Below are 115,343 nucleotides of genomic sequence, written 5' to 3'. Positions count from 1 at the left end.
CGCCACGACGGGAGTGATCCCCGCCGTCGCCGGCGCGCTGGTGCAGGAGCTCGTCGATCTTGCGACGATCCTCTACGCGCTGCGCGCCCTCACCGGCCCGCCGGTGCGTCTCGACGTCGAGCAGGGTGTGCCGTCGCCGCGCGCGCATGCTCCGGCATCCTGACCATTCTGCTCAACTCCCCGCGCGCAGGTTGAACGATCCGCCCGGCGGTGGTGCAATGGACGATGGATGCCGCAACGCCGCGGCATGCGGAGCGCACAGCCCACAAGGCCAGCCGAAGGAAGAACGCGATGTCGCACACCCTGCCCCTGCCCGATTACACGCACGAGCGCGTGGAGGTGATCACCGGGCGACGCAGCGGCCTGTTCATCGCCGTCGCACTGCACTCCTCGGTGCTCGGATCCGCTCTCGGCGGTGCACGGCTGTGGTCGTACCCGCACTGGAGCGACGGACTCGGCGACGCGCTGCGGCTCTCGGCCGCGATGACGCGCAAGAATGCGGCCGCGGGTCTCGACGCCGGCGGGGGCAAGGCCGTGATCGCGCTCGAGCCCGGCACGGTGCTCGACCCCGAGCGGCGTCGCGACGCGTTCCTCGATCTGGGCGACGCCGTCGAGTCGATGCACGGTCTGTACCGCACCGCCGAGGATGTGGGGTCGACGACCGACGACATGCTCGTCGTCAGCGAGCGCACCGACCACGTGGTCGGTCTGCCCGAAGCGGGCGGCGGCTCGGGCGAGCCGGCGGGCCCCACGAGCCTCGGCGTGTACGAATCGCTGCGTGCGACCCTCGAGCGGGTCGCCGGGGCGTCGGATGTCGCGGGGCGCCGCATCACGATCTCGGGGCTCGGTCAGGTCGGCAGTCGCCTCGCGGTGCGCTTGGCAGCCGAGGGCGCTGTGCTCACCGTCACCGATGTGAACCCCTCGAAGCGGGATCTCGCTCTCGAACTCGGCGCCGACTGGGCGCTGCCGGGCGAGGAGCACCTCATCCCGGCGGACGTCTTCGTGCCGGCGGGCATCGGCGGTCTGCTGACCGACGACGTCATCGACGCGCTCGATGCGAAGGCCGTCTGCGGCCCGGCGAACAACCCGCTGGCCGCGCGCGAAGGCGCGGATCGCCTCGCGGGACGCGGCATCCTCTACGCCCCCGATTTCGTCGTGAACGCCGGCGGCGTCATCTACCTCGACCTCGAGGCGAAGAAGCTCGGCACCCGCGCCGAGATCATGGATCGGGTCGCCGCGATCGGCGGCACGGTGCGGCGCATCTTCGACGAGGCGGCGTCGCGCGGTGTGACTCCGCTCGCAGCCGCCGAGGGACTCGCCGCGGAGCGTCTCGCGGCGGGCGGCCGCCAGCACGTGCTGGCGCACTGACGCGCGGGCGCACAGGCGCGGCATCCATCGTCGGGACCCGGTTCCGCACTCTTCGGAACCGGGTCGCTCGGTGGCATGATGGACCGCATCGTCCGGCGACGGAGTCGGGTGACGGCCGTCGAAGGAGACCCCCGTGTTCCGAAGCCCTCTGCCCGATGTCGAGATCCCCGACGTCAGCGTCTACGACTACCTCTTCGGCTCGCTCACCGACGACGACCACGGCCGCGTCGCTCTGATCGATCCGGCGACGGGCGTCGAGACGACGTACGGCGGACTCCGTGCGCAGATCCTCGCTTTCGCGGGCGCCCTCGCTGCTCGCGGGGTCGGCACCGATACCGTCATCGGGCTGCTGTGCCCCAACGTCCCCGCGTTCGCCACGGTGTTCCACGGCGCGCTCCGCGCGGGCGCCGCGGTCACGACGATCAACTCGCTCTACACGGCGGGCGAGATCGAGAAGCAGCTGCGGGATGCCGGCGCGACGTGGTTCGTCACGGTGTCGCCCTTGCTGAGCCAGGCGTCGACGGCGGCGGACGCCGTCGGGATCCCGCCGGAGCGCGTCATCGTGCTCGATGGCGCGGAGGGTCACCCCGACCTGCGGCAGATGCTGACCGAGGGCTCCCCCGCGCCCGACGTGTCGTTCGATCCCGCGACGCACGTCGCGGCACTCCCCTACTCGTCGGGGACGACCGGCATCCCCAAGGGCGTCATGCTCACGCACCGCAACCTGGTGGCCAACGTGCAGCAGTCGCGCGCGAACATCGACCTGCACGCGAGCGACCGGGTGCTCGCGGTGCTGCCGTTCTTCCACATCTACGGGCTGACGGTGCTGCTGAACCTCGCGCTGCGCCAGCGCGCGAGCCTCGTCACGATGCCGAAGTTCGACCTCGTCGACTTCCTCACGAACATCCAGCGGTTCGGCTGCACGTACCTGTTCATCGCGCCCCCGATCGCGGTCGCGCTCGCGAAGCATCCGGTCGTCGACGAGTTCGACATCTCGACGGTGCACTCGGTCTTCTCGGGTGCCGCGCCGCTCGACGGCGAGACGGCCGACGCCGCCGGCCGTCGGATCAACGCGCGGGTCATGCAGGGCTACGGAATGAGCGAGCTGTCGCCCGTGTCGCACGCGACGCCGCACGATCGGGACGACGTGCCGGTCTCGTCGGTCGGCACGCTGCTGCCCAACCAGGAGTGCAAGCTCGTCGACACCGAGACGGGCGAGGAGATCACGTCCTTCGGCGAAGGCGGAGTGACGGCGCCGGGCGAGCTGTGGATCAAGGGCCCGAACGTGATGCTCGGCTATCTCGACAAGCCCGAAGCGACGGCCGAGACGCTCGATGCCGACGGCTTCCTGCACACGGGAGACATCGGCGTCTACCACGAGGGCGGCTACTACTCGATCGTGGCTCGCGTGAAGGAGCTCATCAAGTACAAGGGCTACCAGATCGCGCCGGCCGAGCTCGAGGCGCTGCTGCTGTCGCACCCGAAGGTGATGGATGCGGCCGTCATCGGCGTCCTGGACGACGACAAGCAGGAGATCCCCAAGGCGTTCGTGGTCGCCGCGCCCGAGTCGGGGTTGACCGCCGACGATGTCATGTCCTTCGTCGCCGACAGCGTGGCGCCGCACAAGAAGGTGCGTCGCGTCGAGTTCATCGACGTCATCCCCAAGTCGACGGCGGGCAAGATCCTGCGGAAGGACCTGCGGGCGCGCGAGACGACGCCGGCCTAGCCCGCGTCCTCGATCAGGTGCAGCTGCGTGCCGTCGGGATCGATCAGGAACCCCGCCCGCAGCCCCCATTCCTGCAGGGCGACAGGGACGAGGCGCGGGATGCCGGAGTCCCGCTCGGGCACGCCGCTCGCGCGCACCGCGGCGTAGAGCGCGTCGAGATCGGCGACCCGCACGCTCGTCATGAACCAGCTCGCGTACGGATCGTGCTCGGGCGCGAGGAAGAACTCGAGCTCGACGCCGCCACGCGCGAGGATGAGCCATCCGCCGTCGCGGAACCGCTGCTCGAACCCGAACCCGCGGTAGAACGCGATCGTGTCATCGAACGATCTGGACGGCAGATTGGGCACGGCGCGGTCGGTCCGAGTGCGAGGAGCCATATCCCGAACCTATGACGCATCGTGCGTCGAGGGAACCTCGACGCACGCTCGACCGCCGCCGACGTCACGCCTGCGCATGCGCCGCGTGGCGCGAAGGCGCCAGGGCCAGCACCCCCGCGGCGATGACGCCGGCGACGGTCGCGTAGATGAGGATCCGGTAGTCCACCGCTGCGATGACCGACGCCCCCACGATGCTGAAGAGCGTCTGCGGCACGTTCACCGCGACGTTGCCCGCCGCCGATGTGCGCCCCTGCAGGTGCGGCGGGGTCTGCTTCTGCCGCGACGTGGAGAACCCCACGACGATGATCGGGATGCTGAACCCCAGCACCGCCATACCCACGACGACGAGCGGCAGCGAGGTCCACGCCGTCGGAAGGCACCCGATGGCCATGAGCAGCATCCCGCATCCGACGGCGCGCCCCTCGCCGAGCCACGTCACGATGCGTGCCGAGAGGATGCCGCCGAGCACCGCACCCGCTCCCTGGATCGGGACGAGGATGCCGAGCGCCGCCGTGTCGATGCCGAGACCCTGCTCGAGGGCGGGGAAGACCGTCACGTTGACGAGCCCGATCGCTCCGAAGGCGATCGCCATCGAGAGCGTCAGACGATTGAGCAGCGGCGTGCGGGCGAGGTGCGCGAATCCCGCGCCCAGATCGCGCCGGTAGCGACCATCGGCCACCTTCGGCGTCGGCGGCGTCTCGACCACGTGGATGCGCGCCATGAGAACGGTGGTGACGGCGAAGGATGCCGCGGTGAGCACGATCACGGCAGCCGGGCCGGCGAGGACGTAGAGGGCGGTGCCGATGAGCGGCGAGATGAGCCGGAAACCCTGATCGATCGTCGTGAGCGTGCCGTTCGCCGATGCGAGCCGGTCGTCGTCGACGAGATCGCGGATCAGCCCCGACTGCGCCGCCGCCGTGAGGTACCCGACGGAGCCGTAGAGGAAGATGACCGCGTGCACGAGCCACACCTGCCCGGTCGGCTGCACCGCGAGCAGGGCGAGGACGATCGGCACCATCAGGGCGTAGGCGATGACGAGCAGCCGCTTGCGCGACACCCGGTCGGCGAGCATGCCCAGGAACGGCGCGAGGACGGCGGGAAGACCGAGGGCGATGAAGACGCTGGCCGCCGCGGCATCCGATCCGGTGAGATCCTTCACCCAGACGGCCGCCATGAGATACAGGGCGCTGTCGCCGAGGTTGGAGAACACCCACGCGGCCGACAGCTGCCGGAACCCGCGGATCGACCAGGCAGCCACGCGAGGAGCACGCCGGGTGGCGGTGGTCATGCGGACTCCCCGTCGGGCATCTGCTCGGCGAGCGGGCTGGACCACGGCTCGGGGTTTGCGATCGCCATCATGCGCGAGAAGCGTGCGCCGGGCGGACGAAGCCCCGGGTCCGCGCTGCGTCCCGCGAAGCGCTCGGTGATGCGCTGGAGGTCCTGGCTCAACTGCGAGAGCTCCTCGGCGGTCGCCCAGAAGGTGCTGCGGGTGAAGGTGGATGCCTGGACCCAGTCATCCGTCTCGTTCTCGATCTCGACGAAGTACGTGCGCGCCCGCTGCCACTCGGCGTCGAGCCCGAGCACCGCGAGTTCGCGCAGCGCCGCGAGCGAGCCGGGGAGCTCGGGGTCGGGTCGCATGTCCCACGACCGCGACAGCGCGCGCCACGGCTTCTCGCGCCCGCGACCCGGCGCCCGCTCGATGAAGCCGTACTTCTCGAGCGTGCGCAGGTGGAAGGAGCAGCTTGCGACCGACTCCCCCACGGCCTCCGCGCATTCGGTGGCGGTCAGCTCGTCGCGCTCGGTGAGCAGGTCGAAAAGGCGCAGACGGAGGGGATGCGCGAGCGCGCGCAGCCGCGCGGGATCGGTGATGCGGGAGTAGTCGGCGTCGGTCACGACCTCGACGATAGATCCTAAAGACATCTTGCGCAACACTTCTTTAGCATTGAAGGATCTGCGGTGCGAACGTTGCACCGCGGCGCGAGCCCGCGCAAGGATGGATCCAGGGGGTGTCGTGCGCAGATCAGGGGCTGTCACGCTGATGGTGGCCGTCGCGCTCCTTGTCGCCGGATGCACCGGATCCACCGGGGGCGCCCCGACGGCGACGTCAGCGTCATCGAGCACGGTGCATACCCCGGCGGCGGCCGTGGACGAGGAACTGCAGGCGGAGCTCCTGGCGATGTTCGAACGCGATCAGGCCGGTCGACTCGGCGGTGTCGACGACGAGGGCGACCAGCGGCGCACCGACCGGCTCGCGGAGATCATCGGCGAGTACGGCTGGCCCGGCGTCTCCCTCGTCGGAGAGGACGGTGAGGATGCCGCGTGGGCGATCGCCCAGCACTCCGACCTCGACCCCGCCTTCCAGGAGCGCGCCCTCGATCTGCTGGAGGCAGCCGTCGCCGCGGGCGACGCGTCGCCGGGCAATCTCGCGTATCTCTCCGACCGCGTCGCGGTGGCGAAGGGCGAGCCTCAGCGCTACGGCACGCAGGTCGGGTGCGGCGAAGACGGCCCGACGCCCGCGACGCCGCTCGAGGACGCGGCATCCATCGACGACATCCGCACCGACGCCGGCCTCCCGCCCTTCGAGGACTATCTGGCCGAGATGGCGCAGATCTGCGCCGAGATCGAGTAGACGTGGAAACGCCCCTCCGAAGAGGGGCGTTTCGTGATTCCGGTGGACCTAAGGGGATTCGAACCCCTGACCTCCTCGATGCGAACGAGGCGCGCTACCAACTGCGCCATAGGCCCGTGAACCTCCGTTAGATTATCACGGCTCGAACGCCCTCCCGAATCGACGACGACGCCGCGAGAGGCAGGATGGAACCATGCTCTCCTCGCTCCGCCCTGTCACGTCCGTCCGCAACGTCCGCCCCTGGGGAGGTGCGCTCAGCGACCTGCGCATCGCCGCGGACGGGACGTGGGAGACGATCGCGAACGCGACCGACACGCCGCTCCAGGACGGTGAGATCGACGGTCGCGGGCTCCTCGCCCTCCCCGGGCTGCTCAACGTGCACGCGCACGTCGACAAGTCGTGGTGGGGTCATCCGTGGCAGTCGTACGGCGGCGAAGGCGGCACCGAGGGGCGCATCCGACACGAGCGCGCACGACGCGAGGAGCTCGGCATCCCAGGGCTCGACGTCACGCGGAACGTCCTCGAGCAGTCCGTGCGCACCGGCACGACGGCGCTGCGCACGCACGTCGACGTCGACCCGGGCATCGGCCTGCGCGGCATCGAGGTCGTGCGCGAGGCCGTCGCCGAGTACGACGGCGCCCTGCACGCCGAGATCGTCGCCTTCCCGCAGGACGGCGTGCTCCGCCGCGACGGGGTGCTCGACCTGCTCCGCGCCGCCGCGGACGCGGGTGCGGAGCACATCGGCGGACTCGACCCGGGATCCATCGATCGCGACCCCGTCGGTCAGCTCGATGCGCTCTTCGCGATCGCGGCCGACACCGGCGTCGGCATCGACATCCACCTCCACGATTCCGCCGACCTCGGAGCGTTCCAGATCGAGCTCATCATCGACCGCACCGCACGCCACGGCCTCGCGGGCCGCGTCAACGTCGCGCACGGGTTCGCGATCGCCGAGGTCTCCCCCGCCCGCCGTCACGATCTGCTCGAGGCCATGGGCGCCCTCGACATCAGCATGACCACCGTCGCACCGCTGCGTCTGCCCCAGCTGCCGCTGACGGAGATGGATGCCGCGGCCGTCCGCTTCGGATTCGGCACGGACGGCATCCGCGACCTCTGGAGTCCCTACGGCACGGGCGATCTGCTCGGCATCGCGTGGCAGTACGCACGGTCGTCCGGCATCGTGCGCGACGAGGATCTCCACCGTGTCGCCGAGCTCGCCACGCGCGCCGCCGCCGCGTTCGTCGGACGATCGACGCACGATCTCGTCGTCGGCGCTCCCGCCGATCTCGTGCTCGTGGACGCGGAGAATCCCATGGATGCGATCGTCCGCACGCCCCCGCGCGAACTGGTGCTCGGCAGCGGCCGCGTGCTCTGGGAGATCTGACCGCTACTGGCCGGATGCCCGTCGGGAGAGCAGGTCGCGCACGTGGGCCTCGATCTCGGCGTCGTCGACGAAACCCATGCGGGCGAACTCGCGCGCCGGGCGCGCCGTGTCGATCGACGGGGGCCGCTGCGCCTCCGCACGCTCGCGCATCGCTTCTTCGACGGCAGCCTGGCGCACCGCCTCACGCGCCTCTTCGGCATCCAGCAGGGCTGCGGCACGGGACCCGGCCGACGCCGTGAGCGGCTTGGGCAGCTCGCGCGGCGACCACACGCGCGGCGCCTCGCCGACGGCGAGATCCTGGACGGCGGCCATGGGGCGCGGCTCGGCAGAGGTCTCGCGCACGATCGCCCGCGCTCCGACGCGCGACATCCGGTGCAGCAGCAGCCCGCAGACGGCGGCGAACGCCACGCCCGACCACAGGAGCACCTGTGATCCCGTCGCGACGACCTGCCACCCGCCCCAGACGGCGACACCGATGCCGACGAGTGCGAAGAGCGTCGTGGTGATCCTCATCCGCCGGCGGGCGCGAGCGCGCCGCGCGAGCGGCGTCGACCGCGCGGCGGCGCGTTCATCGCGCGCGCGCTCGAGGTCGAGACGGGCATCCTCGAGCGCCGCGTGCTCGCGCTCGGCGAGGGCGCGGCGTGCGAGCTTCTGCTGCGCGAGCGCCGTGCGTGCGGTCAGTTCGAGGCGCACCTCGTCGGGAGTCTCGCTCGTCTCGGCGAGCACGCGCAGCGCCTGGTTCAGGCGCACGGCGTTGCGCTCCGACGCGTCGTACTGACGGCGGCTGTGCCACGACGGCAGCAGATAGACGAGCCACAGGAGCACGGCGACGAGCACGATCACTCCGCCGCCCAGTACCTGCCCACCCATGGCGTCCACGGTAGGCGACAGGATGCGGCGGACCCGGCATCCCGTCGCGTGTCCTTCAACCTCGGGTCAAGGGTTAACCTTCACGCGTGCAGGCGGTCCGCCGGCGGCACGGTCGCCGCGTCCTGCGGCGCGCGCCCGGCGACCCATCGCTGGAGCACTCCCTCGGGCACCTCTTCGCGGACGAGCGCGAATGCGTAGTGGTCGCGCCAGTCGCCGTCGATGTGGATGTAGCGCCGACGCAGCCCCTCGTAGCGGAAGCCGAGCTTCTCGACGACGCGGATGCTCGCGGCGTTCTCGGGGCGGATGCAGATCTCCATGCGGTGCAGGCGCAGCTCCGAGAAGCAGACGTCGGTCGCGAGGGCCACCGACGTCGGCGTGATGTTGCGCCCCGCGTAGCGCTCGCTCACCCAGTAGCCGATCGTCGCCGATGCGAGCGACCCGCGCGCGATCCCCCACACGTTGAGCTGACCCGCGATGTCGCCGTCGTGCTCCATGACGAAGGGCACTCCGGCACCGTCGCGGTACTGCTGGAGGAGGCGTCGCACACCGAGGCGCATGTCGAACGAGACCGGGCCGTCGGGGCTCGTGGCCTCCCACGGGCGCAGCCATCCGCGATTGGACAGGAGCTCCTGCTGGAGCACGCGCGCGTCGCGCTGCTTCACGAGACGGATCGAGACCGGACCATGGCGCCGTGGAGTGCTGAGCTCCATGCGACCCCCTCGTGACGAGCGGCGATCAGAGGTTCGCCGCGAACTCCTTGAACCAGGGTCGCAGGTCTGGACCGAGATCGTCGCGATCCGCCGCCAGCTGCACGATGGCCTTGATGTAGTCCACCCTATCGCCGGTGTCGTAGCGACGACCGCGGAACACGACGCCGTACACGCCGGGGCCGTCGGGATCCGCCGCGAGCTCCTGCAGGGCATCGGTGAGCTGGATCTCGCCGCCCTTGCCCGGCTCGGTGCGCTCGAGGATGTCGAACACCGACGGCGCGAGGACGTAGCGGCCGATGACGGCGAGGTTGGAGGGGGCGTCCTCCTTGTTGGGCTTCTCGACGAGACCCGTGATCCTGACGATGTCGTCGTCGTCGGTCGGCTCGGCCGCCGCGACGCCGTAGAGCTGGATGTGGTCGGGGTCGACCTCCATGAGTGCGACGATCGCCGCGCCCGTGCGCTCGTGCTCCGCGATCATCGTCGTCAGCAGCTCGTCGCGCTCGTCGATGAGGTCGTCGCCGAGCATGACGGCGAACGAGGATTCGCCGACGTGGGCCTTGGCCCGCAGCACGGCGTGGCCGAGCCCCTTGGGCTCGCCCTGGCGCACGAAGTGGATGTCGGCGAGGTCGCTCGACTCGAGGACCCGCTGCAGGCGCTCGCTGTCGCCCTTGTCCTTCAGCTTGACCTCGAGCTCGGGCACCGAGTCGAAGTGGTTCGAGATCGCGTTCTTGTTGCGCCCGATGATGACCAGGATGTCGTCGATCCCGGCGGCGGCGGCCTCTTCGACCACGTACTGGATCGCGGGCTTGTCGACGACGGGCAGCATCTCTTTGGGCATCGCCTTGGTCGCGGGCAGGAATCGGGTTCCCAGGCCTGCGGCGGGAATGACGGCCTTGAACGGCTTATGCGGCATGCCGAGAACTCTACCGACAACGCATACCCGCTTGCTGTCCCCCGTTCGGGGGTCTATGGTTCGCGCTCGCCTAGACTCGAGTCATGCCGAACGCCGTCCACGACGAGAAGCGCGCCCTGCGCGCGGATCTGCGCGAGCGGCGCCAGCTCCTGTCGGAGAGCGCGCGGGATGCCGCGGCCTCCGGCATCCGCGAGCAGCTGGACGCGCTCGTCGAACGCCTCGGGGTCACGTCGATGTCGTGCTATCTCTCGACCACGACCGAGCCCGGCACGCACGAGTTCGTCGAGCGTGCGGTCGCCCGCGGCATCCGGGTCCTCCTCCCCATCACCCGAGCGGACGGCCTTCTGGACTGGGCGGTGGCGACCCCCGACGGCGACATCGCCGAGGGGCTCTTCGGCCTGCCCGAGCCCGTCGGCGAGGTGCTGGGCCCCATCGCCGTCAACGACGTCGACGTCCTCGTGATCCCGGCCGCCGCGGTCGGCCGCGACGGCATGCGGCTGGGCTGGGGACGCGGCTACTTCGACAAGACCCTGGGTTCGATGGAGAAGTGCCCACCCGTCTACGCCGTCGTCTTCGACTCCGAAGTGCTCGACGACGTCCCGTCCGACGAGCGGGACGAGCCCGTCACGGGCGTCGTGACACCGACCCGCACCCTGACCCTGTCGCCCACGCGGCGCTGAACCGACACCGAGAGCCCATGCCTACCTACGCCTACGCCTGCAAGCAGTGCGGTCACCGCTTCGACGCCGTCCAGTCCTTCGCCGATGCGACGCTCACCGAGTGCCCCGAATGCGGCGGGCCGCTGCGCAAGGAGTACGGCTCGATCGGTGTCACCTTCAACGGCTCGGGCTTCTATCGCACCGACTCCCGCGCCAAGACCTCGTCGAGCGACTCCTCCGCAGCGTCCTCCTCGGGTGGCAGCGACTCGGGATCTTCGACATCATCGAAGTCTGAAGCGAAGGCTTCGCCCGCACCGTCGGGTTCGTAACCGGCGCACGTGCGCCGTGAGGGGGCAGCACATGATCCAGGGGTTCAAGGAGTTCATCACCCGCGGCAACGTCATCGACCTCGCCGTCGCGGTGGTCATCGGCGCGGCGTTCACGGCCGTCGTGAACGCGATCGTCGCGGGACTCATCAATCCGCTGATCGCACTCGTCTTCAAGGCCGACAGCCTCGACGAAGTCGGACCGACCATCACCGGCCTGCAGGGCCAGGAGGTCTTCTTCCCGCTCGGGGCGATCGTCGGCGCCATCATCGCCTTCCTCGCCGTCGCCGTCGTGGTCTACTTCGTGTTCGTCTTCCCTATGAACAAGTTCAAGGAGCGCGCGGCGGCCCGCGCGGGCGTCGCCGACGAGACACCGGCCGGACCGACCGAGACCGAGCTGCTGACCCAGATCCGCGACCTGCTCGAGCGCCAGACCGGCGTCTCGGTCTCCACGACGCCGCCGGCCGGAGAGGCGCCGAAGGCCTAGTAGTGCGGCGGGACGTCCCGGCGCAGCTGCTCGTCGTTGGGTCCGCCTGACGAGGGACCGGATGCCGCGGTATCCGGAGCCATCACCGGTTCCTCCGTGGTGCCCGGCGCGGGGGTGAGCTTCACACGGCGGGAGCCCGGGACCCGGACGATCCGCTGACGACGCGGTTCCGTCGACTCGTGATCAGTCGACATCGATCGGCTGCGTGACGGTGCCGGCGCGGGGCTGGCCCGGGTCCACGCCGAGGAGAGCCGCGATGCGCGCCGCGACCGAGGCGGGGTCGTTGTACAGATCGAACGAGTGCACGCGCACGTAGTGCCAGCCGAGGCGGCGCAGGATCTGCGGACGCAGGCGCAGCGACTCGCGCAGCGACTCCCCGATCGTCTCGGGATCGCTCTCGGCGACGACCGCCTTGCCGTCGTACTGCGCGACCAGCGGCAGCAGTCCGCGGTAGTGCACGTCGACGGCGACGCCGAGAGCGCGCAGCTCCCGCGCGAGCGCGAGGGTCAGCGGATCCGCGAGGTCCTCGAGCCGTGCGTCGCGTCCACGAGCGGCGAGGCTGCCCAGGATGTTCATGATGATGGCGGCGCCGTACTCGAGACGGCCGTCCTCGAACGCGGTCGGGCGGATCGACGACACGATCACCATCGAACGGCGCGCGCGCGTCATCCCGACGGTCAGCAGTCGCTCGCCGTCGGGCGTGGACAGATCGCCGAAGTCGCTCAGGACGCGCCCGTGCTTGGTGAGCCCGAAGCCGAGCGAGAACACGACGCGGTCGCGGCTCTCGGCGACGGATTCCTCGAGCGTGAGCACCGCGAAGGGCTCGGCCGTGTCGCGCGAGACGAAGTCGGCGACGTCGGTGCGACCCGCGAACGCGTGCTCGACCGCGGCGCGGATGCGCTCGGCGTGCTTGGCGCTGGCCGTCACGACCATGAGCGACTCGCTGCCGCGGTTGACCGCGTGCTCGACGACGAGCGTCACGACGCGCGCGACCTCGGCATCCGGACTCTCCACTGCTCCCGTGACCGGGTCGGGCATGCCGGTGCCGCCCTCGACGTAGTCGACGCTGAGGCTCCCCCGCCCCAGGTACGACCCCGCCCACGGATACGAGACGATCTCGCCGCCGTAGAACGCGGCGTTGACCAGTTCGGCGAGGTCCTCGCCGCCTGCGCGATAGCTGCGGGTCAGGGTCTCGACCGGGACGATCTCGGCGAGGCGCTCGAACACGCTCGTCTCGTCGAACGGCTCGGGGGCCTCGACCGGTGGCGCCGACGTCATGCGGAAGGCGTCCTCGGGCGCGGACGCCGGTCCGGTCGCGATCCGGAACGGCGTCGGCTTCTGGGTCACGGGATCGCCGAAGACGACGATCTGGCGCGCGCGGCGCAGTGCCGGCGCGGCCTCGGCGACGCACAGAGCCGCGGCATCCGCGATGATCACGACATCGAACCCGAAATCGTCGGGGATCGACGGCACGTCGTACGGCGAGGCCAGCCAGACGGGAGCGAGTGTGCGCAGCAGCGACGGCGCCGCGTCGAATGCGGCGCGCGGCGTCGCGTCGCCGTCCTTGAGCGCGCGCTTGAGCGCGTCGGCCTCGGCCGCGTGGTCGACGATGCCGATGCGCCACTGCGTCGCGAGCTGAGCGGCGAGGAGGGGTCCGGATGCCTGGGCGTGCGCCTCGTCGACGAGCCGGAAGTCCCGCTCGAGGCGATCGACGACGGCCGTGTTGGCGCCCAGGAGCGCGCGTTCGGAACGCAAGAGGTACTCGAGGGCCGACTGCCACCATGCGAACTCGAGCTCGGCGCCGACGAGCTTCTCGGGGACATGCCGCACCGACAGCTCGGTGAGCAGCGGCTCCAGCCCGAGGCTCGCGAGCTCGGTGCGGATCGTCGCGCGCTCGACGAGGTTGTCGAAGACGGCGGATTCCGCGGCGAGACCCGCGAGCGTGCGCACGAGCTCCGCGACCGGCAGGGTCGACAGGCGATCGGCGTCGCCGCGGCCGAGCGCGGCATCCAGTTCTGCGAGCTCGGCGTCCACCCGCTGCCACGCCACCTGCACGTCGGCGATGCCGATGGGGATCTCGGGCGTGACACCGGCGTCGACGAAGCGCTGCCACTGCGTGCGCTGCTGCTGGATGCGCACGAGAGCCTCGTGCATGTCGACGATGTGCACGCCGGGGCGGACGTACTCCTTCGACAGGCGCTTGAGGCGGCGGCGGTTGGCGCTCGACATCTGCGCGGCGTCGCGGCGCGGGCCGTGGGCCTGGATGAGCTCCCCCAGCGGTCGCTCGAACACCGTGAGGCTGAACCGGTCGAGGGAATCGCGGATGCCCTGCAGGAGCCGCAGGTACGCGCCGAGCTCGGCGAGCGTCTGGAACGGGTGCATGTGGGTCTGCGCGATGAGCTCGTAGCCGCGCTCGAGGAGGGCGGGCACCTCCTGACGGTGGAGGCGACCCGCGAGGGCGTGAGCGCCGCGGGCGTCCTCGGTCGTCGCGAAGGTGACGCCGTACCAGGGCGAGTCGTCGGGCCCGAAGCGGAACTCCCCCATGCGCGCCGCGGCGGCGAGCTTGGCCGCGGCCGCGGGTCGGTTCTCGGCGAGCCGCTCGAGGGTGTGCACGTCGAAGCGCGCGGTGGTCGCGGCATCCGGAGACTCCGTCGACAGCGTCGACAGCGCGCGGAGCACGTCGAGGACCGAGACGCCGAGAGCGGGATGCCGCGCCGTCACGGCGCCGCGATAGTCGCGCAGCACGCCGCGCAGGCGCACGAGCGCGTCGTCGATGTCGGCGACCTTGGGCTTCTCGGCCTTCTCGTTGCGACCGATCGCGCGCACGAGATCGCGCTGCAGGTGGCGCGGCGAGACGGCGAGGCCGGGGAGGCCGATGCCGGCGAGTCGATGGCGGGCGCCCTCGAGGGTGGAACGGCGGGCGCTCACGACGAGCACGCGCTTGCCGTCGCGCACGAGCGCACCCACGGCGTTGATGACGGTCTGCGTGCCGCCGGTGCCCGGCAGCGTGTGCACGGCGAGCGACTGCCCGGAGACGATGCGCGCGAGCACGTCCTCCTGCTCCGCATCGGCGTCGAGCAGATAGTTGTCGGATGCCGGGGCGCGCTCGTCCGGATTCGTGCGGGCCTGCACGTCGCGTAGCGCCGCGAGCCGGTCTCGGTCGTCGGGGTGGCCGGCGAGCGCGTTGAGGATCGGATGATCGAGGTGCGCGGCATCCGCCCGCATCGCCGACCCGACGTCCCCGAAGCTCGAGACGAGCAGCCGCGGCTGCACCGTGAACGACGGGATCGTCGCGGTCACGGCCCGCAGGCGGTCGATGACGGGCTGCGGCTTGAAGACGCCCTCGTCATAGGCGAGGGCGGCGAGCGCCTGCGCGTCGACGATGATGCCGAACAGCGCTGCGAGCGTGGACACGAGGTGCGGATTCACGACGTACGCGCCGTGCAGCTTCACCTCGAAGTCGGTCTGGTGGCGCCGGATCGCGAGCGGCCGCAGCAGCACGGGCGCGCAGAAGTCGTCCTCGCCGACGCGCCACGAGGCGAGCCCGACGGACAGGTGCACGGTGTCGAGCCCGCGGGTCGTGCGCAGCTCGACGCTCTTGTTCGTGATGCGCTCGGCCGCCATCCGGGCCGTCCGCAGCGCGACCTCGTCGCGGAAGAGTCCCGACAGCAGGGTGGAGCGGCCGGTCAGGAACTGCGGCAGACTGCCGGGGTGCGCCTTCGTGATCTCGATGGCGGCGTCGTCGCTCGCCACGTGCAGGAGCGTCGAGCGTCCGCCCAGCTGCGCCGCCTCCGTCTGGAGGCGCTCGCGCTCGGGGTCGGCCACGTGCGCGACCGTCACGCCGGGCTCCGCCACGGCGAGGTCGCCGGGCGCCGCCGTCGGATCGGATTCCTCGGCCCCGGCCGGATTCTCATCGGCCAAGGTGCTCCCGTCTGCTCGCCACACACGGCCACCCTAGGCGGCGACACGCTGCGGCTCTTGCATCTTCGCCGGGTTTCGCGGTATTGGAGCAGGTCGGCTCCTCCACAGGACGCGACCGGCACGCACTCCTCCCCACGTCGGTCGTCGCCGCGGACCGCGCCCGTCGCCCGGGGAAGGATCGAGTCATGACCGGATCGCCCCGCTACCTCGTCCACCCCTCGCCGATCGGCGAGATCATCATCGTCACCGACGACGACCGCATCCTGACCCTGCATCCCTTCGACGGTCCCCTCGGCGCCGAGCTCGAGCGCCTCTCGCTGGCTCTGCACGCGGTGCCCGAGGCAGAGGCGACGGATGCCGCGGTCCTCGCGGCCGCGCAGCTCGACGAGTACTTCGAGGGCGCCCGGCGGTCGTTCGATCTCCCCCTCGACTGGAGCGGCGTGCGCGGGTTCACGGCCGAGGCGCTCGCCGCGGTCTGCGACATCCCGTACGGCGAGACGGCGGGCTACGGCGAAGTGGCGATCATGGCGGGTCGGCCCCGCGCGGCGCGCGCCGTCGGCACGGCGTGCGCGTCGACGCCGTTCTCGATCGTCGTTCCCGTGCACAGAGTCGTGCGCGCCGACGGCTCCCTCGGCGAGTACGGCGGGCATCCCGAGATCAAGCGCTATCTGATCGACCACGAACACGAGAACCTCGCCGCCCGGGGCGTGTAGGCCGCCCGAGCACGAGTGCGGCCCCGGGGAGGGATCCCTCCGCCCCGGGGCCGCGATACCGCCGTCGTGCGCGAGCGCGCCTAGTGGTTCGTCGCCTTCTCGGCGCCGAACCCCGTCAGGGAGCGGACGTCCATCTCCGCCGCCTTCTCGGGATCCTCGTCCTTCTTCGACGTCACCGAGCCGAGCCAGCCGAGGAAGAACCCGAGCGGGATCGACACGATGCCCGGGTTGTTGAGCGGCCAGATCGCGGTGCCCACCTTGAAGACGCTCGTACCGTCCGCCGGACCCCAGAACACGGGCGAGAGGAGGATCAGCACGACGCACGAGATGAGTCCGCCGTACATGCTCCACACCGCGCCGCGCGTGGTGAAGTTGCGCCAGAACAGCGAGTACAGGATCGTCGGCAGGTTCGCCGAGGCCGCCACCGCGAACGCGAGCGCCACGAGGAACGCGACGTTCTGACCCTGCACGCCGATGCCACCGAGGATCGCGAGGATGCCGATCACGATGACGGTGCGACGCGCGACCTTGACCTCGCCGCCCTCGGGCACGTTGCCCTTCTTGACGACGTTGGCGTAGATGTCGTGTGCGAACGACGCCGCCGCGGTGATCGTGAGACCTGCGACGACCGCGAGGATCGTCGCGAAGGCGACCGCCGAGATGAACCCGAGCAGGATCGGTCCGCCCAGGTGCAGTGCGAGCAGCGGTGCCGCGGAGTTGACGCCACCGGGTGCGGCGGCGATCTCCTCCGGCCCGACGAGCGCACCGGCGCCGTAGCCGAGCACGAGCGTCAGCAGGTAGAACAGGCCGATGAGCCAGATGGCCCACACGACCGAGCGCCGGGCCTCCTTGGCCGTCGGCACCGTGTAGAAGCGCATCAGCACGTGCGGCAGACCCGCCGTGCCGAGCACGAGGGCGATCGCCAGCGAGATGAAGTCCCACGGATTGGCGCCGTACTGCAGGCCCGGTCCGAGGATGGCCTCGCCCTTCGGAGACATCTCGACGGCCTTGCCGAGGAGCGTGTCGAGGCTGAACCCGTTGATCGCGAGCACCCAGATCGTCATGACGAGCGCGCCGCCGATGAGCAGGAACGCCTTGACGATCTGCACCCAGGTCGTGCCCTTCATGCCGCCCACGAGCACGTAGATGATCATGAGCACGCCGACGACGGCGACGACGAGCGACTGGCCGAGCTGGTCGCCGATGCCGAGCAGCAGCGAGACGAGACCGCCGGCTCCCGCCATCTGCGCGAGCAGATAGAAGAAGCACACCGCGAGTGTCGTGATCGCCGCCGCCGTGCGCACGGGGCCCTGCTTGAGGCGGAACGACAGCACGTCGGCCATCGTGAACTTGCCGGTGTTGCGCATGAGCTCGGCGACGAGCAGCAGCGCGACGAGCCACGCGACGAGGAAACCGATCGAGTAGAGGAAGCCGTCGAACCCGTTGATCGCGATCGCACCGCAGATGCCGAGGAACGAGGCGGCCGAGAGGTAGTCGCCCGAGATCGCGAAGCCGTTCTGCGGCCCCGTGAACGACCGGCCCGCCGCGTAGTAGTCCGCTGCCGTCTTGTTGTTGCGGCTGGCCCGGATGACGATGAACAGCGTCACGGCGACGAACGCGCCGAAGATCGAGATGTTCAGGATCGGGTTGTTCTCCACGGTCTGCACGGCCGCGTGGACGGCTCCGAAGATCTCGTTCACGACGACGCCCCCTTCTTGCCCGACTCCTTCGATTCCAGATCCTCACGGATCTCGGCGGCGATCGGGTCGAGCTTGCGGTTGGCGTACGAGACGTAGGTCATCGTGATGGCGAAGGTCGTCACGAACTGGCCGAGACCGAGCAGCAGTCCGACGTTGATGTTGCCCCACACCGGCGTCGCCATGAACGCCGGCGCGAACGACGAGAGCAGCACGAACGTGAAGTACCAGACCAGGAATGCGATCGCCATGGGGAAGATGAAGCTGCGCTGCCGCTTCTTCAGCTCCTGGAAGCGCGGCGACTGCTCCTGCGCGATGTAGTCGATGCCACCGGGGGGTGCGGCATCCGTCCGGGATTCGGACATGTGGGCCTCCTTGCCAACATGGGTGCGACGCGGGCGCGTCGCCAGGGGATCCGGCTCCGGGCAGGGGGCGCCGAGGCCGGTGGTAGGGTCGACGCTACGAAAGACGGCGAAGACGCCGTACCCCCGGAAGTAGGTAATGCGTGGGCGCAGCACCGGTGAGCAGCGAGTCGAGCGAACAGCTCGTCGCGCGAGCCGTCGATCAGCTCACCCGGCGCACGCGCTTCCCCGTCGCCTTCGGCGGCCTCGAGAAGGACGGCTCGGTCCACGTCACCGCGATCGCCGGGGCGCGCACTCAGCATCTGCACGGGCTCGTCGTCGGAAAGGGACGAGGTCTCGGCGGCAAGGCGCTCGTCGAGAAGCGGCCGCGTCTCGCCCTCGACTACCGGTCGGCGCGCAGCATCACGCACGACTACGACCGCGCGGTGCTCGGCGAAGGCATCGCCACCCTGTTCGCCGTTCCGGTCGTCGTGGCCGGCCGTGCGCGGGGAGTCATCTACTGCGGGTCGTGGTCGGAGGCTCCCGTCGGCGATGTCGTCGCGGGGCCCGCGTTCGAGGTCGCCACCGAGCTCGCGACCGAGCTGCGGGTGCGCGAGGAGGTCGAGCGGCGCGTGTCGCTCGCACCGGTGACCGCGCCCATCCCCGTCTTCGGCGCTTCGGCCCGCGAAGAGCTGCGCGAGAGCTACGCCGAGCTGCGGAGCATCGCGGCCACCGTCGAGGACGCCGCCCTGCGACGGCGCCTCGAGGGCATCGAGCGTCGCCTCGCATCCATCTCGAGCGATGAATCCCCCGAGCCGCTCACCCTCGACGTGCGGCTCTCGCCGCGCGAGACGGACGTGCTCGCGTGCGTCGCGCTCGGCGCGACGAACGCCGAGATCGCCGCGACGCTCGCGCTCAAAGAGGTCACCGTCAAGTCGTACCTGCAGGCGGCGATGGGCAAGCTGGATGCCTCGACCCGCCATGCGGCGGTGGCCAAGGCGCGCCGCGCGGGCCTTCTCCCCTGAATCCTTCGACACGATTCCCGCCGTGATTCGCGTATTGTGCGGTTCATGGCCCGCAGAATCGTGCATCAGCTCGTCGACGACATCGACGGAACCGTCCTCGAGGTCGGAGAGGGCGAGACGGTGCTGTTCTCGCTCGACGGCGTCGCGTACGAGATCGACCTGACCGACGAGAACGCCGCGGCGCTGCGGTCGTCGCTCGAGCCGTACCTCGCGGCGGGCCGCTCGATCTCGTCGTCGCGTGCCGTGTCCTCGGCGTCGGGATCGGCGGGCAAGCGCCGCCGTCCCGGCCAGCAGGACTACAGCGCGATCCGCGCGTGGGCGAAGTCCAACGGCTACGAGGTCTCGGAGCGGGGCCGGGTTCCGGCATCCGTCCTCGAGGCCTACGAGGCCGCGCACTGACACCCGCGACGCGTCAAGCCATAGCCGCCGCATAGCGTCCCGCGACGAGCGGGATAGGTGTCATCCGTATCCATGAGGGATGGACAGGAGAAGACACCCCCTTCGTACGACGCTCATCGCGGCGGGTCTCACCGTCGTGCTCGCCGCGGGCGGCGGCGCCGTCTGGGCGGCCGACCGCTTCCTCATCCCGCATGTCGAGATCGCCGACGTATCGACCTACGAGGCCGAGAACACCACGACCACGGTCGAGGAGGACTCGACCGTCGGCACGGTCGACGGCACGACCTACAGCGACGGTGAGACGACCGTCACGGTCACCGAGGTCGTGACCGGGTCGGGCGACGACACCGTCACCGCGTACGTCGCCGACGTCGTGCTCGGCGATGCCACCGCGCTGCGGTCGGCCTTCGCGAACGACCAGTTCGGCGAGAACATCATCGACCTGACGTCGTCGATCGCCGCCGACAACGACGCCGTCTTCGCGATCAACGGCGACTACTACGGCTTCCGGGACGACGGCATCGTCATCCGCAACGGAGTCGTCTACCGCGACGACGGCGCGCGCGAGGGACTCGTCTTCTACACCGACGGGAGCGTCGCGGTCTACGACGAGACGTCGACGACCGCCGACGAACTGCTCGCCGAGGGCGCGTGGAACACCGTCAGCTTCGGGCCGGCGATCGTCGAGGACGGGCAGGTCGTCGACGGCATCGAGGACGTCGAGGTCGACACGAACTTCGGCAATCACTCGATCCAGGGCGAGCAGCCGCGCACGATCGTCGGCGTGACCTCCGAGAACCACCTCGTGTTCGTCGTCGTCGACGGTCGCGACGAGGGCTACAGCCGCGGCATGACGCTCACCGAGGCGGCCGACATGCTCATCGGCCTCGGCGCGACGACCGCGTACAACCTCGACGGCGGCGGCTCCTCGACGATGTACTTCGACGGCGAGGTCGTGAACCAGCCGTCCAACGGCGGCGAGCGCGGCACGAGCGACATCCTCTACATCGCGTGGTGACCCGTGATCGTCCTCATCCCCGCCTACGAACCGGGCCCCGCCCTCCCCGCGCTCGTCGCGGCCCTGCGTGACGCCGACGACGACACGCAGATCGTGGTCGTCGACGACGGGAGCGGCCCGTCGTACGGCGCGATGTTCGCCGACGTCGAGCGCCACGGCGCGACGGTGATCGCGCACGCCGCCAACGAGGGGAAGGGCGCGGCGCTCAAATCCGGCGTCGACCACGTGCTCGCGACGTATCCGGGCGAGGACGTCGTGACGGCGGACGCCGACGGACAGCACACCGTGCCCGACATCCTGCGGATCGCCGAGGAGCTGAGACGGGATGCTGCCGACGGCCGCACCGCGATGATCCTCGGCTGCCGCGGGTTCACCGGCGCGGTCCCCCTTCGCAGCCGCGTCGGCAACGGCATCGCGCGCGGGCTGTTCCGCGCCGCCGCCGGGTGGCGGCTGAGCGACACGCAGACGGGGCTGCGCGGCATCCCGTCGGATCTCCTCGCGTGGGTGGGCGCGCAGCGGGGCGAGCGATTCGAGTACGAGCAGAACGTGCTGCTGCGCAGCCACCGCGACGGCGTCGAGACGCGCGAGGTCCCGATCGAGACGGTGTATCTCGAACACAACGCGTCGAGCCACTTCCGGCCGGTCGCGGACTCGGTGCGGGTCATGTTCCCGCTTCTGCTCTTCGCCGCATCATCCCTCGTCGCGTTCACGGTCGACACGATCGCCCTCCTGCTCTTCACGGCACTGAGCGGATGGCTCGTGCCGTCGATCATCGCGGCGCGCGTGCTGAGCGCGAGCGTGAACTTCGCGATCAACAGGCGGTTCGTCTTCCGCGGCAGCGCGCGGATAGGCAGACGAGGCAGGCTCGGGCAGATCGCGCGCTACGCGCTGCTGGCGGCGGCGCTCCTGGCATCCAACATCGTGTGGATCGATGCCCTCACGCGCTTCGGCGTGCCCCTCGTCCTCGCCAAGATCGCGACCGAGATCGTGCTGTTCGTCACGAGCTACGGCGTGCAGAAGACGTTCGTGTTCGGCGCGGGAGCGTCCGCAGGCGTCGCGGCGGGATCCGTAAGCCGCGCTGAAGCGCGGCATAGAAGGCGCATAGCGAGGACGGGTGGCATGGATGCAGAAGCCTTCACGACCGGGAGAAACCCATGACCCTCACTTCGCTCCTCCTCATCGGAGTCGATCTCGCCGCGGCCCTCGTCCTGAGCCTCGGGCTGTACTACCGCCGGCATCATCGTCGCGATCTCGTCGTCGCGTTCCTCGGCGTCAACGTGGGTGTGATGGCCGTCGCCGCCGTCCTCGGCACCGCCGAAGTCGCCCTCGGACTCGGGCTCGGACTCTTCGGCGTCCTGTCGATCATCCGCCTGCGTTCATCCGAGATCTCGCAGCGCGAGGTCGCGTACTACTTCGCGGCCCTCGCGATCGGGCTCATGTCCGGGCTCCCGCAGACCGATCCGTGGCCCGTCATCGGCCTCGTCGCCCTCGTGCTCGTCGTGCTCTGGGCGGCTGACCACCCCGCGCTCCTGTCCCGGGGTCGCCACCAGGTCGTCCGGCTGGATCGCGCGATCGCCGACGAGCTCGAACTGCGCGACGTGCTGGCCGATCGCCTCGGCGGGCCGGTGTCGTCCCTCACGGTCCAGGAGCTCGACCTCGTCAACGACACGACGCTCGTCGACGTCCGCTACCGGATGCCCGCGCGTGTGCGCTCCGCGGTGGGAGCCTCGCGATGACCGGGCTGGCGAGGTTCGCACCCGTCGGCCTCGACGAGCTCGTGGCCGAGGCATCCCTCCTCACCCGCGTCGACCGCAAGTACGTCGTGCCGCGGCCCGTGATCGACCGACTGCTGGGCGAGCTGGATGCCGGGAGCCGCGTGCTCGAGATCGACGGCGCCCGCGACTTCGCGTACGAGTCGGTCTACTTCGACACCCCCGACCTGCTGAGCTTCCGGATGGCGGCGCAGCCGCGCCGGCGCCGCTTCAAGCTGCGCACGCGCACGTACCTCGACATCGGCACGGCGTACCTCGAGATCAAGACGCGCGGCGCCCGGGGCGCGACCGTCAAGGAGCGGTCCGCGTACGCCGCCGAGCACCGTGCGATGCTCACGATCACGGCGCGGGATGACGCGGCCGCCGCGTTCGACGCGATCGGCGTCGACGCGGGCCGGGCGGACGACCTCGATGCGACGCTCGTGACCAGGTATCGCCGGGCGACGCTGCTCTCGGCGCACGGCCGCGCGACCGTCGACACGGATCTCGCCTGGGTCGAGCCGGGGGGCGCGGGCTTCACCCTCCCCCACCTGGCGATCATCGAGACCAAATCGGAGGGCGCGGCATCCGCCGTCGACCGCCTGCTGTGGCGCGCCGGATGCCGCCCCGCGACCGTCAGCAAGTACGCGACAGGACTCGCGGCACTGCATCCCGAGCTTCCCCGCAACCGCTGGGCGCGCCTGCTGCGCGGGACGTTCTCCCCCGCCGCCGTTCACGACCACGACACCCCCACCCACCCCACGCGAACCTCGCGTTCCCTCACGAAGGAGCCGTCATGCGACGTCGCCGCCTGATCCTGCCCGCATCCGCTTTCGTCCTCACCGCCGTCGTCCTCGCCGGCTGCGCGACCGCGACGCCCGCGGCGACCTCGTCGTCCGACACGAGCGTCGTCGAGACGGCCGCCGTCGTCGACTCCGATCTCGCGGCGGATGCCGTGATCGCCGCGAACGAGGACGCGACGGTCACGCGCGACGACGAGTGGTCGGAGGCGGATGCCGTCGACGTCGACCTCTCGGCGTCCTCTGCCGCCGACGCCGTCGACGGCGTCGAGCGCGACGGGTCGACCGTCACGATCACCGCGGCAGGCGTGTACCGCCTGTCGGGATCGCTCGACGGCGCGGTCGTCGTGGCCGCCCCCGAGGACGCGGTCGTCGTGCTGATCCTCGACGGCGCCGAGATCACGGACGTCGACGGACCGGCGATCACCGTCGCATCCGCCGACGACGTCGCGATCTCGCTCGCCGCGGGCTCGTCGAACTCGGTGTCGGATGCCTCCGCGTACTCCGACGACGCCGAGGCGAATGCCGCGATCTACAGCGCCGCCGACCTCACGATCACCGGCACGGGCTCGCTCGCGGTGTCGGGCAACGGCAACGACGGCATCGCGTCGACCGACGACCTCGTCATCCTCTCGGGCGACATCGCGATCGACGCCGTCGACGACGGCCTGCGCGGCAAGGACGCGCTGGTCGTCGAGGGCGGCACGCTCGACATCACGGCCGGAGGCGACGCCCTCAAGAGCGACCAGGACGACGACGCGACCCGTGGCTACATCTGGATCTCGGGCGGGACGCTCTCGGCGACGAGCGGCGACGACGGCCTCGCCGCGACGACCGACGTCGTCGTGTCGGGCGGCGCGCTCGACCTCACCGCTGCGGGTTCCGACTCGGCGAAGGGCATCACGGCGGGCGCGGTCGTCGCCCTCGACGGTGGCGACCTCACGATCGACGCGGACGACGACGGCGTGCACTCCGACGGCTCGGTCGGCATCGGCGGCGCCGTGCTGGACGTCACGGCCGGCGATGACGGCGTGCACGCCGAGCAGACGCTCGAGATCCGCTCGGGCACGGTCGCCGTCGATGCCGTCGAAGGACTCGAGGCGATCGATGTCGCGATCTCGGGCGGCACCGTGGACGTCACGGCCAGCGACGATGGCATCAACGGCGCGGGCGGCACGACGGCGGCGACGGGTCAGGCCGCCGGCCCCGGTGGCGGAGGCGAGCAGGACTCCGGTCAGACCGTCGTCATATCCGGCGGCACGGTCCGCGTCTCGGGTCGCGGCGACGGCATCGACTCGAACGGGTCGATCACGATCTCCGGAGGCGATGTGACCGTCGCAGGTCCGACCGGTGGCGGCGAAGGCGCGCTCGACGCGAACGGGTCGATCACGATCGACGGCGGCACGGTGTCGGTGGGCGGCAGCGCGCTGGTCGCGCCCGGTGGCGAGCAGGCGTGGGTCGCGGCATCCATCTCCGGATCCGCGGGACAGACCGTGGAGGTGACGGACGCCTCGGGCGCCGTCGTCGCGAGCTTCGAAGCGCTGTCGGACTTCGCGTCGGTGTTCGTCAGCGCCGACGCCATCGCCGCGGGCACGTCCTACACGATCACGGTCGACGGCTCGGGCGCGACCACCGCGACCGCCGGCGAAGCTCTCGCCAACCAGGGCGGTCCCGGTCAGGGCGGAGGCACAGGTGGCGGTCAGCCCGGCGACGGCCGGCGGCCGTGAGTCACAGGTCGCGGAGGATGTCCTCGACCCGGTCCTTGGCGTCGCCGAAGAGCATCTCGGTGTTCTCGCGGAAGAACAGGGGATTCTGCACTCCGGCGTACCCCGACGCCATCGACCGCTTGAACACGATGACGCTCTCGGCGTCCCACGCGCGGATGACGGGCATCCCGGCGATCGGAGACGAGGGGTCCTCCGCGGCCGCGGGATTCACGGTGTCGTTCGCGCCGATCACGAGCACGACCGACGTCGACGCGAGGTCGTCGTTGATCTCGTCCATCTCGAGCACGATGTCGTACGGCACCTTCGCCTCGGCCAGGAGCACGTTCATGTGGCCGGGCAGTCGTCCGGCCACGGGGTGGATGCCGAACCTCACGTCGACGCCCCGATCGCGCAGCCTCGACGCGAGCTCGGCGACGGGGTACTGCGCCTGCGCGACGGCCATCCCGTAGCCCGGCACGATGACGACGCTCGAGGCGCCCGCCAGCAGTTCGGCGGCGGACGCGGCATCCGTCTCCCGGTACTCGCCCTCCTCCTCGCCCGACGCCGACGGCGCAGCGATGCCGAACCCGCCCGCGATGACCGAGAGGAACGAGCGGTTCATCGCCTTGCACATGATGTAGCTGAGGTACGCACCCGACGAGCCGACCAGGGCGCCCGTGATGATCAGCAGATCGTTGTCGAGCAGGAAGCCCGCCGCGGCGGCCGCCCAGCCCGAGTAGCTGTTGAGCATCGACACGACGACGGGCATGTCTCCGCCGCCGATCGAGGCGACCAGGTGCCAGCCGAGCGCGAGGGCGAGCACCGTCACGAGCACCAGCAGCCAGATCGACGGGGTGATGACGTACCAGACCGTGAGACCGGCGAACACGACGAGCGCGCCGAGGTTGAGGGCGTTCTTGCCCGGCAGCATGAGCGGCTTCGACGAGATGCGACCCGAGAGCTTCAGGAACGCCACGATCGAGCCGGTGAACGTCACACCGCCGATGAAGACGCCGATGAAGACCTCGGCGTGATGGATGTCGCGCAGCGCACCGGTCAGTCCGCCGTCGTACAGCGCACCGTTCCACCCGACGAGCACGGCGGCGGCACCGACGAACGAGTGCAGCAGAGCGATGAGCTCGGGCATCCCCGTCATCTCGACCACCCGCGCCCGCCACAGGCCGATCGATCCGCCGACGAGCACGGCGACCACCAGGATGACGATCGGCACGGCGTCGACCGTGTCGGCCACGAGCACGAGCCAGACCGTGGCGGCGATCGCGATGACCATGCCCGCGATGCCGAACGAGACTCCGCGGCGCGAGGTCTCGTGCTTGGACAGCCCCGCGAGACTCAGGATGAACAGCAGCGCCGCGACGAGATAGGCCGCCTGCGCGATGGCGTACGCGGTCACCGGGCGTCACCCTTCGAGAACATGCGCAGCATGCGGCGCGTGACGGCGAAGCCGCCGAAGATGTTGATGGATGCCAGCAGCACCGCGACACCCGCGAGGACCTGCACGACGATCGTGTCGGAGGTCAGCTGCAGCATCGCGCCGACGACGATGATGCCCGAGATCGCGTTGGTGACGCTCATGAGCGGCGTGTGGAGGGCATGCGCGACCTTGCCGATGACGTAGAAGCCGACCACGACGGCGAGCGCGAACACCGTCAGGTGCTGGGGCAGTGGCGGCGGCGCGAACGCCGCGGCGAGGAAGAGCAGCGCCGCCGCGAGCGTGAAGAGTCCGAGGCGCGCGCTGCGCGGCAGGGTCCGCTTCGGGGCGGGTGCGAGGGCCACCTCGGGGGCTTTCACGGGTGCGGCCGAGACCTGCACGGGCGGGGGCGGCCACGTCTCGACGCCGTCGCGCACGATCGTCACGGATCGCTGCACGATGTCGTCGAAGTCGAGAGTGAGCACCCCGTCCTTGGCGGGTGTCAGCAGCGTGAGCAGGTTGAGGAGGTTCGTGCCGTAGAGCTGCGACGCCTGCGCAGGGAGGCGCCCCGCGAGATCGGTGTACCCCAGGATCGTGACGCCGTTGTCCGTGACGACCCTCTCGCCCGCGACCGAACCCTCGACGTTGCCGCCCTGGGCTGCGGCCATGTCGACGATGACGCTGCCCGGCTTCATCGACGCGACATCCGCCGCCGTCAGCAGCCGCGGCGCCGCGCGCCCCGGAATCAGCGCCGTCGTGATGACGATGTCGACATCGGCGGCCTGCTCGGAGTAGATCTCGGCCGCGCGCCGGTCGTAGGCCTCGCTCGTCGCCTTGGCGTAGCCGTCAGTGGATGCTGCGACCGCGACATCCACCGGCAGGTACTCGCCGCCGATCGACTTCACCTGGTCGGCGACCTCGGGACGCGGATCCGTCGCGCGCACGATCGCGCCGAGGCTCGAGGCGGCGCCGATGGCGGCGAGTCCTGCGACGCCCGCCCCCGCGACGAGCACCTTCGCGGGCGGCACCTTGCCCGCCGCGGTGACCTGGCCCGTGAAGAAGCGGCCGAACTCGTGAGCTGCCTCGACGACCGCGCGGTAGCCCGCGATGTTCGCCATCGACGAGAGCACGTCCATCGACTGCGCGCGCGAGATGCGCGGCACGGCGTCGAGCGCGATCGCCGTGATCCCCCGGTGCGCGAGCGCGCCGCGCAGCTCGGGGCGCAGCGCCGGCGCCAGGATCGCGAGCAGCGTCGCGCCGTCCGCCAGCAGCGCGATCTCGTCGTCCGTCGGGGCATCGACCTTCAGCACGATCGGCGACGCCCACGCCGTGGCGCGATCGACGATGCTCGCCCCCGACGCGAGGTACGCGGCATCCGGAAACGACGACGCCGCCCCCGCGCCCGCTTCGACCTGCACGTCGTACCCCAGCTGTCGCAGCTTGGCGACGGTCGTCGGCGTCGCGGCGACGCGATTCTCGCCGGGTCTCTCGGCGACGATGCCGATGAGTGTCATGCGGAGCTCCTCTGCTGCCCGTCGCCCCAGGTGAAGAGTGCGACAAGATCTGACTCTAGGGGCTGGTAGCACCCGGTCGCCCTGCGGGCAAGCCCATCGCATCCTGCCGCGTACTCCGTAGCGTCGAGAGCGACCGGACCGCCGCGTCGGTCGCGAAAGGAACCCCATGTCTCCCACTGCCACCACCAAGAACAAGCGTCGCCCCGCGCGCTCGGGCGCCGAGCTCACCGCCGAGCAGAACGCCGAGAGCGGCTTCCAGGCCTCGGAGAAGCTGAGCGAGAACATGCAGCGCGTGCTCGTCGACCTCATCGAGCTCGGATCGCAGGGCAAGCAGGCGCACTGGAACGTCGTCGGCACGAACTTCCGCGACACGCACAAGCAGCTCGACGAGATCATCGACGCGGCACGCGAGTTCTCCGACACCGTGGCCGAGCGCATGCGCGCTCTGCACGCCCTGCCCGACGGGCGCAGCGACACGGTGTCCGAGACGACGACGCTTCCCGAGTTCCCGCAGGGCGAGATCGCGACGACCGAGGTCATCGACCTCATCACCGAACGACTCGAGGCGGCCGTCGGCACGTGCCGCGAGGTGCACGACGAGGTCGACGAAGAGGATCCGACCACCGCCGACATCCTGCACGGCATCATCGAGAGCCTGGAGCAGTACGCGTGGATGGTCAGCGCCGAGAACCGCACGCCCGCGAAGCGCGGGTGACGACCTCGGGCATCTCCCTGCGGCCGGGCGATCCGGCCTCGCATGCCGTGCAGGACGCCGCAGCCTCGGCGCGTGACGTGCCCGACTTCGGGGTCGACGTCGACGCGACCCTCGAGTGGGCGCGGGTCGCCGTGTCGACGATCGAGCGCGGCGGGTCGCCCAAGGAGCAATGGGAGCTGCTGGCGACGACAGCCTTCATGGACGTCGCGGCGGCGCGCATCCTGGAGCCGCACCTCGATGCGTTGAACATCCTCGCCGAGTCGGGCGTGCAGCCCGCCGATCTCGCGGCGATCGGCGCCGACGCCGGCTCGACGTGGGGCGTCTACGCCGCCGAGGGGCCGGGCGTGCGCGTCCACGCGGAGCGCACCTTCCGCGGCTGGCGCATCGACGGCACGAAGCCGTGGTGCTCGCTCGCCGGGCAGCTGTCCCACGCCCTTGTGACTGCCCACGTCGAGGGCGGTCGCCGGTTGTTCGCGGTCTCGCTCCGCGACCCGGGAGTTCGCGCGCACTCCGGTCCCTGGCTCGCGCGCGGCCTCGCGGACGTCGTGAGCGCGCCTGTCGACTTCGACGACGTGCTCGCCGTGCCCGTCGGCGACGTCGACTGGTACCTCCGCCGCCCGGGCTTCGCGACCGGTGCGATCGGCGTCGCCGCCTGCTGGTGGGGAGGCGCTGCGGGACTGGTCCCGGCTCTCGCGAAGGCCGCCCGACGAGACGATGCCGACCAGCTCGCCCGCCTGCACCTCGGCCGCGCGGACGCTGCGCTCTGGGCGGCCCGGGCATCCCTCGCCGAAGCCGCCGACCTCGAGCCGATCGAACCCGCGCTCGTCGCAGCCCGCGTGCGCTCGATCGTCGCCGACGCCGCCGAGCTCACCCTGCGCGAGTGCGACCACGCGCTCGGCCCGGCACCTCTCGTCGCCGACGACGCGCACGCCCGACGCGTCGCCGACCTCCACCTCTACCTCCGGCAGCACCACGGCGAGCGCGACGCGGTGCGCGTGGGACGGGATGCCGCGGGCTCATGGTGACCTTCAGCCACCGCGACCGCGGCACGAGCGAAGCGGTCTGGGCGCTCGCGCGGGCCGACCACGTCCTGCCGGACGTCGTCCTCAGCGCAGACGCTCTGCTCGTCGTGGCGGCGCATCCCGACGACGAGACCCTCGGCGTGGGCGGCCTCATGCACCGTGCGGCAGCGCTCGGGATGACGATCGCGGTGCTCTCCGTCACCGATGGCGAGGGCTCGCATCCCGATTCGCCCACGCACACCCCCGCGCAGCTCGCAGCACGACGTCGCATCGAGCTGCGCGCGAGCGTCGACGAGCTCGCACCGGACGTCGAGCTGACGTTCCTGGGCGTGCCGGACGGCGGCATCCGGAATCATCTCGCCCTGCTCGAGCGGGCGGTCACCGGGGCGATCCGCAGCCTGCGCGAAGGCGGGCATCGCGTTCTCGTACTGGCGCCGTGGACCGGCGACGGGCACGGCGATCATCGGGTGACGGGCGAAGTGGTGGCTCGGGTGTGCGAACGCGAAGAGGTCGCTCTGCGCACGTACCCCATCTGGCTGTGGCACTGGGGCACGCCCGACGACGTGCCGTGGGACGCCGCGGAAGAGGTCGTGCTCGACGACGTGGAGCTCGCCGCGAAGCGCCGTGCACTCGCGCGCCACGCGAGCCAGACGGTCGCTCTCTCGGACGAGCCCGGCGACGAGGTCATGCTGCACGAGTGGATGCAGTCGCACTTCCTGCGCTCCGCCGAGATCGTCTTCATCGAGCCGCCGCGTGCGGGACGCTCGATGGGCGCGGACTGGTTCGACGCCTTCTACGCGCGCAACGACGACCCGTGGGGCTTCGACTCCCGCTGGTACGAGGAGCGCAAGCGCGATCTGCTGCTCGCGAGTCTTCCGGCCCGTCGGTACGCGCGCGGCGTCGAACTGGGCTGCTCGACGGGCGCCCTCACCGAGATGCTCGCCGAGCGGACGGACCTGCTCGTGGCCGTCGACATCTCCGATGCGGCGCTCGACCGGGCCGCGCAGCGCCTCTCGGGCGCGATCGGCGTCGAGTTCGTGAAGGCGACGCTCCCCCGCGAATGGCCGGCGGGACGCTTCGACCTCATCGTGCTGTCGGAGGTCGGCTACTACTGGAGCGGCGCCGACCTCGAGAAGGCGATCCGACGCATCGAGGAGTCGTTGACCGATGACGGCATCCTCGTCGCGTGCCACTGGAGGCACCCCGTCGCGGAGTACCCCCTCACCGGCGACAGCGTGCACATCGCCCTGCGCACGATGTCGTCGCTCGCCGGCGTCGTCCGGCACGAGGAGAAGGACTTCCTGCTCGAGGTGTTCGCGCATCCTGCCGCGCCCTCCGTCGCCCAGCGGGACGGACTCGTCGCGTGACGGGCGTCTCGCGCGTCGGCGTCGTCGTGCCGGTCCACCAGGAGGAGGACTCGCTCGAGACCTGTCTCGCCTCGATCGTCGAGGCCTCCGCGGCGGCGTCGACCCTGATCGTGGTGGTGCTGGATGCCTGCACGGATCGCTCGGCCGAGATCGCCGCGCGGTTCCCGGTGACGTCGCTGCGGATCGACGCGCACAACGTCGGCGCTGCGCGCCGAGCCGGTGCCGACCGCGTGCTGGCGGAGTTCGGACAGCGCCACGCGTCGCGGGTGTGGATCGCGAACACGGATGCCGACTCGACCGTGCCCTCCCACTGGATCTCGCATCAGCTCGACCTCGCCCGGCGCGGGGCCGACGTCGTGACGGGCGGAGTGCGTCCGGAGCTCGCGGCGCTCTCGCCCGCCCACGCCGAGCTGTGGCTGCGCACGCATCCCCCGGGTGAACCGAACGGGAACGTGCACGGCGCGAATCTCGGCATCCGCGGGAGCACGTATCTCGCCGTCGGAGGCTTCGCACCGCTGCCCGAGCACGAGGACGTCGACCTCGTCGCGCGCGCGACGGCGGCGGGCGCGGTCGTCACGGCGACCGATGGGTGCACGGTCGAGACATCCGCCCGCTTCGCAGGGCGGACCCCCGGTGGCTACGCGGGCTATCTGCGATCGGTGGCCGAGGAGCTCGATGGCCTCGCTCAGACGGCGGGCGCCGGCGCGATATCGGGGTCCGTCTCGGCCTGAGCCCTGCGGCCGACGATCCGATCGATCCAGACGGCCGCCCATGCGGCGCCGAGTCCGAGCACGATCACCAGGCCCTGGATCACGAGGGCGTAGCCGCCGGTCGTGAAGTTCGCCTGCACGAGGATCGGGGCGACGATGGCCGGGATGAGCGCGACCACGACGACGAGCCAGGAGAGCGGATGCCTCCCCCGCGCGATCACCCATCCCCCGACGGCGGCGAGCAGCACGACGAAGCCCTGATTGAGCACGAAGGCCCAGAAGGCCACCGGCTCGGTGATGTTGCCGACGCCCCGTTCGAGCCCGAACGTCGCCCACAGGCAGAGCGCGACCCAGACGAGCGTGATGCCGCCCACGCGGCGCATGCCGGACGTCGGCAGGATGCCGAGGGATGCCGTCATCGCCGCGAGGATCAGCACGAACTGGAAGACGTTGACGAAGGGCACGTCGTTGCGGATCGTGCCGGCGTAGGTGGCGGACTGCAGGATCGCCGAGAAGTCGGTCGCGATCGCCAAGTAGGTCGCGAAGAGCATGCCCACGACGGCGGCTCCGTAGCGGGCGCCGCGGTCGAAGGGGATCGTGGGTGCCATGGCGTGAGACTAGCCGATCCTCTCGCCCGTAGAATCGGTCCACGACACGGGGGTGACGCCATGGCACGCAAGAAGGACGATGCCGTGAGGGCCGACGGCACGTCGCGCCGCGACTTCTTCCGCAGAGCGGGCCTCGGCGCGGCCGGCATCGCGATCGGCGGGTCGGCGGGCGCCGCGATCACGGCGGCCGCGACGACGCATCCGCCCGAGTTCGCTCCCCTGTCGCCGCGGCACACGCCGGGCTTCGATCACATCGTGGTGCTCATGTTCGAGAACCGCAGCTTCGACAACCTGCTGGGGCACCTCTACACCGCGCAGGAGAAGGACAAGGCCGAGTTCGACGGCATCCTTCAGGGCGAGTACTCCAACGAGGCGCCCGACGGCACCGTCATCCCCGCCTACGTCTACGAGGGCGCCACGGACTCGGTGATGCAGCAGCCGCAGCCCGACCCCGGCGAGACGTACCCGCACGTCAACACGCAGCTGTTCGGCATCGTCGATCCCGAGGGCAACGCCGACATCGCGCGCTACGGGCAGAAGGACCCCTACAACGCGCCGATCCCCGGCGAGTCGCCCGCGAACAACGGCTTCGTGAAGGACTACGTCATCAACTTCCGGGTCGCGAAGAAGCGCGAGCCCACGCCCGAGGAGTACCGGGTCGCGATGGGCGGATTCTCGCCCGACATGCTTCCCGTGATCTCGACGCTCGCGCGCGAGTTCGCCGTCTACGACCGCTGGTTCGCGGGCGTGCCGTCGCAGACGTTCTGCAACCGCATGTTCTTCCACGCCTCCACGTCGAACGGATACGTCGTCAACCACACCGGCGACGACTACTACAAGTGGATCAACGGCCCCGAGGCCGACACGGTCTTCAACCGCCTCGAGGAGGCCGGACTCAGCTGGCGGGTCTACTACGACGAGTCGCAGCTCGTCTCGCTGACGGGCATGCTGCACGCGCCCGTGCTCGAGAAGTACTGGAAGTCGAACTTCCGGGTCATGTCGCAGTTCCACCACGACGCACGCGAGGGCAACCTGCCCGCGTACGCCTTCATCGAGCCGCGGATGGTGTTCAACCACAACGACATGCATCCGCCGTGGGGCGAGCTCAAAGAGGGCTATCTCGACCTCGGCGACGGCACGGGCATGCAGATCGACAACAGCGCGTGGTCCGACGTCCGCGCCGGCGACGCCCTCGTGCAGGAGGTCTACGACGCCATCCGCACATCGGCCTCGCCGCGCGGCTCGAACGCCATGAACACGGCGCTCGTCATCACGTTCGACGAGCACGGCGGCACGTTCGATCACGTGTCTCCCCCGAGCGCGGTGCCGCCCGACAGCACTGGGCCGGGCGAGATGGGCTTCGCGTTCGACCGGCTGGGCCTGCGCGTGCCGTCGATCGTCGTGAGCGCGTACACCGCCGCGAACACCGTCATCCACGATGAGATGCACCATGGCTCGGTCATCAACACCGTCTGTCGCGTGCACGGACTGCGGCCGCTGACGGCTCGGGATGCCGGAGCCAACCCGATCTTCAACTCGATCAATCTCACCGTGCCGCGGCAGCCGTACGCGTGGCCGCAGCCGAAGTCGCTCTACAAGCCCCCGAACGCCGAGGCCAAGCCGATCCCCGACGAGAAGCACCGCAAGCGCCCCCTCACCGCACCCGCGCGCGGTCTCATGGGCCTGCTCGCCTCACGGTTCGATCCGGGCAGCAAGGTGCCGACGACGTACGGCGAGGCGTACGACGCGCTCACCGGTCGAGGTGAGGGCCTCTTCGGCACCGTCGACGACCCGAAGTAGACGAGGGACGAACTCATCCGAGCGGTGCGACCTCGTCGCCGACCGCGATGACCCCGTCTTCCCGGGGCACGAGCCAGACGCCGAAGTAGGTCTTGCCGTCCCACCGACGGTGCCGGGCGAGCGTGCGGATCGGCTCCTTGCCGCGTGCGAGGGAGACGGGGTCGATCGTCGTCATCACGCAGCGATCGCATCTGCCCGCGACGCGGAAGTCGACGCCGCCGAGGCGCACGGTGGGCCACTCGTCCTCGGCGAACGGCTCGTCGCCGTCGATGACGACGTTCGGCCGGAACCGCACCATGTCGAGCGGCTCACCCGCCCATTCGTCGAGCTGGGCGAGCGAGGCCTCGCTCGTGAGCAGAAGCGGTCCGACGTCGGCGAGTGAGACGTGGTCGCCGGGCCGGCCGCCGTGCTTCGGGTTCACCGGCCTCGCGGCCGGGTCGGGCTGCCAGACGAGCCGGGCATCGCGGCCGAGACGTTCCGTGAGCCAGGCTGCGGCGTCCTCTCCGGCGGGCAGCGCCGTGCCCTGTCGCGAATGCCCGACGGGCACGGGCGCGGCATCCACCGGCACATCGATGCGCAGAGGGTCGGTGCGCCCGTCGCCGAGCAGGAGCCCGCCGTCGGTCAGGATCTCGGCCGTGAGTCCGAGCAGGCCGTTGGCCTCGCGCGCCGTGATCGGCTCGCCGTGCGGATCCACCACCGCCCAGCGGCGATCGCCCTCGAGGCCCCACGGCTGCACGCGGGCCGCGCGGACGTCCTGACCCGCGAACGACTTGATCGGATACACGCGGAGCCGGGTCACCTGCATCCGAGAACGCTACCGCGCCGTTCGGCCGCCGTTCGCCGCGCAGGCCCAGGTGCGCCTGCGAGAATCACCGCGATGCCTCTCGATCCTTTCTTCGCCGAGCGCCTGCGCGTGCACCGTCGCTACCTGCTGGGGCAGGCGGTGCGGCGCGTGAAGCCCGCCTTCCAGACCGCGGCCGCGAAGCCGACCGCCGGCAAGAAGCTCTCGCCCCGCGAACGCCACCGCCGGGCGGCGCTCGCGTGGGACCGCACCGAGCTCCAGACCGTCGGCACTCCCCCGCCCGATGTGCCGACGGAGGAGTACGTCGTCCCCGTCCCGGGCTACCCCGATGTGGGCGTGCGCGTCTATCGCCCGCAGGGCCTCGAGGAGTCCGCGCCTGCCGTGCTCTCGTTCTTCGGCGGCGCCTTCCGCATCGGCGGGGTGGACTATCCGACGACGGATGCCGCATACCGCCGCCGCGCCGTCGACGCGGGCGTCGTCGTGGTCGCGGTGCGCTACGCGCTCGCGCCCGAGCACCGGTATCCGACGCAGGTCGAGCAGGGCTACGCCGCTCTCGACTGGCTGCACGAGCACGCGGCGGAGGTCGGGGTCGATCCCGCACGGATCGCCGTGCAGGGCACATCGGCCGGAGCCGCCCTCGCGGCGGCCGTCACTCTCGCCAATCGCGACCGGGCGCGGCATCCCCTTCGCCTGCAGCTCCTCGAGGTGCCCGTGCTCGACCTCACCGCCCGCTATCTCGACCTGCGTCCGACGTGGGCGATGGGCATCCCCGCGGTCGTCGCCCTGCGCGAGCTGCGCTCGGTCGCGCGCACATACCTGCCCGAGGCGGCACGATCGACGGAAGCCCTCGCGTCGCCGCTGCGCGCGGCGCATCACGACGGCCTCCCGCCGGCGCTCATCATGACCGCGGAGTACGACCCGCTCCGCCGCCACGGCGACGCCTACGCGACGGCGCTCCGCCGGTCAGGGGTCGATGCCACCGCGGTGCGATACGACGGCGCGATCCACGACATCTGGATCTTCACCGGCGTCCTCGATGCCGCACGCCGCTGGCACGACCAGGTGGTCGGGGCGCTGCGCACCCTGCACGACTGACCCGGTCGACCCATGCTGTCGTCCCGCTGCGCACCGGGTGCACACTCGTCACATGATCTACTTCGTCATCGTCCTCGCGCAGACCGTCGTCCTGCCGATCGTCAGCGCGGTCATCGAGCTCGCGACCATCGGCGGCGATCCCGTGTACGTCTTCGGCAAGTGGTGGGTGTTCTGGGGCGTCGGCACGCGTCTGCTGCTGGCCGGCGTCGTGCAGATGTCGGGCAAGGGGCAGACGTCTGAGATCCTCGGCTCGACGGCGCCGACCGTCCAGGAGACGCAGCTCACGAAGGAGCTGGGCTCGGCCAATGTCGGGATGGGTCTCGCGGGCCTGCTCGCCCTCGTGCCCGGCTGGGCGCTCCCGGCCGGGCTCGCGGGAGGCGTCTTCCTCTTGATCGCCGGCCTCATGCACCTGCCCAAGAAGGGCAAGAACGCCAGGGAATCGCTCGCGACCTGGACCGACCTCGTGGTGGGTGTGGCCGTCGTCGTGCTCGGCGCCTACACCGTGATCGCGGTGCTCTAGTCGAACTCCGACACGGCGAGCAGGCTCTCGAAGCCGTCATCCAGACCGTCCGGACCGAGGGGCACCGACTCGCCGATCGAGAACGCCGACCACGAGATGCTCGGATCATTCATCGTCATGCAGGCAACGTAACCCCGTGGGCGATGGACGCACGGTGAACAGTCGATGACGGGCACGCGAGCGTGTCCGCGCGCGTGCGTAGGCTGAATCCATGTCGACACGCGTCCTGATCTTCGGCGGCCACGGCAAGGTGGCCCTTCTCCTCGAACCTCTGCTCGCCGAGCGCGGTGACACCGTGACGGCTGTCATCCGCAATCCTGCGCACGAGTCCGACGTCGCAGCGACCGGCGCGACGCCGGTCGTGTTCGACATCGAGCGGTTCGACACCGACCAGATCGAGAACCTCATCGCGGGCAACGACGTGGTCGTCTGGTCGGCGGGCGCGGGCGGCGGCGATGCGGCGCGCACGTACGCGGTGGATCGGGATGCCGCGATCCGCTCGATCGACGCGGCCGTCGCCGCCGGCGTCACGCGGTACGTCATGGTGTCGTACTTCGGGGCCGGCCCCGACCACGGCGTCCCCGCGGACGACGCGTTCTTCGCCTACGCCGAGGCGAAGACGGCCGCCGACGAGCACCTGCGGGCGAGCGGTCTGGACTGGACGATCCTCGCGCCGTCGGCGCTCACCCTGGACGCCCCCACCGGCCGCATCGACGTCGAGGCGTCCTCCGCCGCATCCGTCTCACGCGCCGACGTCGCCGCCGTCATCGCAGCGGTGATCCCGGATGCCGCGACCCACCGTCGCACGATCACGTTCAACTCCGGCCAGACGCCGATCGGCGACGTGTTCTCGGGCTGACGAATCGGGCAGCGCTCAGTCTGACGACTCGAGCGCGGCGCGCACGGCCTCCACGACCTCGGCCCGCACGGCGTACGTGTGCGCCGCCGCCGGGAACGCGCCGCTGCGCACCTCGTCGGCGTAGGCGGTGACACCGGCGACCATGTCGGCGTGGAGCGCCGCGTACTGCTTCACGAACTTCGCCGTGTGCCCCTCGGTGATGCCCAGGAGGTCGTGCTGCACGAGCACCTGTCCGTCGGCGGCTCCCGCACCGATGCCGATGACGGGGATGCTCAGAGCAGGCAGGATCGCGGCGACGAGCTCGGCGGGGACCGCCTCGACGACGATCGCGAAGGCTCCGGCATCCTGTACCGCCATCGCCTCGCGGGCGACCCGCAGAGCGCTCGCCTCGTCGCGCCCCTGCGCGCGCAGACCCCCGAGCGCTGTCGCGGTCTGAGGGGTGAGGCCGATGTGCGCGACGACGGGGATGCCGGCCGCGACGATCGCGCGGATCCGCGACAGGCGGTCGGCACTCGCGCCCTCGAGCTTGACCGCGTGCGCCCCCGCTTCCTTCGCGAAGCGCATGGCCGTCTCGATCGCCTGCGCGTCGCTGGACTCCGTCGATCCGAACGGCACGTCGCACACGATGAGCGGCGTGGTCACCGCGCGGCGCACCGCCTTCGCGAGGGTGAGCATCTCGTCGACCGTGACCGGGACGGTGCTGTCGTAGCCGAGCACGACCTGCGCGCCCGAGTCGCCCACGAGCACCATGTCGACGCCGGCCTGCTCGGCAACGCGACCGGAGATGTAGTCGTAGGCCGTCACCATGACGATCTGCTCGCCCCGGCGATGCATCTCGTCCAGACGCGCGAGGGTCACGGGCTTGCGGGTCATGGGTCGCTCCTTCGGGGGATCGTGACGTTGTCGATGAGGCGCGTGGCCCCGACGCGCACGGCGACCACCACGAGCGCTGCGCCCTCGAGGGTGGTCAGCGTTGTGAGTGCGTCCGGATCGACGATCTCGAGGTACTCGACGTCGAGTCCGGCGAGCGTGGCGCGTCCGATGGCGAGGAGGGCTGCGGCATCCCGCTCCCGCGTCGATGCGTCCGCGATCGCGGCGAGTGCACGCGGCACGGCGAGCGCCCGTGCACGCTCCTCGGCGGTGAGGCGCGCGTTGCGGCTCGAGAGCGCGAGTCCGTCGGCATCCCGTGCGGTCGGCACGACGGCGATGCGGGTCGGGATGCCGAGGTCGGCGACCATGCGCGTCACGACGACCACCTGCTGGGCGTCCTTGGCACCGAAGTAGGCGACGTCGGCGAGCACGGCGAGGAGCAGCTTGGCGACGACGGTCGCGACGCCGTCGAAGTGCGCTCGCCCGCGCACGGCGCCTTCGAGCACCTCGGTGATCGCGCCGTCGACGGACACCGTCGTCGCGAACCCGTCCGGGTACATCTCCTCGACGCCCGGCAGGAAGACGACGTCCACGCCGTTCGCCTCGGCGAGCGCGAGATCGTGCTCGACCGTGCGCGGATAGCGCTCGAGGTCCGCGGCATCCTCGAACTGCGTCGGATTCACGAAGATCGTCATGACGACCGTGTCGCACTCGGCCCGTGCCGCGCGCACGAGGTCGAGGTGCCCCTCGTGCAGGTTGCCCATCGTCGGCACGACGCCGATGCGCCCGCCGCGCGTCGGCGCGAGCACCTCGCGCAGCGCCGCGATCGTCGTGACGGCGATCACGTCGCCAGCTCCCGCGTGGCGGCGATCAGGGCGTCGAACAGGTCGAGCCGGTCGGGCATCCGCTCGCCGACCGCCGCGCGCTGTCGGGCGACCGTCGCTTCGTCCTTGCGCGCGACCGGTCCGGTGAGTGCGCCGGGGCCCATCGCGGCCCAGTTCTCGATCGACGCCCGCACGAGCGGCACCAGCGCTTCGCGCGGCACGCCGGCCGTGGCGGCGAGGTCGGCGGCGAACGATTCGAGCGTCACGGCGAAGTTCGAGGCGATGGATGCCGCGGCGTGGTAGGCCGCGCGATCCTCGGGCGCGATGCGGAACGATGTCATGCCCAGCGCATCCACGATCGCTTCCGCGGCGCTCCGCGCCCGGTCGGTCGCGCCGTCGACGGCAGCCGCGGCGCCGGCGAAGTCCGCGCCCTGCGCCGTCACGGTCATGAGGGGATGCAGGCTGAACGCCTCGTGCGGGGCGAGAACCGCCAGCCCTTCGGCGCCCGAGAGATGCCCCACGAGGGGGCCGGGCGCGATGGCCCGCGCGGCCGCGGGGATCGCGGCATCCGGAACCGCCAGCAGCACCACGCTCGCTCCGCGGGCGTGCTCGCCGCGTCGGGCCGGACCGCGGACCTCGACGCGGGCATCGGTCAGCGCGGTGACGAGCGCGCGCCCCATCCTGCCGTCGCCGACGACGACGATCTCGCCGATCGTCGTGGGCTGGGGGTCTGGGTTCATCGTTGAGGCGCCGCGTGTGCGGGTCGCGGCCAGGAGTCAAGGCTAGTCGCCCGACGGAGCGCTCGATGCCTCAGCGCAGCGGCGCCGTCGTCGCACGGGGCACGAGCACCGTCGGCAGCAGGATGTGCGTCTCGTCGGGCACCTCGCCCGACATCAGCCGCACGAGCAGGTTCGCCGCGACCACGCCCAGGCGTCCCATCGGCTGACGCACGGTCGTCAGCGCGGGCGAATGCTGCGACGCCTCGGGCACGTCGTCGAAACCGATGACGGAGAGATCGCCGGGCACCGAGAGTCCGAGTTCGGCTGCCGCCTCGATGACCGCGATGGCCGACAGGTCGTTCGCGGCGAAGATCGCGGTCGGCCGGTCGGAGCGGCTGAGCATCTCGTGCGCGAGCTCGCGCGAGGTGTCGCGCTCGTATCGCCCCACGGCGACGAGGGACTGATCGAACGGGATGCCGGCATCCAGCAGCGTGCGGCGGTAGCCCGCGTCGCGCAGCGCCGACGATCGCAGGTCGGGGCGGCCCGAGATGAAGCCGATGCGGCGATGCCCGAGCTCGACGAGGTACCGTGCCGCCTGCCGTGCTCCCGTGAAGCTGTCGGACTCGACGGTCGGAAGCTGCGCGGGCCCGGTGTGCGGGTCGACGGCGACGATCGGCACGTCGGCGGCGACGTTGACGACGGACGGCGTCACCATGATGACGCCGTCGATGAGGCTGCCGCTCAGGCGGCTGAGAGAGCGACGTTCCCAGCCCTCGATGGACCCCTCGTGCGCCCCGCTGTAGGCCATGACGTCGAAGTGCGTGTCGCGCAGGGCCATCCCCACGCCTTTGAGGATCTCGGCGCTGAACGGCTCGAACCCCGCGACGAGGACGCCGATGACGCCCGTGCGGCGCGAGCGCATGCTGCTCGCGATGAGGCTCGACTCGTAGCCGAGCTCGCGCACGACCGCGAGAACGCGGTCGACCGTCGCGGCCGCGACGCCGTAGCGACCGTTGACCGCCTTCGAGACGGTGGCCACCGACACGCCGGCCGCCGCAGCGACGTCGTGGATCGTGGCTCGGGGCATGCCCGAACGATAGTCGATGGAAAACGTTTTTGAAAACGTTTGACATGCATATGTTGCCGATGGACACTTTTGCAACCACCACCTGTCTGCCCCTCGAGGAACGAGGGTGCCGCTCAACGAAGAGGACGGTAAATCACATGAAAGCCAGGAAGTTCGCGATCGCGGCGAGTGTCGTCGCCGCCGGAGCCCTCGTGCTCAGCGGCTGCTCCGCATCCGGAGGCTCGGACGACGGCTCCGTCGAGATGACCCTGTGGCAGAACTCGACCACGGGGCCCGGCCAGGAGTTCTGGAAGAACGCCATCGCGGCGTTCGAGGACGAGAACCCGGGCGTCACGATCAAGATGCAGTCGATCCAGAACGAGGACCTCGACGGCAAGCTGCAGACGGCGCTCAACGCCGGAGACGCCCCCGACATCTTCCTCCAGCGCGGCGGCGGCAAGATGGCCGCGATGGTCAAGGCCGGTCAGCTCAAGGACATCACGGGCATGATCGACAGCACGATCACGGAGCAGATCCCCGAGGGCTCGTTCAAGGCCGAGACCTACCAGGACAAGGTCTGGGCGATGCCCCTGGCCGTGCTTCCGAGCGGGTTCTGGTACAGCTCGGATCTCTTCGACGAGGCCGGCATCACCGAGACGCCCGCGACGATCGACGACCTCGAAGGCGCGGTCGAGAGCCTCAAGAGCGCCGGCATCGCGCCGATCGCGCTGGGTGCGAAGGATGCCTGGCCCGCCGCTCACTGGTACTACAACTTCGCGCTGCGCGAGTGCAGCCCCGAGACGATCGAGAAGACCGGCGACTCGCTGGACTTCTCGGACGCCTGCTGGCTCAAGGCCGCCGAGGACCTCGAGTCGTTCGCGGCTCTCGAGCCCTTCAACGACGGGTTCCTCACGACCGCCGCGCAGCAGGGCGCGAGCAGCTCGGCCGGACTCGTCGCCAACCGCCAGGCGGCCATGGAGCTCATGGGCGCGTGGGATCCGGGCGTCATCGCGTCGCTCACCCCCGACGAGAAGCCGCTTCCCGACCTCGCCTGGTTCCCGTTCCCCGAGCTGTCGGGCGGCGAGGGACTGCCGGGCTCGATGATGGGCGGCGTCGACGGCTACTCGTGCTCGGTCGATGCTCCCGACGAGTGCGTCGACTTCCTCAACTTCGTCGCGTCGGCCGAGCAGCAGGTCGCGTACTACGAGGCGTTCAACGCTCCCCCGGTCAACACCGAGGCGCAGAAGTCGGTCAAGGAGGAGTACCTCCAGGAGGTGCTCGCCGCCTACAACGCCGCACCGTTCGTCTCGCAGTGGCTCGACACGGTGCTCGGTCAGAACATCGGCAACGCGCTCAACGTCGCCGTGGTCGACATGCTCGCCGGCAAGAGCGACCCCGAGCAGTTCATCCAGACGGTGAACGACGCCGCGAAGAAGGCATAGGACAAGCATGGATGCTCGCGAGAGCTCGCTGATGGAGAGCGCCCGTCAGCCCGATCTCGCGCAGCCCGATGGGGGCGGCGACACGCCGCCCCCATCGGCGCGGCGACGAGGCGGATCGACGGAACGCAAGAGACCGAAGGGTCTCGGCTGGGCGGGGCGAATGGAGATCCTGCTGCTGGCGGGGCCGGCGGTGCTCGTCTTCGTGGCGTTCGTCATCTACCCCGTCGCGGTCGCCGCGTACTACGGCTTCTTCAGCTGGCAGGGCTACGGACCGGCCGTCGACTTCGTGGGGCTGCGCAACTACGTCGTCATCCTCACCGACCCCGCCTTCCAGCAGGCGCTGGGCCACAACGCGTTCATCGTCGTGGCATCCCTCGTCCTGCAGGGACCGGTCGCCATCCTGCTGGCGCTCCTGCTCAATCGCAAGATGCGGGGCCAGTCGCTCATCCGGGTGCTGATCTTCGTGCCGTACGTGATCTCGGAGGTCGTGGTCGGCACGGGTCTGGCGCTCATGCTGCAGACGAACGGCGCGCTCAACGGCGTGCTCGAGCAGCTGGGCCTCGGCTGGCTCGCGCGGGACTGGCTCGCCGACCCGAGCATCGCGATCTGGACGCTCATGGCGATCCTCACGTGGAAGTACGTCGGGTTCGCCGTCATCCTCTTCCTCGCGGGGCTCCAAGGCGTCCCTGAGGAGCTCTACGAGGCGGCCGCTCTCGACGGCGCGTCGTACTGGCAGATGCAGTGGCGCATCACGCTGCCGCTCATGGGACCCACGATCCGCATCTGGGCGTTCCTGTCGATCATCGGCGCCCTGCAGCTGTTCGACCTCGTCTACATCATCTGGGGCCAGTACGTGGCCTCGACCGCCGGCACCTCGACGATGGCGACCTACATGGTCGCCAACGGCCGCAACGCCGGCAACTACGGCTACGGAAACGCCGTCGCCGTCGTGATCTTCCTGATCTCGCTCATCGTCGCGCTGCTCTATCAGCGCTTCGTGCTGCGGCGCGATACGGAAGGCGCGCTGACGGGAGGAGGACGCCGATGACCACCGCCGTCGCCGCACGCCCCTCGACCACCGTCGAGCCGGGCCGTCGCAAGAAGCGCAGCGCGAGCACGCCCTGGGTGTACTTCATCGCGCTCGTCGTGATCGGGCTCATGCTCACGCCGATCGTCTACATCATCCTCGGCGGGTTCCGCTCGAACTCGCAGATCACGGTCGACCCGGGCGGGTTCCCCGATCCCTGGGTCGTCTCGAACTACCTCGAGGTGCTCACGGGCGGCGTGTTCTGGAACCAGGTGCTGAACTCGACCATCGCGGCCGTCGCCACGACCGCCGGCGTCGTCGTACTCGGCCTCATGGCGAGCTACGTGCTGGCGAGGTATCGGTTCCGCGGCCGTGGTGCGCTCTACGCCCTGTTCGCCGCGGGGCTCATGTTCCCCGTCACCGTCGCGATCACGCCGCTCTACATCGTCGTGCGCGATCTCGGGCTGATGAACTCGCTCGCGGGGGTCATCCTGCCGCAGATCGGCTTCGCGCTCCCGGTGACGGTGATCATCCTCGTGCCCTTCCTGCAGGCGATCCCCGAGGAGCTCCAGGAGGCGGCGGAGATCGACGGCTGCGGCCGGCTCGGCTTCTTCTGGCGCATGGTGATCCCGCTCGCCGTCCCGGGTGTCGTCACCGTCGGCATCCTGGCCTTCATCGCGAGCTGGAACAGCTACCTGCTTCCCCTGTTCATCCTCAACAACGATGCGAACTTCACGCTCCCGCTCGGGGTGCAGGCGTTCTCGTCGCAGTACTCGCAGGACACCGCGAAGGTGCTCGCGTTCACGTCGCTGTCGATGATCCCCGCGCTCGTGTTCTTCAGCCTGTTCGAGCGTCGGATCGTCGGCGGGCTGACGGGGGCGGTGAAGGGGTGATGGATGCCGTGGCCCATGCGTCCGCGCGCGTGCGCGCGCTCATCGAGGCGATGACGCTCGAGCAGAAGCTCGCCCAGCTCGGTTCGTTCTGGGTCGACCAGGGCGACGAGGTCGTCGCGCCGATGTCGGGCGAGCTCGCCTCGTCGGCGAGATACGAGGACGCGACCGCGCACGGGATCGGGCACCTGACCCGCGTGTACGGCACGCGCCCGGTCGATCCGGTCGAGCGCGCACGCTGGCTCTGGGCGGAGCAGCGCCGGCTGCGAGAGCGGTCGGGCCACGGCATCCCGGCCCTCGTCCACGAGGAGTGCCTGACGGGTCTCGCCGCGTGGAAGGCGGCGACCTTCCCGACGCCGCTCGCCTGGGGCGCGTCGTTCGACCCCGATGCCGTCGAGGACATGGCGGGGCTCATCGGCGCGTCGATGCGCGAGCTGGGCATCCATCAGGGCCTCGCTCCCGTGCTCGACGTCATCCGCGACCCGCGCTGGGGTCGCGTCGACGAGTGCATCGCCGAGGACCCGTACGTCGTCGGCACGCTGGGCACGGCCTACGTCCGCGGACTGCAGGCGGCGGGGGTGGATGCCACGCTCAAGCACTTCGTCGGCTACTCGGCCTCACGCGCCGGCCGCAATCATGCCCCCGTCTCGATCGGTCGACGCGAGCTCGAGGACGTGCTCCTGCCGCCGTTCGAGATGGCCGTGCTCGACGGCGGGGTGCGCAGCGTCATGAACTCGTACGCCGAGATCGACGGCGTGCCCGTCGCGGGGACGCCCGAGTACCTCGAGGGGATCCTGCGCGAGCGCTGGGGCTTCGACGGGGTCGTGGTGTCGGACTACTTCGCCGTCGGGTTCCTGCAGACGATGCATGCCGTCGCCGAGGACGCGGCATCCGCCGGTGCACTCGCGCTGGAGGCGGGGATCGACGTCGAGCTGCCGGGGACGGATGCCTTCGGCACGCCGCTGCGCGACCGCATCCTCTCGGGACTCGCGGACGAACGCCTCGTCGATCGCGCGCTCGCGCGTGTGCTCGCCCAGAAGGAGCGCCTCGGGCTGCTGGATGCGACCTCCAACGAGCCGCCGGTGAGTGTGGATCTCGACTCGCCCGCGCACCGCGCCGTCGCGCGGCGCCTCGCGGAGGAGTCCGTCATCCTGCTGTCGAACGACGGCACGCTCCCGCTCGGGTCGCCGATGCGCATCGCCGTGATCGGCCCGAACGGCGACTCCACCGACGCGCTCATGGGCTGCTACTCCTTCGCAAACCACGTGCTCGCCCACCATCCCGCCGTGCCGTTGGGCTTCGCGCTGCCGACCGTCCGCGAGGCGCTCGCGGCGGAGTTCCCCGGCGCCACCGTCATCGCTGTGACCGGCTGCGACGTCGAGGGCGACGATCGCTCCGGCATCCCCGACGCGATCGCGGCCGCGGCCGCCGCCGACGTCGCGATCGTCGTCGTCGGTGATCGCGCGGGGCTGTTCGGGCGGGGAACCGTCGGCGAGGGCAACGACGTCGAGAGCCTCGAGCTGCCCGGCGTCCAGCGCGAGATGGTCGAGCAGGTGGTCGCATCGGGCACGCCCGTCGTCATGGTGTGCCTGACGGGCCGGCCGTACTCGCTCGAGTGGGCGCTGTCGGGCATCAACGCACCGGCCGCGCTGCTGCAGTCGTTCTTCCCCGGCGAGGAGGGCGCTCCCGCGATCGCCCGCATCCTCTCCGGGGGCGTGGCGCCGAGCGGACGCCTGCCCGTCTCGATGCCGCGCTCCGCGGGCTCGCAGCCGTACTCGTACCTGCATCCGGCGCTCGGGGGACCCAGCGAGGTCACCAGCGCCGACAACTCCCCCGTGCTGCCCTTCGGTTTCGGGCTCGGCTACACGACTTTCTCGCACGAGCAGCTCACGGCGCCGTCGCGGGTGGCCGCAGGCGCGCATCTGCCCGTCTCGGTACGGGTGCGCAACACCGGTGCGCGTGCGGGGACGGATGTCGTGCAGCTCTACGCACACGACGTCGTCGGATCGGTCACACGTCCCGTCGCACAGCTCGTGGCGTATCAGCGGGTCGCTCTGGAGCCGGGCGAAGAGGTGACCGTCGCGTTCGACGTGCCGGCTGCGCGTCTGGCGTTCACGGGTCGCGACGGATCGCGGATCGTCGAGCCCGGCGAGGTGCGCCTGTGGGTCGGCGGCTCGTGCGCCGACCGCGAGGTCGAGGCATCCGTCTCGCTCACCGGGTCGGTGCATCGACTGCGCCTCGACGATGCGCGCGTCGTCCGGGCGACGATCGTCCGCGAAGCGCCCGTACGTGCTCTGCAGAGCACGTAGCCCAGGTCACGTCGGGCTGAGCGCCCCGCGCACGATCGAGTCGCCCGAGTGGGCCGGGTCTCCGTCGACCGGCTCGACCGAGATGTCCACGAGGCTGTATTCCTTCAGGTCGACGCCGTCGGGGATCGGGAACGATCCGCGATCGCCGTCGAGCACACCGAGGCTGATGAGCGCGCCCGCATCGTTGCGGATGAGCCACACCTCGCGATACGCGTCGGGCACGGCCGCGGCATCCAGCGTCACGATCAACCGGCGTGAGCCGTCGCGCCCCTCCTCCACATCCGCGGAGCCCACGGCATCCGGGTGATCCGGGAACGCGTCGAGCGTCGCCACGGCGATGGACGTCGGTGTGAGGCGCGCCACGAGGGCCCACCCGGTGAGCCCGGCACCGGCGACGACCACGAGCGCGGCCGCGAGCACCCACATCAGCCGGGAACGGCGACGACGACGGGGGCGGGATGCCGCTGCGCGCGTCGGCGCGGATTCCTCGACCGACGCGTCGGATGCCTCGGCCGGCCGTGCGGCCAGTCCGAGTTCGGCGCCGATCTTCTCCCACACGCGCTCGGGCGGCGCCTCGAGCGCGTCGTCGTCGATCGTGGCGCGGGCGATCCGCACGGCGTGGCCCATCTCGGCGAGTTCGGCAGCGCACTCGGCGCAGTGTGCGAGGTGCTCGACGTCGTCCGGGGAGGCGACGGGCTCGCCGATCGCGAGCAGGGCGAGCTGGTCGGGATCAAGGTGCGACACGGGTGACCTCCAATCGTTCTCGCATGCGGATGAGACTGCGGCGGATGTGACTCTTGACGGTACCGAGCGGCATGTCGAGTCGGGCCGCGATCTGCTCGTGGGTCAGGTCGTCGAAGAACGCGAGGCGCACGACCCGCTGTGCATCGGGCTCGAGCCGCTCCAGTTCGTCGGCGACCAGGATCGACTCGGCGAGGTCGGGCGGATCGCGCACGAGATCGTCGGGTCGCGTGAGCTTCTCGAGCTGCGACTGCAGCGCGCGCACGCGGGCCCGCGATTCGTGCATATCGGCGATGCGGTGTCGCGCGATCGCGACCAGCCACGTCGACAGCTTCGCCTTCGCGGTGTCGTACGACTCACGCGACGTCCACGCCGACACGAACACCCGCTGCGTCACGTCCTCGGCATCGCTGCGATCGCCGAGGGAGCGCAGCGCGAGCGTGAAGACGACCGGCGACCACCGCCGGTAGACGTCTTCGAGCGCGGACTCGTCACCGGCGCGGAAGCGCTCGGCGAGCGCACGCTCAGGGAAGTCGTCCATCGTCCGGTCTCTCGTCAAGGTCGATGCCCCACGGTAGTCCCGCGGGGCGGCGATAGCCATCAGGAAGTCCTTCCCGAGCTCGGGCGTGTATGGATGCAGGTCGCACGGATTTCTCGACGAATCCTGCGCCGCTGCATCCGTCGCTCGTTCTTGGCTGGAACAACATCCTGACGCCCGACCCGTGGAGTTCGCGCGCCGACCCAGAAGAAGGAGCAGAACGATGAAGATCAGTTTCCGTCTCGCCGTCGCCACCGTGGTCACGGCAGGTCTCGTGTTCGCCGCCGCCGCGCCCGCGAACGCGACCGGCGGTTCCGCACCCAGGGGCACGATCGTGGATGTCGCGATCGCCGCCTCCGGAGGGGGCACGCCCGACGCGAATCCGTGGGATTACGACCTGCTCGTGCAGGCCGTCGTCGCGACGGGTCTCGCCGGCACGCTCTCCGACACGAGCACGAAGTACACGGTGTTCGCACCGAACGACCGTGCCTTCATGCGTCTCGTCACCGACCTGACGGGCACGGCGCCCGCGTCCGAGGCCGCGGCGCTCGCCACGATCACGAGTGCGTTCACGATCGACCAGATCAAGAACATCCTGCTGTATCACGTGGTCGCGGGCTCCAAGCTGCGGCCGCTGCAGGTGCTGCTCGCCGGGTCGATCACGATGGCCAACGGCGGTGTGGTGAAGCCGCGTGGCATCACGCTCCGCGACACGAGCCCCACGCTGGCCGATCCGCGTCTGGTTCTCTGGGCGATCAACATCAAGGCGTCGAACGGCGTCATCCACACGATCGATCGCGTGCTCGTCCCCGGCTCCTGACCGGGGACCGTCGCCGCCGATCCCCCAGTCGGCGGCGACCCGGCCGGCCGTGCTCGCCACAGCGGAGCGCGGCCGGCTTCTTCTTTGCCGGCGCTGCCGCGCCGAGGTCGCGACTCTGCTCAGTGGGAGTCTCGAGACCTCGCGACGTAGACCGTGTTGGATGACGTGCCGCCCGTCACCGGATTGTCGAAGTCGACGACGTGCGCGGCGGTGTCGTCGAAAACGGTGGCGAGCTCGCTCATGAACTCCGCGTCGGGCGGATCATCGGACCACAGCGCGAAGACGCCGCCGTCGGTCAGGTGTCTGTCGAGGGCGCGCAGACCGGGAGCGCGATAGAGGTCGGCGTGGCTCGGGTCGAGTTGGTGCCGCGGCGAGTGGTCGACGTCGAGCAGGATCGCGTCGTAGCGCTGGGCTGAGGTGGGCGGTCGGCGCATCCGTTCGAAGAAGTCGTCGCTGACGAGCGCCGTGCGCGGGTCGTCGACGAGTTCGGATGACACGGGCAGCAGATGGCGCTCATGCCAGCCGATCACCGCGTCGAGGCGATCGATGACGGTCAGGGCCGTGACCCGCGGATCGCGCAGTGCCGCCACCGCCGTGTAGCCGAGTCCGAGGCCGCCGACCAGCACGTTCAGCTCGTCGCCCGTCGCGGCCGCGAGTCCGATATCGGCCAGCGCGATCTCGGCGACGGTGAACAGGCTCGACATCAAGTACTCGTCGCCGAGCTTGACCTCGTACACCTCGTGCCCGACGGCGGGTTCGGATCGTCGCCTCAGCGTCAGGTCGCCCATCGGAGTGGGCTGCCAGTCGAGCTCTTCGAACCGTGCGATCACGGACATCCCCTCGTCGGAGTTCACATTACAGACCGCGCTGCTCCGGGCTCTGCCGTCGACAGACGCCGGTCGCATCATTTCGACTGGCCGATGAGGCGCTCACCGTCGATCTAGAACGGTGCGGGCCCGGAACTCGGGCGAAAGACGGGCATGGGCCGCTCGGGCTTGACGAGATACCTGCGCCCGGCGGGCGACGTCCACTCGAGAGACCCACCCGAGCCGTCGATCTGCTGAACGGACCAGTCCCCGTGGTGCTTGATCGTGTGGTGCCCTTGGCACAGTGGTGCGCTGTTCCACAGGGATGTCTCGCCGCCGTGCTCCCAGGCGAGGGTGTGGTCGATCTGGCACCTGCTGGCCGGGATGCCGCACCCCGGAGCCATGCACCGTTCGGATCGCCATTTCACAAGCTTTCGCAGTGACGGCGGGTGGGAGTACCGCTCGCGGGAGACGGAGAGAACCATGCCGGTCTCGGGATGTGTGAGCACCCGCATCCAGCCGTCATCTCCCGCGCAGAGTTCACGGGCTCGGCCGATCGGGATCGGTCCGACGCCCTCGACCGTCGCCTGCCCGGCGGAGGCGTCACCGCTGAGCAGCGAAAGCGCCGGCACGGTCACGACGACGCTCGCGCGGACGCCGCGCGCGGCATCGGGATGCAGCGTCGTGTCGCCATCGACGAGCAGGTCGCAGAGGGCATCCGCACGCACCTGATCCATCGTGCGCGTCTCGGCCGTATCCGCATCGACACGCGCATCCGCATCCACATCGACATCGGCACGCGCATCCGCATCGACATCGGCACCCGCATCGGAGCGCCGCCCGACGATCGCGGCCGCGATGCCGGTGAGCCGCTGATGGATCGCGTGGGCCTCGACACTCGGAATCAGGGCGTGCAGCCACGACATCCCGTCACCCACATGCTCGACGTGGACCCGACGTGCCGCGACCGCCTCGCGATGCCTCTCGGCGAGCGTCACGGCGCGCACGCGATCGACGAGCGCGCGCATCGCGCGCCGGAAGGAACCGACGGGCAGCTCCTTGGCCAGCGTCATGCCTTCGTCGAGGACACGTGCTCGCACCGCCGGATCGACGCTGTCGACCACGGTGACGAGGATCCTCGCGTGCTGCTCGGTGATCTCGGCCTGATGCAGCACGTCGTACACCGCCGGATAGCGGCGCACGACGGCGTCCGACAGGGCGAGGAGTTCGCCGGCCGCATACTCCGTCGTGCGCAGGGCTGTGGCGATCTCGAGCCGCACCGACCGGTCGAGGATCTCGGTCGACAACTGCGGTGCGCTCCGCCGAGCCTCGGCATACAGCATCGCGATCGACAGCAATCGCTCGGCCGCGAAGACCGCCATCATGTCGGCGACTTCGACCATGCGACCCACCGCGTCGGGCCCGGTGTCGAGGTAGTCATCGACGGGCAGAACATTCGAGGCCATGCATCCATATTAGAACATTTGTACGATAGTTGCAAGGCAATATCGACGAGGACGCAGCGAATGATGTCAGGCCTCTAAGAGGTAGTGCCGCACGCGCTCGTCGCGCTCGAGAAGGAACCGTTCATCCTCGGGGTAGAATACGGCGCGCTCGATGTCATCACCTGCGAAGCCGACGATCGCCTCCAGGGACTCCCACCGCGAGACGGTCGTGACCTCGGTGCGACCATCGCCGAGATCGCGCGTCAGCAGCCACGCGTCGAGGTTGCCCGGCGTCTGCCGATACTCCGCCAGACCCGTCTGCTCGATGTACGCACCGCGGTCCGCCGTGCGCACGACACCGGACCACATACGCACCACCGCTCGCTGATCGCTCATGACTCCAGCATCCTCCCCCGCCCCGCACGATTCCGGCCGATCGTCGCCGCCTGACCGTCAGCCGCAGAGCGCCGACCCGTCAAGCCTCTGAGCCCGAACCGAGCACCGACCGACTCCGCCCCCGCGTCAATCGCCTCGCGCGGCAGGGCGATCACGCGGAACCGCGACCAGCTCCACACGGGTGATGCGGCCGGCATCCACCTCGACCGTCATGTAGGTGCAGGCGGGCTGCCGCCGGCGATCCGTGGGCGATCCCGGGTTCAGAAGCCGCAGCCCGGCCGGAGTCACGGTGTCCCACGGAATGTGGCTGTGCCCGAAGACGAGCACGTCGACGTCGGGGAACGCGGCATCCATCCTCCGCTCCCGCCCTGTCGATGCGCCGGTCTCGTGGACGACGGCGAACCGCACCCCCTCGACGGTGAACCGGGCGATCTCGGGCAGGCGGCTGCGCAGATCGGCGCCGTCGTTGTTGCCGTATACGCCGACGACGGGGCCGTAGTCCTCGAGATCGTCGAGGACGGATGCCGCGACCCAGTCGCCGGCGTGCACGACCACATCTGCGGCGCTCGCGGCAGTGACGACCTGAGGGGGCAGCGTACGGGCGCGGCCGGGGATGTGCGTATCGGCGATCAGGAGCAGGCGCGAGGTCATGGGGGCTACACGAATCCTTCGTCGACGAGCGTGGTGCGGTCGGCCGTGATGACGTAGGCACGGCCCGATCCGCCGACCACGCGGCTCCAGCTCTCGACATGGAGGCGACGCTTGAACAGCTCGATCGAGAATCCGCCGTACATGCCGGGAATGGGGAACCACACCGTTCCACCGCTCTCGGTGAGGCCCGCGATGTCGAGGTGCCGGATCCGGATGACGCGCTCCGCCGAACGGCTCGCGGCATCCGTCACGAGTTCGGCGAGACGCGCATTGATCGCGTCCACCTCGGTCGCCCGCAGCGGGTGCGCGAACGTCGGTGTCAGCGCTACGAGAAGGTGCGCCTTCCCTCGCTCGCGGGCGATGTCGAGCGGACGATCTCCGCTCGCGGCGCGCAGTGTGCGCCAGGCGCCGCGGTCGAGCATGCCCCGCACGACCGCGACGGATGCTCCGTGCCACGCCGCCTGATGGAGGGGCGAGAACCAGCTCTCGCCGCCCACCCGCCAGTCGTTGATCCCCGCATCGCCGCGATCGACCATCGCGAACACCGACTCCCAGTCCGCCGTCTTCGCCGCATCCGCAAGACGATCGCGCGCCTCGACGAACGCCGGCTTGACGTCGTCACGTGGGAGGAGGACGCCGTACCACTCGACATCGCTCAAACGAGCCTCCTCGCTCCCGGTTCGCTGCGGCCCCTGCACGCGGTGATGCTCACGCCTGCGCGTTCAACCCGATGCGGTTGCCCTCGGAGTCCTCGATGTAGGCGAAGACTCCGCGGCCGCCGCCGATCTCGGCCTTGGGAACCAGGATGCTGCCACCCGCCGCCTCCGCGCGGGCGATCCATTCATCGATCGACGGATTCGCGTCGAAGTACACGCGCGAGCCGAAGTGCGACGGTTCGTCTTCGGGCGCGAGGAAGAGGCATCCCGCCGCTCCTCCGTCGTCGGCCGCGAAGATCGCCGTCTCCTTCTCTGGGCCTACGGGCAGCCGCATGAGCCGGTCGCCCGTGAGCGCCTCGTAGAACGCGATCGCCCGCGTCATGTCGCTGACCGGGATGTCGAACCAGACCACTCTGGACATGGAGTTCCTCTCGTCGGTGGACCGACCCTTCCCGGGTCGGACTCGCTCGGTCAAGGGCTTGCGGGGCTCTCATTCGCAGGCGAGTCCGTCGCCCTCGCCGTCGCCGTTGTTGCCCGTGCCGACGGCGAACCACTGGTAGATCTCGGCCTGCGCCGGGTCGTCCCGGTCGAACGGACCGGTCGGATGACCGACCGTGTTCTTCTTCAGCTTCGTGCACGAGGAGTACTGCAACCACCACTGATCGATGGGATCTGGCGCGACCGCGGCCGCCTGGCATCCCGCAGCGACGACCGCGCCGTCGGCGCCCAGAGTCGCGATCTGCGCCGCGTGATAGTCGGCCTCGCGTGGATGCATCGGATACCCGTCGGCCGAGTCGTAGCGTGCGACTGCGTTGCCCGCCTGCAGCTGCATGAGCGCGAGATCGACGCCGTCCGCCGTCGTCACGTAGCGCAGCAGGCGCCCATGGCGATCCTGTTCGTTCTGGCCGTCGGGCAGTTCGAGCGTCACGGCATCCCCCGCGGCGATGAGGGCCGCGATGGCGGCCGACGCCTGCGCGTCGCCGCACTCGCCGCGCTCCGGAGTGTCGATCCCGATGATGCGGACTGTGCCGGCACTCGTCTCGACCGTGTCGCCGTCCACGACCGAGACGAAGCTGACCGGCTCGGCGCCAGGCGACGGATCGATGGATGCCGCGGGGCTCGCCGCGACGACGGCATCCACCTCTGCCGCAGGAACGCACGCCGACAGCGCGACGACCATCATGGCTGCCGCCACAATCGCACCCAGTGTCGTTCTCGCCCGCACGGCCACCCCTTCGGTCTCGATCCCCAGATCGATTCGAACCTATCGGGCGCCGCCGACACGCGACTCAGTCGGGGACGATGACGACGCTCGCGATCCGATCGCCCGCGAGCGTGAACCGGAACGGGCTCGTGCCGTTGAACCCGTCGCCCGTGACCTTCAGGTGCACGAGATAGGTATCGGGCGCCTCTTCGACGATATCGACGAGCTCGAAGTGCGACCTCTTGCCGATGTTGTCGGTGCGATCCCACTGCCGGATGCCCTCGTGCCCCCGCGCGACGCGCCCCCAGTCGTCGAGCGTGCCGTCTTCGGCGAAGGCCGCGACGAAGGCGTCGGAGTCGGCTGCGTTGGTCGCGTCGATGAAAGTGGCGATGGGATGCGGGAGCTCGGCCATGCTCCGATCCTCGCGCGGTCCCACGCCGACGTCCACCTGGATACACTCGCCGAGTGCGGATACGCCCGATCGATCTCGTCGACGTCTTCGTCTACCTCGTGGTGCTGGGGGTCTTCATCCAGCTCTTCCCGAGCGTCATCTCCGAGACGTTTCTACTCGCCCTGCTGACCGCGATCCTGCTCAAGGTCGTGCTGGAGGGGGTGCTGTGGCTCAAGAAGAGGCTCGTGGCGCGCGTGCGCGGAGCGCAGACGACGTGGCGTCGAGTGATCAGCATCGGCTTCCTCGTGCTGGTGCTGCCGGGCAGCAAGTTCCTCGTGCTGTGGCTCGTCGACCTCGCGTTCAGCGACAGCGTGCGCCTCGGTGGCTTCTTTGCGGTCACGGCGCTGATCATCGTGCTGATGCTGGCACGGGGCGGGATGCGGCGGCTGCTCGCGACTGCGCGATAGGGGCTTGCGGAGGGCGGGCAAGCAGCGGGCAGGCGCCGAGACGGGTGACGAACAAAGGCTGATCAGAGGCCGAATTGAGAAGAATGCCCCTGGAGGGACTCGAATGCCCGAAGCTGCATATATCGACCGACATCGAGGTGCAACTACCGCGGAATTGCGCGGAAGGCGTCTTCGCCACCGACATCGATCAACGTCCGATAACAGCCTCTGACAGATAGTGTACGGGCAAATTGCGGGTGCTCGCTGAGGCGTAGGGACCCCGTGGAACCGCGGGATTCCGCGCTTTGGGCGAGTCAATCAACGGCCCGATTGATGAACAGAATGCTCAGGGGCTAGATCTCCTCCGAGGCAACGACATCCGCCGGCATCCGACCCCGTTACGATCCAACTGATTGACCACGGAGACGCCCCTGCGGGCAAATTCCCTCCAGGGGCGCAGACGCCGCGTGGCGTGCATGCGGGCCCACCAGCGTGCTTCATGCGGATTCGGCTATGCGTCGAGATTGCCCGTGTCTCGCCGGCGTAAGACATCGGCTGTGCGAGGACCAATTCCCTCTCCCCCGTGCCGCAGTCGGCTAAGTCGACCAGTAGCGGCCTGGTAACTCAGCGACCCAACGAGGGACCCGATGTTCCCGGCTGCATCCACGGCGCGGAGGCTTCCGCTTCCCGCATCTGCTCTTCGCGCGCGAGGAGGTAGATCTCGCGGTCGGTTGCCTCATCTAGGAGCCCGGTACCTCGAACGCGGTTCATCATCCTCGTCGCTGTACTGACGCTCACCCCGAGCTCATCAGAGACGAGCTTGAGCGGGCCCTGGTTGGTCACTGACGCGAGCCGATAGAGCCTGGCCGCCTCGATCAGAGTCTGCTCCGATGATCGCGACCCCTCGGCTCGCACCCGCATGATGTACTGCGAGTAGTTCTCGGTCGCGTCCGCTTCCCCTTGGATGCGGACAACACGCATTGCCGCCCACTGCACGATGTACTGCACACGGAGGTCGCGCAGCAGTGTCGTCGTCACCTCATCCCCCGGCCCCTGGCGATCGACTCTGATTGAACCAGCGACTGCGCGCCTCAGGGTCGGGTCGTATACGGCGTGCGCACGAACGGGACCCGGTATTTCCGGAAGGCCAGTCACGACCGCGGTCCACGCACGGGGGATGTGGATCCCGTTTCCGGCGTCGACGATCTCGTCATCGACGTGTTCGATTGAGAGTTCGGGCACGAGTCGAGCTTCCCAGGTCGTCCATTCGCGAGCAAGTGATGACACAGGACGTTCAGGGGTGTACATTGCGTGAGCAAGTGATGACATCTGTAATTCAGCGAAGGAGAAGGTCATGAACACATCACCGAAGTCGCTTGCTCTCACAATGAAGGAAGCGGCCAAGCTCGTCGGCGTCGACTACCGGACGATCAAGCAGGGAATCCAGGCCGGTACCATTCCGACGGTGCAGCTCGGCGCGCGCGTGATGATCCCCCGAGCCGAGCTTCTCCGCGTATTCGGGATCGACGCGAACCGCCTCACTGCGTGAGCTCCGCCCAGCCTTGCAGGCTGTTTGGGCGGTACTCGCTCATGCGAGCGAGCGAACGGATTCCCATACGGCAGAGCGCGGAGGTGCACCGGTTCGGCCCATCGCTCTGTCAGCCGAACGTGGTGAGCATCCCCATCGCCAGCGTGGCGAGCATCGCGAACGGACTGAGCATAAGAGCGAGGGCCCAACCAAGGCGCCGGTTGCGAGCAGCAACGACAGTAGTGCGGAGTTGCGCGAACGCTACAAGATCGGGTTCAGGGATGGCGGGATTGCCCCAGGTTGCTGGCGCTGCCGCCAGAACGCTCAGATCGGTGACGTCGCCCGCGGCGAGTACCGCGGCTCGGCTTTGCAGCCACCGCGGCAGTCGCGCCACGTTCAAAACGATGACGCGTTCTGGCCGTTCCCGGATCGTGAGTCGGCGGGCGGCGACGATCGCGATCACCGGCGTGACCTCGACAGGGCGCCGTGCAGCTTGGGTGAGGAGTTTCGCGACGCGTCGCGCTTCGTACTCGGCGTTGCGGAGGTGGTCCGTGCGCTGCCCGTTGACCAGAAGCCGTCGGGACGCGACCCAGACGTTGCCGCCTTCATGGAACTTGGAGTTGATAGTGAAGACGCCGCCGGGCCCGATGACGATGTGGTCCACGTCGCTGCCGGCGGTGCCGACGGGGACAGCGTGCAGTGCCGCCCATCCGGGGCCGAGCTGATCAAGTAGACGGGCAACTTCGAGTTCGCCGAGTGCGCCGAGGAACCATGGCCGGCTCTCGACACTCAGCGGGCTACGGCCGAAGAACCGTTGCACCCATGTACGCGCGGGCGCCGCCGCCTGGACCTGAAGTGCTTCCGCGATCACCGAAGACGCGGGAGCCCGTAGCCGTAGGACACCCTTCTCAGGCGGCCGCTGCATCCAAAGTTCGCTGGAGGGTGCGGCCACAGCTTGTATTGCATGCGCGGGCGTGCACTCGAGGCAACGCACCGTCCGACGATCACGCTCATAGATTGCATCCGCGCCTGCGGTCATTTCCGCGCCACACAACCGGCAGCGCCCCGGGTAGCGGAGCAGCATCCGACGGTCGTTTGTCTCGCCGATCGGCTGCACCATGGCGCGATTCTATGGGTGACCCGACGACGCTCACGCATCCGGTGCGGGTACCCGATGCAATGGAGCGGTTCCGGTGCCGAGCAACGTTTCAGCGGTCACGATTCGATCAATTCTGCTGGGGGGCCTGACATGCTGTGTTCGTGGCCCAGCAGAACGACCTCGTCGCCGTGCTTATCGACGCTGACAACGTCTCCCCGACGCGCATCGGCGCGGTGATGACCGAGATCACCCAGTACGGGACAGCGTCGGTGAAGCGAGTGTACGGCGACTGGACGAAGCCGCAACTGTCCAGTTGGCAGACCGCGGCGAGCGAGCACGTCATCCAGCCCATGCAGCAGTTCGCGAACACCGCGGGGAAGAACGCCACCGACAGTGCACTCATCATCGACGCGATGGACCTGCTGTACACCGGCCGGTTCCAGGCGTTCTGCATCGTCTCCAGCGACAGCGACTTCACCCGGCTCGCCTCCCGCATCCGCGAAGACGGTGTGACCGTCTACGGTTTCGGGGAACGAAAGACTCCCGAGGCGTTTCGCAACGCCTGCGACCGATTCACCTATCTCGACGTACTCGCGGAACCGTCGAGCGATGTCGCCGACACGGCCGCGTTGAAGGCGCGCATCCCCTCGGCGAAACTCCGCACCGATGTCCAGCTGGTTAGCGCGCTACGCGCAGCGATCGGCGGGGCATCTCAGGATGACGGGTGGGCAGACCTCGCCGGGGTCGGTTCGCTGGTGCGCAAGCAACGACCGGACTTCGATTCCCGCAACTGGGGATACGCGAAACTCTCGGACCTCGTCCGTGAGATCGGACTCTTCGAAGTCGGACCACGGCCGGGCGGCGGGGTACGGGTCAAGCTCGCACCACAGGAGAAGTAGCCAGCCGTTCAGCCCGATCCACATGCGGGCGGTGCACGGATGGTGTGCCTGATTGCACAATCGGCTCAGTTGAGAGCGGCGCCACTTTGTACGCTCGGGTCGCGGCGAGCAGACCTTCGTGGCCGTACGAACGCGTTGTTGCCACGTGAACCATCTCGATGTCCGCGATGGTCTCCGTGACATCGTTCTTCAAGGCGCGGGAGGCGTGACATCGTCTTCAGGTTTTAGGAAGGGTGGTGTGGCGAAGTGATTCTTGATGCGGCCCAGCTAGAAAAGAGATGTGAAGCACATGATTCCGCTGTCAGCCCTTGCCGCCCGCGGCGAGGCGGGGGCGCCTGAAATCGGAACCGTCGCGGAATGGGTGGCCGCGGTGGCGGCGCTGATGGCAATTGGGCTTAGCATCTTCGCGCTTTTCGTCGCATGGCGATCCTCCCGACGCAACAGTCTGGTGAGTCTTCAAGAGCGACTTGACGCTCGCGAAGTCTCGGAGGGGCGAAGGATCATCTACGACGCGAAATCAGTGAACGACGTCGCCAAGATGTTCGCCAGACGCCACAAGAATTCGAACTGGGACAGAGCGAATCGTGCAGTGAACCTTTGGAACACCCTCGCTCAGTTCACAAGGCTTGGCATCGTCGACAGAAAGCTGTCCCTTAAGCTCTGGGGCGACTCTGTCGAGGAGGCGTGGGAACACCTTGAACACTTCATCCGCTTTCGGCGGGGCGCCGGATTCGCCGACATGCCCGGAAGGAAAGACAAGTGGTCGAGCCTCGTATGGTTCGCGACTAACACCACAGCCAGAGTGTCGCCGGACCTGCTACCGCCTGATAGGCAGAGCCCGCTCGGCTAGCTGTAATCCCGTGAGGCTGTCAACGCGTTCGGCGGGATTCGACCCCCCGAGCCCGGTGGGGTCAAACGTGATCGTAGTTGTGAAGCCAGATATCGTCGGCGGGTTCGCGGGTTCCGTCTTCGCTGACGGGAGAGTCCTAGGTGTATCTGCGGTCAACACAATTGCGCAAGGGCGCGTCGTGGAGTCGATGGGGTTGTCACGTCGCGATGAGCACTTAGGACCAGTGCACGAGCGCGGTGAGGGCGGGCATGATCCAGTCGCCGACTGGGACTCGGCCTAGAGGCCGAGAGTTGCCTCTGCCTCACGCATCTGCTCGGGCGTGAGGGGAGTGCGCGACTCGTTCAGGAGGCGACCTTCGCTCACGAAGGAGTTGACATGCTCACCATCTGCACGCACCTGATAAGTGATGGTCACGGCCGCTGAACCCTCTCGTAGCGTCACGATCTGAATCTCATTGGGCATGACGCAATGCTAAGTGGTCCGCGTTAACGAGAGACGACCCACCGCCGGGGTGGCTGACGGCGATCCTCAAAACGTGCCGGCGCTCGATCTCGATCCCTCTGCGGCCACTGCGCGCAAGGGGCAGGGCGAGTGCGCGCCCGGGACTGCGCGGTTAGGGTGCGTTACTGTGCGCAGTTGCGGCGCTCAAGGGTGGTGGCTGCCAGTCGAGGTACTTGCTCGGGAATGAGGCGGAGGCGATTCACGCCCGTGTGGTTGCGGTGACGTCGAAGTAGGCAGGAGGCGCCTGGACGAGGACCCCTTAGGTAGTTCCCGATGCGTCGCCGCGCTAAACATGCCACATGGCGCCGAATGGAGACTCGACCGAAACCCGCAACCTGACCCAGGGCTGGTGCAAAGAAGGCGAAACCGTTGCTGCGATGGTTGGGCGCCGTGATAAGCGCGAGTTCGACAGGATCGAAGCGCGCTTTGCGAAGGCGAGGCCTGACGAGCATCGGGCAGCGTCGCTCATCTACGCAGTTACCGGGCTCCTCCCACATAGCGAGGACGACCAGAGTGGCAAACGGAACCACCAACGTGCCGTGAACGACTCAGCGAGGCCCGGCGCGGTCGATATCCGGCTAGAGAACGAGTGCGACGGTGTCGAAATCTGCGAGGTGACGAGCACTCTCGATCACCGATTTCAGGGGTCAGTCGCAGCAATGCAAAAGATGTGTGAGGGGATCATCGCGAACTATGAAGGAGCCGCATCGTGGACCCTGGAGCTTGGTCGAGGTTGGGACCAACTCCGGCTGAAGTCTCTGTCAGCGGACGTTGCGTCCCGACTCAACACCGAGTCATGTCACAACCCTGATGGCAATGATCACGACGGGAACCACAACGTCGTTTCGCTACACGAGAGAATCTCCGCACGACGTACGGGGCGCATGGCGCCGCCGGTGATAACCGTTCACTCCTACAACGCCGGCCAGGAGGAGAAGAATCGACCGTACCTCGATGAACTCACCGAGTATGTCGCCACTGACAAGACAGTGCAGAGCAAGGTCGAGAAGCTTGCCCGTGAGCAGACACTTCACATCGCGCAGCGTTGCCACCTGTTTCTCGGAATGGCCAGCACCGGGCCCCACGGTTCGTTGTTGCCCATCAGCCCGTCGTACTTCACATGGGGAGAGCTCAAACTGCCCGATGTGCTTGACGATCTCTGGCTGGAAGGAAACACGGGTGAGCTGTACCACTGGACCAAAGAGCGCGGCTGGCTGTTCCATCGCATGTGATCGACGAACGCGCTCCGGAGTGCTTGCGGGCGAGTGACCGAGGGTACCCAACGGCAAGAGTCCAGCCGGCGAACCGAGCTCGCGCAGCGACTGACGCGCACTGCAGTACATGATTTCATCGGATCCCTTGTCGCTATTATTGACATTGGTGTCGGAATATCCGACAATCGACGTATGGTGAAGCAAGTAGCTGCGGCAGATCAGGCTGTTTCGCGGCAGGCGCCCGCGCCGCTGACGCGCGGGGCGTCTGGTGCGGTCTTCGATCTGTACGGGATGCCGCTGACCGTCGCCGCCGCTCGGTCGATGACCGTCGCGAGCGTGGCGTCAGCGATGGCGAAGGCGCTCGCAAACCTGCGCCGCGTTGCCGATCCGGCAGCGGTTGCCGGAACGGGGGCGACGCTGGACTCTCTCGAGGTCATCTGGCTTCTAGCAAAGTTCGACAAGCCCTTCGGGTGCCAGCTCGTCGACGTAACGAAGGTGGATCGTCGCCGCTGGTCGAGTATCGCCGACGTCGCGCAGCTCGTACGCGAGTCAATTGGGGAGGCATCGTGAGTAGGTATGTTCAGCCGGCGCGGGGGTTGTCCGAGGCATGGATCGACGTGCTGGCCGCGATGAACGCTGAGCCGGGCGGCACCGCGACGAACGTGATGGTGACGATCCCGGCGCCCGCGCCCGCCGACGAACCCGCGGTGCGGCTCGTGCTCGATCGGGAGCTGAAAAGGCGCGGCAACCACCAGGTTGCAACGGTCGCCAACACGCTGTTTCCGTCGGCCTTTTATGTGCCGCCGGACTTCGCGTGGGCTGCCGACCTGCCTCAACCGCAGGTCGATGAACTCAACATCGCGGCACAGGAACTGTACAGCAGTTACCTCGAGGTCCTCCCGTCACTGAAGCGCGTCCACGCTAACTCCGGTGGCACGTACTTCTCGCGGATGATCGCCTGGCCCGGCAAGGTCGGCCCGGGCATTAATCAGCTCGACGAGCGCATCGCCTACCTGCGCTCGGAGCGAACCAATGGCAGAGGCACCTCAAATGCTAGTGATCTCGTCATCGCCGGCGATGGGGAGGGGGTCGGCATTCAGGAGTATGCGGCCACCGATCGGCGTACTCGGGGGTTCCCGTGCCTGGTCCATATTGACCTCAGCGTCCACCAGGGCAGCCTCTCGCTGACGGCTCTGTACCGGCACTGGCATCTAGTGACCCGCGCCTACGGCAACATGCTTGGTCTTGCCCGACTTCAGGAGTTCCTGTGCCAGCAGACTGGGCTGGCCGTGGGCGAGCTTGTCGTCATCGCCGGGTACGCCAACGCGGAGCGCGATCAGTATGGGGGCAAGTCTGGTGTCAGCGCCCTGATCGAACAGGCCCGCACAGCACTGCCCGACGCACCGGAAGACAGCTCGGCGGCAGCATGATCCCTCCAGTATTGCGCGTGGGTGTCGACCTCGCCGCGGTCACGCGACTGCAGGCGATGATTGAGGACGATCCCGCATTCCTGCCTACCGCGTGGACTTCTCGCGAACTTGCTTACGCTGACGGCGACGTCGCACGGCTCGCCAGTAGGTGGGCGGCTAAGGAAGCCGTGATGAAAGCCCTGGGAATAGGTATTGGACGGATCTCCCCGCTGGATATCGAAGTCCTTGGCGACGAGGACGGCGTCCCCTCGGTGGCCCTAACCGGCACCGCTCGCGACCGTGCGTGTGAACTTGGGATCGCCGACTGGGCGATCTCTCTCAGTCACGAAGGCGGCCTAGCGATCGCCTTCGCCATCGCTTCTGCCCCACCCCCAGGGCAGATGAAAGTACTAGGAGGAGACGATGTCTGACACCGTGAATAGCAACGAAGTCACTGTGGTCGCAGGCCGCCTGCGGGAGGCCCGCGAAGCGCTCGGGTTTACTCAAGAGGAGGTCAGTGGAGCCCTAGGCATCCCGCGTACCAGCGTCCACGCAATGGAGGCCGGCAAGCGTAGCGTCAGCGCGCTGGAACTGCGCCGCCTTGCTCGCCTCTACCGTCGCCGAGTCGAATGGCTCCTCGGTGAAGACTCCGAGCCAGCAAACGCCGACAACGCCCTGCACCGCGCCACCCAAGCGCTCTCCGAGGAGGACAAGGAGCAGGTGCTCCGATTCGCGGAATTCCTTGCTGCCGGAAACCCCCGACGCGGCGACGACGGACCGATCGCGACGGTCGGGTGACGCCATGACCACGCGAGCCGCTGGGCGGCTCGCCGCCGTCCAGGCGGCCGCACGCGCCCATAACGACCTATCAATCGATCCGACGCGACCCATCGACCCCTTCGAGTCCATCGATTCGCTCGGACTTGAATTGCAGTTCCGGCCCATGAAGCACCTGTTGGGCGTGATCGTCCCTGGCCAGCACGCCGGCGTCCTGATCAACACCGAACGCCCCGCGTCCGTGCAGCGCTACACCGCCGCGCATGAGATCGGCCATTGGTACCTGGACCAGGCCGCGTTCGCACTCGACACCGAGGAGCAGATCGAAGGGCATCCACACGATGCGCGCGAACAGAACGCGCAGCTGTTCGCCGCGCACTTTCTCATGCCGTTGGACCTCGTGTATGCCACTGCGGCCCGGCATCACCTGCGCAAGGGCGACACCGCAACGCCACTCACCGTGTATGAGATGGCCAGGGACATGCACGTCAGTTACACCGCGGCCGCGCACCATCTCGCCAACACCCGCTTCATTTCGGCCAGCAATAGGGACCATCTCCTGAAGACCCGGCCAGCGCAAGTAAAGCGACTTCTCACCGACGGGCGCACCCCGACCAACCCGCGCGGCGACATCTGGAGGCTCGGCAACGAGGACACCGAGGTGGAGGTTTACGTCGGAGACGAGGTCGTCATCGAGCTGCCCGAGAACCCCAGCACTGGCTACCGGTGGCTGGATCATGATCAACTCCACCCCCTCGAGCCGACATCGCTCCGCGCGGGATTCGGGACCGAGGGCACCTCGACGCGCCCCGACCGTCTCCAGCACGCCGAGGTGATTCCGCTCACCGTCCCCGAAACCCCCGTTCACGTCCTCGCCCGGGTTGCTGATCGCAGTGCGCCGCCGACACCCGTCTCAGGAGAGCTGCCGCTCGTGGGTGGACCGACGATTCGACGCATGGGATACAGCGCGCAGGACGCCGGCCAGGAGTCGGTCGACCTCGCCTACGCCCGCCCCTTCGCCCCCGACCGCCCACTGGACCGCGTCACCATCCGCGTCACAGCACGAGCGCTGCCCGAAGTAGAGCTCCGAGCACGCCGCATCCAAGAGTTCCTTGCCGAGGAAGCCGCCGAGCGGAACTCACCGTCGTGACCGGCCGCCCGAATATCGATCTGCGCAGCTCGCTCGGACCCGACGTGCTCGATCAACAGCACCGGCCGCTGTGTGTCGCGTTCGCAGTGTCGGGTGCCCATGAAGCGCACCGCACTGTGAACGGCGCGACCCAAGAGCACCTCGCACCCGAAGCCATCTGGTGGCACTGCAGTACCCTCGGGTTGACCTCCGGCGCGGGCATGCTGCTGCTTGACGCTGACGTCGCCCTGCGCGGCCCGGGTCAGCCCGATCTCGCAAGTTGGCCGTACGACCCAACTCTCGGCAACGCGACCGAAAACCCGCCGAACGGCATTGCCCCGCCGTGGAACCGGGCCGAGCTCACTCCACTGCCGCTTGAGCACGATGGAATCGAAGACCGTATCGAGGAGAGCCTGGAGGCGGGCCGTCCAGTAGTGCTTATCGTCGAGGTAACCGACGAGTTCCGGACACCAGACGAAGACGGCGTGATCGCGGTGCCCGACCTGCGCACTGACGAAGGCGGCTATCACGCCGTCATCTGTGTGGGTGCCTTCACCCACCCCACCCACGGCCGGCTGCTGCTGATCAAGAACAGCTGGGGCATCAACTGGGCCCTTAACGGCTACGGCGGACTCCCGGTCGACTACTTAGTCGCGTTCGGCGCCCAGGCCGCAACCATCCGACCCGAAGGAGACCCGAGCTCATCATGATCATTCTCAAATCGGGCAGCGTGATCGTCCTGGAAGGCCTGGACAAGGCAGGCAAGTCCACCCAGATCGATCGACTGCGGCGCCAGCTCGCTCCAGCCAGCACCCTCTTTGCCCACATGCCCAGCGGGGTCACCCGCTTCAGTGCCGACGTCTACGAAGTACTGGAGGACTCCGCACGTCAACCGGCCTCGGGATTGGCGCAGCAGCTCGCGCACCTGGCGTGCCACGCGGAGAATATGCCGGCCCTTGTAGAAAGCGCCGACGCAGGTGCGCTGGTCCTTGACCGGTGGTGGTGGTCGACCCTCGCCTACGGGTGGCACAGCGGTGCGCTCGGGGACTCTGCGTTCACGCAGCCTCAGTTCGAGGCGCTAGTGAAGACCGTGTGGGCGCCGATTACGGCCTCGGTGGTTTTCGTGTTCCGCATGCCGCACGAGCACGATGCAAACAATCGCGACGGTGTCGCCGCCGGCTACACCGAGTTGCTCTCCCAGCACCCGGACATCGGAGTAGCCATCCCGAATCTCGACCCCGAGGCCATCACCGAGTTCATTCTGAACGAACTCGCCTCCCGCGGCCTCACCTCGAGCAATTCGCAGGTCACCGCATGACGGTCTATCGGAACACCGGGGAAGCCCTCACCGCCCTGCTGCAGGAGATCGTCGAACGCGGGCAGGAGGTCACGGTGCGCGATCAGCAGACTCGGGAGATCTGCGCACAGCTGATCGAACTGGAACACCCGGGCGAGCGCCTGCTGCTTGTGCCGGGCCGCAACAACAACATCTTCGCCGCGATCGCGGAGGCGATGTGGGTGCTCGCCGGCCGCAACGACCTGGCCTACCTCACGCCTTACTTGAAGCGCGCGCCCGATTTCTCGGACGACGGCGGCGACACCTGGCGGGCCGGGTACGGGCCGCGCCTCCGCGACTGGAATGGCACCGATCAACTGGCCGAGACCGTGCAACTGCTGCGAACGGACGCGACCACGCGTCGGGCCGCGCTGACGCTGTTCGACCCTGATCGCGACTTCGTACATAGCAACGACATCCCCTGCAACAACTGGCTGCACTTCATCGCGCGTGACGGACGTCTTCACCTGCACGTTGCAGCCCGCAGCACCGATATCTGGTGGGGCTTCTCCGGGATCAACGCGTTCGAGTGGTCGATTTTACTGGAGATGATGGCCCACTGGGTGGGCCTTGAGGTGGGCCGGCTTGCCTTCTTCACCTCGTCACTCCACCTCTACGAGCGCCACTATCAGCAGGCTGCGATCGTGCTCAATAGCACCCCCGCTCCCTCGTACCCGTCCGCGAGCTCGCCGCCGTTCGACACATCATGGGACGAGTTCGACCGGGAGCTGGGCAAATGGATGGACATCGAACAGCAACTACGCACCGGTACCGACCTCGACGACATCGAGCACGGGCTCCGCGACCCGCTCATGAACAGCTATCTGCGGATGATTGACCTGTACTGGAGCTTCCAGCGCCAGGGCGACACCGCACGGGTGCGCCAGAAACTGCAAGACCTCGGGGACACCGACCTTCGCCAGGCTGCCATGCAGTTCATCGAACACCCCACGTCGTAGCGCTGCGGCGCTTTCAGTCAAGCCAGGACGAGGTCGTCCTGGCGGGCGATGGCTCGATCGTTGATACCCCACTTGGGTGGGAAGTACGGGGCGGGCGGAGGGGCCTGGGGTTCGAACTGTTGCTTGATCCTGGTCCGCCCGCCGATGCCCCGCGCCGCGGGGTGGGCTACACGCGCATATTTGTCCGTCTCGCAGAACAGGTTCTGACAGTCGATCAACTTCAGCCGCCGGCCGAACAGATCCTCGAAATCAAGCCCGTATCGCGCGAACTCCGCTTCCTGGTTGTCGACCATCCACCGGATCACGTCCTCCGCGGATGCGGCACCGAGACTGGGAAAGCACTTTGCAATCCCGCTGCGCGCTCCGGGCCCGGGAACCACGAAGTCGTCCTCCTCGAAATCGAGCAAAGTCGTGTAGTTCAGATCGATCGCCAACTGATACGACAAGAACGGCCCTAGCGAGGGATACGAGGCAATCACATCGAACACCGTCTGAAGAGAATCCGCCGCGCCGAGCTTGTCGACCACCCCGGAAGACATCATGTGCTGAATCAACAGAAGGTGGTTGCGATGTTTGCGCTTCGCGCCAAACGGTGGCGGCGGCACGATGTACGCAGCCGAATATATCCGTCGTCCATCCGCCAGCAACCCATCCAGAATCTTGTCGTAGAGGTCCACATCGAACTCATTGACACCGATCTGCCCAACGCGGGACTCCAACTCATCCCAAGTCGATGGCTTGTTGAAGAACCGAAACAGCAGCACGCGCAACACTAGGTCCTCAGCCGACTGTGATCCGGCGTACGCGACCCGGATCAGATCCTGGGAAACGCGGTCCGCAGCCCGATAGGCGTTCGTGAATCGGAACCTCGCCAAAACGGGGTCCTCAGTCCACGGAGCTGGTACACCGGCGAGACGCCGGTGATAGACCCGCTGTCGTTCGGCGGCGAAGAACCAGTAGCTCGCAAGGACGTCCGACGCCCGCGTGTCGGCGCTACCTATCTGAATCTGGCGCATGATCCGTTCTCCACCCGCAATGAACCCTTGCTAGAAGGTTCTCATGGACCACCCGCACGATCCCGCCCGACACTGCTCACCGAAGAAAGACGAGCGGCTTCATCAGCGTTGGTGGCCGCTTGCGGTTGCCACACCGTCGATGCCGCCGAGGCTCCGCCCGATTGAGAGTGCGCATTCGAAGCGCCGGTCGGAGTCACGCGCCTTGCGAAGACGATCTATTGATCGCATCTCCAGCCGATTCACCGCGACTCCGGCCGCCTACTGAGCAGCTGCGGTGATGGCGAAGACCAGACTCGCGACCATCCACACGAAACCGATTGTGGTCAGCGCCCGGACGATCCACGAGTACTTTGCGATTCGACGCCACCCTCGAGATTGGGAGTCCACCGATTGGAGGATGTTCATAGAGTCGATGCCAGAGCGTTCGGCGAGAATTGCCTGCAGTTCGACAAGCGGGCGTTCACCCATCTTTACCAGGACTCGGTTCCGTTCATCGAGGAGCCAGAAGGCGGCCGACAAGAAGATCCCGGCTAGTGCGACTACCGCTGCCAGTGCGTAGCTCTTAAGTTCGAACAGTGCGCCGTACCCAGCTACCACGAGTGCAAAACCGATCAGATAGAGATTGATCCCGTGTACGCGTTGCTCGGCATGGATGGCGAACCATCCCCACGCGTGATCCAGTGCGGCACTTTCGGCGTCATTCAACCCACTCGACATGGTGCAAGTGTGGCGCACGATGAATCCTCGTTGGCGAACTGCAACGCCGATCAGGCCCGTCGTCGACCGCAGACTGTGTGCCTGGATGCGGACGGGCTCCGAAGTGAATCCCCGTTTGGTGTTTCCTCTGCTGGAGGATCTGGCCAAACCTCGACGACGAACGCGGCCCTGCCGGCGGTGGACACCGCGCCGGGCGGGGGATCGACAGCGCGCACGAAGACCGCGACTGATCAATGACCACTGAGGCGACAGCACTGAAGCGCTCATCGACCGCGCGATGGCCGCCAGCGGCAGGTGAAGCCTGCGTCAGCGATGCTCGCGACGTCTATCGGCTCCGCGAGTAGGTGCGCGGTGTCGCTCTCCCTTCTCGTGCTACCTCAAAATGCCTATCCACCTTGAGACAACTAGTCCGAAGCGCTGGACGGTGGAGGGTCCCCGACCGTTCGCTGTTGTGGCCCAGGTCCACGCCGCTCGATATCGAGGAAGTATGGTCTGAAGCGTGCGTGTTGAGATCACGGTCGGGGGCTGGGAGCACGACTGCTGCGGGCCGGAGATCGAGCGGTACCAGCGCGTACGGTGGACGTGTGTGACGAACCCCGATGGCGGCCTCGTCGAGACGCATCACGGCCTCGAGGGCTTCAAGACAACCGACGTGATCGGCACGATCGTCGATATCGAGCTGCTCAATCCCGACGGGTCACGGGTGCTCATCACACGCGTCCCCAGCGGCAGAGCACTGCGCGGTTTCGACGAGCTCGACGACGGTGAGCTTTTCGAGATGTATTCGGACCAACCGGCGAACGCGACCGGTAGGGAGTTGGCCGACCCGGAGTTCATCGTCACGCTCGAAGTGGATCGTTGACGGGTCGCCATTCGCACATCGGAAGGGACTGGAAGCTACGAAGCCGCAGTTCACCGGCACGGCGCTCGTAGGACCGGCCCAGCCCGTCGCACGCTGACCGCCCGACAATCGGCCGACTTTACAAATAGAACCCGCGCCCAGCACTCGGTGCCCCCACCACCGGCCCGGTGGCCATTGCAGCGCTGCGGTCGCGAGCCGCACGCCGCACCTCAGCCTCGGCCGCCCGCACGGCGTCCTGCATCGTCAGCTCTGGCGTACCGCGCCGCATCGAGTCAGCGACCCGCTCGCACGCCGCGACATCCGTCTGAGCCACCACGATCGCAAGGTTGTGCACCCGCCCGCGCGTGAGCCCCACGTAGAGGCCCGCGGCATCCACATCTGGCCCAACGACCGACGCATCAGCGGTGTCACCTTGCACCCCGTGCACGGTCGAAGCGTACGCGAGCTGCAGGTGGTCCCGCGCATACCCGTGCGAGACGCCCCGCAGCTCGCCGCTGTCTCGGACCGAAGCCAGTGATAGGCGGTCCTCATGAATCCCCACCACGACCCACTGAGCCCGGTTCTCGACGCCCGTAAACCGGTCGTTGCGGCGGGTCTGCACGGTGTCGCCGACGAGGATCCGCTGCTCCCCCATCCCCCACGCCATGACGGTCGCATCGAGTTCGCCGTGATCGACTCGGCGCTGCTGGATCGCCTCGTTGATCGCATCCGCCTCCGCGTTGGTCCCCGACACCAACGTCACCCGCTTGCCTCTCGCGTGCCAGTCGAAGTAGGCGGCGATCATCCGCTCTCGCGCTGCCTCGAGGTGGTCGACTCGCTCGACGTGGCCGCGGCGCACCAGATCCCGCGAGATTTCCAGCGCTCCGTCGCGATCGCCGGGGCTGCGCAGGCGCAACGTGAGAGCGGCGTACTCGGGATCGCGGAAACGATGCACCGTGTCGAGCTCGACGGCGGCATTCGCGTGCCGTATCGCGGATGCCATGGCCCCTGTATGCCCGACAGGTGACGCCTGATACGGATCACCCACGAACGCAACACCTACCCGCAGCGCGAGTGCGAGCTCGGTCAGCGCGTTCGCGGTGTCGAGGTCTACCATTCCGGCTTCATCCACGACGATCCGGTCCTCGGCTCGTAGCACCCAACGGGTCGGGCCGGCGTAGTCGGCTCCCAGGTCCGGATCGACATCACCATGGCGCAGTCGTGTCCACACCTTCGCGCCGGCGTCGTTGGTGCTCCATCGGTAGCCGTAATCGGCAAGCAGGGCGTGGATGCTCGATGCCGACGTCCCGATCTCCTGAGCCGCCACCGACGCTGCCTTACGTGTCGGTGCGACGACCAGCATCCGTCGTCGCTGCCTCGTAAGCGACTGGAACGCAACGCGAAGCATCGTCGTCTTTCCCGCGCCCGCGGGACCGGTCACCGTGACGAGCCCGTCCGTTCCCGCGATCACGCAAGCAGCAGCGGTCTGGGACGCATCCAGGGTCGAGACGTCGTTCTTCGATGAACCTCGCCGCAGCTCCCCGGGAAGGCGCGATCGCCCGGGCGCTGCGAGCGCATCCAGACGTCCGGCGAGCTGGAGCTTCGCGCGGACCGTCGCAGTCGCCATATATGTCTTCGCATGCGCGGGCGGGGCGTCCTTAATCAGCCTCGCGACGTTCGATCTAGCTCGCGCGCTGATCTGCTCGATGACGTCGTCGAGTTGAGCGCGAGGCGCAACGATGCCCGAGCGCGCGAGAGCGCGGGTTGCGCCGGCGCGGATGTCGAAGCGGCTGAATCGTCCTCCGGATGCCGTCGATCGCTGGTCAGCGTCGACGAGCGCTTGTGCGGCGAGCAGATCGATGTCGAGTACGTCGGGATCGACCGCCGTCAGGGGAACGGGTGATCGGTCGGCGACGAGGAGCGGATCAATCGCCTCGATCTCGTCGCGGACCATCGCTTCCCACGCTTGTTCGTCGAGATCAGTCGGCTTGTTCGGACGCGACACCGCCCACGCGCGCCGATCGATCTGGTGGAGGACGTCGACGCTCGGGGCCACTCCCCCATGCTCCGTCGACCACTCCGCGATGAGACGCGCACGGTTGGACTCGATCTGCGCCGAACGACGAGAGAGCGGGCGTACTGCTCCCGCGAGCTCGGCGATCTCGCCGGCGTCGTCGAGCGTGTACCCGTGGCGCGCGAGAGCAGCGATCCATTCCGGATCGGTGCGGGCGGCGAGCTCGCCCTCGGCGTTGATCACGGTATGCATCTTCATTGCGGCTCGCGAGTCGACGTTCGACCACTTGCCGTCGGCCCCCAGCACCTTGACGTTGAGCCAGAGGTGTCGATGGATGTGCGGATCGAGGGCGCGGGATCGGCGGTGCTGCAGCTCGACGACTTCGATGCGCGCGATGTCCTCGCGAATGAGCCCCCCGTGTCCGCGTCGCGCGTTGAGCTCCGTCTGCCACGTGAGCAGGATGCGGTCGCGCAGCCGATCCTGCAGCTCTTCGAACTCGGCAGCGAGTTCGGGATGCAGCAGCGCGGCGATGCTATAGGACTTCGGGTGATTGAGCGTGCCGTCGAGCAGCAGGTCAGCGTCGGGGCTCAGCCGCTGACGGCCGCGCTGCGCCCCCGAAATTGGGTCATGCCCCGCGAGCCAGACACGAAGGCCGCCAGCGGTGAGCTCATCCTTGCCGATCCTGCCGCTCGCGACGATGAATCGAGTGACGGTCGAATCGGATGCTTCGCTGTATGCCTCGAGCGCCTCGGCACCGGTAGCGCGCCGCAGATGGGCGTCACAAGTGCCCTCGAGCGCGTAGGAGATCGCCTGTCGGACTCCACCGGATCCGACACCCCGCTTCCACCGCTCAAGACCTCCGCGCATAATGCGAGGCTACGAACGTTTTTCCTCGCTATCCAGGTATTTTTGCGCGATGCCGGTGCCTGTCGTCAACTGGTTTCGAATGCGGGCGCTCACCATTGGTGCCTGCGTGCATTGCATTCCTCGATTGCATCCCTCGCTCGGTCATCGGCCAGGAGATCTTCGCGGGCTGGCTCCGCCTCCCACTCGCTCTCTGGCGGGAGTCGGAAGTGGCGAGTAGCCGCGTCGTCTCGCGTGCCTAGCGCTATGGTTCGTACAAACACGTGGGGGCCACATGTCAGGCGACCGTTGGAGAAACACTGGTTGGTATCTCTCACCAACCACCGCTGGGGCACTTCTTGCGGACATTGCGAGTATCGGCGCGTATAGCGAGAAGGCGAACTACGCGTGGCGAGGCATGAGAAGTATCGATTACGACTTTGTCTCTTCGCTCCACCGGACGAACCTGCAGGCAGGCGAAGACACTCTCCGCGCGCGTGAGTTGGCGATCTTGGACGAGGCTCGGTTGTGGGGGTTGGGCTACGGAACTGGAGGCTGGTCGACGGATCTGCAGTTGCTTGCCGACCTTCAGCACTACGGAACCAGTACCCGTCTCATCGATGTCACAAGCGACCCGATGACCGCGCTTTGGTTCGCATGCCAGGATGTGGGCGAACCAGGCTTCACAAACTCGGGGGTGCTCGTCGCGATCGACACTGCAGGTTGGCCGCGCTACGGGCGGAGCCAGCCTCCCGGGACGTGGAGTTCAGCGGGCGATCCCATGGGGTGGGAACTGAAGGAAGGCCTCGAAAGCGCGCACCCTTTCGTAGTCAACTCACTCCATCCGAACGACCGACTTCGCGCCCAGAATGGATACTTCATTGCTTCGCGCGTACCGAATAGGCCCGATGCTGACAGTCCATTCAAGGGCTTGAACCTCGAGTATCAAGAGGTACCGTCCAAGTATCCGCGCGCGCTTCTCGACGACATGCTGCACAACACACACCACGTGACCAGGCTACGAATTCCCTTTGTCGCAGTCAGAGTTCGTTCCGAACTGAAACCGAGGATCCGTCGTATCCTTGAGAACTCTTACAACCGCACCTCACAGGTCCTTTTCCCGGATTTCGCTGGATTTCGAGATTTCTCGGCGACGGCGGTTCCGAGGTCTAGCGAAGAAGAGATCGACGCGAAACGACCTCGACCACGGACTCCCCGGTAGTCGAGCAACGCGCTCACCCTGACCGAGTCCGCGGTTCAGTGCCGGCTATGACGACATCGTGGTCGTGAGGTGCTTGCCGATGTAGCCGACGTAGATCTTTCCCGTGTTATTGGTGTCGTCAAAGTAGTGCATACGAGGCGCGAACATGTCCCGGTGGGTGGGCTTGAAGTGTGCGTCCATCAGCACGAGCCCGGTTGGATCTACGTCCACCGGTACGGCGTGCACGCGCTCGGCGCGCCATTGCGAGTTTCCCAGTACTGAATCGCTCTCACGCCCCGCATGTCGTTGGGGATTGCACTTATGCCCATCGGCGGTGTCATCCGCTAGGTACATGTGGACATTGCCGGCGAAGAGGCCCGATGCACGCAGCTCTGCGTACTCGAAAAGAACCCGGACGTAATCCCAGAAGTCGCGCGCGTACTTCCCGTAGGGATCGCGCCGACCCACCTCGAGGACCGCGTCGAGCTTGCCGGTGAATAGAACCCGGTCCAAGGCACGGTGCTGACCTTCACCAGCAGTGAGACGTGCTACCAGTTCTTCGACGTCGGTTGGCGGCTCCCAATCCACCGAGGTGTCCGCAACGTAGAAGACCTGCGCGTCGCGGAGCTGACGCTTTAGGCGCTGATTCTCGTGGTCGAGTCGGCGAAGCTCATCGGCCATGATTGCCGACTCGAGATCTTCACTATCCATTGCCGCGCGCATCTCTTCCGCCTCACGGCGCAGGGACTCGTTCTCAGCGACAACTTCGTCGATTTGATCGGTAGCTACGGCGACCTCAGCGACCTGACCCTCGACGAACGCGTCCAGCTCCTCTAGCGATTCGCGCGAGACCTCCGACCGTTTGACCCACTTTTGTACCAGCCGACGAATCGTAGCGATGAATGCTTGGAAACCGCCGCCGCTCGCGCTAACAGACGCCGACGCTTGTGAAGGGGCTGCACTAGACGCCGCTGGTGGCGCAGCGCCTGTCGCGGCCTCGGCGTTAATCGTCGGACTTGGGTCATGGGCGTCTGCCCCTGGCGATGCTTCGACAGCCGGCAGCGTGGAGGCTGCCGGCTTGTCTGCGACTCTGCGTCGGACCTCTATTGCGCGAAGCTCAGCGCGCTCCGCTCGCGTCAGGAGGTCGATAGTGCGACGCGCGTCGGCTGGTACGCCGCGCTCCAATAAGCGCGCCCTCGGGCCGCGAGCGTGGATGGCGGGCAACCGCCCGCGAATACGTCCCTCGCGGATGGACCGTTCGAGCGTTGCCGGGCCAAGGAACCTGTGAGCGATGGCATCGTCGGGGTCTTCAAACCGTACGCCGGGCGCGAAGGTTCTAACTTGGCCGCCTGGAACACGGTGACCGGGCGGTAGGCGTCGATTCACACCCTCTACGGCGTCTGCATACACGACGAAGACGGTCGCCACACCGACGCTATACCGAGTGAGCTGGTCAACTATCTCGAGCCAACGAGCATCGACATCTGGCGTCAGCGACGACGCGACGATCACAGACATCGTGCGTCTGCCGTCAACGATCGCGTCGATAACCTCTGATTCGTCCCCTGCGCGAATCACACGAGGCGTACCTGTGATCTCGGTCGCCCCGTCGAGCACAGTGATATCGCCAAGAATCTGGCGGACGATGTTAGGTGTCGCAACTCCGTCTATTGCTCGTTCGGTGGTGGCGCTGTCGCGGGCGCCCTCGATCACGATGTGTCCCGCGTTCGGAAAAGCCGCAGCAAACAGAGAGATCTCGAATCGACCGCCCGGATTCCGATCGATCAATCGATAGAGGCGACGTTGTGTGTGGCCCGGTTCACCGAGGTCGACGACCACAATGGACAGATGTTCGTTGAATGCACGAGACGACGCTCCGTCCCAATTGTCTAGTGCACCGGGCGCCCCGAGCTTCTGAGTCAGCCACGCTCGCACGTTCCGCTCTGACACAACCACCGCGTCATCGCCGACAAGTCGGAAGACAGTGCGGTACCCGACCGTGGCCTGGTCGGGTGGCCGCATGGGAAGAGCGAGTGCTGTCTCGATTGAGTGGTCGCTCCTCGCATCTGATCGACCGATGCTCATCCCGAGCCCTCCTGTGTCTCGCGTCCAGTGACCCCAGCGTAGAACGATCTTCCCGGGCCGTTAGGCTCGGACACACCTGGGCACCATCGGCCCAATCTGCAAGGAAGAGGCGCATGGCTGAGCCGCAAACGACTCTCTGCGAACGTGCAGAGTCACGCCGGGGAAGTAGACGTCGTGTACCTGAGTCGCCGACGCCAGCAGCCCGCGCAACGCGCCATCGCGGTTCGAGATCTTTGGGCTCGCTACGTAGAGGGGTGACAGTTTCTCGGGTCATCGCAACTGATGCCCTCAGCGCAGTCGGCGGCGAGGTGTAGCCTGATCGACTTGCCAATTTCCAAGGAAGGGATCGCGTGGACGGATCCACACTAACGCTCGCTTCATTGCGGGCTGGCCAGCGCCTCCGCGGCGTTCTACCCGGGCAGCCGGTGACGCTTGTCGGAGTGACGCCGCTAGACGATGCGCTCGTCGAGATCTTCTTCCGCGATGACTCCGGCCGCACCGGCGAGCGGATGATCACCGATGCGGATGCCGGCAAGCTCGAGCTGGTGACCGAGCTGGGCAACGCGCCCGCGTTCGACGGCGACCCTGATGAGTTCCGCCTTGCGGCTGAGGCGTTACGCATCAAGTACGCCGCACTCTACGACCCGATGGCGGCGGTGAACAGTTCGGATGTCGATCCGTTGCCGCACCAGATCCGCGCGGTATACGAGGAACTCCTTCCGCGAATCCCGCTGCGGTTCTTGCTCGCGGACGATCCCGGCGCCGGCAAGACGATCATGGCCGGCCTCTACCTCAAGGAGCTCATCCTTCGCGCCGACTGCGAACGAGCGCTGATCGTTGCCCCTGGCGGTCTCGTGGAGCAGTGGCGGGAAGAGCTGTCGCAGAAGTTCGACCTCTCATTCGAGATATTCAACCGTCAGATGGTCGACGACGCGCAGGGTCGCAACGTGTTCGCGGAGCACCCGTTCCTGATCGCACGGATGGACCAGCTTTCCCGCAGCGACGACCTGATCGAGCAGCTCTCCGACGTCGCCTGGGACGCTGTCGTGGTCGACGAGGCGCATCGCATGTCGGCGCACTACTCGTCGTGGGCCGGTCAGGTCGACGAGACGAAGCGTTTTCGGCTTGGGCGGCTGCTCGCCGAGACCGCACACAACTTCCTCCTAATGACCGCGACCCCGCACGCGGGCAAGGAGGAGGACTTCCAGCTGTTCATGTCGCTGCTCGACCGTGACCGGTTTGAGGGGCAGTTCCGTGCCGGCGTCCACCGCACCGACACCCGTGGCCTGATGCGGCGCATGGTGAAGGAAGAGCTCCTCACCTTCGAGGGCAAGCCTCTGTTCCCAGAACGCCGCGCTTACACGGTGGAGTACGAGCTCAGCGACCCCGAACGCGAGCTCTACGAACTGGTGACCGCCTACGTGCGCACTGAGATGGGCCGCGCGGAACGCCTCGCACAGGCTGGCGACAAGAAGCGTGGCAACAATGTGGGATTCGCGCTCACCGTGCTGCAGCGACGCCTCGCTTCGAGCCCCGAAGCCATTCTCCGATCACTCGAGCGACGCCAGGCGCGACTCGAGACACGTCTTCGAGAGTGGCAACGCGCGACCGACGAGGCGCGATACAGCACCTCGATGACGGCGACGATCGACGAGTGGTCGACTGGCCGTGTCGCACTCGACTTCGAGGACGCCTCCGCCTCGGTCTCGAGCTTCGACCCCGACGAGTTCGACGACCTCGACGAAGAGGTCGCCGAAGAGGAGCGCGCCCAGTTCGAGGCGCATGTCGATGAGGTCGTCGACCTCGCCACCGCCGCCAAGTCGATCGGCGAACTCCGCGCAGAGATCTCGATCCTCGAGGACCTCATCGACGTCGCCCGACGCGTCCGACTGCTCGACGACGACAAGAAGTGGGTGCAGCTCCGCACCATCCTCGACGAACAGCTCCTCGTCCACGATGACTCGGGCGAACCGCGCAAGATCATCATCTTTACCGAGCACAAAGACACCCTCGACTACCTTCGGCAGAAGATCACGACGCAACTGGGTCGCCCCGAGTCGGTCATCACGATTCACGGCGGCACCCGCCGAGAAGACCGCAAAGCGGCACGCGAACAGTTCACCTACGACCGCAACACTGTCGTACTGCTGGCGACGGATGCCGCGGGTGAAGGACTCAACCTGCAGCGTGCGCACCTCATGGTCAACTACGACCTGCCGTGGAACCCGAATCGCATCGAGCAGCGCTTCGGCCGCATTCACCGAATCGGCCAACGCGAGGTGTGCCACCTGTGGAACATGGTGGCGAAAGACACACGCGAAGGGGACGTGTTCACCCGGTTGCTGTCGAAGATCGACCAGATGGCGATCGCGTACAACGGCAACCTGTTCAACGTGCTCGGCGACGCAGATGCCTTCCAAGAGAAGTCACTCCGAGAACTCCTGATCGAAGCCATCCGGTACGGCGACGAACCTGAACGCAAGGCTGAACTCGACCGTGTCATCGACGCGAGCGTCGCCCACGGCCTCGACACGATGGTGGCTGAGCGCGCTCTGCACCCAGAGATGTACTCCTCATTGAATCTTGAAGAGATCCGTGGCCGCATGGAAAAGGCTCGCGAACGACGACTTCAGCCCGGGTATATCGCGGCGTTCTTCCTCCCCGCCTTCGAACGGCTCGGAGGCCGCGTTCGAAAGCGAGAGAAGGGCCGCTACGAAATCACCCGCGTGCCGCAGCGCGTCATCGATGCCGCGCGCAGACTCAACCGGTGGGCTCCCGTGCCGGAACGGTACGAGCGCGTCACCTTCGAGACCGCATTGGTCCGACCCGAGAATCAGCCACAGGCCGCGCTCCTCGCCCCCGGCCACCCGCTATTGCAAGCGGTCATCGAACTCAACATCGAAGACCTCGGCCCCGTGCTCAAGCGAGGAACGGTGTTCGTCGACCGCCGCCAACAGCAATCCGAACGCACGGCGTTGCTGTACGCGGTCGAGCAGCGCATCCAGAACGCCACCACCGACGCCGACACTGTGTCGCACCACTTCGACTACCCCGTCCTCGACACCATGGGGACTGTGACGCTCGCCTCCGCGCCTCCATACCTCGATTACGACGCGCCACGCCCTGACGAGGCTCAAGCACTCTCGGTAATCCTGGCGGACGAGTGGGCGAAGAGCGACCACGAACGCTCCATCCGCGCGTGGGCGTACCGCGACGGACTCGCACCCCGTATGGACGAACTCGCGACGCGCATCACCGCGGACGTCGACCGCACCCGCGTGCAGGTCAAGGAACGTCTCCTCGCCGAGATCAACCACTGGGACCGCGAGCACAATCGCCTCGAGGCACTCGAACGCGCGGGAACCATCGGTCGGTTCCGCGCGGAAACAGCGCTCCAACGAGCTCGCCAGCTCGACGAGCGACTCGACAAACGGCTCCGCGCTCTCGATGAGAGCACTCAGCTTGTCGCACTTCCGGCGGTCGTCCGCGGATCAGCACTCGTCGTGCCGAGCCAACGACTGTCGACTGGCGACGAGGATGCCGCGCCCCAGACCTTCGCGCGCAACACCGAACTCGTCGAGCGCCGAGCCGTGGAGGCCGTCCTCGCTGCCGAGCGCGCAGTCGGTCGCACGCCCCATGAGATGCCCCGGAACAACCCCGGGTACGACATCCAGTCGTTCGATGCCGACGGGCGCACCCACTACATCGAAGTGAAGGGTCGGATCGAGGGGTCCGACACATTCACCATCACGACGAACGAAGTCACCTTTGCCCAGACACAAGGTGACCGCCACCGACTCGCACTCGTACTTGTGTCACCGGATGGCGAGAGCCAGGACCGACTTCACTACGTGCTCGACGCCTTCAACCACATCGAGCCGTCCACCACTACGCGGTCCTACAACGAGGAGTGGCGCGACTACTGGGACCGCGGAGGCCCCCCGCGATGAACGATTACCCCGAATCCGAAACAACGCCAGCGAGAGAAACAACATGACCGCCACCCCAAGAAGAAAGCTCATCGAAGTCTCGCTGCCACTCGAGGCGATCAACGCCGAAGCGTCTCGGGAGAAGTCCATCCGTCACGGCCACCCGTCGGGACTGCACCAATACTGGGCACGACGCCCCCTCGCCGCGGCTCGAGCAGTGCTGTTTGCACAACTCGTCGACGACCCCTCATCGCATCCAGACGAGTTTCCCACGACAGCTGCCCAGGATGGGGAGCGGGCCCGACTCCATGCTCTGCTTGAGCAGCTCGTTCTCTGGCAGAACAGCAACAACGAGAGCTTGCTCCGACAGGCGCGCGCAGAGATCCGCAAGAGCAACGACGGCAAGCTCCCTGCGATTCTCGATCCGTTCGCAGGTGGAGGTGCGATCCCGCTTGAAGCTCAGCGCCTCGGCCTCGAGGCCCATGCAAGCGATCTCAACCCGCTCGCGGTCCTAATCAACAAGGCACTCATTGAGATTCCGCCAAAATTCGCGGGCCTGTCGCCAGTGTTCCCTGGCGCGGCCTCTACTCGCAACGGGTGGTCACGAGTAGATGGCTTCGCCGAGGACGTTCGACGGTACGGCGACTGGATGCTTGACAGAGCCGAGAAACAGATCGGCTCGCAATACCCGCGGGCGGTCGCTCCCGACGGCACGGAACATACCGTAATTGCTTGGCTCTGGGCGAGAGCGATTAATTGCCCGAGCCCTGCGTGTGGGATTTCGACTCCGCTCGTGAAGTCCTGGTGGCTTAGCAAGCGGAAAGGTCAGGAAGCCTTTCTCTCGCCCACGGTTGTCGACGACGAATCAGTCCCTGGCGGCCGGAGGGTCGCATTCTCGATCAGCTATGACATGACGGCTGCCCCCTCGGCCGGAGACGACGGGACCGTGGGAAGGAAAGGGGCGAAGTGTGTCGCATGCGAGACCGCGATACCTCTTGCCCACGTGCGCTCTGAAGCACAAGCAGGTCGAATGGCGGCCCAGCTCACCACGGTTGTTGCCGAAGGTGAGCGCAGGCGGTTGTATCTTGAGCCAACCGCCGAGCACCTCGCGGCAGCGAGTGTTGCCCGTCCCAACAACGTTCCCATCGGGTCACTCCCGCCCCACAGCCTTAGTCCAAATAGCAACCAGACCGTCAGAATCTACGGCTTCGAGGAGTTCGTCGATCTCTTCACTCCTCGCCAACTGGTGGCACTCACGACGCTAAGTGACCTCGTCACGGAAGTTAGAGCAAAGATCCTGCACGACGGCTTAGCTATCGGGCTACCGCGCGGTGGGCGTCTTGAAGGCGGCGGTGACGGCGCCGATGCATATGCGGACGCCGTTGCCACGATCCTTGCATTTGCGATCGACAAGCAGGCGGATCTAGGGAACGCTCTCTGCCGGTGGGAACCGAACGCACAGTGTCCCAGACAGCTCTTCGCTAGGCAGAACATTCCGATGGTTTGGGACTACGCGGAGTCGAATCCTTTTTCGTCATCTTCTGGGTCGTTCAAGGTCATCATCAGCGGAATCGAGAAGGCGCTGCGCTCCCCGGCTTTCGGAGCATCCAACGTCCCAGCGGGGCCGGTGGTTGCGGCAGACGCCGCTGCGCGAGATTACGACGGGGTGGTTGTATCCACCGACCCCCCCTATTACGACAACATCGGCTACTCCGACTTGTCCGACTTCTTCTACATCTGGCTCCGACGATCGCTTGAGAGCGTTTACCCGTCGCTGTTCGCGACCATGCTGGTACCGAAGGCAGAAGAGCTTGTCGCAAACCCGCATCGTATGGGGAGGGAAGCCGACGCCTTCTTCATACGCGGGTTCAACTCGGTCTTCCAGCGAATCAGAGCGGGATACGAAGGCGACGATGATCGATTGCTCACGGTCTACTACGCCTATAAGCAGCAGGAGTCCGACGCGGAGGGAACCACATCGTCTGGCTGGCACACGCTGCTGGACGGATTGGTCAACGCTGGCTGGATAATCACCGCAACCTGGCCAATGCGAACCGAAACCTCGAGTCGATTGATCGCGAGCGGCGCAAATGCGCTCGCGTCGTCGATCGTCCTCGCCTGCCGTCCTCGTGGCGCTGACGCGCCAACGGCTACGCGCAGGTCGTTCGTCGCCGAACTGAAGTCCGAGTTGCCAGAGGCTTTACGAACGTTGATTCAAGGCTCCATCGCGCCAGTCGATCTTGCCCAGGCTGCGATCGGCCCGGGCATCTCAGTGTTCTCACGCTACTCACGTGTGCGCGAAGCCGATGGCTCAGACATGAGCGTGCGAGACGCGTTGCTACTCATCAACTCGACGCTCGACGAAGTCATTGGCGAGCAGGAGTCCGACTTCGACCCCGACACTCGGTTCGCCGTCAAGTGGTACCGGCAGTACGGCTGGATTCAGGAGAACTCAGGAATCGCCGACCAACTGGCGCGCTCGTCCGACACGTCAATTGGGGCGCTCGAGCGCGGGGGAATCTTCGAGGCGAAGGGCGGGAGGGCACGCCTTCTCTCACCCACTCAACTCGAGAACGAATGGGATATTGGCGCCGATGAGCACGTCAGCGTTTGGGAGGCGACCGTGCGCCTTGCGGCGGTCATGGCGAAGCACGGTGCCGACGAAGTCGCGGGGCTGCTCCCACTGGTGCAGACGCGAGTAAGTCTCGACGCGGTAAAGGAGCTTGGTTTCCTCCTCTTCCACGAGGCCGAAAAGAAGCGCGACACCAAGGACGCCCTCCTCTTCAACGGATTGGTGAGTGCGTGGGGCGATGTGAACGAGCAGGCACAAAAACACGCCGGTTCTCTCCGATCGGTTCAGCAAGCATTTGACTTCGATGAGGAAGAGGGCTGATCGGCCATGGCTATCAATAACCACGAGCGGCTCTACAAGGCTTTTAGCATCCTCGCTGAGGGGCTGGAAGACGTCGTCGATGAAGTCATGACCCATGCACTCGGCACGGCGGACTGGCCGACCAAGTGGGCGAGGGAGGACGCCGAGAGAAGTGGGCGCCCCATACAAGCCCTCTCCAAGGACGACGTCCAAGTGCAGCTTCGTGCGATCACTGAGAAGGGCTACCAGTTCAAAGACGTGCTATCACGGGCCCAGCAGGGATTCGGTTCTGAGCTGCGCGAAGTGCGCAACAACGTAATGCACGGCCAAGCACGACAGATCAGTTCCGACGACACCGCTCGCGCACTCGACACGATGGAGCGTCTGCTCATCGCGGTCGGAGCGGTGGACTCCGCGAAGGACATTCGAAGCATGCGTATCGACCTTCAGCGCACCGTCTTCGAGGACCAGACACGCAAGCAGGTCAAGAAAACGACGGTCTCCCTCGACCCGGGTTCGGGTTTACGGCCGTGGCGTGAGGTGATCCGCCCGCACGACGACGTAGCACGGGGCGAGTTCACAGCATCCGAGTTCGCGGCAGACCTACATCTGGTGCGCACCGGGCAGGCAACGAGCCCCGAGTACGGCGACCCGGTCGAGTTCTTCACCCGCACGTACCTCACCGAGGGTCTGCGAGATCTGCTTTCGCGCGCGCTCCGACGCGTGGGCGGCGAGGACGGAAACGCGAGCCCGGTCGTCAATCTGCAGACCAATTTCGGAGGCGGCAAAACGCACTCCATGCTCGCTCTCTACCACCTCTTCAGCGGCACGCCCGCGAAGGACTTCCCACAGGAACTGCAGGAGCTCATCGCCAAGACCGGGAACCCGGACCTTGCGGCGCTGGGCGTGAAGCGCGTCGCGCTCGTCGGCACTTACTTGAAGGCAGGATCCCCGCTCGTCAAAGACGACGGCACCGAGGTCCGAACACTCTGGGGCGAGCTCGCCTGGCAGCTCGGCGGTCGTGAAGCGTACGACCTGATCGCTGAAGACGATCGAGCTGGGACGAATCCGGGTGAGGCGCTGCGGACGCTGATCGCGAAGTATTCACCGGCGCTGATCCTGATCGACGAGTGGGTCGCGTATGCGCGACAGCTCGTCACCGACAAGGAGCTCCCGTCAGGCTCGTTCGAGACGCAGTTCACGTTCGCGCAGTCCCTGACCGAGGTTGTCCGATCGGTTCCGGGAGCGATGCTCGTCGTCTCGATCCCGGCATCCGACACCGGGGAGGCGGGCAGCGGAAGCGACATCGAGATTGGTGGAGCCAACGGTCAGCTTGCGCTGGAGCGGCTTCAGAACGTGATCCGCCGCGTCGCCGATCAGTGGCGGCCGTCGAGCAAGGATGAGTCCTTTGAGATCGTCCGCCGACGCCTCTTCCAGGCACCGAACGCGGAGGGCCTCACGACAATCTCGGCCGTGGCCCGCAGCTTCGTCACTCTGTATCGAAGCAACACCGCCCTGTTCCCGCGGGATGCCGCAGCCCCAAGCGACGATTACGAACAACGCATTCGTGCGTCGTATCCGCTCCACCCCGAGTTGCTGGACCGTCTTTACGAGGACTGGTCCACGCTGGAGCGCTTTCAGCGCACCCGCGGCGTTCTCAAGCTCGTGTCGTCGATCGTCCACGAGCTGTGGGCAACCAACGACACGTCGCCGTTGATCCTCCCCGGCAACGTGCCTCTGGAGGCGGCGAACGTCAACACCGACCTCACCCAGTACCTCGAGGACCAGTGGAAGCCGATCATCGACTCAGACATCGACGGCCCGGGGTCGATGGCGCAGCAGATCGACCTGGACCGCCCCAACTTGGGGCAGAGGTTCGTGACGCAGCGGATCGCGCGAACGATCTTCATGGGCGCCGCCCCGCGGATCAAGGCGTCGCGGAAGGGCTTGGATAAGCAGTACGTCTGGCTCGGAACCGCAGCTCCCGGGGACACGCTTGGCAACTTCGGCAGTGCTATCGAGCTGCTCGCTCAGCGGTCGACCTACTTCTACGAGGAGCAGGGCCACTATTGGTTCGACACTCAGCCGTCGGTAACGAAGACCGCGAACGACTATGCCGAGCGACTCCGCGAAGACGTCGAGACCGTGTGGAACGAAATCACCGAGCGACTTCGCAGCGAGGAACGTACGCGCGGTGTCTTCGATCGGGTGCATATTGCACCGGCATCCAGCGCGGACATCCCCGACCTCGAAGACGCGCGACTGGTGATCGCTCACCCGCGCCACTCGCGGCGGAAGTCGGACGGCGCCGACTCGTCCGCCCATCAGTGGGTGCGCGACGCAATCGAGACCAAGGGCGCCAGCCAGCGTGTGCACCGCAACACCCTCGTCTTCCTCGTCGCAGACAAGAGCGAGCTGGAGAGCCTCGAGGCCGCATCGCGTAGTTACCTCGCATGGAAGCGTGTGCAGGCCACCAGCGAGAGCCTCAACCTGTCGGTACAGCAGCGCAAGCAGACCGACGACTGGGTTACGCGTCTCGACCGGACCGTGTCGGACCGGATCCGCGACACTTTCGTGTGGGCGGTGTACCCCGAGCAGTTCGACGCCACTAAGCCCTTCGAGCTGATCACGGACAAAGTGCCTGACTCGAGCGGCCGATCCCTCGCTGAGCGCGTGGCCGCGAAGCTGTCGCGCGAGGACCAGCTCGTCACCGAGCTCGGTGCACCGATTCTCGGCGCGACCCTCCATCAGGAGCTCGGACAACTCTGGCGTGACAAGGGCGAGCTCAGCGTCGGCGAACTGTGGGGTTACTTCACCCGGTACGTGTACTTGCCGCGGCTCGTTCGCCGGGAGACTCTCGACTCCGCGATCGAACGGTCGCTGAACTCCGTCCTCGTCGACGGCGAGAAGTTCGCGATCGCGATGGCGAAGGACACCGAGGCCGGCCGCTACCGCGGGCTGATCGTGCCTCCAGCGCACAACACCGCGATCCAGGTGACCGACAGCACGCTACTTGTGGACTGGAGCACGGCGGACGAGCAGGCATCCGCTGATCGCATCGCCGCGGCGCGTGAAGCGGCCATCCGAGCTGCCGAAGCGGGCTCGGACCAGGTCGGGCCGATCGACATTGTCTTGCCTGACGTTGAGGCCGAGGAGTCAACCCCGACGAGCGAAGACTTCGCGGCGCCGCGACGACCGAGTCGCTACTTCGGCTCTGTGAAGGTCGACCCGGATCGGTACTCGAGGGACATCGGCAACGTGACCCGAGAGATCATAGATCGCCTCGCGGGCGCCGGCGCGAAGCTCGAGATCACTATCGACATCCAGGCCAGCAAGAGCGACGGTTTCGACGAGAGTGAGGTGCGGACGATCTCCGAGAACGCACGCGTGCTCAAGTTCGACCCGAGCTCCGGCTTCGAAGGCGCCTAACAGTGTTGGACGCCAGGGTCGTGCGAGCACAAAGTCATCATGCGTGAACTCGGCCTCGACTACGCAGGTCTCGGCCAGCTGTTTCGCGCCCTCGATGGCGACGAGATCGCGGTTTTCGAGATCCGAGCAGAGGCCGCATCGTCAATCGCTGATCAGCTTGGCATTGCGGTGCGCCGCTGCTACATCTCCGACGATTCGATCGACGCGCGTGCGCGTGCGACGGGACGATCGCCGGGCGATATCGTCGCCGCGCGGTTGCCCGACCGTGGTTCAACCATGGCAGGCGACTTCGGGGAGATCCTTACTTCCGTCTTTCAGGCTGCCCGCGAGCATCCAGGCGAGTTGTTTGATGCCAAGAAGTGGCGGCTCAAGCAGGACCGGACCATGCCTGCTCCGAAGTCGGATGTCGTTCAGATGATATTGCCGCATTGGCCGCAGCCCTCGAGCGAGGATCGGCTTATCTGCTCTGAAGTCAAGACCAAGTCCACGCACGGCTCGTCCACGCCCATCGCTGACGCGATCACTGACTCTAGGAAGGACAGTGACGGACGGCTGGTCAAGACGCTCGCGTGGCTCAAGGAGCGTGCGCTGGACACCGGCCTCACCACTGTGACAGTTGAGATGCTCGATCGTTTCACCAAAGCCATCGACCACCCGCCGTCGAGCCGAGAGTTCAGTGCTGTGGCTGTGCTGTGCGCCAGCATCGATCTGGCAGCGGAGTTGCAAGACGTGGAGCTACCGTCGCGCGCCGAGCGCGCGGTCGTGATTCTCACTGTGCCGGATCTGAAGGACTACTACGAGCGCGTGTTTGACATTGCTCTGACCGGCGTGGAAAGCCGATGAGGGCGTCCCTCGAGCGATGGATTGCAGACGCCGAGACGCGTCACACAATCCTGGACTTTTCGCTTGCTGCGCATCTCTCCCAACTTGACTACCTCAACCACCGCAGCCTGGATCTGTATTACTCACTAGTAGGCGAGCTGTTCGACGTCTTGCGTGGCGGGGAAGCGGAACCACGCGAATGGCTGACGCTGGGGCACGGCTTGGTCTCGGTGAGTCGCGACCTACGGAATGAAGCGCGGTCGGATGCACTCTTCTTCGCGTCCGTGGCCTATTACAGGGGCGGTTATCCGGCATCCGCGGCGATAACGGCGCGCGAAGCAGATCCCCAGCACTTTGCGCTCGAAGCCCAGCGCGCATCGTACGACCTGCTGACCCGCTCCCCCCAACCGTCGAGCCAGTCGATCGCTGCACTCATTGCTGCGGTACGCACGGGCCGGATCAACGTCCTCAGTGAAGCAGTAGAGGACGCCTACCGAAGCGCGGCTCGCGCTCTCGAGATCGGTCCTGATGAGTGGGTAGCTCATCGGCTACACGTCGCATTGCTCGAACGATTTCGCGCGTCGAATCTACGAGCTGTGCTCCCCGATGGCAGTGCGGCTCGCTGGGACCGACTTGTTGAGTCATTCATCGATCGACGCCACCCTGTCTGGGAGTTCTTCCCTTCACAGATCGAGGCGATCAACGCGGGACTCCTCAGTAGCGACGAGTCCTACTCGCTCCAGATGCCGACCGGCGCCGGGAAGACCGCTCTTACTGAAGCGCTGATTTTCAACCAGCTCATCGAGTCGGCGGATAGCCGAGCGGTCCTCCTGGTTCCTTATAGGGCGTTGGCGAAGGAGTTGCGCGGCAGCGTTGGCAGGCACCTCTCAAACATGGGACTGCAGACTCGCACCGTCTACGGCGGAACAGTCCCCGGTGCGGAAGACGATGAGGACCTTGACTCTGTGCGGGTGTTCATCGCGACGCCAGAGGCAATGACCGGTCTGCTGGGCGCAAATCCTCAATTGTTGGCGTCGATTTCGCTTGTGGTGTGCGACGAGGGGCATCTTCTCGACAGCGGATCCCGCGGCATCGGCCTCGAGCTCCTGCTCTCCCGGCTGAACGCCAGCACGCCGGCGCCGAGGACCATCTTTCTGTCCGCCATCGTGCCGAATGTAGAAGAGATCAACGCGTGGCTTGGGGGGACTGATTCGTCCGTCGTGAGGAGTGAGTATCGGCCGTCAATCGCAGAGTACGCCACACTGCGACAAACGGGTGTCGGCCAGCAGCGCGATGTCAGTCTCGAACTGTACGAGCCAGCGACCTCAGTTCCCACTCATTCTCTCCCCGCCTTTCTCAGCCGCTCGGATTTCCAATACGTCAAGCGATCGACAGGTCGCCTGAACACATTCGACTTCGGCTCTACGAAAACACAAGCAGTCGCCACTGCGCGCAAGGCCCTGTCCCTCGGCTCGGTCGCGATCTTCGCCGCCGAGAAGGGCGGGGATCGTGGCGTAGTGGGGCTCGCACGAGAACTGCTGAAGCAGCTTGACGCCGCTCTGCCGCTGCCCGCCCCGTCAAGCCACGTCAGAGATCCGGCGAGCCTCAACAGGGCGATCGCGTATCTCACCGACGAATACGGCTCGGAATGGATCGGTACGTTGTCACTCAGGGCTGGCGCGGCGATCCATCACGGGGATCTGCCGCAGGAAACCCGAGAAGTTCTCGAGGAGTTGATCGCTGCACGTGACGTCGCGCTGGTGTTGTGCACCAGCACACTGGCGGAAGGTGTGAATCTCCCGATTCGCACCATGGTTTTGTACTCGGTTCGGAGGAGTACTGACGGTGGAGCTCCGACGCCGATGCTCGCGCGCGACATCAAGAACTTGGTCGGGCGTGCGGGGCGCGCTGGATCGTCAACCAGAGGACTCGTCATCTGCGCCAACTCGGGAGACTGGGATTCAGTGAAGTCCGTTGCTGAGGGGCAGCCGGGTGAGGCGGTCACGGGCGCGCTACTTGGACTTATCCGACAGCTCAGATCCGAGCTCGCGCAACGCCAGTGGACTATCACGAACGACATCCTCGAACGCTCTCCCGCCTTGTCCTCGCTGGTGGACGGGGTGGACTCATCGCTAGTTGAGCTAATTCGCGACGAGCTAGGTGAGGACGAGTTTGTTCGCGTCGCAGAGCAGTTCGCCTACAAGACCTTTGCCGCGGCGAAGGGCAATGACGGGGAGCGAGCTGTTCTGGTGGAGGTATTCAGGCAACGTGCCCAGAAGCTCGTTGCCATGCGCTCGTCCGGCCGGCTCGATTGGGTGACGGAGAGCGCCGCGAAGCCTCGGCTCGTGGACTCGGTGGTGGACGATCTCTTTCCGCGAGTTCATGACTGGAGCGAGGTTAGGTCTCCGCTGGATCGGGGACTGGTCAAGGCATTCGTTTCGTGGTCGTTCGCGCAGCCCGGCTTTACACGCGAGGCGGAAACAGCCTTCCGTGGATCATCAATTGCGGACTTTGAGGGCACGCTGGTCCGAATCGTGATCGCCTGGATGGCTGGACGCTCCTTCTTTCATATCGCAGCCGCTCTCGCGATCGACATGAACATCCTTCTGCGTGTGCACACCAAACTGGTGCTGTTCGACCTATTGTCACTGGTCGAGCAGGCTGTCCCGATTTTACGACGTCGCCTTGAGGAGACGAGCGACTCCTTGGCATCATCGGTCGATGCCTTTCCGGACTTCTTGCGCTTCGGTGTCAGCACCATGGCCGGTCGCGAACTGATGGCTCGGGGCGTTCGGCATCGTCGCGCGGCTGTCGAGCTCGGGGATGAGATTTCTGCGTCCACGCAGACGCTTCTGGTGTCAGCTATCGCTGCTGCACGCCTGCTACTTGAGGATGAGGAGGTGTGGCGCCCAAGGTTGGGCGACCTGGTCTTCGCAACCTCAGTAAGCGATATTGGGTTGCGGCGGACTTGAGCTTGCGCTGCGGACAAATCCGTGAATCCGCACTGCCGAAGTCGAAGGAAACGCTAGACATCCCTAGACCTTGTAGACCCGGGTCGGCGGGTCGATCATGCTGGCATCTCGCGCGCAGCCGACGCAAGCGTCCCACACGCCGCCCGACAGCCTACGTCACACTGAGTCAAGCATTGGCGCGCGCCCCGCGTCGAGCGGTGAAGGAATCTACGTCGCCGCGTTCGATCCCGACCATGACGTGTCGGCGGGCGGAGTACTGCCGTCCGGGTGGAGCGATACGGGCCTCCGCATTTTGGTCGACCTATTTGAGGGGGCTCTGGCACAGACAGTTGGCGATGAGGGTCTCTGGGAGCCATTCGACGGAACGAGAGCGATCCACCGGGGCGCCACGAAGTCTTTGCGGTCGCCACTTTGGATGCTAGGCGCACGGTCTGTGTCGGTGGAGGCCCAATAGCATTGGCATGAAATCGGGGAGTGTAAATGAGCATCAACAGTGAAAGTTCGCCACAAGAGGTCGCGGTGCGTCGCCTGGGTGCGGACGGCGCCGAACTGGCAGTTTTCGAGTTCCAGGGTCATCTGCGTGACCTCATAGTTGCGAACCTCAGGGAGGGCTTCTTGACGACAGGAAGTTACATCCCGGGAGCGAGAGCCGTCTCCCTGCAGGGAGCGATGTCGATCGGTGTTGCGAGCGCGGCAGCAGCTGCAACCGGGCTGTCTGCTGCCTTCTCCTCCACTCTGTTCATGGCAACCGCGAACCCCGCCACGCTCATGACGATCGGCAACGGCGTCGGCAGCGCGGTGATGGGTGCGAGCGGAATTGTCGCGCAGGCGCCGTTCATCGCCGTCGCAAGTTCGCTTCCCGTGGTTGCTCCGATTCTCGCTATTCAGGCGCTCAACACCGCGGTGATGATGCAGCAGTTCAAGCAGGTCGACCGAAAGCTCGACAAGATCAAACACACCCTGGATCTTGCGCTCGCCAGAATCGAAGCGACGCACGCGGGAGAGTTGCTTTCGGCGTCTAGGATCGTCGACGACGTCTACCGCCAGTACGGGTTCGACGGGGCATTCTCAAACGACATGCTCGTGCGACTCGCGCTTGCCGAGCGTGATGTCCGAGCACTCGCCGCCAGGTTCCGCCAGCTGGTCGAAGCGCGCGAGTCGACCAACTTCGAGGATCTGCGCGAAATCCAGCAGGCTAACTTCGACGCACACAGCGCGATGCTCGGCTCGTTCCTCGAACTGCGGATCGCATACCTGCGTGTTTGTGTCGACATGCAGGAGAACCCAAAGTCGGTTGAGTCTTCTCTTGAGATCCTGAAGGCGAGCATTGACGACGGTCTCGAGTTCTGGCAGTACCTGCTCGAGCGCTCTCGAGGGCTGAAGGACGGCATCCGCGGGATCGAGTCGAAGCTGCAGGACATGAACTGGGCGCAGCGCAACCTTCCGGCGTTCCTCGGCGGTGAGGGGGTATCAGCGGAAAGAGCGCTCGCGAAACTGAACGCCGCATACACCGCGACGATGGAGAGCGAGCGGGAGATCATGAGCGAGTTTCACTCCCTGGTCGAGGCTGCCAAGTCGACGCGCTCGTCGCTTGAGGCTCCCGCACCCGCAAAGGGGGGCGACTCCCCCACACTCGTCTACTGGAAGGACGAGGCGGGCGAGCACTCGTTTGTGACCGAGCTGACTCTCGTCGCGTAGCGGGCCGTTAGCCGGAAGAGTAAGTGCGTGCACGCGGAAGGAGATCTGATGGACCAGAACCTCACCGTCGAAATCAGCGTGGCAGTCCGGCTGACCATCGACAACAACCGCCGACCGGGCGAGACCGATGATGATGTCTTCCGCCGTCTCCTGGGCGTCGTGGGGACAAGATCTGGCTCAACGATCGGACGAAACGCAGGCGACAGCCGCCCGAAGTCCCTAGCGGATCTCGTCGAGGCAGGAGCGCTCCGCGTCGGCGACACACTGTCTTGGCAGCAGCGCGGTCACGCACCCCTCTCGGCCAGCGTCGAAGAAGGTGGACAACTCCACGTGGCCGGCGTCGGTCGCTTCAACTCGCCCTCCGGGCCGCTGAGGCGAGTCACAGGTTCAGAACTCAACGGGTGGATCCTCTGGAGAATTGATCGAAGTGGCGAGACGCTCCACGAAGCGCGCAGCAGAGTTCAGGAAGCACGCATCACGGGCGTCGACATTGAACGCCGGTAAGACCCGGAGCATCGAAGTCAAACGAGGTCTCGCTGGAGAGGCGGCGAACGCACGCAGCGCACAGTTGCCCTAGGCGTCTGAGACGACCCCTTCCCCGTTGAGGAGTCGGTCGCGCAGTGTGTTCAGCCAAGGGCCGTTTTCGACGCGCCAGAAGTACCACGCATTGCCGCTCTTTCCTTCGCGAACATCACGCGCGGCCGCTGCGGGCGACGGGTATTTGTTCCCGGCGTAAAGCACCTGTCCACCCGCCAACACTTCGCAGCGCGCGTCGGGCCAACGCTCGTCCGTACAGGCGAGAACGGTGCCGATTTCCAGAAGCCCCCCAGAGATCAAGTGTGCGTAACTTACCGTGGCCTTCGAGAGACGAGATGACCGGTCGATAACTTTGCCTTCGTGACCCGCCGGCACGGGCCACGTGTGGAGGAAGGCGTTCGTCAACTCCAAAGTGCGTTCGTCGATCAGCGACTCATCCCACCCACCCGCTGAGCGCGCGACGACGGCTCGGTTCATGAGGAAGACATCGTGTCGGTCGACCGCCGCTCTCTTTCCCTTTTCTCCCAGCCATTCGCTGTTCGATACGGACGCGTTAAGGGAACCGGTAAGCAGAGTGAGGTTGCCTAGGCGGTGCACGTGATCGTCTCGATCGGCTTCATCAGCCGCGCCGTCAACTGGCCAGTTTGGGCGCCACCCTCGGGGAAGCAAATGTTCGACTTGCTGCTTGTCGCGGAAGACCCGTACTCCTGTCTTCGATGGACCGGGCGATGTGTACCCGCGATACCAATCCTCGGCGGCTTGAAGGAGCAGACGCTGCATGGGCTGCGAGAACCGGCGATAGAAGTGCTCCGTGGCGAGCGCGGAGACGACCTCGTCGTCGCCGGGCCAGTACGTGCTCGCGTACTGCTGCCCCGAGAGGAAGCGTTCGACGACATCGAGAACATCGGACTCTGCGACCCCACGCCCCGTCGATACCAAGTCGGCAGCAATTCTCCCGAGATCGCTACTTTGCAGTCGCAGAAGCCTGCGCCGGATGATCCAGCTCTCAACCATGCCGATCACCCGGTCCACCACCAATTGCGAGTAGTCGGTCCCGGGTTCGGTCAGCCAAAGCACGATCGGCTTAGTTATCTCGACCTGCGCCACGCTCATGCGATACATGTGCAGCTCAAGGCGGTTCAGGTCGGCATGCGGGTCGGCCGCACGCTCGGTGAGGCGTCGATAAATCTCTGACTGAGAGTCGATCAAGCGGAGAAGGTCGACCATCGATAGAGCCGACTCATGCTCGACAAAGAACTTGAACCTGGTGAATGTCGATCGTGGGCTGATCTCCTTACCGACACGGGACACAAGCCACTGGCTAAGGAACACCGCGCTACGGGTTGTCGCGTACCGACCCACGCTTACCTCGGCCTCCCAGAACTTGGACTCAAATGGCCAGAGCTCCCGGTACGCCTTCTCCTCATCCTCCCCCTCGAACTTCAGTCGTTGGAACACGAAGTTCTTGATGAGGTCGGCCGCGGTGAGCGGTGTCCCACGTGCGTTCAGAGTCTCGAAGATCTCCTGCGAGTCCTCGCTCGCGCCGAGTTGAATCACGACGAGTTCGAGCGCATTTTGCAGTGCGACGGAGAGCGCTTCTGCACGAGCTTGCGACGGCTCCGGACCTTCCTCGAGCCATTTCCCCACACGACCGTAGAAGAACTCGTGTGCCTTAACCAGGAGGGAGTCACGGTGGGACAACGAGGCGTAGTCGATAGGCGGGTCCGCCTGCATCACCTCCTGGAATGCCACACGATCCCGATTCGTGTGACGTAGCTTCAGGCCCGGTTTGTTGGAACCCAGGAACATCGCGCTGTTGTGCGTGAGGAACTCCAGCTGCCCCGTGAGTGCACTCAATTCATGGGCACTGAACGCTGCTGCCGTCGCGTCGAGAATGAGCTGCAGGGTGGTGAGTCGCTGCTGGCCGTCGACAATCAAGAACTCCTGCACCCCAACGGGTTGAGCGTCAGCCTGCTGAGTCACGACAGCTCCGAGAAAATGGGTCGCAAGCGAACCTGCGCCGCCGAGTCGGTGCTCGGCGATCCGTCGAATGTCGGCCCACAACGGACCCCACTGTTCGTCCTCGTTCCACACATACGGGCGCTGGTAGAGCGGCACGGTGAGGTGCTGCGGCATACCGAAGATGCCTTGCGGAGTCGTGACGTCAGTCTTCATGGAGCGACCAGATCCCTTCGGGTGCTCGGCATTTGCTCTTTCGCAGGCCGCAAATCAGTCGAGGAGACACCCTCACGGGCGCCCCGCTCTGGCTATGGTGTCAGATCAGCCCCGAGGCGTGGATCGTGTCGGAGCGCACGGATAGCCTGTCGGCATGGTCTCGTACGCCGAACTCACCGATCGCGCATCCGTCGAGTCGGCTATGGCCGAGTTCGATCAGATTGGCCGCGACGCCTTTTTGCAGAAGTACGGATACGGCGAGGCAAAGGAGTACTTCGTCGTCACTGAGAGCGGTCGGTACGACTCCAAGGCAGTCTTCGGCGCGGCGTACGAGCTGCAGCACGGTGTCGCGGTCGCGCACCAAGAGATCAGCGGCGGCAGGAACGGCGCAGCCGGTCGCCTCGCCGAACTCGGTTTTGACATCGAGGGCATCGACGACCAGACCGGGCGGAGAAGATTCGACAGCTTCGAGGAAGCTCTTCAGCACTACAGGATTCCGTTCGAGAACCTTCCGATGATTCGCGAGTTCCTCGCGGGCCGCCGGTTCACCGAGTACTACATCCCGAGTAGCGGCAGCTATATCGCCGCGGTTCCGGAAGACGGGATGACGAAGGCGTTCATTCACTCGGGTTACATCTGGCATCGCGTCGCGAAAGGTGAGGGCGCCGAGATCGAGCTTCCCATCAACCGGATCCGTAGCGGCGGCTACTGGAGAAACGCGAAGCCTGGCCGGCCGAAAGAACTATGCCAGACGCACTTCGTCGAGCTTCCCTCAAGCGGAGTCTGTCCATACTGCTAAGGCGACCCCAGTTCAAGCGTGGTTGAGGTTGCGCTCCGCTCTCCACCTCTCCGACAATCAGCCACCCAGCGCTCGGGCGCGACGCAGTGCTCGCTCGCGAACGGTTGCTAAGCGGAGCGCGCCAGCGCGGAGTCTGCAAAGAGTGAGCGGGTGAGAACGGAGTCGCGACCGATCGCTACACTCGCGGGGTCGGAGGGAGGCGCCCTCCCTATTGACGCCAGTTGACGACGTCTTCCGCCATCTATCCACATCTTCTCTCGGCTGCGTTGACTGCGCCCGACCCGTGTCCGACACTGGGCGGAGACTGACCGTGAGCCGATCATGAGCGGAGGTCGAGATGGGCAGCGTCAGACCGTACGAAACGGCGAAGGGCCGTCGCTACCGCGTGCGCTATCGCCGGCCCGATCACACCGAGGCGGAGAAGCGCGGGTTCACGACGATCCGCGAAGCCCAGCTCTACCTCTCGACAGTCACCGTGTCGAAGGCGACGGGCGAGTACATCGATCCGGTGGCGTCGCGGGTTCCGCTCCGGATGTTCGCCGACAGTTGGCTGCGGTCCAAGCAGCCGCCCATGACGAAGCCGTCGTACTATGCGACGCTGGAGCAGGCGTGGCGGAGCCACGTCGCGCCGGTATGGGCCGATAGGGAGATCTCGTCGATCCGGCGCTCCGAGGTGCAGGACTGGGTGTCCGAGCTCGCGACGCGGAAGTCCCGCACCGTCGTCATCCGCTCGCTGGGCATCCTCGCCGGCATGCTCGATGTGGCGATGGACGACCGTCGCCTTGCGAACAACCCCGCGCGGAGGGTGCGGAACCTGCCGAAGCACGGGCCGGGCAAGCGTCGGGTGTACCTCACGCACGACCAGGTGGCGACACTTGCGGCATGCTCGGCGTATCCGACGCTCGTCCTGACGCTGGCGTACTGCGGCCTGCGCTGGGGTGAAGCGACCGGGTTGCGGGTGCGCAGCGTGAATCGGCTGCGCCGGCGCTTCGTCATCGAGGAGAACGCGGTGATGATCGCCTACGAGATCCACGTCGGCACGCCGAAGACGCACGAGCGGCGGTCGGTCCCCTACCCTGCGCGACTCGACTCAATGATCGAGGCGGCGTGCGCCGGCAAGAGGCCTGAGGGGTTGCTGTTCGGTGACGGCGTCAATCACATGCGCAACTCGGGCGCGAAGGGCTGGTTCGCGAACGCGGTAGCGCGCGCCCAGCTCTTCGATCCATCGATTCCGAGGGTCACTCCGCACGATCTGCGTCATACCGCCGCATCTCTCGCGATCAGCTCGGGAGCGAACGTGAAGGCCGTGCAGCGGATGCTCGGGCACGCGTCGGCGGCGATGACGCTCGACACCTACGCCGACCTCTTCGAGGACGATCTGGACGAAGTAGCGACGCGACTCAACGACGCCATGCCGCTGGTCGCGCTGCCATCTGGACCGCAAACGCGGTACGCCCGCTTGCAGTGATATCTGAGCAAAATGCTCAAGTCGCGATGTGTCCGAAAGCCGCCACTAGTCGCGCCATGAAACCCGATGAAGCCGCTTGGAGTTCTCAGAATGCGGGCAAAAAGCGGGCAAAAACCGAATCCTGTGTGGTCTGACCTCAGAAGAATTCCTGGTCAGGAGGAAAAAATGTTTGTGCCCCTGGAGGGACTCGAACCCCCAACCGTTTCCTTAGGACGGAACTGCTCTTCCATTGAGCTACAGAGGCTGGCCCCGCGAGTCTACCGGCACGGGGCATCCGTTCACGCGAGACCGAACCCCGGCTCGCACCCCCGCAGAGGCCCGCGGGTCGTCTCAGTCGTCGGCCTGCGCGTTCACCACGCTGAAGTCGCCCGCGAGGTCGATGTCGACCGTGCGGCCGTCGCCGGTCAGCACGGTCACGTCGTAGGGCGAGACGGTGTCGTCGTCGAGGTCGATGTCGATGTCGATGTCGATGATCCTGCCCTCGGCCTCGGCGAGCGCGGCGCGCACGACCGCGTCGACGGTGGCGCGGTCGAGAACAGCGGTGGGGAGGCGGTCGTCGTCCTGACCGCTCTCGATCAGGGTCGCGGTGCCCGCGGCATCCACCCGCACCTCGGACTCGGCGCCGGTGTCGCCGCGCAGCTGGACCTCCCAGCTGCCGTCGCGGTCCGCGTCGAGCGAGGTCACTTCGCCGTCGGCGACCTCGCGCGCGGCGTCGATGATCGCCATCAGGTCTTCGGCCGAGGTCGCGCCGAACGCGGCCCCCGACGCGGCGGGATCGGGCTGCGACGCCGAGGCGTCGTCATCGTTCTCGATTCCCGCGACAGGCGAGAGGTCGTCGTCGCGATCGTCGGCGAGAGCGGCGCCGACGGCGACACCGCCGCCGACCAGGACGAGCGCGGCGCCGACGGCGCCGGCCGAGATGAGGATCGTGCGCTTACGGGAACCGGAGGTCTTCGTTTCAGTCATGGATCGATCCTCGCCAGCGGGCGCTGAAGCCAGCCTGAAGCTCTCTGAAGAACCGTTCAGGATGCCGCGGGGAACGACACGGCGAACCGCGCGCCACCCCAGCGCGACTCGTCGACGACGACCGACGCGCCCGCATCCTCAGCGATGCCCCGCACGATCGCGAGCCCGAGGCCGCTGCCCCCGGCATCCCTCGCCCGCGCCTCGTCGAGACGCACGAAACGCTCGAAGACGCGCTCCCTCTCCCCCGCAGGAATGCCAGAACCGTCGTCCTCGACCGTGAGAATCACGCGCTCCTGTGCAACGGTCACCCCGATCGCGATCCGACCCCGTGCGTGTCGCGCGGCGTTGTCGGCGAGATTGCGCACGAGCTGTCCGATCAAACGCGCGTCGCCCTGCACGCGGCCGGCGTGGATGCCCGAGCCGTCCACCTCGTGGCCGGCTGCCCGCAGGCGCGACGCCTCGGCGAGCGCCAGGTCGTCGAGGTCGACCGACTCCGACGACATCGTGGCGTGCTCGTCGAGCCGGGCCAGCAGCAGCAGCGCGTCGATGATCCCCTGGAGGCGCAGACCCTCGTCGCGCACGACCTCCGCCAACTCGTCGGTCGAGGTGGTCTCGGGGTGCGCGTGGGCGAGTTCGGCGTGCTGCCGGATCGTCGCCAGGGGTGACCGCAGCTCGTGCGAGGCATCCGACACGAACCGGCGCTGCGCCTGCGCCGCGGCGTCGAGGCGGTCGAGCATCCCGTTCATCGTGACGGCGAGCGCGGCGATCTCGTCCGACGAGTCGGGCACTGGCACCCTCCGGTGCAGGCGCTCGGCGGTGATGCCGTCCGCCTCCTGGCGGATGCGCGCCACGGGCCGCAGCGCTCTGCCGACGACGAGCCACGTCGTGACGGCGACGAGCACGAGAAGCAGGGGGACCGCGATTGCGAGCAGCACGACTACGGTGCCGATCGTCGCGAGGTCGTCCTCGACGGACCGGCCGACGAACAGGGTGCCCTCGTCGAGGTCTTCGGAGGCGACGACGAACGGCTCGTCGTCGATCGTCCCGAGCCCCCTGGTCGTCGGCAGCACCTCGCCGTCGACCTCGTCGGTCACGGCGACGATCGCCGCGTCGGCGATGATCCAGGCTGCCGTGTCGTCGAGTTCGGACAGGACGCCGGTGCCCCCGCCGTCGATGCGGTCGGCGATCTCTTCGGCTCGCGCTTCGGCGGCCGCGGTCGCGGACCCGAGCACGCTGGTGCGAAGGACGCCGTAGAAGGCGACGGCGCCGAGGATGAGCGCGACCGCGACGACCGCCGTCGCACCGATCGTGGTCCGCGCGCGCAGCGAGCGTCCGCGCCGCTCAGCCACCGTCGCCGGCCAATCGGTAGCCCGCGCCGCGCACCGTCTCGATCGCGTTGCGACCGAACGGCTTGTCGACCTTGCGCCGCAGGTGCCCCACGTAGACCTCGACGATGTTCGGATCGCCGTCGAAGTCGTCGTCCCACACCCCTGCGATCAGGTCGCGCTTGGGCACGACGTCGCCGCGGTGGCGCATCAGGTGCTCGAGCACCGAGAACTCCCGCGAGGTGAGCGCGATCTGCGCGTCGCCTCGCCACGCGCGACGCGCACCCGGATCGACCCGCAGGTCGCCCGCCTCGAGCACGGTGGGCCGCTCGACCTTGCCGCGCCGGATCAGCGCCCGGAGGCGGGCGACCAGCACCGCGAACGAGAACGGCTTGGTGACGAAGTCGTCGGCGCCCGTCTCGAACGCCTCGACCTGATCCCACTCGCCGTCCTTGGCGGTGAGCATGAGCACCGGCGTCCAGTTCTCGTCCGCGCGCAGCGCCTCGACGACCTTCCAGCCGCTGAGCCCCGGCATCATGAGGTCCAGCACGATCGCGTCGTACGGCGTCTCCCGCGCGCGCCACAGCCCGTCGACACCGTTGTGCGCGACGTCCACGGCGAAGCCTTCGGCTTCGAGTCCGCGACGGATGCCGTCGGCCAAGCGCACTTCGTCGTCGACCACCAGCACCCGCATGTGTCCAGTCTGGCGGCTCGAGGCTGAAGCAGGGCTGAAGCGGTACCGTCGCAGGGTGCCTCCCCGTCGACTCGCGATCATCGCCGTGATCGCTCTGACGCTCACGGGGTGCGCGAGCACCGGCATCCCGCTGCCGCCTGCGGAGGCGAAGCCCGACTACCAGCTCGGCGGCGCGTACGCACCCGCGGAGGGCGTGCAGGTCGTGGCGCGCGACCGCACGGCCGAGCCCGCGGAGGGCATCTACTCGATCTGCTACATCAACGGGTTCCAGACGCAGCCCGGCGAGGAGTGGCCCGAGTACCTGCTGCTCATCGACGGCAACGGCGACCCCGTCATCGATCCGAACTGGCCGGACGAGATGCTGCTCGACACCTCGACGGCCGAGAAGCGGGACGGGATCGCCCGACGCATCGAGCCGTGGATCGAAGGATGCGCCGAGAAGGGCTTCGACGCCGTCGAGTTCGACAACCTCGACACCTACGCCCGAAGTGATGGCGCCCTCGCCTTCGACGACAACCTCGCGCTGGCGAAAGCACTCACAGAAGCTGCCCACGACAACGGCCTCGCGGCCGCCCAGAAGAACTCGGCAGAGGATGCCGAGCAGCTGAAAGAACAAGCCGGCTTCGACTTCGCGGTCGTTGAGGAGTGCGCCGTCTTCGGCGAATGCGATGCCTACGCCGACGTCTACGGCGCGCACGTCATCGCGATCGAGTACTCCGACCAGCTCAGCAAGGAGGAGTTCGATCAGATCTGCGAGGCCGGAGCGGTTCTGCGAGACCGCGACCTCACCACCCCCGGCGACCCCGCATACGTCGCCCACTGGTGCCCGAGCCGATAACAGGCGTACCCTGGGCGCGTTCCCGCTCCCCCAATCGGAGACCCGACGAGAACGCCATCAGACTGATCGAAACGCCGGGGGGCGTCGATGTCGTTTTCAGGCGAAGGTTGGGATGTCGTCCGGGCACGTCCGCTGATTGGGACCGAGACGCGGTTCTCGGCCGGCTGGCGGCTGAAGGACACGCTGAAGCTCGGCGAGTGGGAGCCTCCGGATCCGCCGGATCTGACGGTGGACGTCATCCGCCCGCGCGACCTCGTCGCGCTGACGGTGAAGTTCTACGGCGCGAAGCTCGTCACGGGCGAGGAGCCTTACGTGACCCGCTCGGGGTCGGCTCCGCACCTCATGGTGACGGAGTTCTCGTTCCAGCACGCGCACGAAGAGGCGCAGTACGTCACCGAGGGCGGCGCGAACGGCGTGCCCGGTGAGCTCGACCCCGAGCATCCCGTTCCCCCCGACGCGCAGACGACGCCGGCCGGCGTCAGCAATTCCCAACCGCCGCATCCGCCGGTCGGATTCCGGCCCGCGCGGGCGAGCCGGCTCGTCTTCGCGATCGGACCGAACGACCGCATCGACTTCACGCGCGAGGGCATCCTGCGGGCGATGCGCGAACTCTCGCCGGTGCTGCATCCGAACGCCGAGCCCCCGGGGACCCGCGGCACGATCGACGAATCGACGTTCCACCCGTTCATCCTGTGGCTCGGGCCGGGCATCGTCGCGCAGTACTCCGGCGCCGAGGTGCTCGTGAGAGCGCCGACCGCGGCCGAGCGCCGGGCGTTCCCGCCACCGGACGAGACGACGGTCGCCGGCGCCCTGCAGATCAGCGAGAACCTGCGCGCGCTGCGCACGCACGCCGCGACGATGGGCATCCGCACCGAGGGCCGGATCGTCACGACCCGCATCCCGGGCACGATCCGCGACATCATCGGGCGTCCGCCGATCATCCGGCCCCTCGAGATCCCGAAATACTCGAGCAGTCCGACCGCGCAGCAGACCGCGATCGAGGCGCCGTACCGGCTCATCATCTCGCCGTCGAGCGAGGGCCGCTGGACGCACTCCGACACCCCCGTGGACGCCGAGGACACCGCGCGGCACGTCGAGCTGTGGCACAGCCGCCTCGCGGTGACCGGTCCGACGGGCGACGTGACCGAGCTCGACGCGAAGCGCCGCATCGTGCGCGCCATCTGGACGCGCGACCGCGACGGACTCCCCCAGACGACGTGGCGGGCGAACGAGATGGATGACCCGGACCATCCGCTCCGCACGCCCAAGACCGCCGACGACCTGCCGTTCCGCGGGTCGCTCAACCGGGCCGACCGGCACCGGCTCGTGCGGCAGTCGGCGGAGAGGTGGCCTGGCATCAAGGATCCGGCGTCGCTGCGGCCCGTCGGCGTGGACAAGCTCTGGCTGTCGTCGCTCGGCGCCTGGCTCGACCTGCACGGCGCCTGGTACACGAAGGAGTACTCGGCTCGCGGCATCCCGTCGGTGCTCGCGTGGGACCACATCGCTCCGCTGGGACGCGATCAGTGGGTGCGGGTCGTCTACCCGGGCTACCTCTTCCCGTTCGGCCACGCGTGCGCGCTCGTCAAGATCACCGAGCGCCGCGTCACGGCGAACCCCGCCGTCGCGAGCCTCTACCAGTTCAAGTTCCTCGTGATCAGCGAGCCGTCGCGCACCTACACCCCGAGCGACAACCCCTACACGCGGCTCGACTTCTCCCCCACGACGACGCCCCCGATCGTCGACCCCGCCGACAAGGTCGACTCGTTCTTCGTGCCCCATGTCGCGGTGCCCGGCGCACCAACGAACGATCCCGGCATCCCGTACCAGTTCACGGGTGACTCGTGGGACAAGGACAACCTGCACGAGAGCTTCCGCACCCCCCTGTTCTGGGTCGCCGAGCACTACCTCGACTTCACGGCGGTTCAGGATGCCTACGACGCGAGCCCCTATCGGGTCATCCCGATGTCGGGTCAGAAGGTCGCGTACGCACCTCGCACCGCCGACGGCGACGCGATCACCGAGACCGTCGCGATGCGCTGGCGCGGTCGGGCTCAGGTGGGATCGTCCACTCCCTACCTGAGCTCGGCCGACGTCGTCGTCGACGCCGCGCGGCGCCTGTCGAACGTCGGACCGACGACGATCATCTTCAACCCGACCTACCTCTCCGACGGCTTCGGGCCGGCGAACACGGGCCAGGTCTGGGCGAAGGTGCTGCTCGACGACGCGAAGACGCCGCGCCAGCACGCCACCGACCCGGTCGTGCCGGCGGCGCCGACGATCGCGTTCGGCACGCCCAACGCGGGCTCCGATCGCTCCGGCGGGTTCGTGACGCCGGATGCCCCCATCCGCGGACTGTCGTCGCTCACGGGCGCGGTCGGCGACGTCGCCGGTATGGAGACCCAGAAGCTCAACCCCGAGGAGTTCTTCAAGGGCGCGCTGCCCAAGCTCTTCGGCCTCGTCGACCTGTGGGAGCTCATCGACGGCCTGGTCGACCTGAGCGGTCTGCCGAACATCGTGAGCGAGACGATGGATGCCGTCAAGCGGCTGCTCACGGATGTGCAGCGGCTCATCGACCTACTGCACACGGTCGAGGGGCAGCTCGCGGCCGCCGGGGCCGCGGCATCCGACCTCGAAGCGCAGCTCGCCGCCCTGCCCGCGCTCCTCGCACCGCCGGACGATCTCGACGACATCGCCGACCGCATCGACCAGATCGGCGCCGTGTTCCTCGCGATCGACGCGGCGGTCGCGACGGTGCCGGTCGGCGCCCCCGAACTGAGTCCCGCCCTGCGACGCAAGCTGGACGACCTCGCGAAGATCGTGCGCACGGCCGCGAAGGCGACCGAGATCATCGACGACCTCGAAGCGCTCCTGCACAGCTTCAACCCCGCGAGCGTCGAGGCGACCTACCGCTACGAGTGGACGCCCAAGCTCTTCACGCGCTGGCCGGCCACGGGGATCACCCTGATCGACCTGCCCGAGCGCGCGTTCGTCATCTCGGTCGAGGGGCGCGTGTCGGGCTCGGGCGACGCGTCGGTCACGGCGATGGCCGAGCTCCGCGGCCTCACCCTGCACCTCTTCGGCAAGGAGGGCGAGGGCGCGGCACCGCTCGTGCGCATCCCGTTCGAGAACATGTCGTTCATCGCGGGATCGAGCGGCAAGGCCGAGGTCGACGTCGTCCTGGGCGAGATCACGTTCCTCGGCATCCTGAGCTTCGTCGAGGTGCTCAAGGACTTCATCCCCTTCGACGGCTTCTCGGACCCGCCGTTCCTCGAGGTCGACACCACGGGGCTGCGCGCGGGCTTCACGCTGCCGATCCCGAGCGTCTCGGTCGGCGTCTTCAACCTCTCGAACATCTCGCTCGGCGCCGACGTGCAGGTGCCGTTCCTCGGCAAGTCGATCAGCTTCGGCTTCGACTTCTGCACGCGCGAGCGTCCCTTCAACCTGTCGGTCATGTGCATCGGCGGCGGAGGCTGGTTCGGCATCCGCCTCACGCCCAAGGGTCTCGAGGTGCTCGAGCTCGGCCTCGAAGCCGGCGTCATGCTCGCCGTCGACTTCGGCGTCGCCTCCGGCTCGATCTCGGCATCCATCGGCGTCTACATGCGCCTCGAAGCCGAGAAGGGGATGCTGGCGGCGTACTTCCGTCTGCGCGGCGAGGTCGACGTGCTCGGGCTCATCTCGGCCTCGATCGAGCTGTACCTCGAGCTCACATACCACTTCGAGTCGGGCAAGCTCGTCGGCACGGCATCGCTCACGATCGAGGTCTCGGTGCTGTGTTTCTCGGGCAGCGTCACGATCACGGTCTCGAAGCAGTTCGCGGGTTCGAAGGGCGACCCGAGCCTCGCGCAGCAGTACCTGCAGCCGGATGGCACGGCTCCGGGCTGGGACGACTACTGGAGAGCGTTCGCCGTCGAGGCGGGAGTCTGACATGGCACTCGAACACGTCATCGGGATCGCGCTCCCCCACTCGGCCCGGGCGGAGGACCCCTTCCACGTCTCGGTCTTCCTGACCCCGAAGCTGACGCCGGATGCCCCGCCCGAGCCGCTGTCGACGTTCGCAGTGTTCCCGCACTGGGCGCAGGCCGTGCGAGACGGCTTCGTCGTCGAGCTGACCGATCAGAACGGTCCTCTGGAGTGCACCGCGGTGCTCGACCCGATCGAGCCGAAGGTGTGGGATGCCGTGTTCCCGCCCGACACACCGGTCGGCCTCAACGCGGTGCCCGAGTGGGAGCAGCGCCGCTGGCGCACGTTCGACGCGAAGGCCGTGCACGACATCGGCAAGCTCGTCGGCCTGCTGAGCGCGATGGGCTCGCCGGTCGATCCGCCGCTGCCGTCGACGCATCCCCTCACCCCCGGCCTGCTCTCGACGCTGCGGCAGCTGGACGCCTACTCGGGACGCATCGGCGTGGGTCGGATCGACGACGAGGTGCTCACCCGCGTGCTCGACGAGGTCGTGGGCGAGTCGTCCGACCGCCCGGGCGTGCGGCGGGTGCCGGACGGCGCCGGATCGACGTCGATGGCGCAGACCCTCGCGCTGCTGCACCAGGCCCGCCGGTACTACGACCGGCCCGAGTCGAAAGCCGACTACCGTGGCACGCCCGACGGACCCCCTCCGCCGCCGGTGAAGCCGCCCGTGCCGGAGTTCCACGAACGCGTCGCCTCGGTCGGAGACCACGCGCGGATGCTCCGCATGCTCGGGCTCGTGATCGACCTCCGCGTCTCGGACGTGTCGCGTCTGCGGAAATCCCGCTGGCTGCGTGCGGTGCTCACCGTCGCAGGGTCCGGCGGAGCGGTCGTGGTCGGCGCCGCGCCGCGCGTGCGGTGCGAAGCGACGGCGGACGGTGCGCTCGTCACGGTGCCCGGCACCTCGGAGTGGGCGCAGGGCGCGCTCGCGCTCGGCGAGACGGCGAGCTTCTCGGTGCTCGACGCCGACGCCGACGGCACGGCGCTCAAGACCGAGCAGTACCTGCGGGTGCTGCCACGGCTCCTCGCGAGTCAGGCCAACATCGAGCCGGTGGATGCGGCATCCCCCGCCCTGCGCACCTCGGGATTCACCGTCGCGCGCACACGCCAGGCCGCGACGCTCTACGACCGGATCGGGCGGCAGAAGAGCCTCGAAGCCGTGCTCGCGGCGCCCGTCGCGGCAGCGATCCCCGAGCTGCTGTCGGAGGACGTCGCCCGGGGCATGCGCGTCGAGGTGTGGGATGACACGGTCAAGACGTGGAGGTCGCTGCACGAGCGCCACACGATCGCGACCGTGCTCGGTCTTGCCGACCCGATCGATCTCGGCGACGGGCACGGCTTCATCCAGACGGCGCCGGCCGAGCAGAGTCCGGCGACGGATGCCACGCCCGAGCCGCCCATCAACGTGCACGAGGCGATGTTCGGCTGGGAGGGGTGGAGCCTGTCCGTCCCCAAGCCGGGCAAGCGCGTGCCGGTCGACCCGACGGCGGACGAGCCCGACGACGCCCCGACGGCGGCGAGCGCGGATGCGCCGCATCCCGTCTCGTTCGCCCACTCGCTCGTCGACCACACGCTGCCGCGACTGCGGTTCGGGCGCGACTACGCGTTCCGCGCGTGGCTGGTGGACCTCGCGGGCAACGTGCGACCGGCCGCCGCGCCCCCGCTCGACGCCCCCGACGACCTCGTCTCGGGCGAGCTGGGAGCGCGGTTCGCCGAGACCATCGCGGCGCGGTATCGGGATGCCGGCCTCTCGCGCCTGCGCGCCGTCGGCTCGGGTCTCGAGCGCACGGCGGCGAGCGAGGTGCTGCAGCCCACCGACGTGCTGCCGCCGGGCAAGCCGCCCGTGCTGGGTCGCGGCGAGCAGGCCAAGCTGCGCGCCGAGATCCGCGCCGCCCTCGGAACACGGGCGGCCGCCGGCGACGAGCTCGGGACTGACCTCATCGACAGCCTCGCGCCCGCCCGCGACGCCTCGCGTGCCGCTGTCGTCACCGAGATCGTGCGGTCGTCGTTCGCCGCGGCGACGGCGAACACACCGGCGGAGGCATCCGTCTTCACGGCGACCGCCGCCGCAGAACCCGCCGCCTACACACGGGCGATCGTCGGCCAGATCGGCGCGCTCGGCGGAGCATTCGGCCCGAACGCACTCGGACCGGGGATCGAGCTCGCCCTGAAGACCGTGACCGAGCTGCGGCCCTACCTGCGATGGGACCCCGTGCCGCCGCCCACTCTCGTCGCGCGAGCCAGGTACAGCGAGGGCGAATCGCAGCGCGTGCTGGTGATCCGCAGCGGTGTGGAGCAGCATCCCGACACCCTCGACGTCACGGTGACCGATCCGGAGACGTATCTGGCGTCCGTCGCGGCGATCGATCCGGGGACGACGTTCGCCGCGTCGTCCGAGCGCCACCTCGTGCCGCCCAAGACGAGTCAGCTGCAGGCCGAGCAGCACGCGGCGTTCGACAGGCTGGTCGCCGACGGCCCCGCCGGCGTGACGCTCGCGCTGGCGGCCGCCGTGCGCGAGAACGGCACGCTCTACGACATCGACGTCGCCTCCCTCGACACGCCGGGTGTGCGCACGCCCGTCACCGGAGTCTCCGTCGTCGCCGATGCATCCGTCGACCCCGCCGACATCGTGACGCTGCCCATCCCTCAGGGCGAGGCGCCGCCGGCGGGCCAGTACGTCGTGCACGACGTGGACGACCTCGTGCTGCCGTATCTGCCCGATCCGCTCGCCCGTGGCGTGTCGATCGTCTTCCCCGACGCGTCGATCACACCCGCGCTGCCCCTGCCGTTCGGCATCGAGGGCTTCACGGCCGACTACGAGGGCGAGGGCGACTGGCCGCGCGTGCGCCCGCTCCGCCTGACGCTGACCGACGGCTCCACGCCGCGCGTCGATGTCGCCTCGCGGGTCATCGACTTCTCGCTGCCGGCGGGCACCGTGCAGCGTTTCCGGCTGTCGAGCTGCCTGCAGCCGGCGGCGTTGACGGGGCTCGGCATGTGGCGCTCGTGGCCGCAAGTCATCCAGAGCCATCCGCTCCTGCGCGAGGCCGCGCGCGACGGCTACTTCTGGTCGATCACCCCGAAGGAGAACCTGCTGCTCGTCCACGCGACGCCGCGGCCGATCGCCGCGCCGCGGCCGGTGAACGTCCGCGCCCTGCGCCCGACCGATGCGACCTTCACGTATCTGTGGGGCGGCGTGCACCTGCACGGGGCGAGCACGGAGCAGCTCACCGCCGAAGCGTCCTGGACGGAGTACACCGACGATCTCGGGCAGGCCCGCTGGCAGGCGACGCCGAGCAAGGGTGCGGCGTTCACGACGCGGGTGACGCCGCACGAGCGGCTCGGCATCCTGTTCCCGCTGCTGCCGCAGGGCGACCTCGACTGGCCCGCCGACCCGTCGATCCGCATCCATGGCGTCCGTCACGACTTCGGCGACACGAAGCACCGCGTGATCGACTATCGTCTGCGGGCATCGACGCGGTTCCGCGAGTACTTCCCGCCTTCCCTGCTGACGCCGGGGACGGATGCCGCGCCCTTCGACGACGGATCCAGCACCGTGAGCGACCTGCTGCGCGTCTCGGTGCCGTCGTCGGCGCGACCGCAGCCCCCCGTCGTCCACTCGGTCGTGCCGCTCTTCCGCTGGTCGCACGACGATCCGACGCTGTCTCCCGTCGCGGACGAGGGCACCGCGCAGCCCGGTCAGCCCATCGCCGAGCGCCACACGCGCCGGGCCGGCGTGCGCATCTACCTCGAACGGCCGTGGTTCTCCTCGGGCGAGGGCGAGCTGCTCGGCGTCCTCGTGCAGTCGGGCGCGCAGCCCGGCCCGGGCGGATACTCGCTGTGGGCGCAAGACCCGATCTGGGTCGGCAACCGGTTCGAGGACCCGCACATGCCGCCGCTCAACCTGATCGACTTCTGGCGGGCCGAAGGCTCCGACGACGTGTGGCGGCCCGGTGAGCCGGTCGCCCGCGGCGTCGATCTGGTCCTGCCGACCGGCGTCGACACCGAGCGGACGTACCGCGCGAGCGTGCTCGGCTACCGCCCGCAGTACAGCGAGGAGCGCCGCAAGTGGTTCGTGGATGTCGCGCTCAACCCCGGCGCGATCGTGTGGCCCTTCATCCGGCTCGCGGTCGCGCGATATCAGCCGGGCAGCATCGCGAACGCCGAGCTGTCGGCGCCCGTGCTCTGCGACTTCGTGCAGGTGCCGCCCGAGCGCGCGGCGACCGTCAGCAGGCTCGACGAGCACGGAGTGCGCGTCGTCGTGACGGGACCCGTGACGCATCGGCCCCTCGCTCCGCGCGACTCGGACGTCGCCTCGATCGGGCAGAACCGCGCTCTCGTGGCGAATCTGCAGGAGGCGGACCCCGAGATCGGCGGAGACCTCGGCTGGATCACGCGCGACAGCGTGCAGCTCGACCTGCTCGCGTACGACGCTTCGGCTCACACCGCCGCCTGGGGCGGGAGTCTCTCGTGGACCGAGTCCATCCCCCTCCGCCGGCCGGGCCCGGGCGCGTCGTCGTGGCGCGTCACCGTCGAGGAGTGGGAGCGGTTCCCCGGCGACCCCGTCATCGGGCGCTTCATCGGAGCGGCCGGTCGGCTGCCCCAGTGGGAGCAGCGGCTCGTCTTCGCCGACGAGGTCTACCTGTAGCGGGCGTTACGCCCTCTCGAACCACCAGTCCTGGAACTCGGTGGCACGACCCTCGTCGTCGAACCGCACGAGCCACGTGTTGTCGTAGACGCCCGACTTCGGGCCGTCGGAGTACGACGTGATGCCATGGATTCGTGCGGCCGCGCCCGACTCCTGCTCGACACCTCCCGCATACGTCCAGGTGCCCGGCGCGTCCTGCTCTTCGAGCCAGTGCGCGACGATCGCGTCGACGCCCTGGAAGGGATCGAGATGGCCGGGTGCTCCGCGGTACGTCGCATCCGGCGCGAACAGGGCACGGATGCTGTCGGGGTCGTTCGTCTTCCAGGCATCGAGATAGCCGTCGAGGAACCGCTGCGCGTTGCTCATGCGACGAGGGTGGCACGGGGATGCGACATCCGACAGTGCGACGGCGGGGATCCGGACCTCGACATCCGGCAGGCGCCGGCATTCCGTCGCGCTTTCGCCCTGCGGAGCCGAGCCGCTCGCGCCGTCGCGCGCGGGGTCGGAGGCCCTTCAGGCCATGTTCGGCACCTTCCTCCGGGACGTTCCTGAGATGAAGGACGTTCACCGCTGTCCTTCATCTCAGGAACGTTCTGAAGAGAACACGTCCGTCCGATCACACCAGGCACCCGGACCGGTCACCTGTGCGGGGCAGGGACACCGAGCGGCGGCGTCGGCGAACCTTGGCATCCGGTGTGAATGGCACCCGACACGCGCGACACGGTTGCGATCCGAGCCGGATCTCGGAATCGTGGCCGGTTCCGATGCACGCCCAACGGAAGGAGAGCACCATGCTCACAATGACCGACACCGCTGCAGAGGCTGTCAAGGCGATCGTCGCCGGAGTCGCCGACGTCCCCGATGACGGTGGAGTCCGCATCCGCAACACCGGCCCCGAGCGAGGCTTCGAGATCAGCGTCGCCCCCGCGCCGCAGGCGACGGACGCCGTCGTCGATTCGCACGGCGCACGGATCTTCGTCGACGCCGAGGCGGTATCGGCGCTCGACGATCGCATCCTCGACGCCGAACAGGCACAGGACGGATCCGTCCGCTTCGCTCTCGCCAACAAGGCGTGACGCAACCCAGGGAGCCCGGCGTGCAGGGCTGAGGCTCCATGGCAGGCCCCCGCTTCGGCGGGGGCCTCTCTCGTGCCCGCCACGCATCAGCGGAAGTCGCGCGAGCGATGCTGCACCCCCACCCTGAGGTCTTCGAACCGATCGGCGAGCAGGTTCGTCACTCCCTCGACCGAGCGCTCGAGCACACCGCGCACGATGAGAGCGGGCGCATCGCGCACGACCCGCCGGTATCTGTTCCACACCCCGACCGAGCAGATGACGTTGACGAGGCCGTGCTCGTCTTCGAGATTGATGAACGTGATGCCGGATGCCGTGGCCGGCCGCTGCCGATGCGTCACGAGTCCTGCCACCTCGATGCGCCGGCCCGATTCGTGCGTGCGGAGTCCGATCGAGGTCAGGACGCCCCGGGCATCGAGCCCCGACCGGTAGTGCGTCATGGGGTGGTCGTCGGTCGAGACGCCCGTCGCCCATAGATCGGCGGCGAGCAGGTCGTAACTCGTCTGATCGGTGAACAGCGGCGGCTGGACCGACACGAGCGAATCGGGCAGGAACTCGACGCGATCCTGCGCGGCGGACCCCGCGAGCCAGATCGCCTCGCGCCGTGTGAGCCCGAGACACTCGAACGCCCCCGCCGTCGCGAGCGCCTCGAGCTGCGCCGCCGTGACACCCGTGCGCCGCACGAGATCGCGGAGGTCGCGGAACTCGCCCTCGGCCTCGCGCGCGGCGACGATCCGCCCGGCGACCGGCGTGCCGATGCCCTTGATGGATGCCAGGCCCATGCGCACGGCGAAGGCGCCGTCGCGGCGATGGGCGGCGTCTTCGTTCGGCTCGGTGCGATCGAAGACGCCCACGGGGGGCTGGACGCGGTGGGTGCAGGTATCCCTCCCCTCCTGCACAGCACCGGCGATGCCTTCGAGCACGGCCTCGACCCCCGAGAGGTGCAGGTCGGGGCGGCGCACCTCGACGCCGTGGTGGCGGGCGTCCGACACGAGGGTCGCCGGCGAGTAGAACCCCATCGGCTGCGCCCGCAGCAGCCCCGCGAGGAACGCCCCGGGATAGTGCAGCTTGAGCCACGAGCTCGCATAAACGAGCAGACCGAACGAGAGGGAGTGCGATTCGGCGAAGCCGAAGTTCGCGAATGCCTGGATCTTGGCGTAGATCGCGTCCGCCTCATCGCCCACGAGCCCGTTCTCGGCCATGCCCGCGTAGAGCTTCTCCTTCAGCGAGTCGATGCGCTCGACCCCGCGCTTGGATCCCATCGCGCGGCGCAGCAGGTCGGCATCCTCCCCCGTCAATCCACCCACCGCCATGCCCATCTGCATGAGCTGCTCCTGGAAGACGGGGATGCCCAGCGTGCGCTCGAGCACGGGCTTCAGCTTCTCGTGCGCGTACGTCACGGGCTCGAGTCCGAGCTTGCGCTTGACGAACGGATGCACCGCCCCACCCTGGATCGGCCCCGGCCGGATGAGGGCGATCTCGATCACGAGGTCGTAGAACCTCCGCGGCTGCAGCCGCGGCAGCAGCCCCATCTGCGCGCGCGACTCGACCTGGAAGACACCGACCGAATCCGCCCGGCACAGCATGTCGTAGACCCCCTTCTCCTCCTTGGGGATCGTCGCGAGCTCCCATTCCTCGCCCGTCGCCTCGCGGATCATGTCGAAGCAGTACTGCAGGGCGGCCAGCATCCCGAGCCCCAGCAGGTCGAACTTGACGAGCCCCATCCAGGCGGCGTCGTCTTTGTCCCACTGGATGACCGTGCGATCCTCCATGCGCGCGTGCTCGATGGGCACGACCTCGCCGACAGGCCGGTCGGTGAGCACCATCCCCCCGGAGTGGATGCCGAGATGCCGCGGTGCCTTGAGCAGCTCGCCCGCGAACTCGAGCACGCGATCGGGGATGTCGTGCCCCGCGCCCGTCTCGAGCAGGGCTCCCCAGCCCTCGACCTGCTTCGACCAGGCATCCTGCTGCCCCGGCGAATGCCCGAGCGCCTTGGCCATGTCGCGGATCGCGTTCTTCGGGCGGTACTGGATGACGTTCGCGACCTGCGCTGCGCGGTCGCGCCCGTACTCGCGGTAGACCCACTGGATGATCTCCTCGCGCCGATCCGAGTCGAAGTCGACGTCGATATCGGGCTCCTCCTCGCGCAGCGACGACAGGAACCGCTCGAACGGCAGATCGTAGGCGATCGCATCGACCGCCGTGATGTCGAGCAGGTAGCAGATGGCGCTGTTGGCCGCGGAGCCGCGCCCCTGGCACAGGATGCCGCGGCGCCGCGCCTCCTGCACGATGCCCCACACGATCAGGAAGTACCCGGGGAAGTCCTTCATCTCGATGACCGCGAGCTCCTTCTCGATGCGCGCGCGATCCTTCTCGCTCAGGTCGGGGTACTTGCGGCGCGCTGCCTCCCACACGAGCTGACGCAGATACGACATCGGCGTGTGTCCCTCGGGCACCTTCTGCTTCGGCAGGGCGGGCTTTGCTCTGCGCAGCGGGAAGGCGAGTTCGGCCGCGAGCGGCACGGTGCGGGCGACGGCGTCCGGATGCCGCGCGAACCGCTCCGCCATCTCGGCTCCCGATCGCAGATGCGCGCCCGCGTGCGCGGGCAGCCAGCCGTCGAGCTCGTCGAGCCCGCGATTGGCGCGGACGGCGGCGACCGCCGCGGCGAGCAGCTGCCGCTGCGGCACGGCGTAGTGCACGTTGTTGGTCGCGATGAGCGGAAGGCGCCGCTCTGTCGCGAGGGCGGCGAGCACGTCGTTGTCACGAGTGTCGAGCGGGTTGCCGTGGTCGATGAGCTCGACGTGCACGGCGTCCCTCCCGAACAGGTGCACGAGACGGTCGAGCTCAGCCGCCGCCGCTGCCGGTCCGCTGTCTGCGAGCGCACGCCGGACGGCGCCCTTGCGGCATCCGGTCAGGATCACGGCGTGATCGTCGAGCTGCGCCGCGAGCTCGTCGAGGTCGTACACGGGCCGGCCCTTCTCGGCCCCCTGCAGCTGGGCGTGCGTGATGGCGCCCGCGAGCCGGTGATAGCCCTCCTCCCCCCGCGCGAGCACGAGCAGGTGCGCGCCGACGGGGTCGGCCTCGCCGTTCTGCGGCCGCGGCAGCTCGAGCGACAGCTCGGCGCCGAAGACGGTCCGCAGCGCGAGGGTCTCGGATGCCTCGGCGAACCGCACGATGCCGTAGAACCCGTCGTGGTCGGTGATCGCCAGGGCCTCGAGTCCGAGCCGCTCGGCCTCTTCGGCGAGCTCTTCGGGCGATGACGCTCCGTCGAGGAACGAGTAGGACGAATGCGCGTGCAGCTCGGCGTAGGGCACCGTCTCGGCCGGTCGCTCGATCTTCGGCGCGACATACGGTCCGCGCTTGCGCGACCACGCGGGGCTGTCGCCGCCGTCGGCTCCGACCGGCGGACTCGTGCCGGGGCGGCGGCGGTCGCTGAGCACGCGCTCCATCTCGGACCACGGCACGGACGGATTGTCGAACCCCATCAGCCGGACCTCTCAGTCATAGCTGCCCTCGATCGTCCACGAGCCGCGCTCGCACACGAGCAGCCAGGCCGCCCCCTCGTCGTCGACGACCTGGAACCGATGCGCGCGGCGCGCGCGCGCGGCATCCCATCCCCTCTCGACGACCGGCCACGGACCCGCCCACTCCTCGATCCGCCGCACGCGCCCGCCCTCGACGAGCACGGCGGGCACCGCCGTGACCGCGCCGCGGTCGTCGACCTCGACCGCGTATCCGCCGAGGGTCAGCACCTCGACCGTCGGCGGCTCGGCGAACACCGTCGTCGGCAGCGGATCGGGCAGGCTGCCCGGCCACGGCCGGGCGCGCTCCTTCGCGACGACGGCGCGATCCCCCCACGGAACGAGCACCTGCCGCTCGGTCAGCCATCTGCCGCCCCCGATCGCGGGCGTGACGACGGCGCGATGGCCGAGCATCGCCTGCACGCGCGAGAGCGCGTGGTGCACCTTCTCTTCGGGGGCGGAGCCGAAGATCGCCGGTCGATGGTGGGATGCCGCATCCACCGCCTCGGGAGTGATCCGCACCAGCGCGACCCCGCTGCGCAGGCTCTCGGTGTCTTCACCCAGCTGCCAGCGCACGCGATCGACGACCGCCGCGGCGTCGAACGAGGCGGGATGCAGCCACACCCGCTCGCTGCGCTCGCCCCGATCGCCCACGAGCTCGACCCGCAGCTCGGTGCACACGAGATCGATCGCGCCGAGCCCCGCGATGAAGTCGTCGGCGGCGACGCGCATGCCGAACGCGACCTGATCGGCGATCTCGAGCGGAGGCTCGAAGGCGACCTCGCGCTGCAGCTCGGGTGGAGGCGTGCGGGGATGGACGGGTTGCGAGTCCCGCCCACCGGCGAGGGCGTGCAGGCGGATGCCCCGCCCTCCGAAGCGCTCGCGCACGCGATCGGGAGGCATCGCGGCGAAGTCGCCGAGCGTCTGCACGCCGAGGCGGGCGAGGAGGCCGACGAGATCGTCGCTCGCGGAGCGGCGGCGGTCTTCGCCTTTCGTCGAGGGACCCAGCGCTGCAGCGTCGAGCACCGAGACGGGGAGGGAGGCGAGGAACCCCGCCGCTCCCCCGGCCGGCACCACGAACACGGGGTCGCCCGGCACGGCGCCTGCCTTCGCTGCCTGTTCGGCCGTGAAGGGGCCGTCGGCGATGCCCGCGCGGACGTCGTCGAGACCGAAGGCGCGCAGTTCCGCGACCAGCATGCGGGCGGCTTCGGTCTCGCCGCCGTAGTAGCGCGCCGGTCCGCGGGCGCGGAGCGCGCAGAGCCCCGGGCGCACGAGCTGCACACCCGGCGCCTTCTCTTCGATGCGTGCGATGACGGGGGCGAAGGCACGGTGATCCCGCGCGGCGTCGGCGGGGACGATCCGAAGCCCCGGGCAGCGCGACTGGGCGTCGCGGCGACGCTGCCCGCGGCGGACGCCCTCGGCACGCGCCGCTGCGGAGCACGCGATGACCGCGTTCCCCTCGATGACGGCGATCGGCAGAGCGGGATCGAGCGGTTCCGCGTCGGGCACGATCGCCCGGGCGGCGGGCGCCCGTCCCGTCATGGCGGGCGCCCGTCCCGTCATGACGGGCGCCCGTCCCGTCACGGCGGGTGCCCCGGCACGGCCTGGCCGGGAGGGGTCCGGCCGGCGCGGCTCCGAGGCCGCCGCGCGGGTGAGCGCCGTCACCGGCCAATCGGGGAACCACAGCACGAGACTCCGGATCGGAGCATCCATCACCGAGCTCACCCCGCCCTCGACCATTCGACGCGCTGTTCGCCCGCCTGCCCGTCTGCCGGCTCGAACACGGGTACGGGTGGGGCTGCTTGCTCGAATGCGGGCTGGGCTGTCGACTCGACCCGGGTCAGATGCGCCGGCGCCGTGTCGACCGCCCCCGAGGCATCCGGCAGCAGCACGCGCGCGCGCCGGGGAGTCGGCCATCGTCTGCTCGCGGACGTGACGGTGATCCTGCGCTCCTGCAGATAGCCGTGACCGCGGCCGATGCCCGACCACGCCTGCTCGCCGAGTTCGAGCACCGCCTCGGTCTGCGGCCAGGGCCCCTGCACGAGCAGCACCGCCCCGCGGTCGCGCAGCCGCGCGGCGAGGCGCGCGACCTCGCCGTCGGGCGCACGGCCGCTGGGACGCACGGCGACGACGGGGAGCACATCGGCGATCGTCGCGGTGACGGCGAGCCAGCGCGCACCCGGATCGGGGATGAGCACGAGTCGCGACAGATCGACCCCCATCGCCTCGGCCGCTTCGGCGCCGAGCCGCGGCATCCCGACCACTCCGCACCAGGAGCCGTCTTGCGAGGCCTGTGCCATCAGAGCGAGCAGGAGCGACGTCGAGCGCGGCAGCGAATAGGCGGCACCGGGTTTGAGGCCGCCGCCCGGCAGCAGATCGGCGAGAGGATGGATGACGGGGAGAACGGGCGCATCGAGTCGGCGCCCCTGCATACGATCGAGTTGCGCACGCAGGCGCTGCACGTCATCGGCCGGAGCCGGTGCACGTGAAGCGGTCGCCAGCACGATGCCCCCCATCGATCTATCAGAACGTATGTTCTATTTCTGAGATGTTCCGACTGTACGCGGATCTCCGGACATTGCAAGATGTCGGATCGCACGTTTGCAGATTCGAAGATAGATGCTAATCTGATGTCAGAAGCCGCGCAGTGCCCAGTCGCGATCCCTCGTTCATCGGAGTCTCATGGGCACGCACGTT

101 protein-coding genes and 2 tRNA genes (2 of these 103 cut by a window edge) are annotated in these 115,343 nt (G+C 67.9%); 58 read left to right on the top strand and 45 right to left on the bottom strand.

Translation table 11 applies throughout. The features are described 5' to 3' along the window. The 3 genes from ACTIFV_RS07230 to ACTIFV_RS07220 all read left to right on the top strand — a co-directional run. Positions 1-163 carry the 3' portion of a heavy metal translocating P-type ATPase gene (locus tag ACTIFV_RS07230; RefSeq protein WP_439592099.1) on the top strand. The gene continues 1,736 nt to the left of window position 1, outside the view, so 163 of the gene's 1,899 nt are visible here — the last part of the coding sequence; the start codon falls outside the window, past its left edge; its stop codon occupies positions 161-163. 128 nt (positions 164-291) lie between these two features. Then, positions 292-1,368: a Glu/Leu/Phe/Val dehydrogenase dimerization domain-containing protein gene (locus ACTIFV_RS07225; protein WP_439592098.1), complete on the top strand. Its 1,077-nt coding sequence runs from the start codon at positions 292-294 to the stop codon at positions 1,366-1,368. Between the two features lie 133 nt (positions 1,369-1,501). Next, entirely contained in the window at positions 1,502-3,094 is a 1,593-nt protein-coding gene (locus ACTIFV_RS07220) for an AMP-binding protein (protein WP_439592097.1), read from the top strand. On the opposite strand, the gene ACTIFV_RS07215 is transcribed toward ACTIFV_RS07220, so the two are convergent. The 3 genes from ACTIFV_RS07215 to ACTIFV_RS07205 form a co-directional block, all read right to left on the bottom strand. After that, positions 3,091-3,471, bottom strand: coding sequence for a VOC family protein (locus tag ACTIFV_RS07215; protein WP_439592096.1), 381 nt, complete (start codon positions 3,469-3,471; stop codon positions 3,091-3,093). The two genes, ACTIFV_RS07220 and ACTIFV_RS07215, sit on opposite strands and share 4 nt — an antisense overlap. Before the next feature lie 64 nt (positions 3,472-3,535). Beyond that, positions 3,536-4,759, bottom strand: coding sequence for an MFS transporter (locus tag ACTIFV_RS07210; protein WP_439592095.1), 1,224 nt, complete (start codon positions 4,757-4,759; stop codon positions 3,536-3,538). After that, positions 4,756-5,364 (bottom strand): ArsR/SmtB family transcription factor, encoded by a 609-nt coding sequence (locus ACTIFV_RS07205; protein WP_439592094.1) that lies wholly within the window; start codon positions 5,362-5,364, stop codon positions 4,756-4,758. The genes ACTIFV_RS07210 and ACTIFV_RS07205 overlap by 4 nt, the downstream gene beginning before the upstream one ends. Positions 5,365-5,482: 118 nt before the next feature. Here ACTIFV_RS07205 and ACTIFV_RS07200 point away from each other — a divergent pair, with 118 nt between their 5' ends. Continuing rightward, the gene (locus ACTIFV_RS07200; RefSeq protein ID WP_439592093.1) at positions 5,483-6,100 is read left to right on the top strand and encodes a DUF6624 domain-containing protein; all 618 of its coding nucleotides are present in this window, start codon (positions 5,483-5,485) and stop codon (positions 6,098-6,100) included. Positions 6,101-6,143: 43 nt separating this feature from the next. On the opposite strand, the gene ACTIFV_RS07195 is transcribed toward ACTIFV_RS07200, so the two are convergent. Next, positions 6,144-6,216 (bottom strand) — tRNA-Ala (locus tag ACTIFV_RS07195). Positions 6,217-6,293: 77 nt separating this feature from the next. Here ACTIFV_RS07195 and ACTIFV_RS07190 point away from each other — a divergent pair. Beyond that, on the top strand, positions 6,294-7,484 hold the full coding sequence (locus tag ACTIFV_RS07190; protein ID WP_439592092.1) for an amidohydrolase family protein: 1,191 nt from the start codon (positions 6,294-6,296) through the stop codon (positions 7,482-7,484). Between the two features lie 3 nt (positions 7,485-7,487). Here ACTIFV_RS07190 and ACTIFV_RS07185 read toward each other — a convergent pair whose 3' ends face one another. From ACTIFV_RS07185 to galU, 3 genes are all read right to left on the bottom strand, one after another. After that, positions 7,488-8,354, bottom strand: a complete 867-nt coding sequence (locus ACTIFV_RS07185) for a large exoprotein (protein ID WP_439592091.1) — start codon at positions 8,352-8,354, stop codon at positions 7,488-7,490. 80 nt (positions 8,355-8,434) lie between these two features. Continuing rightward, entirely contained in the window at positions 8,435-9,064 is a 630-nt protein-coding gene (locus ACTIFV_RS07180; RefSeq protein WP_439592090.1) for a GNAT family N-acetyltransferase, read from the bottom strand. Between the two features lie 25 nt (positions 9,065-9,089). Beyond that, positions 9,090-9,977 (bottom strand): UTP--glucose-1-phosphate uridylyltransferase GalU, encoded by an 888-nt coding sequence (gene galU, locus ACTIFV_RS07175; protein WP_439592089.1) that lies wholly within the window; start codon positions 9,975-9,977, stop codon positions 9,090-9,092. A gap of 83 nt (positions 9,978-10,060) precedes the next feature. On the opposite strand from galU, the gene ACTIFV_RS07170 reads away from it, so the two are divergent. Genes ACTIFV_RS07170 through mscL form a run of 3 tightly spaced genes read left to right on the top strand, consistent with a single transcriptional unit; the run spans position 10,061 to position 11,449 of the window. Beyond that, positions 10,061-10,657 (top strand): 5-formyltetrahydrofolate cyclo-ligase, encoded by a 597-nt coding sequence (locus ACTIFV_RS07170; RefSeq protein ID WP_439592088.1) that lies wholly within the window; start codon positions 10,061-10,063, stop codon positions 10,655-10,657. A 17-nt stretch (positions 10,658-10,674) separates the two neighbouring features. Further along, positions 10,675-10,965: an FmdB family zinc ribbon protein gene (locus ACTIFV_RS07165; RefSeq protein WP_439592087.1), complete on the top strand. Its 291-nt coding sequence runs from the start codon at positions 10,675-10,677 to the stop codon at positions 10,963-10,965. Between the two features lie 31 nt (positions 10,966-10,996). Further along, on the top strand, positions 10,997-11,449 hold the full coding sequence (gene mscL, locus ACTIFV_RS07160) for a large conductance mechanosensitive channel protein MscL (RefSeq protein WP_439592086.1): 453 nt from the start codon (positions 10,997-10,999) through the stop codon (positions 11,447-11,449). 183 nt (positions 11,450-11,632) lie between these two features. Here mscL and ACTIFV_RS07155 read toward each other — a convergent pair whose 3' ends face one another. Next, on the bottom strand, positions 11,633-15,370 hold the full coding sequence (locus ACTIFV_RS07155; protein ID WP_439592085.1) for an AAA family ATPase: 3,738 nt from the start codon (positions 15,368-15,370) through the stop codon (positions 11,633-11,635). 185 nt (positions 15,371-15,555) lie between these two features. On the opposite strand from ACTIFV_RS07155, the gene ACTIFV_RS07150 reads away from it, so the two are divergent. Then, positions 15,556-16,083 carry a methylated-DNA--[protein]-cysteine S-methyltransferase gene (locus tag ACTIFV_RS07150; RefSeq protein WP_439592084.1) on the top strand — a complete coding sequence of 176 codons (528 nt, stop codon included), beginning with the start codon at positions 15,556-15,558 and terminating at the stop codon, positions 16,081-16,083. An 80-nt stretch (positions 16,084-16,163) separates the two neighbouring features. On the opposite strand, the gene ACTIFV_RS07145 is transcribed toward ACTIFV_RS07150, so the two are convergent. Further along, positions 16,164-17,783: a solute symporter family protein gene (locus tag ACTIFV_RS07145; protein WP_439592083.1), complete on the bottom strand. Its 1,620-nt coding sequence runs from the start codon at positions 17,781-17,783 to the stop codon at positions 16,164-16,166. Beyond that, a complete protein-coding gene (locus ACTIFV_RS07140; protein WP_439592082.1) occupies positions 17,780-18,145 on the bottom strand; it encodes a DUF485 domain-containing protein in 366 nt (121 codons plus the stop codon). Before ACTIFV_RS07140 ends, ACTIFV_RS07145 begins: the two co-directional genes overlap by 4 nt. A 140-nt stretch (positions 18,146-18,285) precedes the next feature. Here ACTIFV_RS07140 and ACTIFV_RS07135 point away from each other — a divergent pair, with 140 nt between their 5' ends. From ACTIFV_RS07135 to ACTIFV_RS07105, 7 genes are all read left to right on the top strand, one after another. After that, positions 18,286-19,146 (top strand): LuxR C-terminal-related transcriptional regulator, encoded by an 861-nt coding sequence (locus ACTIFV_RS07135; RefSeq protein WP_439592081.1) that lies wholly within the window; start codon positions 18,286-18,288, stop codon positions 19,144-19,146. A 45-nt stretch (positions 19,147-19,191) separates the two neighbouring features. Continuing rightward, positions 19,192-19,545: a histone-like nucleoid-structuring protein Lsr2 gene (locus ACTIFV_RS07130; RefSeq protein ID WP_439592080.1), complete on the top strand. Its 354-nt coding sequence runs from the start codon at positions 19,192-19,194 to the stop codon at positions 19,543-19,545. A 79-nt stretch (positions 19,546-19,624) separates the two neighbouring features. Then, positions 19,625-20,563, top strand: a complete 939-nt coding sequence (locus ACTIFV_RS07125) for a phosphodiester glycosidase family protein (RefSeq protein WP_439592079.1) — start codon at positions 19,625-19,627, stop codon at positions 20,561-20,563. A gap of 3 nt (positions 20,564-20,566) precedes the next feature. Beyond that, positions 20,567-21,721, top strand: a complete 1,155-nt coding sequence (locus tag ACTIFV_RS07120; protein ID WP_439592078.1) for a glycosyltransferase — start codon at positions 20,567-20,569, stop codon at positions 21,719-21,721. Next, positions 21,718-22,299 carry a DUF4956 domain-containing protein gene (locus ACTIFV_RS07115; protein WP_439592077.1) on the top strand — a complete coding sequence of 194 codons (582 nt, stop codon included), beginning with the start codon at positions 21,718-21,720 and terminating at the stop codon, positions 22,297-22,299. Before ACTIFV_RS07120 ends, ACTIFV_RS07115 begins: the two co-directional genes overlap by 4 nt. Further along, the gene (locus tag ACTIFV_RS07110; protein ID WP_439592076.1) at positions 22,296-23,129 is read left to right on the top strand and encodes a polyphosphate polymerase domain-containing protein; all 834 of its coding nucleotides are present in this window, start codon (positions 22,296-22,298) and stop codon (positions 23,127-23,129) included. Before ACTIFV_RS07115 ends, ACTIFV_RS07110 begins: the two co-directional genes overlap by 4 nt. Further along, positions 23,111-24,841: a carbohydrate-binding domain-containing protein gene (locus tag ACTIFV_RS07105; protein WP_439592075.1), complete on the top strand. Its 1,731-nt coding sequence runs from the start codon at positions 23,111-23,113 to the stop codon at positions 24,839-24,841. The genes ACTIFV_RS07110 and ACTIFV_RS07105 overlap by 19 nt, the downstream gene beginning before the upstream one ends. Position 24,842: 1 nt before the next feature. On the opposite strand, the gene pntB is transcribed toward ACTIFV_RS07105, so the two are convergent. Next, entirely contained in the window at positions 24,843-26,234 is a 1,392-nt protein-coding gene (gene pntB / locus ACTIFV_RS07100; RefSeq protein ID WP_439592074.1) for a Re/Si-specific NAD(P)(+) transhydrogenase subunit beta, read from the bottom strand. After that, positions 26,231-27,766: a Re/Si-specific NAD(P)(+) transhydrogenase subunit alpha gene (locus ACTIFV_RS07095; protein WP_439592073.1), complete on the bottom strand. Its 1,536-nt coding sequence runs from the start codon at positions 27,764-27,766 to the stop codon at positions 26,231-26,233. Before ACTIFV_RS07095 ends, pntB begins: the two co-directional genes overlap by 4 nt. A 166-nt stretch (positions 27,767-27,932) precedes the next feature. Here ACTIFV_RS07095 and ACTIFV_RS07090 point away from each other — a divergent pair, with 166 nt between their 5' ends. Genes ACTIFV_RS07090 through ACTIFV_RS07075 form a run of 4 tightly spaced genes read left to right on the top strand, consistent with a single transcriptional unit; the run spans position 27,933 to position 31,601 of the window. Next, the gene (locus ACTIFV_RS07090; protein ID WP_439592072.1) at positions 27,933-28,481 is read left to right on the top strand and encodes a Dps family protein; all 549 of its coding nucleotides are present in this window, start codon (positions 27,933-27,935) and stop codon (positions 28,479-28,481) included. After that, positions 28,436-29,506 carry an acyl-CoA dehydrogenase gene (locus tag ACTIFV_RS07085; protein ID WP_439592071.1) on the top strand — a complete coding sequence of 357 codons (1,071 nt, stop codon included), beginning with the start codon at positions 28,436-28,438 and terminating at the stop codon, positions 29,504-29,506. Before ACTIFV_RS07090 ends, ACTIFV_RS07085 begins: the two co-directional genes overlap by 46 nt. Continuing rightward, entirely contained in the window at positions 29,500-30,870 is a 1,371-nt protein-coding gene (locus tag ACTIFV_RS07080; protein WP_439592070.1) for a PIG-L family deacetylase, read from the top strand. Before ACTIFV_RS07085 ends, ACTIFV_RS07080 begins: the two co-directional genes overlap by 7 nt. Beyond that, positions 30,867-31,601: a glycosyltransferase gene (locus ACTIFV_RS07075; RefSeq protein WP_439592069.1), complete on the top strand. Its 735-nt coding sequence runs from the start codon at positions 30,867-30,869 to the stop codon at positions 31,599-31,601. Before ACTIFV_RS07080 ends, ACTIFV_RS07075 begins: the two co-directional genes overlap by 4 nt. Here ACTIFV_RS07075 and ACTIFV_RS07070 read toward each other — a convergent pair. Then, the gene (locus ACTIFV_RS07070; RefSeq protein ID WP_439592068.1) at positions 31,556-32,188 is read right to left on the bottom strand and encodes a hypothetical protein; all 633 of its coding nucleotides are present in this window, start codon (positions 32,186-32,188) and stop codon (positions 31,556-31,558) included. The genes ACTIFV_RS07075 and ACTIFV_RS07070 overlap by 46 nt on opposite strands. Before the next feature lie 60 nt (positions 32,189-32,248). On the opposite strand from ACTIFV_RS07070, the gene ACTIFV_RS07065 reads away from it, so the two are divergent. Then, the gene (locus ACTIFV_RS07065) at positions 32,249-33,988 is read left to right on the top strand and encodes an alkaline phosphatase family protein (RefSeq protein ID WP_439592067.1); all 1,740 of its coding nucleotides are present in this window, start codon (positions 32,249-32,251) and stop codon (positions 33,986-33,988) included. 13 nt (positions 33,989-34,001) lie between these two features. Here the strand turns inward: ACTIFV_RS07065 and ACTIFV_RS07060 are convergent, their stop codons facing one another. Further along, a complete protein-coding gene (locus tag ACTIFV_RS07060; RefSeq protein ID WP_439592066.1) occupies positions 34,002-34,793 on the bottom strand; it encodes an MOSC domain-containing protein in 792 nt (263 codons plus the stop codon). A 72-nt stretch (positions 34,794-34,865) separates the two neighbouring features. On the opposite strand from ACTIFV_RS07060, the gene ACTIFV_RS07055 reads away from it, so the two are divergent. Next, positions 34,866-35,885 carry an alpha/beta hydrolase fold domain-containing protein gene (locus tag ACTIFV_RS07055; protein ID WP_439592065.1) on the top strand — a complete coding sequence of 340 codons (1,020 nt, stop codon included), beginning with the start codon at positions 34,866-34,868 and terminating at the stop codon, positions 35,883-35,885. 52 nt (positions 35,886-35,937) lie between these two features. Then, complete coding sequence (locus ACTIFV_RS07050; protein ID WP_439592064.1) at positions 35,938-36,405, top strand: hypothetical protein; 468 nt, start codon at positions 35,938-35,940, stop codon at positions 36,403-36,405. Here ACTIFV_RS07050 and ACTIFV_RS07045 read toward each other — a convergent pair. Next, complete coding sequence (locus ACTIFV_RS07045) at positions 36,402-36,524, bottom strand: hypothetical protein (protein WP_439592063.1); 123 nt, start codon at positions 36,522-36,524, stop codon at positions 36,402-36,404. The two genes, ACTIFV_RS07050 and ACTIFV_RS07045, sit on opposite strands and share 4 nt — an antisense overlap. 92 nt (positions 36,525-36,616) lie before the next feature. Between ACTIFV_RS07045 and ACTIFV_RS07040 the strand changes: the two genes are divergently transcribed. Continuing rightward, positions 36,617-37,264: an NAD(P)H-binding protein gene (locus ACTIFV_RS07040; protein WP_439592062.1), complete on the top strand. Its 648-nt coding sequence runs from the start codon at positions 36,617-36,619 to the stop codon at positions 37,262-37,264. A 15-nt stretch (positions 37,265-37,279) separates the two neighbouring features. Here the strand turns inward: ACTIFV_RS07040 and panB are convergent, their stop codons facing one another. The 4 genes from panB to ACTIFV_RS07020 all read right to left on the bottom strand — a co-directional run bounded on the left by panB (position 37,280) and on the right by ACTIFV_RS07020 (position 40,764). Further along, positions 37,280-38,137, bottom strand: coding sequence for a 3-methyl-2-oxobutanoate hydroxymethyltransferase (gene panB, locus ACTIFV_RS07035; protein ID WP_439592061.1), 858 nt, complete (start codon positions 38,135-38,137; stop codon positions 37,280-37,282). After that, positions 38,134-38,979, bottom strand: a complete 846-nt coding sequence (gene panC / locus ACTIFV_RS07030) for a pantoate--beta-alanine ligase (protein WP_439592060.1) — start codon at positions 38,977-38,979, stop codon at positions 38,134-38,136. Before panC ends, panB begins: the two co-directional genes overlap by 4 nt. Beyond that, on the bottom strand, positions 38,976-39,698 hold the full coding sequence (locus ACTIFV_RS07025; protein WP_439592059.1) for a DUF2520 domain-containing protein: 723 nt from the start codon (positions 39,696-39,698) through the stop codon (positions 38,976-38,978). Before ACTIFV_RS07025 ends, panC begins: the two co-directional genes overlap by 4 nt. A 70-nt stretch (positions 39,699-39,768) precedes the next feature. Continuing rightward, positions 39,769-40,764 carry a LacI family DNA-binding transcriptional regulator gene (locus ACTIFV_RS07020; RefSeq protein ID WP_439592058.1) on the bottom strand — a complete coding sequence of 332 codons (996 nt, stop codon included), beginning with the start codon at positions 40,762-40,764 and terminating at the stop codon, positions 39,769-39,771. 137 nt (positions 40,765-40,901) lie between these two features. Between ACTIFV_RS07020 and ACTIFV_RS07015 the strand changes: the two genes are divergently transcribed. Genes ACTIFV_RS07015 through ACTIFV_RS07000 form a run of 4 tightly spaced genes read left to right on the top strand, consistent with a single transcriptional unit; the run spans position 40,902 to position 46,411 of the window. Further along, complete coding sequence (locus ACTIFV_RS07015; RefSeq protein ID WP_439592057.1) at positions 40,902-42,185, top strand: ABC transporter substrate-binding protein; 1,284 nt, start codon at positions 40,902-40,904, stop codon at positions 42,183-42,185. Positions 42,186-42,192: 7 nt separating this feature from the next. Next, positions 42,193-43,233, top strand: coding sequence for a carbohydrate ABC transporter permease (locus tag ACTIFV_RS07010; protein ID WP_439592056.1), 1,041 nt, complete (start codon positions 42,193-42,195; stop codon positions 43,231-43,233). Beyond that, positions 43,230-44,105: a carbohydrate ABC transporter permease gene (locus ACTIFV_RS07005; RefSeq protein WP_439592055.1), complete on the top strand. Its 876-nt coding sequence runs from the start codon at positions 43,230-43,232 to the stop codon at positions 44,103-44,105. Before ACTIFV_RS07010 ends, ACTIFV_RS07005 begins: the two co-directional genes overlap by 4 nt. Beyond that, positions 44,105-46,411: a beta-glucosidase gene (locus ACTIFV_RS07000; RefSeq protein ID WP_439592054.1), complete on the top strand. Its 2,307-nt coding sequence runs from the start codon at positions 44,105-44,107 to the stop codon at positions 46,409-46,411. Before ACTIFV_RS07005 ends, ACTIFV_RS07000 begins: the two co-directional genes overlap by 1 nt. Before the next feature lie 6 nt (positions 46,412-46,417). Here ACTIFV_RS07000 and ACTIFV_RS06995 read toward each other — a convergent pair whose 3' ends face one another. Together ACTIFV_RS06995 and ACTIFV_RS06990 are read right to left on the bottom strand one after the other, a co-directional pair. Then, on the bottom strand, positions 46,418-47,155 hold the full coding sequence (locus tag ACTIFV_RS06995; protein WP_439592053.1) for an anti-sigma factor: 738 nt from the start codon (positions 47,153-47,155) through the stop codon (positions 46,418-46,420). After that, on the bottom strand, positions 47,142-47,693 hold the full coding sequence (locus tag ACTIFV_RS06990) for an RNA polymerase sigma factor (RefSeq protein WP_439592305.1): 552 nt from the start codon (positions 47,691-47,693) through the stop codon (positions 47,142-47,144). The genes ACTIFV_RS06995 and ACTIFV_RS06990 overlap by 14 nt, the downstream gene beginning before the upstream one ends. A 220-nt stretch (positions 47,694-47,913) precedes the next feature. On the opposite strand from ACTIFV_RS06990, the gene ACTIFV_RS06985 reads away from it, so the two are divergent. Next, positions 47,914-48,510, top strand: a complete 597-nt coding sequence (locus ACTIFV_RS06985) for a fasciclin domain-containing protein (protein WP_439592052.1) — start codon at positions 47,914-47,916, stop codon at positions 48,508-48,510. A gap of 119 nt (positions 48,511-48,629) precedes the next feature. Here ACTIFV_RS06985 and ACTIFV_RS06980 read toward each other — a convergent pair whose 3' ends face one another. The 8 genes from ACTIFV_RS06980 to ACTIFV_RS06945 form a co-directional block, all read right to left on the bottom strand. Further along, positions 48,630-49,346, bottom strand: coding sequence for a spermidine synthase (locus ACTIFV_RS06980; protein ID WP_439592304.1), 717 nt, complete (start codon positions 49,344-49,346; stop codon positions 48,630-48,632). Between the two features lie 104 nt (positions 49,347-49,450). Next, positions 49,451-50,782, bottom strand: coding sequence for a DUF222 domain-containing protein (locus ACTIFV_RS06975; protein ID WP_439592051.1), 1,332 nt, complete (start codon positions 50,780-50,782; stop codon positions 49,451-49,453). Between the two features lie 66 nt (positions 50,783-50,848). Continuing rightward, positions 50,849-51,157 carry a hypothetical protein gene (locus ACTIFV_RS06970; RefSeq protein ID WP_439592050.1) on the bottom strand — a complete coding sequence of 103 codons (309 nt, stop codon included), beginning with the start codon at positions 51,155-51,157 and terminating at the stop codon, positions 50,849-50,851. A 126-nt stretch (positions 51,158-51,283) separates the two neighbouring features. Further along, positions 51,284-51,808, bottom strand: a complete 525-nt coding sequence (locus ACTIFV_RS06965; protein ID WP_439592049.1) for a metallophosphoesterase family protein — start codon at positions 51,806-51,808, stop codon at positions 51,284-51,286. 5 nt (positions 51,809-51,813) lie between these two features. Next, positions 51,814-52,467 (bottom strand): hypothetical protein, encoded by a 654-nt coding sequence (locus tag ACTIFV_RS06960; protein ID WP_439592048.1) that lies wholly within the window; start codon positions 52,465-52,467, stop codon positions 51,814-51,816. Positions 52,468-52,516: 49 nt separating this feature from the next. Further along, positions 52,517-52,885 carry a VOC family protein gene (locus tag ACTIFV_RS06955; RefSeq protein ID WP_439592047.1) on the bottom strand — a complete coding sequence of 123 codons (369 nt, stop codon included), beginning with the start codon at positions 52,883-52,885 and terminating at the stop codon, positions 52,517-52,519. A gap of 69 nt (positions 52,886-52,954) precedes the next feature. After that, complete coding sequence (locus ACTIFV_RS06950; RefSeq protein WP_439592046.1) at positions 52,955-53,647, bottom strand: thermonuclease family protein; 693 nt, start codon at positions 53,645-53,647, stop codon at positions 52,955-52,957. 106 nt (positions 53,648-53,753) lie between these two features. Continuing rightward, complete coding sequence (locus ACTIFV_RS06945) at positions 53,754-54,080, bottom strand: nuclear transport factor 2 family protein (protein ID WP_439592045.1); 327 nt, start codon at positions 54,078-54,080, stop codon at positions 53,754-53,756. Between the two features lie 53 nt (positions 54,081-54,133). On the opposite strand from ACTIFV_RS06945, the gene ACTIFV_RS06940 reads away from it, so the two are divergent. Beyond that, positions 54,134-54,526: a hypothetical protein gene (locus tag ACTIFV_RS06940; protein ID WP_439592044.1), complete on the top strand. Its 393-nt coding sequence runs from the start codon at positions 54,134-54,136 to the stop codon at positions 54,524-54,526. 603 nt (positions 54,527-55,129) lie between these two features. Here ACTIFV_RS06940 and ACTIFV_RS06935 read toward each other — a convergent pair. Continuing rightward, entirely contained in the window at positions 55,130-55,747 is a 618-nt protein-coding gene (locus tag ACTIFV_RS06935; protein ID WP_439592043.1) for a hypothetical protein, read from the bottom strand. 112 nt (positions 55,748-55,859) lie between these two features. On the opposite strand from ACTIFV_RS06935, the gene ACTIFV_RS06930 reads away from it, so the two are divergent. Further along, complete coding sequence (locus ACTIFV_RS06930; RefSeq protein ID WP_439592042.1) at positions 55,860-56,054, top strand: helix-turn-helix domain-containing protein; 195 nt, start codon at positions 55,860-55,862, stop codon at positions 56,052-56,054. Between the two features lie 109 nt (positions 56,055-56,163). On the opposite strand, the gene ACTIFV_RS06925 is transcribed toward ACTIFV_RS06930, so the two are convergent. Continuing rightward, positions 56,164-57,153, bottom strand: coding sequence for a nuclease-related domain-containing protein (locus ACTIFV_RS06925; protein ID WP_439592041.1), 990 nt, complete (start codon positions 57,151-57,153; stop codon positions 56,164-56,166). Positions 57,154-57,293: 140 nt separating this feature from the next. Between ACTIFV_RS06925 and ACTIFV_RS06920 the strand changes: the two genes are divergently transcribed. Both ACTIFV_RS06920 and ACTIFV_RS06915 read left to right on the top strand, forming a co-directional pair. After that, complete coding sequence (locus ACTIFV_RS06920) at positions 57,294-58,031, top strand: NYN domain-containing protein (protein WP_439592040.1); 738 nt, start codon at positions 57,294-57,296, stop codon at positions 58,029-58,031. 289 nt (positions 58,032-58,320) lie between these two features. Continuing rightward, entirely contained in the window at positions 58,321-58,881 is a 561-nt protein-coding gene (locus ACTIFV_RS06915) for a DUF4760 domain-containing protein (RefSeq protein WP_439592303.1), read from the top strand. Positions 58,882-59,157: 276 nt separating this feature from the next. On the opposite strand, the gene ACTIFV_RS06910 is transcribed toward ACTIFV_RS06915, so the two are convergent. Beyond that, on the bottom strand, positions 59,158-59,343 hold the full coding sequence (locus ACTIFV_RS06910) for a hypothetical protein (RefSeq protein WP_439592039.1): 186 nt from the start codon (positions 59,341-59,343) through the stop codon (positions 59,158-59,160). A gap of 338 nt (positions 59,344-59,681) precedes the next feature. Here ACTIFV_RS06910 and ACTIFV_RS06905 point away from each other — a divergent pair, with 338 nt between their 5' ends. The 9 genes from ACTIFV_RS06905 to ACTIFV_RS06865 are packed head-to-tail and all read left to right on the top strand — an operon-like array spanning position 59,682 to position 66,206. Next, positions 59,682-60,614: a hypothetical protein gene (locus ACTIFV_RS06905; protein WP_439592038.1), complete on the top strand. Its 933-nt coding sequence runs from the start codon at positions 59,682-59,684 to the stop codon at positions 60,612-60,614. 33 nt (positions 60,615-60,647) lie between these two features. Further along, entirely contained in the window at positions 60,648-61,166 is a 519-nt protein-coding gene (locus ACTIFV_RS06900) for a hypothetical protein (protein WP_439592037.1), read from the top strand. Further along, positions 61,163-62,026 (top strand): hypothetical protein, encoded by an 864-nt coding sequence (locus tag ACTIFV_RS06895; protein ID WP_439592036.1) that lies wholly within the window; start codon positions 61,163-61,165, stop codon positions 62,024-62,026. Before ACTIFV_RS06900 ends, ACTIFV_RS06895 begins: the two co-directional genes overlap by 4 nt. Before the next feature lie 17 nt (positions 62,027-62,043). Continuing rightward, entirely contained in the window at positions 62,044-62,436 is a 393-nt protein-coding gene (locus ACTIFV_RS06890; protein WP_439592035.1) for a holo-ACP synthase, read from the top strand. Continuing rightward, on the top strand, positions 62,429-62,803 hold the full coding sequence (locus tag ACTIFV_RS06885) for a helix-turn-helix domain-containing protein (protein WP_439592034.1): 375 nt from the start codon (positions 62,429-62,431) through the stop codon (positions 62,801-62,803). Before ACTIFV_RS06890 ends, ACTIFV_RS06885 begins: the two co-directional genes overlap by 8 nt. A 4-nt stretch (positions 62,804-62,807) precedes the next feature. Further along, the gene (locus tag ACTIFV_RS06880; protein ID WP_439592033.1) at positions 62,808-63,932 is read left to right on the top strand and encodes an ImmA/IrrE family metallo-endopeptidase; all 1,125 of its coding nucleotides are present in this window, start codon (positions 62,808-62,810) and stop codon (positions 63,930-63,932) included. Continuing rightward, positions 63,929-64,621 (top strand): C1 family peptidase, encoded by a 693-nt coding sequence (locus ACTIFV_RS06875; protein WP_439592032.1) that lies wholly within the window; start codon positions 63,929-63,931, stop codon positions 64,619-64,621. The genes ACTIFV_RS06880 and ACTIFV_RS06875 overlap by 4 nt, the downstream gene beginning before the upstream one ends. Beyond that, positions 64,618-65,229 (top strand): dTMP kinase, encoded by a 612-nt coding sequence (locus ACTIFV_RS06870; RefSeq protein WP_439592031.1) that lies wholly within the window; start codon positions 64,618-64,620, stop codon positions 65,227-65,229. The genes ACTIFV_RS06875 and ACTIFV_RS06870 overlap by 4 nt, the downstream gene beginning before the upstream one ends. Next, positions 65,226-66,206 (top strand): thymidylate synthase, encoded by a 981-nt coding sequence (locus ACTIFV_RS06865; RefSeq protein ID WP_439592030.1) that lies wholly within the window; start codon positions 65,226-65,228, stop codon positions 66,204-66,206. Before ACTIFV_RS06870 ends, ACTIFV_RS06865 begins: the two co-directional genes overlap by 4 nt. Before the next feature lie 17 nt (positions 66,207-66,223). Here the strand turns inward: ACTIFV_RS06865 and ACTIFV_RS06860 are convergent, their stop codons facing one another. Together ACTIFV_RS06860 and ACTIFV_RS06855 are read right to left on the bottom strand one after the other, a co-directional pair. Next, entirely contained in the window at positions 66,224-67,222 is a 999-nt protein-coding gene (locus tag ACTIFV_RS06860; RefSeq protein WP_439592029.1) for a nucleotide kinase domain-containing protein, read from the bottom strand. A gap of 258 nt (positions 67,223-67,480) precedes the next feature. Further along, entirely contained in the window at positions 67,481-67,939 is a 459-nt protein-coding gene (locus ACTIFV_RS06855) for a hypothetical protein (protein WP_439592028.1), read from the bottom strand. A 499-nt stretch (positions 67,940-68,438) separates the two neighbouring features. On the opposite strand from ACTIFV_RS06855, the gene ACTIFV_RS06850 reads away from it, so the two are divergent. Further along, a complete protein-coding gene (locus ACTIFV_RS06850) occupies positions 68,439-68,801 on the top strand; it encodes a DUF6578 domain-containing protein (RefSeq protein ID WP_439592027.1) in 363 nt (120 codons plus the stop codon). Between the two features lie 118 nt (positions 68,802-68,919). Here ACTIFV_RS06850 and ACTIFV_RS06845 read toward each other — a convergent pair whose 3' ends face one another. Beyond that, positions 68,920-71,661, bottom strand: a complete 2,742-nt coding sequence (locus ACTIFV_RS06845) for an AAA family ATPase (RefSeq protein ID WP_439592026.1) — start codon at positions 71,659-71,661, stop codon at positions 68,920-68,922. Between the two features lie 271 nt (positions 71,662-71,932). Here ACTIFV_RS06845 and ACTIFV_RS06840 point away from each other — a divergent pair, with 271 nt between their 5' ends. Next, on the top strand, positions 71,933-72,859 hold the full coding sequence (locus tag ACTIFV_RS06840) for an FRG domain-containing protein (protein WP_439592025.1): 927 nt from the start codon (positions 71,933-71,935) through the stop codon (positions 72,857-72,859). Positions 72,860-72,904: 45 nt separating this feature from the next. On the opposite strand, the gene ACTIFV_RS06835 is transcribed toward ACTIFV_RS06840, so the two are convergent. Further along, positions 72,905-74,923 (bottom strand): hypothetical protein, encoded by a 2,019-nt coding sequence (locus tag ACTIFV_RS06835; protein ID WP_439592024.1) that lies wholly within the window; start codon positions 74,921-74,923, stop codon positions 72,905-72,907. 440 nt (positions 74,924-75,363) lie between these two features. On the opposite strand from ACTIFV_RS06835, the gene ACTIFV_RS06830 reads away from it, so the two are divergent. The 7 genes from ACTIFV_RS06830 (at position 75,364) to ACTIFV_RS06800 (ending at position 91,149) form a co-directional block, all read left to right on the top strand. Continuing rightward, entirely contained in the window at positions 75,364-78,873 is a 3,510-nt protein-coding gene (locus ACTIFV_RS06830) for a helicase-related protein (RefSeq protein ID WP_439592023.1), read from the top strand. Between the two features lie 43 nt (positions 78,874-78,916). Continuing rightward, entirely contained in the window at positions 78,917-81,745 is a 2,829-nt protein-coding gene (locus ACTIFV_RS06825) for a DUF1156 domain-containing protein (RefSeq protein ID WP_439592022.1), read from the top strand. 6 nt (positions 81,746-81,751) lie between these two features. Beyond that, positions 81,752-85,153, top strand: a complete 3,402-nt coding sequence (locus ACTIFV_RS06820; protein ID WP_439592021.1) for a DUF499 domain-containing protein — start codon at positions 81,752-81,754, stop codon at positions 85,151-85,153. Between the two features lie 39 nt (positions 85,154-85,192). After that, on the top strand, positions 85,193-85,996 hold the full coding sequence (locus tag ACTIFV_RS06815; protein WP_439592020.1) for a Hachiman antiphage defense system protein HamA: 804 nt from the start codon (positions 85,193-85,195) through the stop codon (positions 85,994-85,996). Next, positions 85,993-88,947, top strand: coding sequence for a DEAD/DEAH box helicase (locus ACTIFV_RS06810; RefSeq protein WP_439592019.1), 2,955 nt, complete (start codon positions 85,993-85,995; stop codon positions 88,945-88,947). Before ACTIFV_RS06815 ends, ACTIFV_RS06810 begins: the two co-directional genes overlap by 4 nt. A gap of 480 nt (positions 88,948-89,427) precedes the next feature. Continuing rightward, positions 89,428-90,645 (top strand): hypothetical protein, encoded by a 1,218-nt coding sequence (locus ACTIFV_RS06805; protein WP_439592018.1) that lies wholly within the window; start codon positions 89,428-89,430, stop codon positions 90,643-90,645. Between the two features lie 48 nt (positions 90,646-90,693). After that, entirely contained in the window at positions 90,694-91,149 is a 456-nt protein-coding gene (locus ACTIFV_RS06800) for a hypothetical protein (RefSeq protein ID WP_439592017.1), read from the top strand. A gap of 69 nt (positions 91,150-91,218) precedes the next feature. Here the strand turns inward: ACTIFV_RS06800 and ACTIFV_RS06795 are convergent, their stop codons facing one another. Beyond that, positions 91,219-93,357: a GmrSD restriction endonuclease domain-containing protein gene (locus ACTIFV_RS06795; protein ID WP_439592016.1), complete on the bottom strand. Its 2,139-nt coding sequence runs from the start codon at positions 93,355-93,357 to the stop codon at positions 91,219-91,221. Between the two features lie 154 nt (positions 93,358-93,511). Between ACTIFV_RS06795 and ACTIFV_RS06790 the strand changes: the two genes are divergently transcribed. After that, positions 93,512-94,156, top strand: a complete 645-nt coding sequence (locus ACTIFV_RS06790) for a hypothetical protein (protein ID WP_439592015.1) — start codon at positions 93,512-93,514, stop codon at positions 94,154-94,156. A 337-nt stretch (positions 94,157-94,493) separates the two neighbouring features. Beyond that, positions 94,494-95,624: a tyrosine-type recombinase/integrase gene (locus ACTIFV_RS06785; RefSeq protein ID WP_439592014.1), complete on the top strand. Its 1,131-nt coding sequence runs from the start codon at positions 94,494-94,496 to the stop codon at positions 95,622-95,624. Between the two features lie 172 nt (positions 95,625-95,796). Here the strand turns inward: ACTIFV_RS06785 and ACTIFV_RS06780 are convergent. The 4 genes from ACTIFV_RS06780 to ACTIFV_RS06765 all read right to left on the bottom strand — a co-directional run bounded on the left by ACTIFV_RS06780 (position 95,797) and on the right by ACTIFV_RS06765 (position 98,609). Then, positions 95,797-95,868 (bottom strand) — tRNA-Arg (locus ACTIFV_RS06780). 86 nt (positions 95,869-95,954) lie between these two features. Further along, a complete protein-coding gene (locus ACTIFV_RS06775) occupies positions 95,955-96,590 on the bottom strand; it encodes a PepSY domain-containing protein (RefSeq protein WP_439592013.1) in 636 nt (211 codons plus the stop codon). A gap of 56 nt (positions 96,591-96,646) precedes the next feature. After that, positions 96,647-97,939, bottom strand: coding sequence for a sensor histidine kinase (locus tag ACTIFV_RS06770; RefSeq protein WP_439592012.1), 1,293 nt, complete (start codon positions 97,937-97,939; stop codon positions 96,647-96,649). Then, positions 97,932-98,609: a response regulator transcription factor gene (locus ACTIFV_RS06765; protein WP_439592011.1), complete on the bottom strand. Its 678-nt coding sequence runs from the start codon at positions 98,607-98,609 to the stop codon at positions 97,932-97,934. The genes ACTIFV_RS06770 and ACTIFV_RS06765 overlap by 8 nt, the downstream gene beginning before the upstream one ends. Before the next feature lie 55 nt (positions 98,610-98,664). On the opposite strand from ACTIFV_RS06765, the gene ACTIFV_RS06760 reads away from it, so the two are divergent. The 3 genes from ACTIFV_RS06760 (at position 98,665) to ACTIFV_RS06750 (ending at position 108,052) form a co-directional block, all read left to right on the top strand. Further along, positions 98,665-99,447 (top strand): endo alpha-1,4 polygalactosaminidase, encoded by a 783-nt coding sequence (locus ACTIFV_RS06760; RefSeq protein WP_439592010.1) that lies wholly within the window; start codon positions 98,665-98,667, stop codon positions 99,445-99,447. An 87-nt stretch (positions 99,448-99,534) separates the two neighbouring features. Next, complete coding sequence (locus tag ACTIFV_RS06755) at positions 99,535-103,371, top strand: hypothetical protein (protein ID WP_439592009.1); 3,837 nt, start codon at positions 99,535-99,537, stop codon at positions 103,369-103,371. Position 103,372: 1 nt separating this feature from the next. Then, entirely contained in the window at positions 103,373-108,052 is a 4,680-nt protein-coding gene (locus ACTIFV_RS06750) for a hypothetical protein (RefSeq protein ID WP_439592008.1), read from the top strand. Positions 108,053-108,058: 6 nt separating this feature from the next. Here the strand turns inward: ACTIFV_RS06750 and ACTIFV_RS06745 are convergent, their stop codons facing one another. Then, positions 108,059-108,418 (bottom strand): nuclear transport factor 2 family protein, encoded by a 360-nt coding sequence (locus ACTIFV_RS06745; protein ID WP_439592007.1) that lies wholly within the window; start codon positions 108,416-108,418, stop codon positions 108,059-108,061. Positions 108,419-108,843: 425 nt separating this feature from the next. Between ACTIFV_RS06745 and ACTIFV_RS06740 the strand changes: the two genes are divergently transcribed. After that, a complete protein-coding gene (locus ACTIFV_RS06740) occupies positions 108,844-109,128 on the top strand; it encodes a Fe-S cluster assembly protein HesB (RefSeq protein WP_439592006.1) in 285 nt (94 codons plus the stop codon). 86 nt (positions 109,129-109,214) lie between these two features. Here the strand turns inward: ACTIFV_RS06740 and ACTIFV_RS06735 are convergent, their stop codons facing one another. Genes ACTIFV_RS06735 through ACTIFV_RS06725 form a run of 3 tightly spaced genes read right to left on the bottom strand, consistent with a single transcriptional unit; the run spans position 109,215 to position 115,162 of the window. Further along, on the bottom strand, positions 109,215-112,610 hold the full coding sequence (locus tag ACTIFV_RS06735) for an error-prone DNA polymerase (protein WP_439592005.1): 3,396 nt from the start codon (positions 112,608-112,610) through the stop codon (positions 109,215-109,217). A gap of 12 nt (positions 112,611-112,622) precedes the next feature. Then, positions 112,623-114,359, bottom strand: coding sequence for a DNA polymerase Y family protein (locus tag ACTIFV_RS06730; RefSeq protein WP_439592004.1), 1,737 nt, complete (start codon positions 114,357-114,359; stop codon positions 112,623-112,625). 8 nt (positions 114,360-114,367) lie between these two features. Next, positions 114,368-115,162, bottom strand: coding sequence for a hypothetical protein (locus ACTIFV_RS06725; RefSeq protein ID WP_439592003.1), 795 nt, complete (start codon positions 115,160-115,162; stop codon positions 114,368-114,370). Positions 115,163-115,328: 166 nt separating this feature from the next. Here ACTIFV_RS06725 and ACTIFV_RS06720 point away from each other — a divergent pair, with 166 nt between their 5' ends. Further along, on the top strand, positions 115,329-115,343 hold the beginning of the coding sequence (locus ACTIFV_RS06720; RefSeq protein ID WP_439592002.1) for a DUF222 domain-containing protein. The gene runs 1,458 nt beyond the window's last position; only the first 15 of its 1,473 coding nucleotides appear in the window; it begins with the start codon at positions 115,329-115,331; the stop codon falls past the right edge of the window.

This window comes from Microbacterium sp. (assembly GCF_051860965.1).
Classification (GTDB): Bacteria; Actinomycetota; Actinomycetes; order Actinomycetales; family Microbacteriaceae; genus Microbacterium.
The sequence above is the reverse complement of the archived record's forward strand: the minus strand, read 5'-3'. Positions and strand labels throughout refer to the sequence as shown.

Coding starts and splice junctions, on each gene's coding strand:
- ACTIFV_RS07210 (WP_439592095.1), bottom strand. CDS start 4,759: ATGACCACCGCCACCCGGCGTGCTCCTCGCGTGGCTGCCTGGTCGATC.
- ACTIFV_RS06785 (WP_439592014.1), top strand. CDS start 94,494: ATGGGCAGCGTCAGACCGTACGAAACGGCGAAGGGCCGTCGCTACCGC.
- ACTIFV_RS06885 (WP_439592034.1), top strand. CDS start 62,429: ATGTCTGACACCGTGAATAGCAACGAAGTCACTGTGGTCGCAGGCCGC.
- ACTIFV_RS06855 (WP_439592028.1), bottom strand. CDS start 67,939: ATGTCGAGTGGGTTGAATGACGCCGAAAGTGCCGCACTGGATCACGCG.
- ACTIFV_RS07130 (WP_439592080.1), top strand. CDS start 19,192: ATGGCCCGCAGAATCGTGCATCAGCTCGTCGACGACATCGACGGAACC.
- ACTIFV_RS07070 (WP_439592068.1), bottom strand. CDS start 32,188: ATGGCACCCACGATCCCCTTCGACCGCGGCGCCCGCTACGGAGCCGCC.
- ACTIFV_RS07165 (WP_439592087.1), top strand. CDS start 10,675: ATGCCTACCTACGCCTACGCCTGCAAGCAGTGCGGTCACCGCTTCGAC.
- ACTIFV_RS06795 (WP_439592016.1), bottom strand. CDS start 93,357: ATGAAGACTGACGTCACGACTCCGCAAGGCATCTTCGGTATGCCGCAG.
- ACTIFV_RS06745 (WP_439592007.1), bottom strand. CDS start 108,418: ATGAGCAACGCGCAGCGGTTCCTCGACGGCTATCTCGATGCCTGGAAG.
- ACTIFV_RS06825 (WP_439592022.1), top strand. CDS start 78,917: ATGACCGCCACCCCAAGAAGAAAGCTCATCGAAGTCTCGCTGCCACTC.
- panB (WP_439592061.1), bottom strand. CDS start 38,137: ATGACCCGCAAGCCCGTGACCCTCGCGCGTCTGGACGAGATGCATCGC.
- ACTIFV_RS06985 (WP_439592052.1), top strand. CDS start 47,914: ATGAAGATCAGTTTCCGTCTCGCCGTCGCCACCGTGGTCACGGCAGGT.
- ACTIFV_RS06805 (WP_439592018.1), top strand. CDS start 89,428: ATGAGCATCAACAGTGAAAGTTCGCCACAAGAGGTCGCGGTGCGTCGC.
- ACTIFV_RS06860 (WP_439592029.1), bottom strand. CDS start 67,222: ATGCGCCAGATTCAGATAGGTAGCGCCGACACGCGGGCGTCGGACGTC.
- ACTIFV_RS06870 (WP_439592031.1), top strand. CDS start 64,618: ATGATCATTCTCAAATCGGGCAGCGTGATCGTCCTGGAAGGCCTGGAC.
- ACTIFV_RS06730 (WP_439592004.1), bottom strand. CDS start 114,359: ATGGATGCTCCGATCCGGAGTCTCGTGCTGTGGTTCCCCGATTGGCCG.
- ACTIFV_RS07065 (WP_439592067.1), top strand. CDS start 32,249: ATGGCACGCAAGAAGGACGATGCCGTGAGGGCCGACGGCACGTCGCGC.
- ACTIFV_RS06835 (WP_439592024.1), bottom strand. CDS start 74,923: ATGAGCATCGGTCGATCAGATGCGAGGAGCGACCACTCAATCGAGACA.
- ACTIFV_RS07010 (WP_439592056.1), top strand. CDS start 42,193: ATGGATGCTCGCGAGAGCTCGCTGATGGAGAGCGCCCGTCAGCCCGAT.
- ACTIFV_RS06735 (WP_439592005.1), bottom strand. CDS start 112,610: ATGGGGTTCGACAATCCGTCCGTGCCGTGGTCCGAGATGGAGCGCGTG.
- ACTIFV_RS06790 (WP_439592015.1), top strand. CDS start 93,512: ATGGTCTCGTACGCCGAACTCACCGATCGCGCATCCGTCGAGTCGGCT.
- ACTIFV_RS06905 (WP_439592038.1), top strand. CDS start 59,682: ATGGCGCCGAATGGAGACTCGACCGAAACCCGCAACCTGACCCAGGGC.
- ACTIFV_RS06820 (WP_439592021.1), top strand. CDS start 81,752: ATGGCTATCAATAACCACGAGCGGCTCTACAAGGCTTTTAGCATCCTC.
- ACTIFV_RS07080 (WP_439592070.1), top strand. CDS start 29,500: ATGGTGACCTTCAGCCACCGCGACCGCGGCACGAGCGAAGCGGTCTGG.
- ACTIFV_RS06845 (WP_439592026.1), bottom strand. CDS start 71,661: ATGCGCGGAGGTCTTGAGCGGTGGAAGCGGGGTGTCGGATCCGGTGGA.
- ACTIFV_RS06925 (WP_439592041.1), bottom strand. CDS start 57,153: ATGGTGCAGCCGATCGGCGAGACAAACGACCGTCGGATGCTGCTCCGC.
- ACTIFV_RS06955 (WP_439592047.1), bottom strand. CDS start 52,885: ATGTCCAGAGTGGTCTGGTTCGACATCCCGGTCAGCGACATGACGCGG.
- ACTIFV_RS07090 (WP_439592072.1), top strand. CDS start 27,933: ATGTCTCCCACTGCCACCACCAAGAACAAGCGTCGCCCCGCGCGCTCG.
- ACTIFV_RS07140 (WP_439592082.1), bottom strand. CDS start 18,145: ATGTCCGAATCCCGGACGGATGCCGCACCCCCCGGTGGCATCGACTAC.
- ACTIFV_RS07005 (WP_439592055.1), top strand. CDS start 43,230: ATGACCACCGCCGTCGCCGCACGCCCCTCGACCACCGTCGAGCCGGGC.
- ACTIFV_RS07060 (WP_439592066.1), bottom strand. CDS start 34,793: ATGCAGGTGACCCGGCTCCGCGTGTATCCGATCAAGTCGTTCGCGGGT.
- ACTIFV_RS06970 (WP_439592050.1), bottom strand. CDS start 51,157: ATGAGCGATCAGCGAGCGGTGGTGCGTATGTGGTCCGGTGTCGTGCGC.
- ACTIFV_RS06800 (WP_439592017.1), top strand. CDS start 90,694: ATGGACCAGAACCTCACCGTCGAAATCAGCGTGGCAGTCCGGCTGACC.
- ACTIFV_RS07040 (WP_439592062.1), top strand. CDS start 36,617: ATGTCGACACGCGTCCTGATCTTCGGCGGCCACGGCAAGGTGGCCCTT.
- ACTIFV_RS07115 (WP_439592077.1), top strand. CDS start 21,718: ATGACCCTCACTTCGCTCCTCCTCATCGGAGTCGATCTCGCCGCGGCC.
- ACTIFV_RS07125 (WP_439592079.1), top strand. CDS start 19,625: ATGGACAGGAGAAGACACCCCCTTCGTACGACGCTCATCGCGGCGGGT.
- ACTIFV_RS07110 (WP_439592076.1), top strand. CDS start 22,296: ATGACCGGGCTGGCGAGGTTCGCACCCGTCGGCCTCGACGAGCTCGTG.
- ACTIFV_RS07000 (WP_439592054.1), top strand. CDS start 44,105: ATGGATGCCGTGGCCCATGCGTCCGCGCGCGTGCGCGCGCTCATCGAG.
- ACTIFV_RS06775 (WP_439592013.1), bottom strand. CDS start 96,590: ATGACTGAAACGAAGACCTCCGGTTCCCGTAAGCGCACGATCCTCATC.
- ACTIFV_RS07050 (WP_439592064.1), top strand. CDS start 35,938: ATGATCTACTTCGTCATCGTCCTCGCGCAGACCGTCGTCCTGCCGATC.
- ACTIFV_RS06945 (WP_439592045.1), bottom strand. CDS start 54,080: ATGGCCGAGCTCCCGCATCCCATCGCCACTTTCATCGACGCGACCAAC.
- ACTIFV_RS06915 (WP_439592303.1), top strand. CDS start 58,321: ATGATTCCGCTGTCAGCCCTTGCCGCCCGCGGCGAGGCGGGGGCGCCT.
- ACTIFV_RS06975 (WP_439592051.1), bottom strand. CDS start 50,782: ATGGCCTCGAATGTTCTGCCCGTCGATGACTACCTCGACACCGGGCCC.
- ACTIFV_RS07190 (WP_439592092.1), top strand. CDS start 6,294: ATGCTCTCCTCGCTCCGCCCTGTCACGTCCGTCCGCAACGTCCGCCCC.
- ACTIFV_RS06725 (WP_439592003.1), bottom strand. CDS start 115,162: ATGGGGGGCATCGTGCTGGCGACCGCTTCACGTGCACCGGCTCCGGCC.
- ACTIFV_RS07015 (WP_439592057.1), top strand. CDS start 40,902: ATGAAAGCCAGGAAGTTCGCGATCGCGGCGAGTGTCGTCGCCGCCGGA.
- ACTIFV_RS06990 (WP_439592305.1), bottom strand. CDS start 47,693: ATGGACGACTTCCCTGAGCGTGCGCTCGCCGAGCGCTTCCGCGCCGGT.
- ACTIFV_RS06765 (WP_439592011.1), bottom strand. CDS start 98,609: ATGCGGGTGCTGGTGGTCGACGACGAAGTGCGCTTGGCCGACGGCATC.
- mscL (WP_439592086.1), top strand. CDS start 10,997: ATGATCCAGGGGTTCAAGGAGTTCATCACCCGCGGCAACGTCATCGAC.
- ACTIFV_RS07045 (WP_439592063.1), bottom strand. CDS start 36,524: ATGACGATGAATGATCCGAGCATCTCGTGGTCGGCGTTCTCGATCGGC.
- ACTIFV_RS06880 (WP_439592033.1), top strand. CDS start 62,808: ATGACCACGCGAGCCGCTGGGCGGCTCGCCGCCGTCCAGGCGGCCGCA.
- ACTIFV_RS07185 (WP_439592091.1), bottom strand. CDS start 8,354: ATGGGTGGGCAGGTACTGGGCGGCGGAGTGATCGTGCTCGTCGCCGTG.
- ACTIFV_RS06740 (WP_439592006.1), top strand. CDS start 108,844: ATGCTCACAATGACCGACACCGCTGCAGAGGCTGTCAAGGCGATCGTC.
- ACTIFV_RS06865 (WP_439592030.1), top strand. CDS start 65,226: ATGACGGTCTATCGGAACACCGGGGAAGCCCTCACCGCCCTGCTGCAG.
- ACTIFV_RS07150 (WP_439592084.1), top strand. CDS start 15,556: ATGACCGGATCGCCCCGCTACCTCGTCCACCCCTCGCCGATCGGCGAG.
- ACTIFV_RS07095 (WP_439592073.1), bottom strand. CDS start 27,766: ATGACACTCATCGGCATCGTCGCCGAGAGACCCGGCGAGAATCGCGTC.
- ACTIFV_RS06840 (WP_439592025.1), top strand. CDS start 71,933: ATGTCAGGCGACCGTTGGAGAAACACTGGTTGGTATCTCTCACCAACC.
- ACTIFV_RS07105 (WP_439592075.1), top strand. CDS start 23,111: ATGCGACGTCGCCGCCTGATCCTGCCCGCATCCGCTTTCGTCCTCACC.
- ACTIFV_RS07225 (WP_439592098.1), top strand. CDS start 292: ATGTCGCACACCCTGCCCCTGCCCGATTACACGCACGAGCGCGTGGAG.
- ACTIFV_RS06950 (WP_439592046.1), bottom strand. CDS start 53,647: ATGATGGTCGTCGCGCTGTCGGCGTGCGTTCCTGCGGCAGAGGTGGAT.
- galU (WP_439592089.1), bottom strand. CDS start 9,977: ATGCCGCATAAGCCGTTCAAGGCCGTCATTCCCGCCGCAGGCCTGGGA.
- ACTIFV_RS06755 (WP_439592009.1), top strand. CDS start 99,535: ATGTCGTTTTCAGGCGAAGGTTGGGATGTCGTCCGGGCACGTCCGCTG.
- ACTIFV_RS07170 (WP_439592088.1), top strand. CDS start 10,061: ATGCCGAACGCCGTCCACGACGAGAAGCGCGCCCTGCGCGCGGATCTG.
- ACTIFV_RS07215 (WP_439592096.1), bottom strand. CDS start 3,471: ATGGCTCCTCGCACTCGGACCGACCGCGCCGTGCCCAATCTGCCGTCC.
- ACTIFV_RS06815 (WP_439592020.1), top strand. CDS start 85,193: ATGCGTGAACTCGGCCTCGACTACGCAGGTCTCGGCCAGCTGTTTCGC.
- ACTIFV_RS07180 (WP_439592090.1), bottom strand. CDS start 9,064: ATGGAGCTCAGCACTCCACGGCGCCATGGTCCGGTCTCGATCCGTCTC.
- ACTIFV_RS06930 (WP_439592042.1), top strand. CDS start 55,860: ATGAACACATCACCGAAGTCGCTTGCTCTCACAATGAAGGAAGCGGCC.
- ACTIFV_RS07055 (WP_439592065.1), top strand. CDS start 34,866: ATGCCTCTCGATCCTTTCTTCGCCGAGCGCCTGCGCGTGCACCGTCGC.
- ACTIFV_RS07020 (WP_439592058.1), bottom strand. CDS start 40,764: ATGCCCCGAGCCACGATCCACGACGTCGCTGCGGCGGCCGGCGTGTCG.
- ACTIFV_RS06750 (WP_439592008.1), top strand. CDS start 103,373: ATGGCACTCGAACACGTCATCGGGATCGCGCTCCCCCACTCGGCCCGG.
- ACTIFV_RS06910 (WP_439592039.1), bottom strand. CDS start 59,343: ATGCCCAATGAGATTCAGATCGTGACGCTACGAGAGGGTTCAGCGGCC.
- ACTIFV_RS06965 (WP_439592049.1), bottom strand. CDS start 51,808: ATGACCTCGCGCCTGCTCCTGATCGCCGATACGCACATCCCCGGCCGC.
- ACTIFV_RS06980 (WP_439592304.1), bottom strand. CDS start 49,346: ATGTCCGTGATCGCACGGTTCGAAGAGCTCGACTGGCAGCCCACTCCG.
- ACTIFV_RS07025 (WP_439592059.1), bottom strand. CDS start 39,698: ATGAACCCAGACCCCCAGCCCACGACGATCGGCGAGATCGTCGTCGTC.
- ACTIFV_RS06810 (WP_439592019.1), top strand. CDS start 85,993: ATGAGGGCGTCCCTCGAGCGATGGATTGCAGACGCCGAGACGCGTCAC.